Genomic DNA, 112,685 nt, shown 5'->3' with positions numbered 1-112,685 from the left:
CGAGGTCGGCGTCGGTCCACTCCCAGTCGCTGCGGTAGTGGTGGGCGAGCACGGCCAGGCGGATGGCGTCCGGCGGCACGCCGTCCGCGCGCAACCGGGAGACCAGGACGAGGTTCCCGCGGGACTTGCTCATCTTCTCGCCGTCGTAGCCGACCATCCCGGCGTGGGCGTAGGTGCGGGCGTACGGCGTCCGGCCGGTCAGCACGTGCCCGTGGGAGGCGCCCATCTCGTGGTGCGGGAAGGCCAGGTCCGAACCACCGCCCTGCACGTCGAAGGGCGATCCGAGGTGGTGCAGGGCGATCGCGACGCACTCGATGTGCCAGCCGGGGCGGCCGTGCCCGAGCGGACCGCCGTCCCAGTAGGGCTCACCGTCGCGGGCCACCCGCCACAGCAGCGGGTCCAGCGGGTCCCGCTTCCCCGGCCGGTCCGGGTCCCCTCCGCGCTCGCCGAACAGCGCGAGCATCTGCTCCCGGTCGAGGTGGGCGACCGACCCGAAGTGCGGGTCGGCCGACACGTCGAAGTAGACGTCGCCGTCCGGCCCGGCGCCCTGCCCTGCGACCCGGTAGGCCGCACCCTGGTCGATGAGCCGGGTGACGGCGTCCACCACCCACGGGATGGTCTCGACCGCTCCGAGGTAGACGTCCGGCGGGACCACGCCCAGCGCCGCCATGTCCTCGGCGTACAGCGCGGTCTCGCGGCGGGCGAGCTCCCGCCAGTCCTCACCGGTGGCGACGGCGCGCTCCAGCAGCGGGTCGTCGACGTCGGTGACGTTCTGCACGTACCGGACGGTCAGGCCGGCGTCCCGCCACGTGCGCACGAGCAGGTCGAACGCGAGGTAGGTGGCGGCGTGCCCCATGTGGGTGGCGTCGTAGGGAGTGATCCCGCAGACGTAGAGGCGGGCGTCGGGGCCGGCAGCGCTCGGCCGCAGCGTCCCGGTCGCCGTGTCGTGCAGCATCGCCGCCAGGCCCACACCGGGCAGGGTCGGCACGGGCGGGACGGGCCAGGCGGTCACGACGGGCAAGGCTACTGCCGGCTGCTGAGGCCCGGGTCGTCCAGCGGGTGTGGTCGGGGTCGGGCGCCTCCACCACAGAATGCTGCGCTCGGCACAGCTTGGCCGGCGTGTCGTGCCAGCAACCCAGCACTCTGCGAGCCGGACGGTGGCCAGGGGGTGGCGGGATTGCATGATCACCAAGGGCGCGGGTGGCGGGATTGCATGATCACCGAGGGGTTAGAAGGGGGGCCAGGGGATGAGCGGTCGGCCGGCGCCGGGCCGTGGCAGGGTCCCCGCGTGGAGCAGGTCCGCGGTGCGGCGAGTCAGGGCCACGAGCTCGTCCCGGTCGAGCAGCGCCGCGAGGCGCCCGGCGAGGGCGCCGTCCGCGAGCGCGGTCCGAAGGCGTTCCAGCCGCGCCCGGGCGTCGTCCGGCAGCGGGCGTCCCGCCCAGCCCCACAGCACGGTGCGCAGCTTGTCCTCGACATGGAAGGTGAGGCCGTGGTCGACGCCGCGCACCCGGCCGGCGTCGTCGACGAGGACGTGCCCCGCCTTGCGGTCGGCGTTGTTGACGACGGCGTCGAAGACGGCGACCACGGCGAGCCGGGGGTCGTCCGCGTGCACGAGGACGACGGGGTCGCCGTCCGCGTCGTAGGCCTGCAGCACCGGGATCCAGCCGGCCCGGACGTCGGCGGGGGCCACGACGTCGACGAGTCCGGCGCCGGGCGCACGGTCGGCGGGGTGGTCCACCCACAGCTGGACGCTGCCCGGCCCGAGAGGTCCGTCGCGCAGGACCGTCGGGGGGACCACGTCGAACCCGGCCGCAGCGGAGACCTCGTAGGCGGCGACCTCCCGGGCGGCGAGCGTCCCGTCGGGGAAGTCCCACAGCGGCCGCTCCCCGGCCACGGGCTTGTAGACGCAGGCCGCCGACCGCTCGCCACGGCGGACGGTCGCCAGGAGCGTGGCGTTGGAGGCCTCGACGATGCGGCCGGCCACCTCGAGCGTGCCGTCGGCCAGCAGCTCGAGGTCCGCCGCGTCGTCCGCTCGGGTCAGCGCCGGTACCCGTTGGCCCGGGGGCAGACGTGCCCGTCGGGGTCGAGGGGGTTGCCGCAGAACGGGCAGGGCGGGCGCCCGGCAGCGACGAGAGCCAGGGCCCGGCGGGCGAAGGCCCGGGCCGCAGCGCCGGTGAGGGTGACGCGCAGCAGGCTCGGGCCGTCGTCCCCCGCCGTGGAGGCCTGCGGGTCCTCCAGGCCGGTGAGCTCCTCGAGCTCGACCACCTCGGGGTCGTCGCCGACCTCGAAGCACTCGATGACGACGAGGTCACGGTCGGCGTCCCAGGCCAGGCTCATCGTGCCGACCCGGAAGGCCTCCTCCACCGGCATCTCGAGCGGCTCGAGGTCCTCGGCCTGGGTGGGGGCCAGGGCCGGGACGGGGGCGCTGCCGCCGCTGCGCCGGAGCACCTCGTCGAGGAGCTCGTCCACGCGCTCGGCCAGGGCGGCTACCTGCTGCTTCTCCAGGGCGACGGTCGTGGTGGCCGCCCCGTCGCTGGCCTGGAGGTAGAACGCGCGCTGACCAGGCTGGCCGACGGTGCCGGCGACGAACCGCTGAGGCCGGTCGTACTCGAAGAGCTGGCGCGCCATACGTCGACCCTACCGACGGACGGTCGCCCCCGCGCCGCCACCGACAGCGGCCTCCGACTCGCGGCGGCTGCGGCGCCGGCGACGGCGGGGCGGGACGAGGCTGCCCAGGTCACCGGTGTCGTTGAGCCGCAGCACGAACGGCCGCAGCGGGGTGTAGCGCACGGCGGAGACCGAGCACGGGTCGACGGCGACCCGCTGGAAGGCGTCGAGATGGGCTCCGAGGGCGTCGGCGAGGACCGCCTTGATCACGTCCCCGTGCGAGACCGCCACCCAGACCGCGTCCGGGCCGTACTCGGCCTCGACCCTTGCGTCCGCCTCCCGGACGGCGTCGACGGCCCGGTGCTGCATCGCTCGCATCGACTCCCCGCCGGGGAACACGGCGGCGCTGGGGTGGGCCTGGACGACGGGCCACATGGGGTCCTTCGCCAGCTCCCGCAGTGAGCGCCCGGTCCACTCGCCGTAGTCGCACTCGGCGAGCCGCTCGTCGACCCGCAGGTCGGGGCGTGGCACCGCCCGGGTGCCGCCGGTGGCCACGATGCTCTCCGCGGTGCGCACGCACCGCTCCAGCGGGCTGCTCAGCACCTCTCGCAGCGGCAGGGTCGCCATCCGGTCGGCCAACGCCCGAGCCTGGTCCCGGCCGGTGTCGTCGAGGCCGATCCCGGGTGTGCGGCCGGCGAGGGTCCCGTCGGCGTTCGCGGTGGTCCGGCCGTGACGGACGAGCAGGACGGTAGGCACCGGTCCAGGCTACGGGCTGGTCACAGCGGGGAGAGCACCCCGGCGGCGAGCAGGCCGTACACCCCGAGGCCGAGCAGCACCCGGTAGACGACGAACGGCTGGAAGCTGCGGGTGGAGATGAACCGCATGAACCACGCGATGACGGCGTACCCCACGACGAAGGCCACCACGGTGGCGATGACCGTGGGCACGACCGGCTGGCTCTGCTCCCCCGCCGTGGCGAGCTGGTAGAAGCCCGAACCCATGACCGCCGGGATCGCCAGCAGGAAGGAGTAGCGCGCCGCGGCCTCACGGGTGTACCCCATGAGCAGGCCGGCGGTGATGGTGCCGCCGGAGCGGGACACCCCCGGGATGAGCGCCATCGCCTGGGCGAACCCGAAGATGATCCCGTGCCGCCAGGTCAGCTGGTCCAGGGTGCGTCGGGATCGGGCGGTGCGGTCCGCCCAGCCGAGCACGAGGGCGAAGGCCCACAGCGTCGTCGCGACGATCCACAGGTTCCGGAACGTCCCCTCGATCATGTCCTCGAGGACGAGCCCGAGGACGACGATCGGCACCGAGCCGATGATGACGAGCCAGCCCATCCGGGCGTCCGGGTCGTCCCGGGGGACCCGGCCGGCCAGTGCCAGGGACCACTGCCGGACGATCCGGACGATGTCCCGCCAGAAGTAGATGACCACCGCCGTCTCGGTGCCCAGCTGGCTGATGGCGGTGAAGGCAGCACCGGGGTCCCCGGTCCCCATGAGGTCGCCGACGATCCGCAGGTGGGCGCTGGAGGAGATCGGCAGGAACTCGGTGAGGCCCTGGACGACGCCCAGGACGAGCGCCTCGAACCAGCCGAGGGGGTCGGGCGCACCGGTCACCGGGTACCTGCCGGGCCTGCCGGGGTCCTCGGTCCGTCGCGCATGGCGGCGCAGCCTAGCCACGCTAGCCTGCCCGCCATGGAGCAGCGTCACCTCGGTCGCTCCGGGCTGCGCGTCTCCCGGGTCGGTCTGGGCACCCTCACCTGGGGCCGGGACACCGACGAGCACGAGGCAGCCGACCAGCTCCAGGCGTTCGTGGACGCCGGCGGGACCCTCGTCGACACGGCCGCCGGCTACGGTGACGGCGCCGCCGAGGAGCTGCTCGGCAGCCTCCTGGGTCACGTCGTCGACCGGGCGGACGTCGTCCTCGCCACCAAGGCCGGACTGTGGCCGGGCAGCAGCCGCGTCGACGCCTCCGCCCGGTCCCTGCTGCGCTCCCTCGAGGAGTCCCTGACCCGGCTGCGGACCGACCACGTCGACCTGTGGCTCGTGCACGCGTGGGACCCGGACGTGCCGCTGGAGGAGACTCTCACGGCGCTGCGGACGGCGGTGACGTCCGGGCGGGCCCGTTACGTCGGGGTGTCGAACTACACCGGCTGGCAGCTGGCCCGGGCCTCGACCCTGTGCGCGGCCCAGGGCGTGCCGGTCGTCGCCGAGCAGGTGGAGTACTCGCTGCTCGAGCGCTCGGCCGAGGTGGAGGTGCTGCCTGCCGCGGACCACGTCGGGGCCGGTGTGCTGGCCTGGGCGCCGCTCGGGCGCGGGGTGCTCACCGGCAAGTACCGGGGCGGGACGCCGGCCGACTCCCGCGCGGCCTCACCGCACCTTGCCGGCTACGTCGAGCCCTACCTGGACGCCGCGTCCCGGCGGGTCGTCGAGGCGGTCGCGACAGCCGCCGACGGCCTCGGGTGCGCGCCGCTGGAGGTGGCGCTGGCGTGGGTGCGGGACGCGCCCGGCATCGCCTCGGCGGTGGTCGGCGCCCGCACCGCTGCGCAGCTGCGGGGCTCCCTGGCAGCCGATGACCTCACCCTGCCGGCGGAGATCCGTCAGGCCCTGGACGACGTCTCCGGCGCCTGATCCTGCCGACCGCCGGGGACGTCGGCACGGGAACCGTCCTCGTCGTCCAGCTCGTCATCGTCGGCCAGCTCGTCATCGTCGTCGGGCTCGTCGTCCAGCTCGTCATCGTCGAGGACGTCGTCCTCCTCGACGTCGTCCTCGTCCTCGTCCAGGTCGTCGTCGTCCTCGTCGTCGTCCTCGTCGTCGTCGTCCTCGTCCAGGTCGTCGAGGTCGTCGTCCTCGTGCTGGTCCTCCACGTCGTCGTAGAGCACGAGCGGGGTGACCTCGGAGTAGGCGTCGAAGAGCGCCTCGTCGTACTCGGTGAACGCCTCCGCGACGACGTGGTAGGCGCGCTCGACGTGCGGATCCATCTCGCCACGACGCTGCTGCGCGGCGGCGAGGTGGGCCTCCAGCGCACCTACCAGACGGTCAAGTGCGGCACGTGGGTCGACGGTCATGCGGACGACGGTAGCGGCAGCAGGCCACAATGGCAGCGATGAGCCACGAGGGACGCACGTCGGCGGTGCCGGGCAGGGTGCCGGAGTACGAGTACCAGGTGCTGCGCCTGCCGCGCGGGACGTCGCGCCAGGAGGCGCGGCAGCTGCTCACCGAGCATGCCGAGTACGGCCGCTGGGAGCTTGCCCGGGTGCGGCTGCACTTCGGCGGCGCCCGGACGGTGTGGCTGAGGCGCCGCATCCTGCGGGTGACACGCCCCGCCGGAGGGACCGCCACGTCGACCGGCCCGCGGCCCTGGTAGGACCGCGCCCGCCCGGCGACCGGCCGGCTACGCCGTCCGCAGCACCCGGTCCAGCACGCGGGTACCGAAGCGCAGGGCGTCCACCGGGACCCGCTCGTCCACGCCGTGGAACATGCCGCTGAAGTCCAGGTCGGCCGGCAGCCGGAGCGGCGCGAACCCGTAGCCGCGGATGCCGAGACGGGCGAAGGACTTGTTGTCGGTGCCACCGGACAGGCAGTACGGCAGCACCCGGGCGCCGGGGTCCTCGGCGAGCACCGCGTCCACCATGACGTCGACGAGGGGACCCTCGAACGGCGTCTCGAGGGCGACGTCGGTGTGCAGGACCTCGACGTCGACGCCGTCGCCGGCGAGCCGGCGCACCGTGTCGAGCAGCTCGCCGTCCCGGCCGGGAAGGTAGCGGCAGTCCAGCAGGGCCGAGGCGGTCCCGGGGATGACGTTGTGCTTGTACCCGGCGTCCAGGACCGTCGGGTTGGCGGTGTTGCGCAGGGTGGCGCCGACCCAGCGGGCCGTCGTCCCGAGGGTGTCGACGAGCTGACGGGTGTCGGTGGGGTCGAGCTCGGTGCCGGTGACCTCGCTGACGCCGTCGAGGAACTGCCGGACGGTCGGGGTGATCTCCAAGGGCCAGTCGTGCCGGCCGATCCGGGCGACCGCCTCGCACAGCCGGGTGACGGCGTTGTCGTCGTTGACCTGCGAACCGTGGCCCGCTCGTCCGTGGGCGAGCAGGCGCAGCCAGGTGATCCCCTTCTCGGCGGTCTGCAGGAGGTAGCAACGCTGGCCGGCGAGGTCCACGGAGAACCCGCCCACCTCGCTGATCGCCTCGGTGACGCCCTCGAACAGCTCCGGCCGGTGGTCGACGAGGTACCTGGCGCCCTTGAGGCCACCTGCCTCCTCGTCGGCGAGGAAGGCGAACACGACGTCCCGGGCAGGGCGTCGGCCCGTGCGGGCCAGCTCCCTCAGGACGGCGAGGATCATCGCGTCCATGCCCTTCATGTCGACGGCGCCGCGACCCCACAGCGCACCGTCGCGCTCCTCCCCGGCGAAGGGGTGGATTTGCCAGTCCGGGGCGTGGGCCGGGACGACGTCCAGGTGGCCGTGCAGGAGCAGGGCCTCCCGGCCGGGATCGGTCCCCTCGACCCGGACGACGACGCTCGCCCGCCCCGGTTCGCTCTCGATGAGCTCAGGCTCGAGTCCGACCTCGGTGAGCAGCCCCATGACGTGCTCGGCGGCGGCCCGCTCCCCCGGACCCGACCCGTCGCCGTAGTTCGACGTGTCGATCCGCAGCAGGTCGCGGCAGATGTCGACGACCTCGTCCTCGGCGGCGGGAGCGGCGGCGGCAACGGCGTCACGGCGGGTCATGGTGCGACCGTAGCGGCCCGCTCGCCTCGTGCATCCGCTGCGCGGGAGCGTGTTACGGTTGTCCCCGCTCACGGCCGGACCGGTCGGTGAGCCACCACGTCCGGGTGGCGGAATAGGCAGACGCGCTAGCTTGAGGTGCTAGTCCCCGTATAGGGGGTGGGGGTTCAAGTCCCCCCTCGGACACGTCGACGTGGGACCTTCCCGCCTCCAGGCCCGGCCCAGCGTGCGCGGACCGTCAGCCGGCGTGGACCCGATCGGAGATCGCACGCTCGAGAGCGTTGAAGTTGACGGCGTTCACGTCCCGGTCATCGCCCAGCAGGACCGGGAACACCTCGGTGATGTGCCCGGGCACTCCTTTGGCGGCGCCGCCGGCCATCACCACGACCCGGTCAGCCAGGTACACCGCCTCCTCGATGGAGTGGGTCACGAAGACGACCGTCGTCCCCGCCTCGCGGTAGAGGCGGCGCAGCTCGTGCTGCATCTGCGCCCTGGTGAGAGCGTCGAGGGCACCGAACGGCTCGTCCATCAGCAACACAGCGGGATCGTTCGCGAGCACGCGCGCGATAGCCACGCGCTGCTGCATCCCGCCCGAGAGCTCTCCGGGGAAACGGTCGGCGAAGCGGGTCAGACCGACGACCTCGATGAAGGCGTCGGCGACGTCCCGCGCACGGCGGCGTGGCGTCCCCCGCTGCCGCAGCCCGAACCGGACGTTCTCCGCCACGGTGAGCCACGGGAAGAGCCCGTAGTCCTGAAACACCACTCCCCGGTCCGGACCGGGGCGCGTGACTGGGCGGCCGCCGACCTCGACCCTCCCCCGGGTGGGCGCCTCGAAGCCGGCGAGGACCCGCAGCAGGGTGCTCTTCCCGCAACCGCTGGCGCCGACGACGGCGACGAACTCCCCCGGCGCGATGTCGAGGGAGATCCCTGCGACAGCGTCGATCGCCGGCTCCTTGCCGTAGCGCTTGCCGAGGTCGTCGACGAGCACCCGCCCCGCCTGGGTGTGCCGGGTCAGACGGGACAGGCCTGACATGCTCATGTGGACCTCACCAGGGGACGTCGGCGGAAGATCCCGCGCAGGCCGTGCAGCAGGATGCGGTCGGACAGGAAACCGGCGAAGCCGATGACGATCATCCCGACGATGACGCGGTCGGTACGGACCTGTTCGCGGGCCAGGGTGATCATGCTGCCTAGGCCCCACTCGATGCCGTTGCTCTCGCCGAGCACGAGGATGACCCAGGCGAGGCCCAACCCGATTCGCAACCCGCTGACGATGCCGGGGGTCGACGCTGGAACGATCACTTTGAGCAGCACGTTGGCGCCCGAGGTCCCCAGCATCTGCGCCGCCTCGACCAGTCTGGGCGGCACCTCCCGCACGGCGGACAGGGTGTTGAGCAGGATCGGGAAGAAGGCCGAGAGCGTGATAAGGAAGATCGTCGCCTGGGTGCCGAACCCGATGATCAGCAGGACGAGCGGCACCCATGCAGTCGCCGGGATGGGGCGAAACAGGTTCACCGCAGGGTCGAACGCCGCGTGCACAAGACGGAAGCGCCCCATCAGCACGCCGAGCGGGATCGCCAGCGCCGCGGCCAGGCCGAAGCCGGCGAGGACCCGGCCGGTGCTGGCCCACAGGTGCTGCCACAGGGTGCCGCTGAAGGCATCGTCGAAGACCCCTCCGAACGCGAAGTCCCACAGCAGGCGGGCGACCTGGGCCGGCTCCGGCAGGAATGCCATCTTGATGTCGAAGACGAGGACCCACTGCCCGCGGACGCCGAGGTGCCACAGGACGACGATGGCGACGAGAGCACCGAGCCCGAGTGCCGCCCGGCCCGCTGCGGCCAACCGCCCGGTCGTCGAAGAGGTCACGACCCTGCAGGCTCGTCGCGTGACGCGAAGGACGAGTCGACGATGTCCTCGAGCGCCGGAGTCTCCTGGATCATTCCGAGGCGGGCCATCTGGACGGCGAGGTTTCCGATCTGCTCCTCGTAGGTCGGCGAGAGGTCCGCGCGGAGCCAGAAGTTGTCCAGCGCGCTCTCGAGAACCTCCTGGTCGCCGCCGTACTCCTCGATCATCTCCGGGAGCCACTCGTCCTGGTTCTCTGCCATGTAGGCGGTGGTCGCGGCATGGGTGTCCACCACGGCCTGTACGAGCTCCGGGTTCTCCTCGATCAGCGCCTTTGTGGTGAGCAGCGCAATGTTGAGCCGGCCGATCTCGGTCGAGTAGGGGTCGGCGATGGCCTGGCCGCCGGCACTGAGCGCGAGGGACACGCCGATCTCGGGTGCGGCGAAGGCATCGATCTGGCCGGTGTTGAAGGCGTTGAAGAACTCGGGGGCGCTGAGGGATACCAGTTCCAGGTCCTCGACGTTCACGCCCTCGCGCTCGAGGATGAGCCGCAGCGCGACCAGCTGGGAGCTGGACTCGAGGTAGCCCACCCGCTTGCCGACCAGGTCGCGCACGGACCGGATCTCCGGGGTACCGACGATGCCGCTCCCGCCGTCCGCAGCCGCGGCGACGATACGCACGTCGCGGCCGGCCGCGGCACCGGCGATCGTCGCCGTGATGCTGCCGACAGCGAAGTCCACGGACCCGCTGGCGAGCGCGTCGTTGAGTGCGGGCGCGGTCTCGAGCGCGACGACCTCGAACTCGACATCGCCCTCGGCGTGCTCAGCGTAGAGGTACGGCGCATAGAAGTGCGGTTGACCTCGCAGGGTCCCGACCTGGACGACCTCAGCTTCCCCGCTCTCAGTCGTGCTGGCCCCCGTCGAGGTGCAGCCGGCCATCGCCGTCACCAGGGCGAGTGACGCAAGGACGCCGACGGGTCGACGCAGGAAGGAGCGCAGGAGGGACACGCGCGGAATGGACAGCGGAACGGACAGAGGCGGCGGCGCAGTGGGCATGCGCCGATGCTCGTGGGCATGTGTTGCGGCGTCGTAGCGCCGACATTTCCCCCTGGCGTCACCTGCTCGGCCAGGAGGCCCCCTGTCGTTTGCCGACGGGGCGACGGGCCCCACCGGGAGCGACGTGTGCCGACGTCCCGGTGCCCCCCGGTGCGGAACACGATTGAAACGTCCGTTCCGTATCTTCCCGCCGGTGCTCACACCAGTGCTCCAGCCGGGGAGCGGCCCGATCCACGCCGGTACGTACCTTCCTGCCAGCCCGGACGCCGTGCTCTGGGGCCGGCTGCCGTGCGCGGCGGACCCCCCGGTCATCACCGTTGCCGCCGGCGCCGAGATCACCGTCGACACCGTGAGCCACGAGGGGATCCTGGAGGACCAGGGTCGCGACCCGTTGGCCTACTTCGGCCGGCACGGGGTCGCCGAGGTGCTTCAGGACGCCGTCGCCCTGGCGAAGAGCGACGACCCGCACCGGTTCGGGATCGACGGGCCGCACGTCGTCAGCCGGCCGATCGCCGTCGAAGGGGCCCGGGTCGGCGACCTGCTGGCCGTCACCCTGCTGGACGCCACGCCGCGGGTGCCCTACGGCATCATCTCCAACCGGCACGGCCGCGGTGCCCTGCCCGGCGAGTACCCCGGCGGCGACATGCCCGTCTTCAGCGCCTTCGCCGGCGTGGACGACGACGGAACGCACGCCTCGGTACCGTTGACCCCGGACAGTGAGCGCACGGCGCGGTTCCCGCTGCGCCCGTTCCTCGGGATCATGGGCCTCGCGGTGCCCGGAGCTGAGCGGCCGCACTCGGTACCGCCTGGCCGGCACGGCGGCAACCTCGACATCGCCCTGCTGACAGCCGGTAGCACGCTGTACCTGCCGGTCCAGGTCGACGGTGCCCTGGTCTACGTCGGGGACCCGCACTTCGCCCAAGGCGACGGGGAGGTGTGCCTGACAGCCCTGGAAGGCAGCCTGCGCGCGACGCTGCGGCTTGACGTCCTCGCTCGGGAGGATGCGGTGCGGCGCTTCGGGGACCTGGCCGGCCCGCTCGCCGAGACCAGCGACTTCCTCGTGCCCACCGGGCTCGACGAGGACCTCGACACCGCGGTCCAGAACTGCGTGCGCGCCGCGATCGCGCTCCTGCAGGCACGGTTCGGGATGGACCCGCGGCTCGCCTACGCGTACCTCTCTGCAGCGACCGACTTTCGGATCAGCCAGGTGGTCGACGTCGTCAAGGGGGTCCACGCCACGATCCGAAAGGCCGACTTCGCGTGACCGGCGACAACATCCCGCCCGGGCTTCTCGAGGCGGTCGCCGCCTACGACGCCGCGGCCGCGGCCGACGACGTCGTCTTGCGGGCGCGCCACGGCCGGGCAGTCCGGCGCACGCTCGCAGAGACGCACGTGCAGGTCATCGACGCCGACTCAGCCCTCGTCGTGGCGGTGACCGAGCTGGCCGGCGGTGGACGTGACCTGCAGACCCAGCTGTGGCGCAGGCATTCCGAGGTGCCGGAGCACGGAGGCTGGCGGGTCACCGCCGCGCACGTCTCCGCGGAGCCGTCCCCCCTGGACACCAGGATCTGGCGCGTCGTCGGCGACCCACTCGTCCGCCCGACGGGCGCGGGGCCGCTGACCCGTCAGACCGTCGCGGTCAAGGACCTGTACGCGGTGGCCGGCCAGCCCGTCGGTGCAGGCAACCCGAAGTGGCTGGCGGAGGCCCGCGCGGAACCCCGCCACGCGGCCACGGTCGCCGCGCTGCTGGCAGCCGGTGCGGCCGTCCGCGGGATCGCCCGCACCGACGAGCTTGCCTACTCCCTGGCCGGCACGAACCCCCACTACGGTGCTCCGCCGAACCCCCAGGCCCCGTACCGCATCCCCGGGGGCTCCTCAAGCGGCAGCGCCAGTGCGGTCGCCCTCGGTCACGCCACCATCGGGTTGGGTACCGACACCGGCGGATCGATCCGCGTGCCGGCCGCCTACCAGGGACTCTTCGGCATCCGGACGACTCACGGCGCCGTGGACCGGGGCGGCCTGCTCCCGCTGGCCCCGGCGTTCGACGCCGTGGGCTGGCTGACCCGGTCCCCGGAGCTCCTGCGTACGGTCGGCGACGTGCTGCTGCCACCGGGATCCCCCGGCGGTGGTACCGAGCTGGTTGTCGTCGACCGGCTGGTCGCGAGCGCACACTCCGACGTCGCCGCGGCCGTCCGCGCCTGGACGGCCGCGGCCGGCGCCAGAACCCTCGACGTACCCCTCGACTCGCTCGACGAGTGGCGCACCGCGTTCCAGACCTGGCAGGCGTTCCAGGCCTGGCGCACCCACGGCCCGTGGCTGTCCGAGAACCTCGACGCACTCGGCGAGGACGTGCGGTCGCGTTTCGCGGCCGCCTCTCGCGTCGACGACGCCGCAGCCGAGCGGGCGCGCGCGGTGGTGGACGCTGCCCGAACCCAGCTGCGGGAGCTCGTCGCCGACCGTGTGCTGGCCCTGCCGAGCGCGCCGTCGGTGGCGCCGTCGCTCTCCGTCGGCGCCACCCTCCAGGACCGCAACGCCACGATGCGGCTGACCTGCCTGGCGGCGGTCGCCGGACTGCCCGCCGTCAGCATCCCCGTCCGCACCGCTGACGGGCTCCCGGCCGGCGTCTGCCTGGTGGCCGGAGCCGGGCGCGACCGCGAACTCCTCGACCTCGTGGTCGAGTACGTCGAGTACACAGAACGCTGAAACAACTGCAACGCGCTTGAAACGATCGTTTCCTACGGTGGCCAGGTGCGCATCGCCGAGTTCGACGCCCTCGCGCCCGGAGAGGCTGCCTCCCTGCTGCTGCGCTGCGCCGACATCCCGTCTTTCGCGGTCGCTGTCGCAGCGAGGCGTCCCTACGGCACGGTGGACAACCTCCTCGCCGCCGTTCGGGAGCAGACCACCTGCTGGACGGGGGCCGAGGTCGACGCGGCCCTCGCCGACCACCCTCGCATCGGCGAGCGACCAGCCGGCAGCGGGCCGACCGCAGCGATCGCCAGTCGGGAGCAGGCCGGCGTGGACCCGGCAGACGAGCCGCTGCGGCAGCGGCTGGCCGAGGGCAACCGGCGGTACGAGGAGCGATTCGGTCGGATCTACCTCGTCCGCGCCGCAGGGCGCACCGGACCGGAGCTGCTGGACCTGCTCGAACAGCGCCTGGCCCACGACCCCGCGACAGAGCTCTCGGTGACCCGGTCGCAGCTGGCGGAGATCGCCCTGCTCCGCTTGGAGGGGCTGGTGCACCCGTGAGCTCCTTCAGCACGCACGTCCTCGACGCCGCGCTCGGCCGCCCGGCCGCCGGGATGGAGGTGCTCCTCAGCCTGGCCGACGGCAGGACCCGGCCGGGCCGCACGGACGACGACGGGCGCGCCCGGGTGGGCGCCGACCTGCCGGCGGGCGTGCACACCGTGCGGTTCGAGACCGGCACCTGGTTCGCCGGCCAGGGACGCACCACCTTCTACCCCGCCGTGACGGTGACCTTCGCGATGACCGACGGCGAGCACCACCACGTCGCGCTGCTCCTCAGCCCGTTCTCCTACACGACCTACCGGGGGTCCTGATGAGCAGCTCGTACGTGCTCGGCCCGCACCAGTACGGCAAGGCGGAGGTCCGCCTGGTGCGCCTCGAGCGGGGAGCGCCGGAGCACGACATCGCCGACCTCACCGTCACCACTCAGCTGCGTGGCGACTTCGACGCCGCGTACACCGACGGCGACAACGCGCACGTGCACGCCACCGACACGCAGAAGAACACCGTCTACGCGCTCGCCAAGGAGCACGGCGTGACCTCGCCCGAGGCGTTCCTGCTCGTGCTGGCCGCTCACTGGCGCGCCCAGCCGTGGGTGGCTGGTACGCAGATGGCCGCCGGGCAGCACACATGGGACCGCGTCGGTGCCGGCACTCCGGGGGCAGGGCACTCCTTCGCCCGCAACGGCGGCGAGGTACGGACCGCGATGGTGCAGACCGACGGCGACGAGACGTTCGTGCTCGGTGGGCTCACCGGCCTGACCCTCCTCAAGAGCACCGGCAGCGAGTTCTCCGGCTTCCCGCGCGACCGGTTCACCACGCTGCCCGAGACGAGCGACCGGATCCTCGCCACCAGCGTCACCGCCTGGTGGCGGTACGTGGAGAACCCACCGGACTGGGACGCTGCTCACACCGCCGTCCGCGGCGCACTGGTCGGGGCCTTCGCCGCCACCCACAGCCTGGCGCTGCAGCAGACCGTCCACGCCATGGGGGCCGCCGCGATGGACGCCGTCCCGGAGGTCGCGGAGATCCGGATCAGCTGCCCGAACAAGCACCATGTCGAGGTCGACCTCGCCCCCTTCGGACTGACCAACGGCGGTGAGGTGTTCGTCGCGGCCGACCGGCCCTACGGACTGATCCAGGCCACTCTCCAGCGCGCCGGCGTCCCTGCGGAGCCGCGGGCCTGGACCGCCGTTCCGGCGTTCGCGTGAGCGCCGCCCTGGCGGCCACCTCGACGCTGCGCGCGCGGCGCGTGCTGGTCGGCGACACGGTCCGGCCGGCCACGGTGCGCATCGCCGGTGGTCGGATCGCCGCGATCGACCCCTTTGACGCCAACCTTGTCCCCGACGTCCCGGACACCGCCTACCTCCTGCCCGGCGCAGTGGACACCCACGTCCACGTCAACGAGCCGGGCCGGACCCACTGGGAGGGGTTCGCCACCGCCACGCTGGCTGCCGCTCTCGGCGGCGTCACGACCCTGGTCGACATGCCACTGAACTCCGTCCCGCCGACGACCACGGTGGAGCACCTCCGGCTGAAGCAGGAGGCAGCGCGGGACCGGCTCGCGGTCGACGTGGCGTTCTGGGGTGGCGCGGTGCCGGGCAACGAGCACGACCTCGAACCGCTCTGGGACGCCGGCGTGGTCGGCCTCAAGTGCTTCCTCTCGCCCAGCGGTGTCGACGAGTTCCCACCGTTGGACCCCGCCGGCTTCCGCCGCGTGCTACGCACCGTCGCGGGGTTCGGTGGGCTGGTCGTGGTGCACGCCGAGGACCCCGCCGTCCTGGACGCCGCGCCCGCCCGTGCGAGCCGGGCGTATGCCGACTTCCTGCTCAGCCGGCCGGACGAGGCCGAGACCGCGGCGATCCGGCAGGTGCTCGACGGCGTCCGGGAGACCGGCGCCCGGGTGCACGTGCTGCACCTTTCCAGCGCCCGGGCGCTCCCCCTGCTCCGTGGCGCCCGCGACGAGGGCCTGGCCGTCACCGTCGAGACCTGCCCGCACTACCTCGTGCTCAGCGCCGAGCAGATCCCGGACGCCGCGGCGGAGTTCAAGTGCTGTCCGCCGATCCGCGACGCCGGCAACCGCAACGAGCTGTGGGCAGCGCTGGTCGAGGGCGTCATCGACTGCGTCGTCAGCGACCACTCCCCCACGACGGTCGAGGAGAAGAGCCGGGGCGGCGGCGACCTCCAGCAGGCCTGGGGCGGCGTCTCGGGGCTGCAGGTCGGGTTCACCGCCGTCGCCGCCGAGGCTGCTCGACGCGGAATCGACGTGACCACGGTCAGCCGGTGGATGTCCCGGAACACCGCCGACCTCGCCGGCCTTCGCTCCAAGGGCCGGATCGAGGTGGGCTCCGATGCCGACCTCGTGGTCTACGACACCGCGCAGGAGACAGTCGTCGCCGCCGACCGGCTGGCGCACCGAAACCCCATCTCGGCCTACGACGGGCTCACCTTTGCCGGCAGGGTCACGCGCACCCTCGTGCGCGGTTCCGTGATCGACCCCGTTGTGCCCGACCACGGGTGGGGCCAGCAGCTGAGGAGGAGCGCCTGATGGTCGCCACCGGTGGTCTGGACGTCCCCCCACGGCTGCTCATGGGTCCCGGACCGGTCACCGTCGACCCCAGGGTCCTGCGCGCGATGTCGGCCCAGCTGGTCGGACAGTTCGATCCGTTCATGACCGCGACCATGGACGAGGCGATGGCGCTCTACCGCCAGGTGTTCCGTACCGACAACGAGCAGACATTCCTCGTCGACGGCACGTCCCGCGCCGGCGTCGAGGCAGCACTCGTCTCGCTGCTGGAACCGGGGGACCGAGTGCTCGTGCCGGTCTTCGGGCGGTTCGGCGCACTGCTGCGGGAGATCGCCGAGCGCTGCGGTGCGGCGGTACACACCGTCGAGGTGCCCTGGGGCGAGGTGGTGCCGCCAGAGTCGGTGGAGGAGGCGGTGCTGAGGGTCCGTCCGAAGCTCGTCGCCGTCGTCCACGGCGACACCTCCACCACGATGTGCCAGCCGCTCGCCGACATCGGGGAGATCTGCCGCCGGCACGGCGTCCTGCTCTACTGCGACGCCACCGCCTCGCTCGGCGGCAACGCCTTCGAGACCGACGCCTGGGGCGTGGACGTCGCCAGCGCCGGTCTGCAGAAGTGCCTCGGCGGCCCGCCGGGCAGTGCGCCGATCACCCTGTCCACCGCCGCAGCGGGGCTGATCGAGGCCCGCACGCACGTGGAGGCCGGCATCCGCGACCACGGTGACACCGACCACGGCACCCGCATCGCCAGCAACTACCTCGACCTTGCCCAGGTCATGGCGTACTGGGGCCCGCGCCGGCTCAACCACCACACCGAGGCCAGCTCGATGCTCTACGCCGCGCGGGAGTGCGCCCGGCTGCTGGTCGAGGAGGGTCTCGACGCCACGATCGCCCGCCACGAGCTCCACGGGCGAGCGATGCTCATCGGCATCCTCGGACTTGGCCTGGAGCCGTTCGGCGACCCGGCCCACAAGATGAGCAACGTCGTCGCCGTCCGTGTCCCCGACGGTGTCGCTGCGGACACCGTCCGCACAGCGCTGCTGGAGGACTTCGGCATCGAGATCGGCACCTCGTTCGGCCCCCTGCACGGGCGGGTCTGGCGGATCGGGACCATGGGCTACAACGCCCGGCGGGACGCCGTCCTCACCACGCTGGCCGCGCTCGAGCAGGTACTGCGCGGCTGCGGCGTGCCCGTGCCAGCCGGTGGTGGCGTCGGCGCCGCCCTCGAGGTGTACGAGGCATGACCACTGCCGCCACCGTCCTGGCTCGCTGTGCAGAGCTGGACCGGATCTCCGCCCGGCCCCACCGCCTCGAGCGCTTCCACCTCACCCCGCAGCACGCAGCCGCCAACCGGCTCACCGCGTCGTGGATGGCAGCGGCGGGGCTGACCCCGTGGCAGGACCCGGCGGGCAACCAGTGGGGCCGCCGCGAAGGACGGGCACCGGGGCTGCCAGCCCTGGTGCTCGGGTCACACCTCGACACCGTGCCCGACGCCGGCAGCTACGACGGGATGCTGGGTGTCGTCATGGCGGTGGCCGTGGCCGAACGGCTCCGCGGCGCCGACCTCCCGGTTGCCCTGGAGGTCGTGGGGTTCGGGGACGAGGAGGGCACTCGTTTCGGCACCGCACTGCTCGGCAGCCGCGCCGTGGCCGGTACCTGGGACCCGGCGTGGTGGGAGCTGCGCGACGCCGAGGGCGTGTCGTTGCGCCGGGCCTTCGTCGACTTCGGGCTCGACCCGTCGCGGGTCGGCGAGGCCACCCGGACGCCCGACGAGCTCGTCGGCTACCTGGAGGCGCACATCGAGCAGGGCACCTGTCTCGAGGCGGCCGACCGGTCGCTCGGCTACGTCACCACGATCGCGGGCGCGCGACGGTTCCGGCTCGTGGTGCTGGGTGAGGCGCGGCACGCCGGCAGCACACCGTACGAGCGTCGCCGCGACGCGCTGGCCGGTGCGGGCGAGGCGGTGCTCGCCGTCGAGCGGCTGGCGCAGGCGTACGGCTGCATCGCCACCGTCGGCCGGCTGGAGGTGCACCCGGGCGCGGTCAACGTCGTCCCGGGTCGGGCCGACCTCACCCTCGACCTGCGCGCCGCGACGGATGCCGAGCGCGACGGCATGTGGGACGTGCTGGGCACCGAGATCGAGAGCATCTGCGCGCGCCGGGGGCTCCGGTTGGAGGTCGCGGAGAACCATCGCGCCCCCGCGGTGGCCTGCGCCCCCTGGCTGCAGCAGGCCGTTGTGGAGGGAATCGGCGCGACCGACGACCACGGTAGGGACCAGCCGATGGCACTGTGGAGTCGGGCCGGGCACGACGCGATGGCGATGGCGGCGATCACGGACGTCGGCATGCTCTTCCTCCGCTGCGCAGACGGGATCAGCCACGCCCCCGACGAGGACGTCCGTGAGATCGACGTCGCACGGGGGTTGGACGCGCTCGAGGCGGCGGTGCTCCGGGTGGCTGCCACGGTCGAGGAGCGGACGTGAACGGCCTCCGGATCGACGAGCGGATCGCCCGCTGCCACCCGACGCTGACCTCCCAGGAGCGGCGGGCCGCCGAGACCCTTCTCGAGCACCTGGACGACCTGGGCACCTACCGGGCCGCCGAGCTGGCCGCCCTGGCCGGGGTCTCCAAGGCGACGATGAGCCGGCTGTTCCGCTCGCTCGGCTTCGCGGACTTCGACGAGGTCCGCGACCACCTCCGGTCGCTGCGCACCGCCGGCGAGCCGCGACGGGTGAGTGGGCCCCCAGACCTGGCCACACACGTCTCCGACGAGGCCACCGCCGTCGCCACCGCGGTGCTGGAGCCGGCCGTGGCCGAGGCCGTGGCGGTGCTCGCCGACGCCCGTCAGGTACTGGTCGTCGGCTGGCGCAACAGTCACCCGGTGGCCCTGCACCTGCGCGAGCAGCTGGTGCAGGCCCGGCCCCGGGTTCACCTGGCGCCCGTGCCGGGTCAGGTGCTCGGCGAGGAGCTCGCCGACCTGGGCCGCGGGGACGCCGTGCTGGCCGTTGGCTTCCGCCGCCGGCCCGCCGGGTTCGCCAGTTTTCTCGCCGCCGCCGCGGCAACTGGCGCCGACGTGGTCCTCCTGGCCGACCCCACCGCCGCTGGCCACTCAGGCGTCGCGCAGGTGTGGCTGCCCTGTCCGGTGCAGGGGAGGCTCGCCTACGACTCGTACGCCGCCGCGATGAGCGTGGTGGCCGTGCTCGCCGACGGCGTTCTGGCCCGTGCGGGCCGCGCCGGTCGCGACCGGATCTCGGCGATCAGCGACATCTACTCCCACCTCGGCGAGGTGGAGTGATGGACCTGGCCCGCGTCGAGACCTACCGCGACGCGCACGACCGGGGGGACCTGCGCCTGCGTCCCGGAGAGCGGCTGCTCGCCGGCGGGACGTGGCTGTTCTCCGAGCCGCAACCTGAGGTCACCGGCCTGGTCGACCTCACGACGATGCGCTGGGAGCCCTGGGAGGCGTTACCGGGCGGCGGGCTGCGGCTGGCCGCCACGTGCACGGTGGAGCAGGTTCGCTCGGCACCGTGGCCTTCCTCGGCGCTGGCGGAGCAGTGCGCCGACGCACTGCTGATGCCGTTCACGGTGCAGTCGGCCGCGACCGTAGGCGGCAACCTGTGCCTTGGTCTACCGGCCGGCGCCATGATCGCTTTGACCGCCGCGCTGGCCGGCGAGGTCGTCCTGCTGACGCCCGACGGCGGGGAGCGGCACGCAGCGGTGACGGACTTCGTGCGGGGTGCCGGGGCCGTGGACCTGCGACCGGGTGAGGTCCTCCGCTGCGTGGAGCTGCCCGGGCCCGCTCTGCGTCAGGCCAGCGCCGTGCGCCGGGCCGCGCTCACCACCTACGGCCGTTCCGCTGCACTGGTCATCGGACGACGCAGCGCCGAGTCCGTCGTGCTCACCGTGACCGCTTCGGTGCCGCGGCCAGTCGTGCTCGCGGTCGCGACCACAGCGACCGGGACGGCGGTACGTCGTGCGGTGGCCGACGCCTGCGGCTCGGTGGGGTGGTTCGCCGATCTGCACGGCGCCACGGACTGGCGGGCCGCACAGACCGTGCGTCTGGCGGCCGAGGTGCACGCCGAGCTGGCGGAGGGAGCCGCATGATCCTTGATGGGGAGGAGGTGCCCGGCGCGCCGGCACCTGGGCAGTGCCTGCGCACCTGGATCCGCGCCTGTGGCGGGACAGCGGTGAAGAAGGGCTGCGACTCCGGCGACTGCGGCGCGTGCACCGTCCTGCTGGACGGCGTGCCGGTGCCCTCCTGCATCACGCCGGCTGCCCGCGCCGCCGGCCGGGAGGTGACGACGGCGGCGGGGCTCGGGACGCCCGAGGAGCTCTCGCCGGTACAACGACGATTCGTCGAGGCCGGCGCGTTCCAGTGCGGGTTCTGCACACCGGGCTGGGTGGTGACCGCGACCGCGCTCGCCGACGACGACGGCACCGTGCAGGTGGCCGAGCCGGAACGGGTCTTCAAGGGCAACCTGTGCCGGTGCACCGGCTACCGCTCGATCCGCGACGCGCTCGCGGGCACGGTGAATGTGACGACCAGAGGTGGCGTCGGCTGCTCGGTCGCCCCGCCGGCCGCTCCGCGGGTGGTCAGCGGTCGCGAGGCCTTCACCCTCGACCTGCCGGATGCCGGGGTGCTGCACGTGGCCCTGGTCCGTTCGCCGCACGCGCACGCCCGCGTGGTCTCAGTCGACTGCGCCGCCGCGGAGTCGGTGCCCGGCGTCGTGCTGGTGCTGACGCCGGACGACTCCCCGGACGTCCTGTACTCGACCGCCCGGCACGAGAACCGGCTGGACGACCCGGACGACACCAGGCTGCTGGATGACGTCGTGCGGTTCCGGGGCCAACGTGTCGCGGCTGTCGTGGCCGAGTCGGTCGCTGTCGCCCAGCACGCCGCAGCGCTGGTCGAGGTGGTCTACGCGTCGCTCCCGGCAGTGTTCGATCCCGAGGCGGCGCGCTCCCCGGGCGCGCCGCTGCTGCACGCCGACAAGGATCCGGCGGCTTCCCGGATCGCCGACCCCCTGCGCAACCTCGTGGCCGCTACGCACGGCGAGGTCGGCGACGTCGACGCCGGGCTCAGCGCCGCCGCGCACACCGTGCGAGGCACCTGGACCACCGCCCGGGTGGCCCACGCCGCCCTGGAGGCGCACGGTGCCCGGGCCTGGGTCGACGACGACGGCACGCTCGTCGTCCGCACCAGCACCCAGGTGCCGTTCCTGGTCCGCGACGAGCTGGCCCGGGTCCTCGACCGTGCACCGCACCAGGTGCGGGTGGTCGCGGCCCGGGTGGGGGGCGGCTTCGGCGGCAAGCAGGAGCTCCTGGTCGAGGACGTCGTGGCGCTGGCGGCACTGCGGCTCGCCGAGCGGGGCGACCGGCGTCCGGTGCAGCTGGAGATGACCCGCGAGGAGCAGTTCACCGCGATCCCGCTCCGCCACCCGATGCGGGTGACCGTGGAGCTGGGGGCCGACACGGCGGGCCGGCTCACCGCGATGCGGGTCGAGGTGCTCAGCGACACCGGGGCGTACGGCAACCACGGCCCTGGGGTCATGCTCCACGGTGTGCACGAGTCCGTGGCCGTGTACCGCTGCCCCGCCAAGCGGGTCGACGCCGAGGCCGTGTACACGAACAACCCGCCGAGCGGTGCCTTCCGCGGCTACGGGCTCGGTCAGGTGGTCTTCGGTGTCGAGTCAGCGTTGGACGAGCTGGCTCGCGAGGTCGGCATCACGCCGTTCGAGCTGCGCCGCCGCAACGTCGTGGTGCCCGGCGACCCGCTCGTCGTCAACGGAGCACCCTCACCCGACCTGGAGTTCGGCAGCTACGGCCTCGACCAGTGCCTAGACCTCGCCGAGTCGGCGCTGGCCGGTACCCGTCCGGCCTGCCCTCCGGCCGAGGGTTGGGCCGTCGGTGAGGGCATGGCGCTGGCCATGATCGCCACCATCCCGCCGCGCGGGCACCACTCGCACGCGCAGATCGCCCTCTTCCCCGACGGCACCGCCACCGTCACGGTGGGCACGGCGGAGTTCGGCAACGGGACGGCGACCGTGCACACCCAGCTGGTCGCCGAGACACTCGGGCTCGACCCCGACCGGGTCCGGCTGATCGCCTCTGACACCGCCACCTCCGGCTACGACTCCGGCGCCTTCGGTTCCACCGGGTCGGTTGTCGCGGGGCTGGCCGTGCAACGTGCCGCGGCCGAGGTGCGCCGGCGGCTGGAGGCCCTTGGAGGTTTGGCCGCCCTGCCCGCGACGGAGGGCCCGATCGTGGCCAGCGGTACCTGCGACGGCGACCGGCGGTCGGTGGCCTTCAACGTGCACGCAGTCCGGGTCGCAGTGCACCCAGCCAGCGGCGAGGTACGAGTCCTGGACTCGGTGCAGGCCGTGGACGCGGGGGTGGTGCTCAACCCCGAGCAGCTGCGCGGCCAGGTGGATGGCGGAGTGGCGCAAGCGGTCGGATCCGCGTTGCAGGAGGAGGTCGTCGTCGTGGACGGCGAGGTGCGCACGCGCGGCTTCCGCACGTACCGCACCCCGAGGCTGGGCGACGTGCCCACGACGCGGGTCCTGGTCGCGGACACCGTCGACGCCTTGGGCCCGCACGGCGCCAAGTCGATGAGCGAGGCCCCGTACAACCCGGTCGCACCCGCGATCGCCAACGCCGTGCGTGACGCCGTCGGCATCCGCCCCCACGAGCTGCCGATGAGCAGGGACCGGATCTGGCGCCTGACCCGAGGAGGGAACCCGTGACGACCGTTGCCGACGAGAGGTGGTTGCAGCAGGCGGTCGACCTCGCCACGGCGAACGTGGCCGCCGGCGGCGGGCCGTTCGGGGCGGTCGTCGTCCGTGGCGACGAGGTCCTCGCGACCGGCGTCAACCGGGTGACCCGTGATCTGGACCCGACCGCCCACGCCGAGGTCAGCGCGATCCGTGCGGCCTGCCGGGAGCTCGGCGTCTTCTCGCTGGCCGGCTGCACGATGTACGCCTCGTGCGAGCCGTGCCCGATGTGCGCCACCTCGGCGCTGTGGGCGCGGCTGGACCGGGTCGTTTTCGCCGCCAACCGCCATGACGCGGCCGACTGCGGTTTCGACGACCGGGCCTTCTACGACCTGCTCACCGCCGCACCTCTCTCCTGGCCCACCCTGGTGCAGGAGCTGCGGCTCGGAACCGCGGTGGCGCCGTTCGCCGCCTGGCGGGACAACTCGCGGCGCGTGGACTACTGACCCGGTGGAACGGCCGTTCCAGGCCGGGATCGGAGTTTCTTTAACACCGCGGAAACTCTCCTCCACCTGCGGCGAAACCCGCCTCTCCTAGCGTTCCGGCACGGACGACGATGGGGCCGGGAAACCGCTCCGCCGTCGAGGAGAGCCCGCCCCTTCCCGACCAGGAGAAGCCCCATGAGCAAGCGCGTCCTGCGCACCGCCGCCGTGATCACTGGCGCCGCCCTCGCCCTCACCGCGTGCGGCGGCCCCGCCGAGACCGACGCCGCCGCCGGGGGCGGCGACCTCGGTCCGCTCACGCTGCAGCTGTCCTGGATCAAGAACGCCGAGTTCGCCGGCGAGTACTTCGCCGACAGCAACGGCCACTACACCGCGGTCGGCTTCTCGGACGTGACCATGAACCCCGGCCCGGGGCCGATCGAGACGCTCGTGGCCAGTGGGGAGGCGGACTTCGGCCTCAGCAACGCTGTGGCAACCGCCCAGGTGGTCGCCGAGGAGGACGCGCCACTCAAGATCGTCGGCACGAAGTTCCAGAAGAACCCGTTCACCATCCTGTCCCTGGCCGACGGCGGGAACATCGCCACCCCCCAGGACCTGGTGGGCAAGCGGATCGGGGTCCAGGCCGGCGGCAACGAGACGCTGTTCGACGCGCTGCTCGAGGTCAACGGCATCGACCCAGCCTCCGTGGAGAAGGTGCCGGTCGAGTACGACCCGGCGCCACTCATCGACGGCGAGGTCGACGGCTTCCTGGCCTACCTGACCAACGAGTCGATCACCGTGCAGGCCGCCGGCTACGAGGTGACCAACCTGCCCTTCGCGGACAACGGCCTTCCCTTCGTCGCCGAGAGCATCATCACGACCGACGAGATGATCACCGAGAACCCTGGGACGGTGAAGGCGTTCCTGGAGGCTGAGATCCTGGGTTGGCAGGACTACCTGCGGGACCCGCAGGAGGGTGCTCGCCTCGCGGTCGAGGAGTACGGGGCCGATCTGGACCTCGACATGGCGAAGGAGGTCGAGCAGGCGGAGGTGCAGAGCACGCTGATCGTCACGCCCGACGTCAGGTCGAACGGGCTGCTGACCATCTCCGAGGAGCTCATCGACCAGAACATGACCACCCTGGCCGCCGCCGGCATCGACGTCTCCGACCCCGACGACCTCTTCGACCTGTCTCTCCTCGAGGAGCTGCTCGAGGAGAAGCCGGAGCTCGTCGAGGTACCCAGCGCGGCCTGACCGCCGCAACCCGGACAGGAGCTCATCGTGACCTCGATCTCCGAGGCCGAGGCCCCCCGGTCTGCCGCGGCGCAGCAGACGGGGGGCACCGGCATCCACCTCCAGGGCCTGACCAAGACCTTCGGATCCGGCCGCAAGCAGGTACCGGCGCTCGCGGACGCCACCCTGCACACCGCGCAGGGCAGCTTCTCCTCGCTGCTGGGCCCCTCAGGCTGCGGTAAGTCCACGATCCTGCGGATCCTCGCCGGGCTCGAGCAGCCGACCGGCGGCACCGCGCTCGTCGACGGCACCACCCCGCTGGACCTGCGCCGAGCGCACGCCCTGGGCATCGCCTTCCAGGACTCTGCCCTGCTGCCGTGGCGTTCGGTCGAGGCGAACATCCGACTGCCCTTCGAGGTCGCCGGCACCCGTCCCGACGCGGCCTTGGTGGCCGAGCTGATCCAGCTCGTGGGACTGTCCGGGTTCGAGAAGGCCAAGCCCGCGCAGCTGTCCGGAGGGATGCGCCAGCGGGTCTCCATCGCGCGCGCCCTGGTGGTCAAGCCGTCGGTGCTGCTGCTCGACGAGCCGTTCGGCGCCCTCGACGACATGACCCGGCAGCGGCTGAACGTGGAGCTCTTGCGGATATGGACCGAGAAGCCGGCCACCACGCTGATGGTCACCCACGGGATCTCAGAGGCGGTCTTCCTGTCCGACCAGGTCGCGGTGATGAGCGCACGGCCGGGCCGGGTCGTGGAGGTCATCGACGTGGACCTGCCTCGTCCCCGGAACCCGGAGATCATGCGCACACCGGAGTTCCACGCCCTGCACGACCACGCCTCCGAGCTGCTGTTCGGCAGCGGGACGGTTGAGGGGTGAACGGCGTGCCGTCCCGTGAGCCGGTGCGCGCGGCCGCCCGCGGGGCGGTGGGCCTGCTGAGCGTGGTGGCCGTGTGGTGGCTGCTGGTGCTGACCGTGCTCGCGGACGCCCGCATCCCCTCTCCGGCCGAGGTCGTGGGCGCGGCCGTCGGCCGGGGGTGGGACTTCTACGCCACCCACTTCGGGATCACCCTGCAGGAGGCCGCGGTCGGCTTCGGCTACGGCACCGTGGCGGCGATCGCGCTTGCCGCCGTGACCCTGCTGGTGCCGGCGCTGGAGCCGCTGGTCATGCAGCTGGCCGTGATCACCTACTGCGTACCGCTGGTGGCGATCGCCCCGGTGCTGTTCATCGTCATCGGCAACCCCGAGGAGGGGCAGCGGGCGGGCACCGCGACCGCCCTGGCGGCGCTGTCGGTGTTCTTCACCACCGTTGTCGGCACCGTGCTCGGCCTGCGGTCGGCGGACGTGGCCAGCCTGGAGGTCGTCCGGGTCTTCGGCGGCGGGCCGGTGCGGCAGCTGACCACGGTGCGGCTGGTGGCCGCGCTCCCCTCCGTGCTGGCATCGCTCCGTGTGGCCGCGCCGCTCGCCTTTCTCGGCGCCATCCTCGGCGAGTACGTCGGCGGCGTGGAGCGCGGCGTGGCCGTGACGCTCAAGATCGCGCAGCAGAACGTCGACGTCGACGGTGCCTGGGCGATCGGCCTGGGCTGCGCGCTGGTAGCCGGTGCCTTCTACGGGCTGTTCGCCCTGCTCGGACGGGTCGTCACCCCGTGGTCCCAGGGCACTGCATGAGCGCCGACCTGCTGGTCTCCCGTCCGACCGAGAAGCCGGCCCGACACCCGCTGCTGTCGTCCACGCTGCGGACGGTCGGCACGATGATGCTGGTCCTGGCCGTCGTCGTGGCCCTGTGGGTGGGGGCCCTGTGGGCTTTCGACGTCTCGACCTACGTCGGCAAGGGCCCGCTGGACGTCCTCGACATCCTGTTCGTTGACGAGGACGCCCCCGCGCTGCGGACCGAGATCGCCGGGCTGCTCGGCCGCACCCTGCTCGACGCGGGCATCGGCTTCACCGCCGGCATGCTGGTCGCCGTGACGCTGGCGATCGCGGTCGTGCGGTTCCGTGCCGCGGAGAGCGCCGTCATGCCGGTCGCGCTCATCCTGCAGACCGTTCCACTGATCGCGCTGGCGCCGATGCTCATCCTGCTCGTGGGCCGCGGTTACGTGATCGTCGCCGTCATGAGCGCGGTGGTGGTGCTCTTCCCAGCGCTGGTCAACATCGTCGCCGGGCTGCGGTCGGCCAGCCCGCAGATGCGCGATCTCGTCCTCGTCTACGGCGGGAACCCGATGACGGTGCTGAGGAAGGTGGCCTTCCCGTCCGCGCTACCGGCGTTGTTCGCGTCGGTCCGCATCGCCGTGCCCGGGTCGATGACCGGCGCACTGCTGGCCGAGTGGCTGGCCACCGGCAAGGGCATCGGGTACGCGGTGGTCTCCGCCGCGGCTCGGTCGCAGATCAGCAAGGTGTGGGCGCTCGTCGTCGTCGTCACGCTGGTGTCGCTGCTGCTCTACCTCCTCGCCCAGCTCGTCGAGGCAGCCGTGCTCAGCCGCTTCGGACAGTCGGACCGGGCATGACGGAGTCCACGCGCCGCCCGCCCGGACGCCCACGGCACTCCCGTCCCGTGCCGGCCGACCCGGTCGTGGACGCCATGGTGGCGGCCCTGCCCAAGGTGAGCCTGCACTGCCACCTCATCGGCACGGCAGCGCCCAGGACCGTCGTCGAGCTTGCCACCAAGCACGGAGTACCGCTCGGACGTGATGCCGAGGACCTCTACGACCACGCCAGCTACGAGGACCTCGGCGAGTTCCTCCGGGTGCTCGACGTCGTCGGCTCGGTCATCCGTGACGTCGACGACTTCCACCGGGTGACCTATGAGTCCCTGACCGCGGGCGGTGCAGCGCACAACGTCCTCTACCGCGAGATCCACCTCAGCCCGCCAGGCCATCCCGAGGTTCCGTACTCACGGATTCTCGAGGGCGTTGTGGCCGGCGTGCGCGACGCCCGCACCGACACCTGCATCGACGCTCGCCTCGTGGTGGCCATCAACCGGGAGCGCAGCGGCGCCGAGGCAGTCGAGCTCGTTCAGCAGGTGATCGAGCAGCGCGTCGACGAGGTGGTCGGCATCGGGCTGGACTACGCAGAGGTCAACGGCCCGCCCAGACGGTTCGTCGAGGCCTACCGGCTCGCCGGCCGCGCGGTCTGGGCCGGACGGCTCATTCCGAGTCCGGTCCTCCTGGGCACGTGCTGACCCTGCTGGACGAGCTCGGCTGCAGCCGGATCGACCACGGTTACCACGTCGTCGATGACCCGGAGATCACGTCCCGGTGCGCGGCCGAGCGGGTCCCGTTCACCTGCACGCCGGTCAGCTCGGACATCGGCCGCTACTCCGGCAGCGGGGACGGCACGCACACCCGGATCCGCCAGATGGTCGACGCCGGGCTGTGCGTAACGATCGACTCCGACGACCCGCCGATGTTCGGCACCGATCCCACGCACGACTTCAGGGTGCTCGCGCACGCACTCGGCTACCGCCGCGACCAGCTGGCTGCCTTCACCGCCAACGCCATCGACGCCTGCTGGCTCGACGAGGCCGGCAAGGCGGACCTGCGCCGCCGGGCCGCTGCGATGGTGGCCGCCGCCCCTGACGCACCTGGCCCGGACCACTCGCCCACTCCCCAGGAGGCCCCGTGAACGAGTTCACCGTGCCGGTCGTCGACATCTCCGCGTACGTCGACCCTGCCGGCACCGCGCAGGCCCGGGCCGCCGTCTGCCGCGCCTTCGACGACGCCGCCCGCACCGTCGGCTTCGTCCAGGTGCTCGGCCACGGCATCCCGACCTCGGTCACCGACGCCCTCGGCGACGCACTCGACTCCTTCTTCGATCTGCCCCTGGAGGTGAAGAAGAGCTATCGGACCCGGCCGGAGATCAACCGCGGGTACACCCCGCCGAGGACCGAGTCGCTGAGCCTCAGCCTGGGGCTAGCGCCCTCCAGCCGGATGCAGGACTTCTTCGAGGCCTTTAACGTCGGCGCCGCCCGCAGCGACTACCCAGGCCTCGACCTGCCCGTCGTCGAGTACGCCGAGAACGTCTGGCCCGACGAGGCCGACGGCTTCCGTGAGGCGGTGGCCGCCTACTTCAGCGAGGCAACCCGGGTGGCGCGCACCCTGACGACCATGTTCGCCGACGCGCTGGGCCTGCCGAGCGGCTTCTTCGAGCAGTACACCGACCACAGCCTCGACGTGCTACGGATGAACAACTACGCCCTGCCGCCCGGTGAGGTGCCGCTCGACGGTGACCTCACCGGGATGAGCGAGCACACCGACTACGGCATCGTCACCGTGCTCTGGGCCGACCAGGTGAAGGGCCTGCAGGTCCTTGACCACGAGGGCGCCTGGCACGACGTCATGCCCACTGACGGCGCATTGCTGATCAACCTTGGCGACCTCATGGCGCGGTGGACCAACGAACGGTGGATGTCGACCCTGCACCGGGTGAAGCCACCGGTCGTCGACGGGCGCATCGAGCGCCGGCGCTCCGCCGCGTTCTTCCACGACGGCAACATCGACGCCGTCATCGAGACGCTGCGGACCTGCCTGGACGCCGACGGGACGTCGGCGTACCCGCCCGTCACCGTCGGTGAGCACATCCGGGCGAAGCTGGCCGGCTCGCGGGCCGGTGTCGCCAACACCGAGGCGGAGCGGGAGGCGGCGCGCGTCCTGGCTGCACGGCCGACATGAGCTCGCCCTGGCCGGGCCGGCTCTGAGTCGGCCTGCTGGGCCGGGTCGTGCCCCCCTGCTGGCGGAGCAGGTCGAGCCGGTCAGTCCTCCAGTGCCTGCCCCCGCCGCTCCGGCAGGGCGAGGGCGGCAGCGCCGGCGAGGACGAACGCGGCCGCGAAGACGAGGAACACCAGCTCGGTGCCACCCGCCTCCCGCAGCACCGGGACGGCCAGCGGCGCGAGGATGGACGCGATCCGCCCGAAGCCGGCGGCCCACCCCGCGCCGGTGCCGCGCACCGCGGTCGGGTACATCTCCGGGGTCACCGCGTACAGGGCGCCCCAGGCCCCGAGCACGAAGAACGACAGCAGCATGCCCGCGACGAGCACGGACGTCTCGGTCCCCGCCCCGGAGAACAGCGCCGCAGCGCCGGCGGCACCGACGAGGAAGGTCGCCAGCGTGGGCCGCCGGCCCCACTTCTCGATGAGGACGGCGGCGACTGCGTAGCCGGGCAGCTGGGCGGCGGTGATCACGAGGGTGTACCCGAAGGACCGCACCATCGACATGCCCGAGGCCACGAGCAGCGTCGGCAGCCAGATGAAGGCGCCGTAGTAGGCGAAGTTGACGAGGAACCACACCGCCCACAGGGCCGCGGTCCGGACCCGGTACGCGGCGCCCCACAGTGCCCCGATGCCCCGCTGCTCCTCGACCGCGACCTCGGTCGTGGGTGCGGCCGGAGCGTCAGCCACCGCCTTCGGCGCCTCGACGCCGGCTGAGCGCTCGAACGAGCGGACCGCAGCCTCCGCCTCCTGCGTCCGTCCGGCGCGCTCGAGGAAGCGCACCGACTCGGGCAGCCCGAGCCGGACGATCACGGCGTAGACCGCGGGCACGGCGCCCAGCGCCAGCGCCCAGCGCCAGCGCCCAGCGCCACCCGTCGTCCCCGGACGGCACCACGAGGTAGCCGACGAGCGCGGCGGCGAACCAGCCGACGGCCCAGAACGCCTCCAGGACGACGATGACCCGGCCGCGGATGCGCGCCGGGGCGTACTCGCTGACCAGCGTCGAGGCGACCGGCAGCTCGGCGCCGAGGCCCAGGCCGACGACGAAGCGGAGCACGAGCAGCACGGCGAGCGTGCCGGCGAGCGCCGAGGCACCGGTGGCCACCCCGTAGACGAGCAGGGTCAGCGCGAACACCGACCGGCGCCCGATCCGGTCGGCGAGCAGGCCACCCAGCGCCGCGCCCACGGCCATGCCCACGAAACCCAGGGAGGCGACCCAGGACAGCTCGGTGTCGGTGAGGCCCCACTGGACGGCGAGGGCGGCCATGACGAACGAGACGAGGCCGACGTCCATGGCGTCCAGCGCCCAGCCGATCCCGGAGCCGAGCAGGAGCCGCCGATGACGGGAGGTGAACGGGAGCCGGTCGAGCCGCTCGGAGCGGCTCGGGAGCACCGAGGTCTGCACGAGACGAAGATCACCGTGTTCGGAACCGGAAGTCAAACGGCCCCGGACGCCGTAGCGTCCGGGGCCGTGCACCGACCGGGAGGCAGAGGCTCCCGAAGGGGTCACTCGCCGTCGACGAGCACCTCGTCCACGGTGGTCTCCTCGCCGAGCACGGAGACCGTGCAGGTGTAGGGGTGACCGGTGCCGTCGGCCTGGGCGGTGCCGGTGACGGTGTAGATCTTCCCGCCCTCCTGGCTGGCGGCCCGCAGGTTGCCGCGCGTGGTGAACTCGGCGCCGGGGAGGCGCTCGGTCACCGCCGCCTGGCAGGCGTCACGGACCTGCTGGTTGAGCTCGACGACGGTGAGACCACCGGTCGCGTCGGTGGTGTCGGTCGAGGACGCCGTGGTCTCGGTGGCGGCCGGCGTGGTCTCCGTCGCCGCCGCAGTGGTCTCCTCGGCGGTGGTCGTGTCGTCGTCGGCGGCGCACCCGGTCAGGGCGAGGACGGCGGCGGCGGACGCGGCGAGCAGTGCGCGCTTCACAGGTTCTCCTTGGTGCTCGGGGGGTGTCCTTGTGGGATGGGAACCGCGAAACATCCTATGACCGTCCGCGTGCGCCGGCCGACCGGTTGTGACGCCCGCCACCGGGTACGGTCCCAGGGGTGACCAGCGACCAGATCGGCATCAACCCGGTGTCCGGTCGGCGGGAGACGGAGAACGAGCGGCTGGACCGCAACCTCAACGAGCTGCTCCAGGAGCTGCGGGTCGCCCAGACGGGTGTGCAGATCCTCTTCGCGTTCCTGCTGACCGCCGCGTTCACCCCCCTCATGCAGGACGCCGACCCGTTCACCCGGCAGGTCCTGGTCGCCACGATCGTCTGCGCGGCGCTGGCCACGGCCCTCCTCATCGCCCCGGTCGCGCTGCACCGCACGGTGTTCCGGCGGGGGCTCAAGGAGGAGCTGGTCCGGATCAGCTCGCGGCTGGCGGCAGGCGGTCTCGTCCTGCTCGGACTGACGATGCTGGGCGGCTGTCTGCTCGCCGTCGACGCGCTGGTCGACCGGCCCGTCGCCTTTGTGCTGACCGCCGGGGTCGGGGTGTGGTTCCTGGTCTTCTGGGCGGTCCTGCCGGTGAGGGTTCGGACCCGCGGCCGGGGAGCCGGGTCCGCGCCGCCGGAGTAAGTTCGGGGTATGAACCTCGACCGACCTGTCGCACCCGACCCGTACGAGCTGCTCCCCCAGGTCCCGTCGTTCTCGGTGACCAGCGACGACGTCCGCGACGGCGAGCCGATGGACGTCGTGCACTCCGCCGCCGGCGGGAACAGGTCACCGCACCTGCGCTGGACCGGTTACCCGGAGGGGACACGCAGCTTCGTCGTCACCTGCTTCGACCCGGACGCCCCGACCCCGTCGGGGTTCTGGCACTGGACTGTGGTGGACCTGCCGGCCTCGGTCACCGAGCTGCCGTCCGGTGCCGGCGCCGGCGACGACGCCCTGCCCCGGCCGGCGTTCCACGTCCGGAACGACTACGGCACCCGCGCGTTCGGGGGCGCCGCCCCACCCCCCGGGGACCGGCCGCACCGGTACGTGTTCGCCGTCCACGCCCTGGACTGCGAGTCCCTGGGTGTGGACGCCGACGCCAGCCCCACGGTCGTGTCCTTCACGATGCTCGGGCACACCCTGGCCCGGGGCGTGATCACCCCGACGTACCAGCAGGACTGACCGGGCGGACCGGCGGTCAGGCGGGTCGGGTCGCCCAGAACGCGACCGCCGCCGCCGAGGCCACGTTGAGGGAGTCCACCCCGCCGGCCATCGGGATGCGCACCGCGATGTCGGCGGCCGCGACGGCGCGTCGGCTGAGCCCGTCACCCTCGGTGCCCAGGACGAGGGCGAGCCGGCGACCCGGGTGAGCGGTCAGGTCCGCAGCCAGCTCATCGAGGGTGACGGTGGCGTCGCCGAGGGTCAGGGCGGCCACGGTGAACCCGGCTCGCCGCAGGTCCTCCAGCCCCCCCGGCCACGGGTCCAGCCGTGTCCAGGGCACCTGGAAGACGGTGCCCATGCTGACCCGCACGCTGCGCCGGTACAGCGGGTCGGCGCAGCGCGGGCTGACCAGGACGGCGTCGACGCCCAGCCCGGCGGCGGCCCGGAACACCGCACCGACGTTGGTGTGGTCGACGACGTCCTCGAGCACCGCGAGCCGCTGGGCGCCGCGAACCACCGCGGCCGGGGCCGGCAGCGCCGGGCGGTGCATCGCCGCCAGCGCCCCCCGGTGCAGGTGGAAGCCGGTGAGGTCGCGCAGGACCGGCTCCGGGGCGACGTAGACCGGTGCCCCCGCGGCGGCCGCCGCGGCCAGCAGGTCGGCCGACTGCTCGAGCCAGCGGGGGGCCATCAGCAGCGACCGGGGCCGGTGACCGGCGGCCAGGGCCCGCCGGATCACGGTGTGCGACTCGGCGATGTAGAGCCCCTCGGCGGGCTCGCGGCGCCGACGCAGCGCGACGTCGGTGAGCCGCGCGTACTCGTCCAGCCGCGGGTCGGCGGCGTCGTCGACGTGGACGACCCCGGCGGCGGGACCCTCGAGCGGCGCGGTCACGAGACGAGGATGCGCCAGATCGCGACGGTGCCGACGACCACGATGACCGCACGCAGCACCCGGGCGGGCAGTCGCCGGCCGACGCCGGCGCCGATCAGGCCGCCGAGCAGCGACCCGGCGGCGATGAGGCCGACGACGGCCCAGTCCACCCGGTCGAAGGCCACGACGACGAAGACGACCGCTGCTACGGAGTTGACGACGAGGGAGAGCAGGTTCTTCGCCGCGTTGACCCGCTGCAGCGGCTCCGGCAGCAGCGACCCGAGCAGGCCGACGAGCAGGACGCCCTGCGCGGCGCCGAAGTACCCCCCGTAGATCCCGGCGAGGTAGGTGCCCCCGGCGGCCAGGGCGGTGTGGCTGCGGCTCTCGCGGGTGCGGCCGAGCGCTGCCCGCCGCACCTGCAGGGCCGCCTGGATCCGGGGCTGCAGGACGACGAGCACGAGGGAGACGGCCAGCAGGGCGGGCACGATCCGGGCGAACGCCTCCGCCGGCAGGGTGAGCAGCAGCACTGCCCCGGTGACCGAGCCGAGGAACGACATCGGCGCCAGCAGCCGCAGCCGCCGTCCCTGGCCGGCGAGCTCGCGCCGGTAGCCCCAGGTACCGGAAACCCCCCCGGGGACCAGACCGATGTTGTTGGAGATGTTCGCGACCACCGGTGGGTAGCCGAACGCCAGGAGCGTCGGGAAGGTGACCAGGGTGCCCGACCCGACGATCGTGTTGATCGTCCCGGCTGCCGTCCCGGCGAGGAAGATCGCCACCGCCTCCGCCCAGCCCACGGGCGGCAACCCTAGGTCACGACCCGGCGGTCGGCTCCTCGGGTGGCTGCTCGCCGGTCGCCGGCGCCGCCGGCGCGGGGTCCGGGACGGAGGCGGGCGCCGTCCGGCGGGTGCGCTGGGTGGACCGCTCCGCCTCGGCGGTGGCGCCGGCCGCCTCCTTGCGGGCCGCCTCGAGCGCCTCCCCGGGGTCCTGCAGGACCGGCTCGTCGAGCCGGACGCCGGCCCCCTGGTCGCCGGCGTCCGGACGCAGGCCGCCGGGTCCGCCGTCCAGGTCGGCCCCGCCGGGCTCGCCGCCGAGGGCGGCACCGATCCCGCGCAGCGCCTGGGTCAGCTCGGTCGGCACCACCCACACCTTGTTCGACTCGCCCTGGGCGATCTGCGGCAGCATCTGCAGGTACTGGTAGGCCAGCAGCTTCGAGTCCGGGTTGCCCTTGTGGATGGCGTCGAACACCTGGAGGATCGCGCGGGCCTCACCCTGCGCCTCGAGGATCGCCGACTGGGCGGCGCCCTCGGCCCGCAGGATCGCGGCCTGCTTCTCACCCTCGGCGGTGAGGATCTGGGACTGCTTGACGCCCTCGGCGTTGAGGATCGCCGCCCGCCGGTCCCGCTCGGCGCGCATCTGCTTCTCCATCGAGTCCTGGACGCTCGCCGGCGGGTCGATGGCCTTGAGCTCGACCCGGTTCACCCGGATGCCCCACCGGCCGGTGGCGTCGTCCAGGACGCCGCGCAGCTGGGCGTTGATGTTGTCCCGGCTGGTCAGCGTCTGCTCCAGGTCGAGGGAGCCGATGACGTTCCGCAGGGTGGTGACGGTGAGCTGCTCGATGCCCTGGATGTAGTTGGCGATCTCGTAGGTCGCGGCCTTGGGGTCCGTCGGCTGGAAGTAGATGACGGTGTCGATGCTGACGACCAGGTTGTCGGAGGTGATGACCGGCTGCGGCGGGAACGACACCACCTGCTCGCGCAGGTCGACGTGGGAGCGGATCCGGTCGACGAACGGGATGAGGAAGTGCAGCCCGGCGTCGAGGGTCCGGCTGTACCGGCCCAGCCGCTCGACGATGACGGCGGTGGCCTGGGGCACGATCCGGACCGCCCGCACGAGCGTCACGACGGTGAACGCCACGAGCAGCAGCAGGACGATGTAGAGCGGGAGGTTCTCCATCAGTGGGGCTCCTCGGCCTCGGGGCCTGCGGTGGGTGGGGCGTCGACGACGGCGGTGGCGCCGTCGATCCGGACGACGCGGACGATGCTGCCCGGCTCGAAGACCCGGCCGGGGACGTCGCTGCGCGCCGACCACTCCTCGCCGGTGAGCTTGACGAGGCCGCCGCGGTCGGTGACCTGGCGCAGCACCTCGGCGGGCCGGCCGATCTGGGCGGCGGTGTTCGTCCGCTGCGCCGGCCCGGCGGGCCGCAGCCGGCGCAGGGCGATCGGCCGGACCAGGACGAGCAGCAGCCCGGCGACCGCGGTGGCGACGAGGACCTGTGCGGTCAGGGACCCGCCCGCGAACGCGACGACCGCGCCGGCCAGCGCGCCGACGGTGAGCATGGCGAACACCATGTCGAGCGAGGCGACCTCGATGAGGCCGAGCAGGAGCGCCGCCCCGACCCACCACAGCCACTGCGTGTCACGCAGCCAGTCCACGGGCCCCCTCCCCTCGTCTCGCGGGCGCCCTGGCGCCGCGGTCATCCTCGCGCCGCGGTCATCCTGGCACAGCCCGAGCCGCTCAGCCCCGATCAGCCGAAGGCGCGCGCCGTCCACCGGTCGCCGTGCCGTTCCACGGTGAGCGGCATCCCGAAGGTCTCGGCCAGGTGCTCCGCGGTCAGGGTGTCCGGCAGCGACCCGGCGGCGACCACCCGGCCGGCCCGCAGCAGCAGCAGGTGGGTGAAGCCCGGTGGGATCTCCTCCACGTGGTGGGTGACGAGCACCATGGCCGGTGCGCCGGCGTCAGCGGCGAGGTCGCCGAGGCGTCGCACGAGGTCCTCCCGTCCGCCGAGGTCGAGGCCTGCGGCCGGCTCGTCCAGGAGCAGCAGCTCGGGATCGGTCATCAGCGCGCGCGCGATCTGCACCCGTTTGCGCTCGCCCTCGCTGAGCGTGCCGTAGAGCCGGTCGGCGAGGTGTGCCACGCCCATGGCGGCGAGCAGCTCGGCGGCCCGGGCGTGGTCCAGGGCGTCGTACGCCTCGCGCCAGCGCCCGACGACCCCGTAGGAGGCGGTGACGACGACGTCCGCGACCCGCTCCCCACCCGGCAGCCGCTCGGCGAGCGCCGCGCTGGACAGACCGATCCGGGGACGCAGCTCGAACACGTCCACGGTGCCGAGCACCTCCTCGAGCACGGCCGCCACCCCGCTCGTGGGGTGGATCCGCGCCGCGGCGACCTGCAGCAGCGTGGTCTTGCCCGCGCCGTTCGGGCCGAGGACCACCCAGCGCTCGCCCTCGGCGACGTCCCAGTCCACCTCGTCGAGCAGGACCGCGTCACCGCGGCGCACGGTCACGCCGGCCATCTGCAGGACGTCGCTCATGCTCCTGACCCTAACGGGGCAGGTAGCGGCGATCCGCCGCCGGTGACCGGACCGGACGAGCCGGCCCGAGGCGGCCTCTACCCTGCTGGCGTGCTCGACCTGCCCCGCTCCGCCCGGCTGGCGCTCTGGGGCGCCGCGCTGAGCGCCGGCACCGCCGGTGTCGACGTCCCTGGGGTGCTGCGTGCCGTGCAGCGCGACGACGAGCCGCACACCATCGACGGCTCGGACGTCGAACCGGCAGCCCTGGGGGACTGGCTCCGGGGCCTGCCGCGGGAGGTGGCGTGGCGGCTCGTCCTGCCCGCCGCCGGCGACCCGCACGACCTGACCGGCCCGGCCGCCACCTCGGTCGCCGCGACGGACGCCGGTGAGGCGGTGGCGGTGACCGGGCCCGGCGGCGTCCGGGTCCTCGTCCCGGAGGTGACCGAGTTCGGCTCCGAGCTCGAGCCGGGGGCGCTCGTGCAGTGGCGGGTCCTGCCCGGCTCCCCCCTGCGCCCGCTCGCGGCGTCCCTGGCCGACGCCGACCGGGTGCTGCGCCAGGCTCTGCGGACGGCGACCGAGACGCTGGCGTCCCTCGACGTGTCCCGCTGGCGCCAGGACGCGGCCGAGCGGATCGCGGCGGTCCGCGGCGGCGGCCTGCCCCGGGACGCCCTGCCCCCTGGGGTCCCGGCGCGGCTGGCAGCAGTGCTGGCCACAGCGGTCCGGGTCCGCGCGGTGGTCTCGCTGGCCCTGGAGGACGACGGGGCGGCGGTCAGCGGGTGGGAGGCCGACCGGCGGGCCCGGGCCCTGCGGGACGTCGACGCGGTGGCGCGGCGCAGCACCGCCGACGCGGTGAACGCCGCGCTGGCCGGTCACCCGGAGCGCTCGAGCACCTCGCGGTAGACGGCGAGGGTCCGCTCGCCGACCTGCTCCCAGGAGAACTCCGTCTCGACGCGGCGCCGGCCGGCCGCACCGTACCGGCGGGCGCGCTCGACGTCCTCGACGGCCTCGGTGAGGGTGGCGGCCAGGTCGGCTTCGAACCGGGCCGGGTCGACCGGCGTCCCGGTGCCGTCGCCGACCTGCTCGACCGGCACCAACCAGCCGGTCTCCCCCGGCACGACGACCTCGGGGATCCCGCCGGTGGCGGTGCCGACGACGGCCGCCCCGCACGCCATCGCCTCGAGGTTGACGATGCCCAACGGCTCGTACAGCGACGGGCAGACGAAGACGGTTGCGGCGGACAGTACCTGCGCGAGCTGCTCGCGGGGCAGCATCTCCTCGATCCACAGCACGCCGTCCCGGGTGCTCTGCAGGTCGCGGACCAGGCCGCTCACCTCGTCGAGGATCTCGGGGGTGTCCGGCGCTCCGGCGCACAGGACGAGCTGGACGTCGGCGGGCAGGTTGCGCGCCGCCCGCAGCAGGTGCGGCAGGCCCTTCTGCCGGGTGATCCGGCCCACGAACACGACGCTGCGCCGTCCGGGGTCGATGCCGAGGCGCTCGAGGTGCTCGCTGCCCTCGTCCCGCGTCCACGCGCTGGTGTCGATGCCGTTGTGGACGACCTGGACCCGCTCGGGGTCGACGTCCGGGTAGGCGGCGAGGATGTCGTCCCGCATGCCGGCGCTCACCGCGATGACGCCCGCCGCGCCACGGTAGGCGGCCTGCTCCGCCCACGAGGACACCGCGTACCCGCCGCCGAGCTGCTCGGCCTTCCACGGGCGCAGCGGCTCGAGGCTGTGCGCGGTCAGCACGTGCGGAATGCCGTGCAGGAGTCCCCCCAGGTGCCCGGCGAGGTTGGCGTACCAGGTGTGCGAGTGCACCAGGTCGGCGCCGCCGACGTCGGCCGCCATGGCCAGGTCTACTCCGAGTGTGCGCAGCGCCGGGTTCGCCCGGGACAGCTCCTGCGGCTCCGGGTAGGCGGTGACGCCGTCCTCGCCGCGAGGGGAGCCGAAGCAGCGGACCCGCACGTCGGCGTGCCGGCGCAGCACCGCAGACAGCTCGGCGACGTGCACGCCGGCGCCGCCGTAGACCTCCGGGGGGTACTCCCGGGTCAGCAGGTCCACGCGCATCCGCCACCTCCACCAGCCGCCGGGATCGACGTGCCGAACGCTAGCGCGGGTCGGGCCGGTCGACCCGTGCGCGGACCGGCGTCGCGCCCTACGCTGCGGGCATGCCGGGTCCCAGGGTGCTTGCGATCGTCCTCGCCGGCGGGGAGGGCAAACGGCTCATGCCCCTCACCGCGGACCGGGCCAAGCCTGCCGTCCCGTTCGGCGGCACCTACCGGCTCATCGACTTCGCGCTGAGCAACGTCATCAACTCCGGCTACCTCAAGGTCGTCGTCCTCACCCAGTACAAGTCCCACAGCCTCGACCGGCACGTGACGATGACGTGGCGGATGTCGACGATGCTCGGCAACTACGTGACCCCGGTGCCGGCCCAGCAGCGGCTCGGTAAGCAGTGGTACCTCGGCAGCGCCGACGCGATCTACCAGAGCCTCAACCTCATCCACGACGAACGGCCCGACATCGTCGTCGTCGTCGGGGCGGACCACGTCTACCGGATGGACTTCTCCCAGATGGTCGCCGCGCACCAGGACGTCGGCGCGCCGTGCACGGTGGCCGCGATCCGTCAGCCGGTGAGCCTCGCCGACCAGTTCGGCGTCATCGAGGTCGATCCGGCCGACCCGCGCAGGATCGACGCGTTCCGGGAGAAGCCGGCCGACCCGCAGGGTCTGCCCGACGCCCCCGACCACGTCCTGGCGTCGATGGGCAACTACGTCTTCGACGCCGACGCCCTCGTCGAGGCGGTCACCCGGGACGCTGAGGACGAGGCCTCTCAGCACGACATGGGCGGCGACATCGTGCCGTGGTTCGTCTCCCGCAACCAGGCCGCCGTCTACGACTTCCGGGACAACGACGTCCCCGGGTCCACGGACCGCGACCGGGACTACTGGCGGGACGTCGGCACGATCGACTCGTTCTTCGAGGCCCACATGGACCTCATCTCCGTGCACCCCGTCTTCAACCTCTACAACACCGAGTGGCGGATCTTCTCCCAGCAGCCGCCGCTGCCGCCGGCCAAGTTCGTCCACGGCTGGCACGGCCGGATCGGGCACGCGGTGAACTCGATCGTCGGCCCGGGATCGGTGGTGTCGGGCGGCCTGGTCGAGAGCTCGGTGCTCGGCACCAACGTCATGGTCCGCTCGTGGTCCTCGGTCAGCGACTGCGTGCTGTTCGACAACGTCGAGGTGGGGCGGCACGCGGTGCTGCGCCGCTGCGTCATCGACAAGAACGTGCGAGTCCCCGAGGGTGCCCGGATCGGGATGGACGCCGAGGAGGACCGTGCCCGCGGGTTCACCGTCACCGACAGCGGGATCACCGTGGTCGGCAAGGGGCAGACTGTCCCGGCGCCGGAGCGAACGCCGTCCCGGACGACGTGAGCACCCTGCTCGTCACGGTGACGGGGCCCGACCGGCCCGGAGCCGTCGCCCGGCTGCTTGAGGTCGCCGCCCGCCCCGGGGCAGAGATCCTGGACGTCGAGCAGGCCGTCGTCCGGGGCCGGCTCAGCCTCGCCGTGCGACTGAGAACGGGGACCGACGGGCAGCCGAGCGCCGAGGCGCTGACCGCTCTCGGCCGCGAGCTGGGACTGCACGTGACCTGCGAGGCCGCCACCGGCGAGCAGGTGCCGGAGCCGCTGACCCGGCTGCACGTCGCCGTCCTCGGCAGTCCGCTGGGTGCCGGCGCGCTCGCGGACGTCGTCCGCCGTCTCGCCGACCACGGCGGCACGGTCCAGCGGGTCCGCCGGCTCGCGAGTGAGCCGGTGACGTGCGTCGAGCTCGACGTCTCCGGCGAGGTGGACCTGCTGACCGTCCGCCGCGACCTCGCCGTCCGGGCAGCCTCCCTCGGGATCGACGTCGCGGTCAGCCCCGCGGGGCTCGAGCGCCGGGGCCGTCGGCTGGTGGTCCTCGACGTCGACTCGACCCTGATCCGCGAGGAGGTGGTCGAGCTGCTGGCCGCCCACGCCGGCCGCGCCGCCGAGGTGGCCGCGGTGACCGAGCGGGCGATGCGTGGCGAGCTCGACTTCGCGGCCAGCCTGCACCAGCGAGTGGCCTGCCTGGCGGGTCTCGACGCCGCCGTCCTGGACGCCGTCCGGCGCGCCGTCCGCCTCACCGCCGGGGCCCGCACGCTCGTCGACACCCTGCACCGTCTCGGGTTCCCGGTCGGACTGGTCTCCGGCGGCTTCGCCGAGGTCGTCGAGCCGCTGGCCGCCGACCTCGGCGTCCGGCACGTGCGGGCCAACCGGCTCGAGGTCCGCGGCGGCCGGCTGACCGGACGGGTCACCGGACCGGTCGTCGACCGGGCCGCCAAGGCCGCCGCGCTGCGGGAGATGGCCGCCGCGGAGGGTGTGCCGATGAGCAGCACCGTCGCTGTCGGTGACGGAGCGAACGACCTGGACATGCTCACTGCCGCGGGTCTCGGGGTGGCGTTCTGCGCCAAGCCGCTCGTGCGTGAGCAGGCCGACGCGGTGCTGAGCCACCCCTACCTCGACACGGTCCTCCACCTCCTGGGCATCCCCCGCGACGACTTCGCCCCCCACCCCCACCCCGACCCCCTTTCGTGATCATGCAATCCCGCCACCCCCGACCCCCTTTCGTGATCATGCAATCCCGCCACCCTCCCGACCCCCTTCGTGATCATGCAATCCCGCCACCCTCCCGACCCACCGCCGGCCCCAGAGTGCTGGGTTGGTGGCGCAACACGCCGGAAAATCCGCGGCGACGCCAGCATTCTGTTCTGTGCCGCGAGCACTCCTGGGAACGATGCGGCGGACTGCCACAGCACCCAGGGTGGCGGAATTGCATGATCACGACGTTGGGGGGCGGCCGGGGCGGGGGCATGCAGGGTGGCGGGATTGCATGATCACGAAGGGGGGTGTGGTCAGGGGGTGTGGTCAGGAGTAGGGGGTGTGGTCAGGGGATGTGGAGGGCGGTGAGACGTAGGGAGGCGGCTTCGACGGCGGACCACGGGCCCTCGGCCTCCAGCACCGCCGCACCCGCCGTCGGCAGACCGGCGCGCACCTGCCTCAGCAGGCGCTCGTCCGACCCCGGTCCGGCCAGGGCGACGGCCACCTGGGACAGGGTCGGCTGGTGGCCGACGACGAGGACCGTCCGGACGTCGTCCGCGGCCTCGGCGACGAGGTTCACCACGGCAGCCGGCGAGGCCTCGTAGAGGTCCGGCTCCACCCGGAGCTCGGGCTCGGGCGACCCGACGACACCGAGGCCCTCTCGCAGCGACGCCCACGTCTGCACGGTCCGTCGAGCGCTCGAGCACAGCACGAGGTCCGGCCGCAGCCCTGCCCCGGCCAGCCACTCCCCCGTGGCCGCGGCGTCCCGGTGGCCACGGGTCGTCAGCCACCGGTCGTGGTCACGGACGGCCGGCGGCCGCTCGGCCTTGGCGTGCCGCAGCAGCACCAGCCGGCGAGTGGCACTCACCCCGCCCCCATCGCGTGGAAGCCGCCGTCGACGTGGACGATCTCACCGGTGGTGGCCGGGAACCAGTCGGACAGCAGCGCCACGCAGGCGCGTGCCGCCGGTTCGGCGTTCGTGACGTCCCAGCCCAGCGGGGCCCGTTGCTGCCAGGTCTCCTCGAACACCTCGAACCCGGGGATCGACTTGGCCGCCGTCGTCCGGATCGGGCCGGCCGCCACGAGGTTGCACCGGACGCCGTCCGGGCCCAGGTCGCGGGCCAGGTACCGGTTCGTGGACTCGAACGCCGCCTTCGCCACGCCCATCCAGTCGTAGACCGGCCACGCGTAGCGGGCGTCAAAGGTAAGGCCGACGACGGAGCCGCCACGGGCCAGCAGGGGGCGAGCCGCCACGGCGAGGGACTTCAGCGAGTAGGCCGACACGTGCAGGGCGGTGGCGACGTCCTCCCACGACGCGCCGAGGAAGTCGAAGGCGCCCGGCGGCGCGAACCCGATCGAGTGCAGCACCCCGTCGAGGCCGTCGACGTGCTCGCCGAGCCGGCCGGCGAGGGCGTCGAGGTGCCCGGCGTCGGTGACGTCGAGCTCCACGACAGGCGCCTCCCGCGGCAGCCGCCGGGCGATCACCTGTGTGATGCGCATCTGCCGGCCGAAGGAGGTCAGCACCACCTGGGCGCCCTCCTGCTGGGCGAGCCGCGCCACGTGGAACGCGATCGAGCTGTCCGTCAGCACGCCGGTGACCAGCAGCCGCTTGCCGTCGAGAAGTGCCATCCGGGTGTCGTCCTTCCGTCGGTGAGTGCTGTGCCGACCCGGTCCGTACCGGGCAGGGTGTCCGTCGGTACCGGTCAGTGGCCCATACCCAGGCCGCCGTCGACCGGGACGACGGCGCCGCTGATGTACCCGGCGTCCGGGCCGGCGAGGAAGCGCACCACGCGGGCGACCTCCTCGACGGTGCCGAACCTGCCGGCCGGGATGGCCTGCCGGTAGGTCTCCTGGCGGTCAGCCGGAAGCGCCGCGGTCATCTCGGTCTCGATGTACCCGGGGGCGACGACGTTCGCGGTGACGCCGCGACCGCCGAGCTCACGGGTGATCGAGCGGGCCAGGCCGATCATCCCGGACTTGCTCGCCGCGTACCCGGTCTGCCCGGGCGAGCCGTACAACCCGACGACGCTGGAGATGAGGATGATCCGTCCCCGCCGCATCCGCACCATGCCCTTGGTCGCCCGGCGGACGACGCGGAAGGCGCCGGTGAGGTTCGTGTCGAGGACGGCGGCGAAGTCGTCGTCGGTCATCCGCAGCAGCAGCTGGTCGCGGGTGATCCCCGCGTTGGCGACGACCACCTCGACCGGCCCGTGCTCCTGCTCGGCCCGGGCGAACGCGGCGTCGACGCTGGCCGAGTCGGTGACCTCGCAGTGCAGGCCCAGCGCGCCGTCCGGCACGGTCCCGGAACGGTGCGTCACCGCGACCCGGTCGCCGTCGGCGACGAACGCCTCGACGATCGCCCGGCCGATCCCCCGGCTACCGCCCGTCACCAGCACGCTGCGCGGCTCGCTCACCCTTGCCCACTCCTCTCGTCGGTCCGCCGGGGACGCTACCGACTACCTACGGGTAATACGCTCCTGCGCGTGCGACGAGTCGACGAGGACTTCCGGTCCCTGCCCCTGGCAACCGTGGCGGACGCCGCTCTCAGCCGGGCGCGTGAGCTCGGCGCCGAGCACGCCGACCTGCGGGTGGAGCGGGTGCGGGACAGCGGGGTCGACCTGCGCGACGGCCGGCTCACCTCCTCCGGGGACGACGTCGACTCCGGCCTCGCCGTCCGGGTCGTCGTCGACGGCACGTGGGGGTTCGCTGCGGCGACCGCTGTGACCACGGACCAGGCCGCCGCGCTGGCCGAGCAGGCCGTCGAGCTGGCCCGGGTCTCCCGGGCGCTGTCCACCGAGCGGGTCGAGCTGGCCGACGAGCCGGTGCACGCCGGCAGGGAGTGGGTGTCCGAGTACGTCACCGACCCGTTCGCCGTCCCGGACGCCGAGAAGGCGGCTCTCCTGGAGGCCTGGTCCCGGCAGCTGCTCGCCGCGGGGGTCAGTCACGTCGACGCGTCCTTCCGGGCGGTGAAGGAGCAGAAGTACTACGCGGACCTGGCCGGCACCTCCACCACGCAGCAGCGGGTCCGGGTGCACCCCGAGCTGACCGTCGTCCTCGTCGGGGACGACGGGATGGAGACGATGCGCACCCTCGCCCCGCCGGTGGGCCGGGGCTGGGAGTTCCTCGTCGGCACCACGGAGCAGGGGGCCTGGGACTGGGCCGCCGAGCTCGCCGAGCTGCCCGACCTCGTCCGGGAGAAGCTCGCCGCCCCCAGCGTGGAACCGGGGCGCTACGACCTCGTCATCGACCCGAGCAACCTGTGGCTGACGATCCACGAGTCCGTGGGGCACGCCACCGAGCTGGACCGGGCCCTCGGGTACGAGGCCGCCTACGCGGGCACCAGCTTCGCCACCCTCGACCAGCTCGGCTCCCTGCGGTACGGCTCGGAGCTCATGCACGTCACCGGGGACCGCACGGTCGAGCACGGCCTGGCCACGGTCGGCTACGACGACGAGGGCGTGCAGGCCCAGGCGTGGGACATCGTCCGCGACGGAGTCCTCGTCGGCTACCAGCTCGACCGCCGGATGGCCGCGATGCACCGGCTCGGTGACCCGCCCGGCCGGTCCAACGGGTGCGCGTTCGCCGACTCGCCCCAGCACGTACCGCTGCAGCGGATGGCGAACGTGTCCCTGCAGCCCGCGGCCGACGGGCCGGACCTGGCAGGTCTGATCGCCGGCGTCGACCGCGGCATCTACGTCGTCGGCGACCGGTCCTGGTCCATCGACATGCAGCGCTACAACTTCCAGTTCACCGGGCAGCGCTTCTACCGGATCGTCGGCGGCAGGCTGGCCGGGCAGGTCAAGGACGTCGCCTACCAGGCGACGACGACGGACTTCTGGCGCTCGATGTCGGCGGTCGGGGACGCGTCGACGTACGTCCTCGGCGGTGCCTTCAACTGCGGCAAGGGCCAACCAGGCCAGGTCGCCGCCGTCTCCCACGGGTGCCCCGCCGCCCGCTTCGACGACGTCCGCATCCTCAACACCGTCCAGGAGGCCGGTCAGTGAGCCGTCCGAGCACCGCACCCGACGTCGTCGAGAAGGCCCTGGCGACCGCCCAGGCCTCCCCCGCCCACGCCGGCACCTGTGTCGTCGTCCGGGAGGAGTCCGGGGTCAACCTGCGCTGGGCCGCGAACACGCTGACGACGAACGGCGTGACCTCCGGGCAGTCGGTCACGGTCGCCGCGGCGGTCCGGACGGCGGCGGGGGTGTCGGTCGGGGTGCTCACCCGCCGCGGGGTCGGTGCGGACGACGTCGCGGCCCTCGTCGAGGACGCCCAGGCGGCCGCCGCCACCGCCCCGCCCGCCGAGGACGCCGCCGACCTGGTCACCGGGCAGACGGGCCCCGACTGGACGGAGCCGGCTCCGGTGTCCGGACCGGACGTGCTCGCCCGGTTCGCAGAGGGGCTCGGCGAGGCGCTCGCCCGGGCCAGGGGGCAGGGTCGCGAGCTGTTCGGGTTCGCCGAGCACGGCGTGCGCACGACCTGGCTCGGCACCACGGCGGGCACCCGCCGCCGGCACGTCCAGCCCCAGGGCACCGTCGAGCTGACCGGCAAGTCCCACGACCGCGCCCGCTCGACCTACGTCGGGCGCGCCACTCGGGACTTCACCGACGTCGACGCCGCGGCCCTGGACGCCGAGATCGAGCAGCGCCTCGCGTGGCAGGCCCGGCGCGTCGACGTCCCGGCGGGCCGGTACGACACGGTGCTGCCGCCCACCGCGGTCGCCGACCTCATGGTCTACGCCTACTGGTCCTCCGACGCCCGCAGCGCCCACGAGGGCCGCTCGGTGTTCTCCCGCCGCGGCGGGGGCACGCGCGTCGGTGACCGGCTGACCGACGTCCCGCTGACGCTCTACAGCGACCCGGCCGAGCCCGGCCTGGAGACCGAGCCGTTCGTGCTCACCGAGGCCAGCAGCCCGTTCGCGTCGGTGTTCGACAACGGCATGCCGGTGGGACGCTCGACGTGGATCGAGGACGGCGTCCTCGCCGCGCTGCCCACCACCCGGCACACCGCGGCCCTGACCGGGCTGCCGGTGCAGCCCGCGGTCGACAACCTCGTGCTGACCGGGCGGGACGCGTCCGGCGACCTGGCCGACGTCGTCCGCGGGGTCGACCGGGGCCTGCTCGTCACCTGCCTGTGGTACATCCGCGAGGTCGACCCGACGACGCTGCTGCTGACCGGGCTGACCCGCGACGGGGTCTACCTCGTCGAGGGCGGGGAGGTGACCGGGGCGGTGACGAACTTCCGGTTCAACGAGAGCCCGGTGGGCATGCTGAGCCGGGTCGGCGCGGTGGGCCGCACCGAACCGGCCCTGTCCCGCGAGTGGGGGGACTACTTCCCCCGGACGGCGATGCCGCCGCTGCTCGTGCACGACCTCAACATGTCGAGCACGAGCCAGGCCAGCTGACGCCCGCGCTGCCGCGCGGCCGGCGGGGACGTACCGTGGGGCGGTGAGGCTGCACCGACCGGCGCGCGCCCCCCGCGACACCCCGGTCCACCGGATCACCGACGCCCGCCGTTCGCACGCGGAGGACCAGCGGGACCGGATGATCAAGTACACCGTCTCGATGACGGTGCGGATGGTGTGCATCGTGCTCGCCCTCGTCACCCGCGGGCCGCTGCAGTGGCTGTTCATCACCGGCGCGGTGGTGCTGCCGTACGTGGCGGTGCTGATCGCCAACGCCAGCCGGGAACAGGCTCCGGAGCCCCCGGACACCTGGGGTGTCCACCCGCCCGCGCTCGGGTCCGGCGACACGCCACCGGAAGATGACCGTGGGGTACCTCGCTGACATCCCGGTGTGTCATGATGAGACCACGCGTTCTGCATCCCCCGTCGGAACGCGTCCAGGACGCCGGGCGGCTCCCCCCCGTGGCTGCCCGGCGTCCGCCTTCCCGGTCCGGCGGGAGCACCGTCACGCACCGCCCACCCGCCTCCCGCGGCAGGATCTTCCCGCGCCGATCCCGACCGGTCACACTGGGGGCATGAACCTCTCCGGCAGCCCGACCACGGGACTGCTCTGCAGCGCCCGGGGCTGCCGCTCTGCGGCGGTCTGGGGGCTGCGGTGGAACAACCCCCGGCTGCACCCGCCGGAGCGTCGCAAGGTCTGGCTCGCCTGCGAGGAGCACCGCGCGACGCTGGCCGACCACCTCGCCGTCCGCGGGTTCCTCCGCGAGACCGTCCCGGTGGCCGAGCTCGACCGAACCGCCTGACTCGACCGAACCGCCTGACCGGCGCCGAACCGCCTGACCGGCCCGCGCCGGCGTCCGGGGCGGCGGTTACCGTCGTGCCGTGTACCGGTTCCTGCTGACCCCGCGCTGGCTCGCCGGCCTCGCCGTCACCGTCGTGGTGGCCGTGGTCTGCGTCCTGCTCGGCATGTGGCAGTGGGACCGGCGCGAGCAGGCCCGGGAGCGCAACGAGCCCGTGCTGGCGAACTACGACCGTGAGCCGCGGCCGCTCACCGAGGTCCTGCCCGACGCGCTCCCGCCCGCCGGGGCCGAGCTGCCGCGCCCAGCCCGCTGGACGCCGGTGACGGCGGACGGCGAGTACCTCGCCGAGGACACGGTGCTGGTTCGCAACCGGTCGCTCAACGGGCGGCCCGGCTACGTCGTCCTCGTGCCCTTCGCCGTGGACGACGGACCGGTCGTCGTCGTGGACCGGGGGTGGGTGCCGATCGGTGCGACCGGCAGCGCCCCGGACGACGTCCCGGCCCCTCCGCAGGGACCGGTCACCCTGACCGCCCGGCTGCAGACCCCGGAGCCGCACCTGGAGCGGGACGCCCCCGCCGGCCAGCTGCACAGCATCCACCCCCCGGACGTCGCCGGGCTGACCGGTCTCGACGTGCTCCCGGGGGTCTACCTGGTGGCCGCGGGCGAGGACCCGGCGCCGGCGCAGGCACCGGCGCGGGCCGGGCGTCCGGCCGTCGACGAGGGCCCGCACCTGTCGTACGCGTTGCAGTGGTTCGTGTTCGCCACCGGTGCGTTCGTGGGTTACGGGGTGCTGGCCCGGCGCGAGGCCGCCGACCGGCGGGCAGCGGGTGCCGGCGGCGAGCGGCCCGCGGCGGTGCCGGCGGCGCCTCCCTCGCGCTCCCGGCGGCGCAGCGACGAGGACGTGGAGGACGAGATCCTCGACGCCCGCTCGCGCGGCTGAGGCTGAGGGTGCGGCTGCGGGCGGGTCAGGTCGCTCGACTGTGAGAACGGCATCCTGGCACGTGAACAGTGCCACTCGGAAGCCTCGCCACTCGAACGGGCGTTCGTGGGACGTCTCACGCGGTGCGGCGTGTCCGTCTCCGGCGTCTCCTCGGCCCTCGGTGTTGGGTGGTCTACTGACGGGCATGAAGCGCAGTTTGATCTGGTGGGGCGTTGCCGCCCTCGGCGCGGGCGCCGTGCTCACCGTTCTGTTCGGGATCGTCGCTCAGGCGTCTCGCAACCTCGGAGACAACCCGGTCGGGCTCGTGGGACCGCTCCTCGTCGTCGTCGGGGTCGTCCTCCTCGTCGTCGGCGCTGTCGCGCGCGCTGTGCGCCGCTAGCGGGCGTCGCCTCCAGACGGAGACGCCCCCGCGCGGCAGGGTCAGTCCTTGCTCTCCGGCGCCTTCCTCCACCCTTCGCCGTGCTCCGGACAGACCCGCAGGGTGATGAGTCCCTGCTGCGTGATCGACCGCTCGCGCGGCGTGTAGAGGACCGTCTGCCTACCGCACCAACAGAGCGTCTCGGCGTTCGTCATGCGGCCAGTGTGCCAGCGGTCACGCCGTAGCCGCGGGCTTCGTGGAGTCTGTACGCCCGGATACGAGGAACTGGGTCCGGTAGAGCTCCGAGTACAGCCCGCCGCGGGCGAGCAGCTCGGCGTGCCTGCCCCGCTCGACGACCCGCCCGGACTCGAGCACGACGATCTCGTCGGCCTGCCGCACGGTCGACAGCCGGTGGGCGATGACCAGGGACGTGCGGCCTTCCAGCGCGGTGTCGAGCGCCCGTTGCACCGCCGCCTCGGACTCCGAGTCCAGGTGCGCCGTCGCCTCGTCGAGGATGACGACGTCCGGGGCCTTGAGCAGCAGCCGGGCCAGGGCGATCCGCTGCTTCTCGCCGCCGGAGAGCCGGTGACCGCGGTCCCCCACCACCGTGTCGAGCCCCTCCGGGAGCTGCTGCACGAGCGGCCACACCTGCGCCGCCCGCAGCGCGGCCTCGACCTCGGCGTCCGAGGCGTCCGGCCGGGCGTACCGCAGGTTGGCGCGGATGGTGTCGTGGAACAGGTGCGCGTCCTGGGTGACGACCCCGACCCGCGAGTGCAGCTCCTCCTGCGCCACTTCCCGGACGTCGACCCCGCCGACCCGCACCGACCCGGACGTCACGTCGTAGAGCCGGGCGACCAGCGCGGTGACCGTCGTCTTGCCCGCTCCGCTCGGGCCGACGAGGGCGACCATCCGGCCCGGCTCGACGCGGATGTCGACTCCGCGCAGCACCTCGTCGCCGCTGCGGCGGTCCAGGGACTCGGTCTCCTCCAGGGACGCCAGCGAGACGTCCGTGGCCGCCGGGTAGCCGAACCGGACGTCGTCCAGCTCGACCGACAGGGGGCCGGCCGGCAGCGGGCGGGGCGACGGCGGGTCGGTGACGAGCGGGGGCAGGTCGAGGACCTCGAAGACCCGCTCGAAGGACACCAGCGCGGTCATCACGTCGACCTGGACGTTGCTCAGGGCGGTGATCGGGCCGTAGAGCCGGGCGAGCAGGGCGGTCAGGGCGATGAGGGTGCCCACGGTGACGGTTCCCTCGATGGCGAGCACACCGCCGACCCCGTAGACGACAGCGGTGGCCAGGGAGGCGACCGCGGTGAGCGAGGCGAAGAACAACCGGTTGCTCATCGCGATCCGCACGCCGATGTCGCGGACCCGCGCGGCCCGCTCCCGGAACTCGGTGTCCTCCCGGTCGGCGCTGCCGAAGAGCTTGACGAGCAGGGCCCCGGCGACGTTGAAGCGCTCGGTCATCCGGTTGCCCAGCTCGGCGTTGAGCTGCATGCCCTCCCGGCTCAGCCCGGCCAGCCGGCGCCCGACCCGCCGGGCGGGCAGCAGGAACAGCGGGACGAACAGCAGCGCCAGCAGGGTGATCTGCCACGACAGCAGGGCCATAGTGGTGAGGACGACGGCGAGGGTGATGACGTTGGACACCACCCCGGACAGGGTGGAGGTGAACGCCTGCTGGGCGCCGATGACGTCGCTGTTGAGCCGGGTGACGAGGGACCCCGTCTGGGTGCGGGTGAAGAAGGCGATCGGCTGGCGCTGGACGTGCTCGAACACCCGGGTGCGCAGGTCGAGGATCAGCCCCTCCCCGATCCGGGCGGAGAACCACCGCTGGCCGAGCATGACCACGGCCTCCCCGACGGCCACCACGGCCACCAGGGACGCGAGACCGACGACGAGTCCCCGGTCCCCCTGCATGACGCCGTCGTCGATGACCCGCCGGAGCAGCAACGGGGTGACCACGACGAGGAGGGCGTCGACGACGACCAGGGCGAGAAAGGCGGCCAGCAGGCCCCGGTAGGGATGGGCGAACCCGGCCACCCGTCGCACCGTGCCCGGAGCGAGGCGGCGCTGCGCCACGCTCTCGTCGCGCCGGTAGGAGCGCATCATGTGGAAGCCGGACATCGGCATGGACACCGGACTCAGCTCCCGTCCGGGTGTCGGCCCAGGTGCCCGCCCAGCTGTCGCCGCAGCAGCGGCACCTGGGCGGCCCGCTCGGCGGCGCGCTGGTCGACCGGTGAGCGGTCGAGGGCGCCGGCGAGCAGGTGCTTGGTCGCCGCCAGGGCTCCCTGCGGCGCCGCGAGCAGGGCGCCGGCCAGGTCGTCGACCGCAGCGTCGAGCTCGGCACGCGCGACGACGACCTCGGCCAGGCCGAGCGCCGCGGCCTCCTGGGCCCCCACCCAGCGTCCGGTCGCGCAGATCTCCAGGGCCCTGGAGTAGCCGACGGTCCGCACCAGCGGGGAGGTCCCGCCGAGGTCCGGGACGATGCCCAGCGAGGGCTCCCGCATGGCCAGGGCGGCGTCGTCCGCGAGCACCCGCAGGTCGCAGGCCAGCGCGAGCTGGAACCCGCCGCCCACGGCGTGCCCGCCGACGGCCGCGATGCTCACCGCGTCGACCTCCCGCCACCACGAGAAGCCGCGCTGGAACCCGGCGATCGCCGCGTCGATCTCGGCGGGGGGCAGCGCGGCGAGCCGGGCCAGCCCGGGCTCGCCGTCGGTGCCCTCCCCGAACATGCCGCGGTCCAGACCCGCGGAGAACGACGGTCCCTCGGCCCGCAGCACGACCACCGCGACGTCCGAGCCGGGCACCGCGTCGCCGACGGCGGCCAGGGCCCGCCACGTCGCCGGGGTCATGGCGTTGCGCCGGTCGGGGCGGGCCAGGGTGACGGTCAGCCGTCTCCCGTCGCGCTCGACCCGGATGCCGGCGGCGGCCGCCTGCTCGGCGACAGGCCCACCGGGGGCGAGTAGGTCCACACGTGCTCCTTGGGTCAGGCGAGCGAGACGAGCTCGAGGTAGCCGGGGTTCCACAGGTCCTCGTCCCCGTCGGGCAGCAGCACGACCCGCTCCGGCTGGAGAGCCTCGACGGCGCCCTCGTCGTGGGTGACGAGGACGACGGCGCCCTCGTAGCGCCGCAGGGCACCAAGGACCTCCTCCCGGCTCGCCGGGTCGAGGTTGTTCGTCGGCTCGTCGAGCAGCAGGACGTTTGCCGCGGACACGACGAGCGTGGCCAGGGCGAGCCGGGTCTTCTCCCCACCGGAGAGCACCCGCACCGGCTTGCTGACGTCGTCCCCGCTGAACAGGAACGACCCCAGCACGGACCGTACCTGCGTGTCGGCCAGGTCCGGTGCGGCGCTGCGCATGTTCTCCAGGACGGTCCGCTGCACGTCCAGCGTCTCGTGCTCCTGGGCGTAGTACCCGAGCCGCAGCCCGTGCCCGGCCTGGACGACGCCCGTGTCCGGCTGCTCCAGACCGGCCAGCATCCGCAGCAGGGTCGTCTTGCCGGCGCCGTTGAGGCCGAGGACGACGACTCTGCTGCCACGGTCCACGGCCAGGTCGACGTCGGTGAACACCTCCAGCGAGCCGTACGACTTCGACAGCGCGCTGGCGGTCAGCGGCGTCCGGCCGCACGGAGCCGGCGTGGGGAAGCGGAGCCTGGCCACCTTGTCCTGCTGGCGCTGCGCCTCCAGGCCGGACAGCAGCCGCTCCGCGCGGCGGGCCATGTTCTGCGCCGCCGTCGCCTTGGTGGCCTTGGCGCGCATCTTGTCGGCCTGGGCCATCAGCGCAGCGGCCTTCTTCTCGGCGTTGGCGCGCTCGCGGTGCCGGCGTCGCTCGTCGGTCTCCCGCTGCTGCAGGTACGCCGACCAGCCGACGTTGTAGACGTCGAGCACGGCGCGGTTCGCGTCGAGGTGGAAGACCTTGGTCACCGTCGCCTCGAGCAGTCCGACGTCGTGGCTGATGACGACCAGTCCGCCGTCGTGCCCGCGCAGGAAGTCCCGCAGCCAGGAGACCGAGTCGGCGTCGAGGTGGTTCGTCGGCTCGTCGAGCAGCAGTGTGGGAGCGCCGGAGAACAGGATCCGGGCCAGCTCGACCCTGCGTCGCTGACCGCCGGACAGGGTGCGCAGCGGCTGGTCGAGCACCCGCTCGTCGAGCCCGAGGTTGCTGGCGATACGACCGGCCTCGCTCTCGGCGGCGTACCCGCCGGCGCTGGCGAACTCGGCGTCCAGCCGCGCGTAGCGGGTCATCGCGCGGTCGCGGGTGTCCTCGTCGGCGCTGGCCATCGCAGCCTCCGTCTCCCGCATCCGGCGCAGGACGGCGTCCAGGTCCCGGGCGGACAGGATCCGGTCACGGGCCAGCACGTCGAGGTCGCCGGTCCGCGGGTCCTGCGGCAGGTAGCCGACCTCCCCGGAGCGGGTGACCGTGCCGGCCGCGGGCTGCCCCTCCCCGGCCAGCACCCGGGTGAGCGTCGTCTTGCCGGCGCCGTTACGACCGACGAGGCCCACCCGGTCGCCCGGGCCGATCCGGAAGCTCGCTCGCTCCAGGAGCAGCCGGGCTCCAGCGCGCAGCTCGACGTCAGTGGCAGTGATCATGAGAGGTACCAGTCTAGGTCGCCGCTGGACGGGGCCGGTCGCGCGTCCACGCCACGTGCGACGGAGGGCCGGTGAGAACGGCGGCAGTACCATCGCCCGGGTGAGCCACCTCACCCGCCGTCGCCTGGCAGCCCGGGACCTCGCCCTCGTCGCCACCTTCGCGGCGCTCATCGCCGTCCTGGGGATCCCGGGGCAGCTGTACGTCCTCGGCAACGCCGTCCCCATCACCTTGCAGACGCTCGGGGTGATGCTCGCCGGGTCGGTGCTGGGCTGGCGCCGGGGCGCGCTGGCCACCCTCGTCGTCATCGTGCTGGCCGCGGCCGGGCTGCCCGTCCTGGCCGGGGGCCGCGGCGGGCTCTCCGTCTTCGCCGGCCCGACCGTCGGCTACCTGCTCGCCTGGCCGCTCGGTGCCGCCGTGACCGGGTGGCTGGTGGAGCGCCGGCTGCCGCGGTACTCCCCCGTCACCGGCTTCGTGGCCAACCTCGTCGGCGGGGTGGCCGTCGTCTACGCGGTCGGGGTGCCGGTGCAGGCCGCGGTGACAGGCACGTCGAACCTGCTCGCGATCGCGGTCGCGTCCCTGGTGTTCCTGCCCGGCGACCTGCTCAAGGCGCTCGTCGCGACGACGGTGGCGGCGGGCATCCACCGCGGCTACCCGGCGGTTGCGCCCCGCCGCGAGCTCGCCGCCCGACGCTGAGGTCCGCCGCGTCGTGATCCGGCTGCGCGGGGTGCGCCACCGGTTCGGGGAGCGCACCGTCCTGGACGGCATCGACCTCGATATCGCCGAGCGGCGGGTCGGTGTCGTCGGGGCCAACGGCTCGGGCAAGTCCACCCTGGTCCGCACGCTCAACGGGCTCGTCGTCCCGGACGCCGGGACGGTGACCGTGGACGGGCTCGACACCCGCCGGGACGGGCCGGCGGTGCGACGGCGGGTCGGGTTCGTCTTCACCGACCCCGACGCGCAGATCGTCATGCCGACGGTCGCCGAGGACGTCGGCTTCTCGCTGCGCCGCAGCGGCCTGAGCCCGGCGCAGCGGGCGGAGCGAGTCGCCTCGGTGCTGGACAGGTTCGGTCTCGCCGGGCACGCCGACCACCCGTGCCACCTGCTGTCCGGTGGGCAGAAGCAGCTGCTGGCCCTCGCCGCTGTGCTCGTCACCGAGCCCGAGGTGCTCGTCCTGGACGAGCCGACGACCCTGCTCGACCTGCGCAACGCCCGCCGGATCCGGGACCTGGTCGCGGGGCTGCCGCAGCAGGTCGTCCTGGTCACCCACCACCTCGACCTGCTGGAGGGCTTCGACCGGGTGCTCGTGCTCGACGAGGGCCGGGTGGTGGCCGACGGGCCTCCGGAGCGTGCCGTGCCCGCCTACGAGCAGACCCTCCTCGGATGACGGGCTTCTACCTGCCGGGGTCCGGCCTGCTGCACCGGGCCCCGCCGGGGGCGAAGCTGCTCGCCCTCGCCCTGCTGACGTCGGCGCTCGTCGCGCTGCGCTCGCCGCTCGCCGTGGCCGGCGGTGTGCTCGTCGTCGCAGCGGCAGCAGTAGTCGGCCGGGTGCCCGCGGGCGCCGTGGTGGCTCCGCTGCGGCCGCTGCGCTGGGTCGCGATCCTGCTCGTCGTTTTCCAGGTGCTGACCGGCGGGTGGCACGCCGCCGTGACCGTCGTCGGCACGCTGCTCGTCGCAGTGGCGGCTGCGGGCCTGGTCACCGTCACCACCCGGGTGTCCGACCTGCTCGACGTCCTGGTCCGGCTGCTCGCGCCGCTGCGCCGGGCCGGCGTCGACCCGGAGCGGGTCGGCCTGGTTCTGGCCCTGACGATCCGCTCGGTGCCGGTGCTGGCCGGCCTGTTCGCGGAGGTGCGCGACGCACGCCGGTCCCGGGGCCTGGAGCACTCGCTGCGGGCCCTGCTCGTGCCGGTGGCGGTGCGCGGCGTCCGGCACGCCGACCGGCTCGGTGAGGCCCTCGCCGCCCGTGGCGTCGACGACTGACACCCCCACCCCCCTCCCCGGTGACAACCCCCTCTTCGTGATCATGCAGTCCCGCCACCCCGCACGACCCACTCGTGATCATGCAGTCCCGCCACCCCAGCACCCACCGCCCGCTCCCAGAATGCTGGGTTGCTGGCGCGACACGCCGGCAAGACTGTCCCAGATCCAGCATTCTGCGAAGCGGGCCGATGACGCGGCACGGGCTCCGTGACCCGACGCCGGGCACATGCCTGACAGACCCAGCCTTCGAAGAGACGCGGGACGCTTCGTCGTCCGGGACGAACTGGTTGGGAGCTACCCGGTGGTGCACATGCTCCGCCCCTCAACCCGCCTGATGGCGAGACTTGCATGAACGTCTCATGACCCTAGCCGAGCCACCCCGGTGAGGTGACAACGGTTGGTGACCGTGGGATCCGCCCCTGGCCGCAGGACCACCCACAGAATGCTGTGTCCGTCACAGCTTCGCCGGCGTGTCGTCGGACGCGGCTGGGTCGTGCGGGGTGGCGGGATTGCATGATCACCGAGAAGGGGTGCGGGGTGGCGGGATTGCATGATCACGGAGTGGGGGGTGGGGACTGAGCGTTCGAGGGGTCGGTGAGGCGGACGCGGACGGCGCGGGCGCGCTGGGCGGTGTCCTCGAGGACGGCGAGCCGGGGGTCCCGGACGTCGAGGAGCGGGGAGCGAGGCAGGTCCGCCAGCGACTGCAACCGCGCGTCGGCGAGCACGGCGTCCACGAGCCTGCGGTCCCCGCCGCGGACGAGCACCTCCGGGCGGTCGGCGGCGGCGAGCCGGTCCAGCAGCTTGCGCGCGGTCTGCGCGGCAGCGTCCTCGAGGACAGCCGCCTGACCGGCGCGGCGACGGGCGAACCGCTGCTGCGACCAGCCCCCGGCGGCGGTGCGGCCCTGCACGTGCCGGGTGCCGACGCTGTGGTCGAGCAGACGACCCCCCCGCGCGAGCCCCGCGGCGAAGCCCCCGCGCCGCACCAGCAGGAGGAACGCGGTGCGCGGCCGGGCGGCGTGCTCGACCAGTGCCGCGAGCGGGTCGTCGCCGGCGGGCAGCGACGACCACGGCACCTCGAGGTCCGCCCGGGCCCCGTCGGCGCCGGTCACCCGGACGACGTCGGGCCTGCCCGGCTCCCGGACGACCGTCAGCTCCTCGGTCCCGTGCCGTTCACCGAAACCGCTGACCCAGCGGACCAGCCGCTCAGGTGGCAGCTCGAGGAGCCGGTGGGTCCCGGCCGGGGCGGTGTCCAGGGCCGGTTCAGACGTTGAAGCCCAGTGCCCGCAGCTGCTCGCGGCCCTCTTCGGTGATCTTGTCCGGTCCCCACGGCGGCATCCAGACCCAGTTGATCCGGTGTCCTGCGACGAGCCCGTCGAGCACCTGGGTGACCTGTTCCTCGATGACGTCGGTCAGCGGGCAGGCCGCCGAGGTCAGGGTCATGTCGATGACCGCGTGATGGTGCTGGTCCACGGTGATGCCGTAGACGAGCCCCAGGTCGACGACGTTGATGCCGAGCTCTGGGTCGACGACGTCGCGCAGCGCCTCCTCCACGTCGGCCGCGTCGGTCTGCTTCGCGGTGGTGGTGTCCGTCATGACCTCTCCCTGTCGTCGGTCGCACTGTCGTCGGTCCTGCTGCCATTGTCACCCGCAGCGGCGACGGCCTGCGAGACCGCGTCCCGCATCGCCGCCCAGCCGAGCAGGGCGCACTTCACCCGGGCCGGGAACCGCCGGACGCCGGCGAACGCGGCGACGTCCCCGTCCCGCTCGGGGTCGGCGTCGGCCCGGCCCTGCAGGACGTCGAGCACGCTCGCGTACCGCTGCATCGCGCCGTCCACGGTCGCGCCGGTGACCTCGTCGGCCATCACCGAGGCACCGGCGACACTGATCGAGCAGCCGGCGGACTCGTACGACACGTCCTCCACCCGGTCCCCGGCCAGCCGGACCCGCAGCGTGATCTCGTCGCCGCAGGTCGGGTTCACGTGGTGGACCTCGACGTCGTAGGGCTCGCGCAGCCCGGCGCGGTGCGGGGAGCGGGCGTGGTCGAGGATGAGCTCCTGGTACAGCTGGTCCATGCTCATCGGGCGGCTCCGAAGAAGGCGCGGGTGCGGTGCAGGGCGTCGACGAGGGCGTCGACCTCGGCGTCGGTCGTGTACAGGTACGACGAGGCCCGGTTCGACGCCTGGACGCCGAACCGGACGTGCAGCGGGCGGGCGCAGTGGTGCCCGGCGCGCACGGCGATGCCGTAGGAGTCGAGGAGCTGGGCGACGTCGTGCGGGTGGACGCCGTCGAGGGTGAAGCTCACTGCCCCGCCGCGGTCGACGGGCTCCGCCGGGCCGAGGACCCGAAGACCAGGCACGTCGGCGAGGCCCTCGAGCAGCCGCGCGGTGACGTGCTGCTCGTGCGCGGCGACGGCCTCCATGCCGAGGCTCTCGAGGTAGCGCACCGCGGCGCCCAGACCCACGGCCTGGGTGATCGGCGGGGTGCCGGCCTCGAACCGGTGCGGGGGCGCCGCGTACGTGGACCCGGCCATCTCGACCACGCCGACCATCTCGCCGCCGCCGAGGAAGGGGGGCAGCTGCTCGAGCAGGTCGTAGCGACCCCACAGGACGCCGATCCCGGTCGGGCCGAGCATCTTGTGCCCGGTGAAGGCCAGCAGGTCCGGGCGGCCGTCACCGAGGCCGGCGAGGTCGACCGGCACCTGCGGGACGGCCTGGCTGGCGTCGACGACGGTGAGCGCGCCCACCTCGCGGGCCCGCCGGACGAGCTCGGCGACCGGGTTGACGGTGCCCAGCACGTTGGACACCCAGGTCACGGCGAGCACCTTGGTGCGCTCGGTCAGCAGGTCGTCCAGCCCGTCGAGGTCGAGCCGGCCGTCGTCGGTGACGCCGATCCACCGCAGGGTGGCGCCGGTGCGCCGGCACAGCAGCTGCCAGGGCACGAGGTTGGAGTGGTGCTCCATCTCGGTGACGAGCACCTCGTCGCCGGGACCGACCCGCAGCGGGGGGTCGGCCCAGCCGAGGACGGCGGCGGCGAGGTTGAGCGCCTCGGAGGCGTTCTTGGTGAAGACGACCTCCTCGGCGCGTCCGGCGCCGATGAACCGGGCGACGTCCTGCCGGGCCCCCTCGTAGGCGGCCGTCGCCTCACCGCCCAGCTGGTGGACGGCGCGGGCGACGTTGGCGTTGTGCCACGCGTCGTGCTCGGCGACCGCGTCGATGACCGCCTGGGGCTTCTGCGAGGTGTTGGCCGAGTCCAGGTAGACCAGCGGGCGGTCGCCGTCGAGGCGACGCGCGAGGATCGGGAAGTCCTTGCGCACCGCCTCGACGTCCAGCCCGGCCTGCACGTCCAGCCGGTCGCCCACGTCCCCCACCGTCAGACCGTCTGGGTGGTGAAGCGGTCGTAGCCCTCGGCCTCGAGCCGCTCGGCGAGGTCGGCGCCGCCCTCCTCGACGATCCGGCCGTCGACGAAGACGTGCACGAAGTCCGGCTGGATGTACCGCAGGATCCGGGTGTAGTGGGTGATCAGCAGGACACCGACCTCGCCGGTGGCGCGGACCCGGTTGACGCCCTCGGAGACCACCTTGAGGGCGTCGACGTCCAGGCCGGAGTCGGTCTCGTCGAGGATGGCGATCCGCGGCTTGAGGAGCTCGAGCTGGAGGATCTCGTGCCGCTTCTTCTCACCGCCGGAGAAGCCCTCGTTGACGTTCCGCTCGGCGAACGCCGGGTCGATCCTGAGGTTCTCCATCGCGGTGCGGACGTCCTTGACCCAGTGCCGCAGGGCGGGCGCCTTGCCATCGACGGCGGTCTTCGCGGTGCGCAGGAAGTTCGAGACGGTGACCCCGGGCACCTCAACCGGGTACTGCATGGCGAGGAACATCCCGGCGCGGGCCCGCGCGTCGACGCTCATCTCGAGCACGTCCTGGCCGTCGAGGGTCACGCTGCCGCTGGTGACGGTGTACTTCGGGTGCCCGGCCAGGGCGTAGGCGAGGGTGGACTTCCCGGAGCCGTTGGGCCCCATGATCGCGTGGGTCTCGCCCTGCCGGACGGTGAGGTCGACCCCCTTGAGGATCTCCTTGGCCTCGCCGTCGGCGTCGACGCTGACGTGCAGGTCGCGGATCTCGAGTGTGGACATGGGTGCTTCTCAGCGCTCCTTGCTGGTGGCGGACTCGGCGGCGTCCGCGCCGAGGGGGGCGGTGACGTCGACGAGGACGTCCTCCCCCTCGACGGTGAGCCGGTAGACGGGGATCGGGCGGGTGGCCGGCAGCGCGGTGGGGCGCCCGGTGCGCAGGTCGAACCGCGACCCGTGCAGCCAGCACTCGATGGTGCAGTCGTCGACCTCTCCCTCGGACAGCGACACGTCCTGGTGGGAGCAGATGTCGGAGACGGCGTGCAGGTCGCCGTGCTCGTCCCGGACGACGGCGACGGGCACGGTGCCAGCCGGTCCGGGGACCTCCACCCGCAGCACGTTGGTGTCCGCGGGCACGTCGGTGACCGAGCAGACGCGCTGGGCGCTCACCGGCGGCTCCCGGACTGCACCGAGCCGGCGAGCTCGTCGTCGATGGCGGCCATCAGCCGGTCGACGACCTCCGGGACCCCGATCCGCTGGACGACGTCGGCGAAGAACCCGCGGACGACGAGCCGGCGCGCCTCGTCCTCGGGGATGCCGCGTGCCTGCAGGTAGAACAGCTGCTCGTCGTCGAAGCGGCCGGTGGCGCTGGCGTGCCCGGCTCCGACGATCTCACCGGTCTCGATCTCCAGGTTCGGCACGGAGTCGGCGCGGGCACCGTCGGTGAGGACGAGGTTGCGGTTGAGCTCGTAGGTGTCCGTGCCCTCCGCCTCGGCGCGGATCAGCACGTCACCCACCCAGACCGTGTGCGCCGTGTCGCCCTGCAGGGCCCCCTTGTAGACCACGTTGCTGCGGCAGTGCGCCGGCCCGTGGTCGACGAAGGAGCGGTGCTCGAGGTGCTGACCGGCGTCGGCGAAGTACACGCCGAGCAGGTCTGCCTCCCCGCCGGGCCCGGCGTAGCGCACCGTCGTGCTCATCCGGACGACGGCACCCCCGAGGGTGACGGCGACGTGGGTGAGCCGCGCGTCGCGGCCGACGAGCGCGTCGTGCTGGGTGAGGTGGACGGCGTCGTCGTCCCACTGCTGCACGGTCACGACGGTGAGCCGGGCCCCGTCCCCGACCCGGATCTCGACGTTGCCGGACCAGCGGGCGCTGCCGTCGTGGTCGATGAGGACGGTCGCCGCGGACAACGGGCCGGCGTCGACGACGAGGTGGCCGTGGCCGCGGCGGCCGGCGTCCTGGCCGTGCAGCCGCACCCGCACCGGCTCGGTGACCTCGGCCTGGGCAGGGATCTCCACGACGTCCGCCGCGGCGGTGCCTGCCCAGGCCACCGCGGCGGCCCGGTCACCGGGCACGAAGGCCGTGCCGACCGCGTCGTCCTCGCGCGGCACCCTCCGGTGCCGGACGCCGTCCGGTGCCTGGACCTCGACGCGCACGGCGTCGGCGTCCGCGGGGCCCTCGGTGAGCAGCGGCCCGATCCGGTCCACGGGCGTGAACCGCCAGTCCTCCTCGCGTCCGGTGACCTCCGGGAAGTCCGCCGGGGAGAACGAGGTGCGCCGCTCGGCCCGGGACTGCTCCGGCACCCCGGCGCCGTGGGAGTGCGCGGCCAGGCCGTGCTGGACGTCGCCGCCGGGTCCCGGCGTCGCCGAGGAGTCCAGCGTGACCGGAGCGGGGGCCTCGGCGGCGTGGTCGACGGCGTGCTCCTGCCGCAGGTCCTGGGCTGGCACGTCCTGGTCGGGTGCGGTGGTCTCGGTGGTGGTCGTGGTGTCCGCCATCGTCAGCCGACGGCTCCTTCCATCTGCAGCTCGATGAGCCGGTTCAGCTCGAGGGCGTACTCCATGGGCAGCTCGCGGGCGATGGGCTCGACGAAGCCGCGGACGATCATCGCCATCGCCTCCTCCTCGCTCATCCCGCGGGACATCAGGTAGAAGAGCTGGTCCTCGCTGACCTTGGAGACCGTCGCCTCGTGGCCCATCGAGACGTCGTCCTCGCGGACGTCGACGTAGGGGTAGGTGTCGGACCGGCTGATCGTGTCGACGAGCAGCGCGTCGCACCGGACCGTGGACGCCGAGTGGTGGGCGCCCTCGAGCACCTGCACCAGGCCTCGGTAGGAGGTCCGGCCACCACCGCGGGCGACCGACTTCGACACGATCGTCGAGGAGGTGTGCGGCGCGGCGTGGACCATCTTGGCGCCGGCGTCCTGGTGCTGGCCCTCACCGGCGAAGGCGATGGACAGCGTCTCCCCCTTGGCGTGCTCGCCGAGCAGGAAGACCGCCGGGTACTTCATCGTCACCTTGGAGCCGATGTTGCCGTCGACCCACTCCATCGTGGCGCCCTCGGCGGCGGTGGCCCGCTTCGTGACGAGGTTGTACACGTTGTTCGACCAGTTCTGGATCGTCGTGTACCGCACCCGGGCGTTCTTCTTCACGACGATCTCGACGACCGCGGAGTGCAGCGAGTCGGTCTTGTAGATCGGCGCGGTGCAGCCCTCGACGTAGTGCACGTACGAGCCCTCGTCGGCGATGATCAGCGTCCGCTCGAACTGGCCCATGTTCTCGGTGTTGATCCGGAAGTAGGCCTGCAGCGGGATGTCGACGTGGACCCCCGGCGGCACGTAGATGAACGACCCGCCGGACCACACCGCGGTGTTGAGCGCCGCGAACTTGTTGTCACCGGGCGGGATGACCGAGCCGAAGTACTCCTTGAAGAGGTCCTCGTGCTCCTTCAGGCCGGTGTCGGTGTCGACGAAGATGACGCCCTTGGCCTCCAGGTCCTCGCGGATCTGGTGGTACACCACCTCCGAGTTGTGCACGACGAGGCCCTCGGCGATGAAGTTGTGCGGGCCATCCACCTCGATGTCGTAGACCGGCGCCACGTCCACCGGCGTGATGGAGTCGACCCTCGCGAAGCCCAGGTGCTCGGTCACGTGGGACCGGAAGGAGGTCCCGCGGGCCGAGGTGGCCGACTGGCCGTAACGGCGGCGGCCGAACCGCTCGAGCCGCTTCGGGTTGCGGCAGCCGAGCGCCTCGAAGCCGCCGGTGATGCCGAGGCGGAACGCCCCGCCGAGACGACTGGGGTCGTGCCGGTGAGGCTGGGTGAAGCCCCACGGTCCACCGGCACGCAGGCCGCTCAGCTCCGCGAGCGCCTTTGCCTGCTCGATCAGCGGAGCGCTGACGGACGTCAGCACCACGCCGCCGTCGTCGCCGGGACGGACGTAGCCGTCCGCGTCCACCCAGCCGCCGAGGAAGGCGAGCCGCTGGTCACGAGGCAGTCCGAACACCCACTCGGGCACCGACTTGGTGTGGGAGCCACCGGAGATCCCGAGGGCCCACAGCCAGTCGACCAGGGCCCGGGAGTTGACGACGAGCCGGTACGGGTCGGCCTCCACGGCGCGCAGACCGAACAGGTCCGCGACGACGCGGGCGATCTCGGCCCGCACCGCAGCGTCGTCCTCGTGCACGGCGAACTGCACCCGGTGGGTCCGGCCGGAGCTCTGCAGGGTGCCGTCGCCGACGAGGAAGCCGAGCAGCCACATGAGGTCGACGGTGGTCTGCCCAGGAGCGGTCATGCCGTGGGCGGGCGGCAACGCGTACGGCGAGCCGAAGTCCGGTAGGGAGCGCGGCACGGCCACGAGGTCCCCGGGACGCAGCTCACCGAGGGTCACCCAGCGGCGGTGGTAGCGGGCACGCTGCCGCCCCTCCCTGCGCTCGTCCCTCAGGGCGAGGAAGGGGTGGTTGTCGGTGGCCTTGATCGACCGTCCGCCGACGCGCACCTCGTACACCTGCCTGGTGTCCGTCTGGGCCGCAGCGCGCACCGGAGCTACGACGAAGCCCTCGGCCTGCTCGTCGTAGGCGAAGACCCGGTCCCCGGGCTCGATCTCCTTGATCCGGACCTGGCCGCGGTTCGCCGTCCAGACGAGGCTCTCCCCGTCCAGGCACTCGTACTGCGCGGCGACGCCGGCGACGAGCCGCTGCTTCTCGGCCTCCGGGATGCCGAGCCGGTCGTAGGTGTTCCGGATGTCCTCCGGCAGCTCCTCCCAGGAGGTGGCCTGCTTCTCGGTGGACTTCACGAAGTACTTGATGTTGTCGAAGTCGATGCCGGTGAGGTCGCTGCCCCACGTCGGCATCGGCTTCTTGTCGAACAGGCGCAGAGCCTTCAGCCGGGTGCGCAGCATCCACTCCGGCTCGTTCTTGCGCCCGGAGATGTCCTCGACGACCTCGGCGGACAGCCCCCGCCGGGCGGAGGCGCCGGCCGCGTCGGGGTCGGCCCAGCCGTACTCGTAGGTGCCCAGCCCCTTGAGCTCGGGGTTACGGGCCTCGATGTCGGAGGTGGTCATCAGCTGTTCCTTCCCTGGGGTTCTGCTGCGGCGGCGGGTGCCGGTACGGCAGGGACGTGCGTGGTGCAGACGTGCTCACCGTGGGCGAGCGTCGCCAGCCGCTGGACGTGCACGCCCAGCAGGCGGGAGAAGGCCTCGGTCTCGGCCTCGCACAGCTCGGGGAACTGCGCGGCCACGTGCTGCACCGGGCAGTGCCCCTGGCAGAGCTGGGTGACGCCGGCGCCGGGTCCGGCGCCCACCGGCCGGGTGCTCGCGGCGTACCCGTCGGCGGACAACGCCTCGGCGAGGGCGTCCGCTCGCGAGGGTACGTCGTCCCCGGCGGCCGCCACCCGAGGGGCGTAGCGCTGCTCGAGCTCGGCGACCCGGGCCCGGGCGAACGCCTCGACCGCCTGCCGGCCCTGGTGCTCGGCGAGGAACCGCAGCGCCGAGGTGGCCAGGTCGTCGTACGCGGTCGTCATCGCGGCGTGCCCGGCGTCGGTGAGGACGAACCGGCGGGCCGGGCGGCCCCGCCCACGGCGGCCGTAGGAGGGCCCCTGGTGGGTCTCGACGAGGCCGTCGGCGAGCATCCGCTCGAGGTGCCGGCGGACGGCGGCGGCGGTGACCCCAAGTCGGACGGCGAGCTCGCTGGCCGTGACGGGCCCGTGCTCGAGCACCGCGCGGGCCACCCGGTCACGGGTCCGGGCGTCGCTCTCGCGGGCTGACGAGGTCACGTATTGCACAACACGATGATGCCGTAAATAGTCCCCGCGAGGCAAAACTAGACTCGCCGGGTGCCCCTGCCCCCTGCCGGACCGCCGGCGCTGGAGATCCGCGGGCTGGTCAAGCGCTACGGGCGCACCGTCGCCGTCGACGGACTCGACCTGGACGCCTCCTTCGGCGCGGTCACGGCCGTGCTGGGGCCCAACGGGGCCGGCAAGACCACCACCGTGGAGTGCTGCGAGGGACTGCGCACACCGGACGCCGGGAGCGTGCGGGTCCTCGGTCAGGACCCCCGCCGTGGCGGCGCGCAGCTGCGCTCGCGGGTCGGCGTGATGCTCCAGGACGGTGGCCTGCCGACCGCGGCCCGGCCGCTGGCCCTGCTGCACCACCTGGCCCGGCTGCACGCGTCGGCGGCGCCGGTGGAGCCGCTGGCCGAGCGGCTCGGCATCGACGCCTTCGCCCGGACCCCGGTCCGCCGGCTGTCCGGGGGCCAGCGCCAGCGCCTGGCCCTGGCCGCCGCCCTCGTCGGCCGCCCCGAGCTCGTCTTCCTCGACGAGCCCGGGGCCGGCCTGGACCCGCAGGCCCGCCTGGCGGTGCACGACGTCGTCCGCGGGCTGGTCGCCGACGGCGTCGCCGTGGTGCTGACCACCCATGACATGGAGGAGGCGGAACGGCTCGCCGACACCGTCGTCGTCGTGGACCACGGCCGGGTCGTCGCCGCCGGGACACCCGCCGACCTCACCGGGTCCCGCACGGCGGCGACGACGATCCGGTTCGAGGCGCCGCCGGCGCTCCCGCTCGCGGGCCTGACCCGAGCGCTGCCCGCGGGCACCACGGCCGAGGAGCCGGCGCCCGGGCGGTACCTCGTCGCCGGCCACGTCGACCCGCAGGTGGTGGCCACGGTGACGTCGTGGTGCGCCGCGCAGGGGGTGCTGCCCGATCGGCTCACCCTCGGCCGGCGGACCCTCGAGGACGTCTTCCTCGAGCTGACCGGCCGGGGCCTGCGGTGAGCGCGGCGCCGTGGCCGGCCCGGGTGCTGGCTCAGGGACGGTGGGACGCCGGGGTGCTGCTGCGCAACGGCGAGCAGCTGCTGCTCACCCTCGTCCTGCCGGTGCTCGTCCTGCTCGCCCTCACCGTGGGCGGGCTCGTCGAGCTCACCGTGCCGCCCGGGCGGGAGCGGGTCGACGTCGTCGCCCCCGGCGTGCTGGCGCTGGCGGTGATGTCGACGGCCTTCACCGGACAGGCGATCGCGACCGGGTTCGACCGGCGGGCCGGGGTGCTGCGGCTGCTCGGCACCACCCCGCTCGGCCGCGGCGGCCTGCTCGCCGGCCGGGTGCTCGCCGTCCTCGTCGTCCAGGCGCTGCAGGTGCTGGTGCTCGGCGGGGCCGCGCTCGCGCTCGGCTGGGCGCCCGACCCGGCGGGCGTGCTGCCAGCCCTGCTCGTCGTCGTCGCCGGCACCGCCGCATTCACCGCCCTGGCCCTGCTGCTCGCCGGCACGTTACGAGCCGAGGCGGTGCTCGCCGTCGCGAACCTGGTCTGGGTGCTGCTGCTCGCTGGCGGCGGGGTCGTCGTGCCACCAGAGCACCTGCCCGGCCCGCTGGCCGCGGCGGCCCCCTGGCTGCCGTCGGGGGCTCTGGGCGAGGGGATGCGCACGGCCCTCGTCGACGGCCGGCCGGACGTCGCCGCGCTGGCGGTGCTCACCGGCTGGGCGCTGGTCGCCGGTGCCGCCGCGGCCCGTTGGTTCCGCTGGGGGTGACCGGCAACCCGTTCCCAGGGTTCACCGACATGCACCGAAGGTCACCGGTGGTGAGGGTGACGCGATCCCGCGCGATGTTGTACGTCGCCAGCGTGCAGACTTCCAACGTGAAGACGTCCCCGTTCTTGGCGATCCTTGTCACACCCGGGACATCGGCTGCATGACCGCAATGATTGGCGCGGAGGATGCCGGTGTCGCGCTCGGCGACGTGACACTGCTGTCGCCGGTGAGCTTCGAGGTGGAGGCCGGGCGGACGTTAGCCGTCGTCGGTCCCAACGGTTCGGGCAAGACGACGCTGCTGCGAGTCCTCGCAGGGCAGGTGAGTCCGTCCACCGGGACGGTTGTCGTGGAAGGGTTGCCACCCGACGAACGTCGCCCCGCGTTTCGCAGCCGGGTGGCCTCGCTGCTCGGAGTGCCTCCGCTGGCCCGCAATCTGACGTTACGGGAGTACCTGACGCTGATCGCCATCTCCTGGGGCACCGACGCCGAGGAGGCAGCGCAGCAGGCCGACGATCTGCTGGAGGAGTTCCAGATCGCCCGGTTGGCATCTCGGTTCCCGCACGAGCTGTCCTCGGGGCAGACGCAGCTGTACAGCCTGGCCGTCACGCTCGCCCGACCGTTCGAGGTCCTGCTGCTGGACGAGCCAGAGCAACGCCTGGACCACGATCGGCTCACCCTGGTCGGCGACGCACTGAGCCGCCGCAACATGGCGGGGGCCACCCTCGTGCTAGCCAGCCACAGCCGACCGCTGGTGGATCGGCTCGCCGACCAGGTGCTGGCCTTGGCCGAGGACGGCGATGACGTCGACGCGTGAGCGACTGGCCGTGCTGCGGCGCGCCTACCGGGCACGTGGTGACCGGCGCAGCGCGTCGGACGTGGCCTACAACCTCTACCTGACCGCCCTGGCGGCGCCGCTGGTAGCGTTCCCGATCGTGCGGGCCGTCGTGCTCGCGCTGCATAGCCCACCCGCGCTGGCGGCCCTGGTCGGGCCGGCTAGCGTCCCTGTGGTCGGCGCAGGTCTCGGGCTTACGCTGGCAGGCCTGACGTGGCTTGGCGCGCTGTACGGGCCGATCATCCTCGAGCCGGCGTTCGTGCGGCTGTTGGCCGACACCGATCTGCCCCGCCACCGCACCTTGGCCCGTCCGTTCGCCACCAAGGCGACGATCATCGTGGCGATGCTCGTGGTGATCGCGGTGCTGTTCGGCGGCGTCCTCGTCGACGCGGGTGCCGCCAGCCTGGCCAGTGCGGCACGGTTCACCGTCCTGTCCGCCGTGTTCGGGGTGGTGGCCGCAGTGGCCTGGCTGCTCGGGCAAGCCGTCGCCCCGCGAGTGAGCGGGCTCGTCGGCGGGCTGATCGCCGTGCTCAGCGTGCTCGGTCTGATGGTCCCGGGAGTGGGAGCGGTCTTGCCGTGGGGCTGGGTCGCGGCGGCCTGGCCGCCCGCCGGGGAGTCGTTCGCCCTCACTGACCTGACACTGATCCTCCTGGCGGTCGTCGCCGTCGCGGCCGGCGGGCCGTTGCTCGACCTGCTGCGCAGTGGCCGGCTGGTCGAGGACGCCGCCCGCTGGCGGGCTGCCGGGACCGCGGCTCTGTCCGGCGACGTCGCACACGCTTTAGGCGGGCTGCGGGCGCGACCGTCGGTCGGGCGACGCTGGCGCGCTGTGCGCGGCGGATCGTCAGCGGCCCTGTTCCTGGTGCGGGACATGGTCGCCGCGGCGCGCACCCCCGTGCGCCTCACCGTCGGCATCGTGACCCTCGTCGGTGCCAGCCTCATGGTGGCGGTGACCACGAGCCTGCCAGCCGGGTGGGTCCTCGCCGGCCTCGGCGCCGCCCTGACCTATCTGGCCCTCGGCGTGCTGACCGACGGCTTCCGCCACGCCGCCGATGCCGCTGCCGCCCCACCCGTGTACGGCTACACCACACCGTCTCTGTTCGTCCGCCATGGCTTGGCCCCGCTGCTGGTCGCCGTCGCGGCGCTCTTGGCTGGGATCGGTGCAGCCATCGTGCTCGGCATCGGTGTGAGGGTGCTGCCGGTCGCCGTGGTGCTGCTCTTGGTCGTGCTGATCCGGGCCTACGACAGCGCGAAGGGGCCGCTGCCGGTGCTGCTGCTGACACCGATCCTCACCCCGTTCGGGGACCTGTCCTCGTTGAACGTCTCGCTCTGGCAGGCCGACGCGCTCCTCATCGCCGTGGTGGTCGGGGCACTCGCCGTTGCTGCCGGCTCACCGGTTGGCCTCCTCGTTCTGACCCTGATTTTGCAGCCGGCGATGACTTGACGCCCGTGTCGTGACGCGAAAGTGCCCTTGCTGCAAGGGAAGATCGTGGTTGTCGAAGCCGCGATCACCGAGCAGGAAGGGCACCTTCGAGGTGAACGATACCGGGCTGTTGTTCGAGGTCGAGGATGTCGTGCTGGCGCGTCCGGCGCGGCCGGTGCCGGTGCCCGTGGTGAGCGCCTCGGAGGCGGATCTGACGCCGGTGGCGGGGGTGGCGTTGTGGGGTCCGGTGCTGGACCGGCTGAATCTCGTGGCCGAGGCCGACCGGCGCGAGCTGCGCCCGATCGGCCCCGGCGGCTACACCGGGGGTGAATGTTACCGGGCGCTGGTGGAGATGCTGCTGGCCGGCGGGGACTTCCTGTCCGACCGGTACCTGCTGGCCGACCCCGCGACCGCCGCGCTGCGCGGCGCGAACGCGCTGCCGAGCGTCGCCACCTCGTGGCGGTTCCTGGCCGGGGCGGACCTGGGCCGGGTCGTCAAGGCCGCGGCGGTCAACCGGGCGATGCTGCGCCGGGCGTGGGCCTGCGGCGCCGCCCCCGACGGGAACCGGCTGACGATCGACCCGGACGCCACGAGGGTGGCGGTCTACGGGCCGGGCAAGGAAGGCAGCGCGTTCTCCCGGACCGGGCAGACGGCGCTGTCCCCGCTGGTCGGGGTGTGCGGGGAGACCGGGGACGTGCTGGCGCTGCGGGCCCGCGGCGGCGCCGCCAACGACGGCCGCGCGATGGGCAGCTTCATCGACGAGTGCGTCGGCGCCATCCCAACGGGCTGCCGGGGCTCCTATCGACTGTGGATCCGGGTGGACTCCGCCGGCTACCAGGACCAGGTGATCGCGGCCGCCGAACGCCACGACGCGGACTACTCGGTCACCGCCCGCGACTACCCGAACGTCGCCGCCGCGGTGCACGCGCTGGCCAGCGACGACGCCACGGTCTGGGCGCCGGCACTCGGCAACGAGACCGGCAAGGGCAGCCAGGTCGCCGAGACCAGCACGACGTTGCTCGGGCGCACCGTGCGGTTGATCGTGCGCCGCCAACCCAAGGCCGACGGCGAGCAGCTGGCGATCGACGACCTGGACGGCTGGCGGCTGCACGCCATCATCACCAACGTGCCGGGCGAGCGGATGACCGCAGCCGAGGTGGAGGCCCACCACCGGCTGCGCGGCGGGATCCCCGAGGACACCATCCGGGCGCTCAAGAACGACTTCGGGATGATCCACGCACCCGTCCAGTCGTTCTTCGGGAACTGGCTGTACTGGCAGGCCGCCGCGCTGGCCCACAACGTCGCCCTGTGGCTGCGGACCTTGGCCCTGCCCCGGGCGTACCGCCGCGCCCGCGGCAAACGACTGCGGCTGGCGTTCCTGAACGTCGCCGCCCGCCTCGTGCGCTCCGGGCGGCGCCTGCACCTGCGGTTCGCCGCCGCCTACCCCCACGTCGAAGCGTTCACCGACGCGCTCAAACGGATACGGGCCCTGCCCGCCTTCGGCTGACCACCACCGAACCACAAGATCACCGAGCACCCAATGCGATGACACGCGCCCTGATCACCCCCGGACGCCCTCATCAGCAGCAGACAGCAACCCAACGGAGTCAGCGACCGAGCCGACGCCTCAACCGCTGACCCCAACGGGCCCGGAATCGTCGAATCCGATCAAGACAAACCGGGCAGGGCGAACCCGGCTGAAAAATCAGGGTCTGAGCGAGGCCAGGGAACTGCTCCTCGAGGCGGCACCCGCGCTGGCGGAGGCGCCCGAGATCGAGATGGCCACGGGCCTCGAGACGGGGACGACCGTCGTTCTGGACCCGTTCCAGCACGCCCGCGGCATCAGCGACGGCGGGGACGCCGCCCTGCTTGCCCTGGCGGCGGTGGCCATCGCGCTCGGCCTGTGGACGGCACAGCGGACCCGACCCCGCCACAGTGTGCGGGAGCTACGTCGTCTGGGAGCACTGGAGTCACCGTCCACCACCACACCGGGAGGTCGGTCATGAGCGGAACGACGTCGCGTGCTGCGCATGCACCGACCCAGGCGCAGCGGGGACGCTGGCGCCGCGCCGTCGACGCCGTCGACGAGAGGATGGGCATCCGGGCCCTGGAGTACCCGGTGCCCGAGCACGCGAACAACCTGGGGTGGAGCCTGGGCGGGCTCACCGCCACGATGTTCGTCGTCCTGCTGGTGACCGGCATCTACCTCGGCCAGTTCTACAGCCCGATGCCGCAGGACGCTAACCAGTCCGTGCGGGACATCGTCACCGACGTGTGGCTCGGCGGCTTCGCGCGCGGCCTGCACTACTGGGCCGCCCAGGCGATGATCGTGCTCGCCCTGCTGCACATGCTCCGGGTGTTCCTCCACGGGTCCTTCAAGAAGCCGCGGGAGGGCAACTGGGTCGTCGGTGTGGCGATGTTGCTGCTGACCTACCTCGCGATCTTCACGGGCACGGTGCTCAAGTGGGACCAAGAGGGCTTCGAGGCCCTCGTGCACAATCTCGACGTCGCCGAGCTCCTGGGCGGCGTCGGTGTCTGGTTCACCGAAGACCTCACCGAACGGGTACCCATCCTGTTCCGGCTGTACACCGCGCACGCGGTGATCCTGCCGGGGCTGATCCTCGTGCTGTTCGTCCTGCACGCGCTGCTGGTCAAGCGGCACAAGATCTCGCCCCACCCGTCGATCCCCCGCCCGGAGAGGGAGGAACCCGAGCCCTTTACACATCACCTCCGGCGTGTCGGCGCGTTCGGGCTCGTCGCGCTGGGCCTGCTGTCCGCGCTGGCCGTGCTGCTGCCGCCCGTGCTGGGACCGACCCCGGTGGAGGGCATCGAAGTGACCCGGCCCCTGTGGTTCTACTGGTGGTTCTTCCCGTTCGAGGAGTGGTTCGGGGTCCCCTCCGTCGCCTTCGCGATCGCCGCCGCGTTCGGCCTGCTGTTCCTCGTGCCGTTCCTCGACCGCAGCCCGCGCCGGCACTGGCGCGAGCGCAAGGTGTCGATGGGCGTGCTTCTCGCCGTGCTGCTCGTGATGGCGGCCATCACCGTCAACGTGTGGATCAACAACCCACGGGGCCACTGATGCGGGGCGTCGACGTTCCCCGTGCCAGGCGCTGGTTCTGGGCACTGGTCGGGACGGCTGTGCTGGCCACCGGCGCCGTGTACTGGGCACTCGGCGCTCCGGCCGGGCCGCTGGCTGCCACGGTGCTGCTCGTCGGTGGGGTCGTCGCGGTGGCGAGCACGACCCAGGCGGCCCGGATCCTGCGCGCACTGAACGGCCCCCCGGACCTCGACCTGGGCCGCCGCCTGGAGGACGCCGACATCCGGCTGAAGCCGGGGCGCCGGCCCCGCCGTTCGACCCGAGGGGCGAGGACGTGACGGCGAGGACGCCGATCTGCCGCCTGGTGCTGGACCTGGGGGGCGTGCCGTGGGCTGGGGATCCCGAGACCGCGGAGCGACTGTTGCTCGGCAGACCCGGGGTGCAAAAGGTGACGGTGAGCCCTGGCAGCCGGCGGGCGGTCGTCCTCCACGACGCCCGGCTGTCGCTGCCTGAGCTGTGGAACTGGCTCGTCGACTGCGGCGCCCACTGCGCCGGGGGCGCCGTGCCCAGTCACGAGTGCACGGCTCCTCAGGCCGGTACCCAGGACGCCACCTCCACATGACCCCGGCTGGGCGTCGACGGGCATGCTCACACCTCCTCCGGGGTAGTCGACGTCTGTGGGGACCGGCCACTGCGTGCTCGTCGTCCCCGGCCTGGCGGTCCGGCGGTACGTCGAGCCCGCGGTCACGGCCCTGCAGGATCGCGGGCTGGGCGCTCAGCTCCTCCCGGCTCCCGGCCAGCCCGGCGTGCCGGCCGACCTGCGGGCCTACGGTGAGGAGCTGGCCCACCGGATCGGCCCGGGTCCGGTCGAGCTCCTCCTCGGGCTCTCGGTCGGCGCCCAGGCGGCCGCGGTCGCCGCCGCGGCGGCCGGTGCCGGGGTGCGGCACCTGGTGCTCTGCGGCCCCACCGTCGACCCGAGAGCCCGGACGACGCCGGGCCTGCTGGGCCGGTGGCTGGGCGCGGGGCGGGTGGAGCCGCCCCAGCTGGCTGCCAGCCAGGTCCCGGACTGGATCGGCGCGGGCCCGCGACGCCTGTCCACGGTGGTCCGGTCGGCGCTGGCGTTGCCCCTGGAGGAGGTGCTGCCCGCCGTCCGCAGCCGGTTGACCGTCGTGCACGGGGGGCGCGACCTCGTGACCTCCCACGCCTACGCCGCCGCGCTCGCCGCCGCCCACGGCGGGCTGCTCGTCGTCGTCCCCGGGGCGACCCACTCGTGGCCGTACGCGGACGAGCGGCGGTTCGCCGACGTCGTCTCGGGCCTGCTGTCGTGACGGCCGGGTCGTCCGGGGGCGTGCCGCCCCGGAAGGTGGTCGCCTCCTTCGACTCCGCGACCGTCCTGCACGCCGCCACGGCGGCCGCACTGGAGGGGAGGCCGTTCTCGCACCTGGGGCACAGCCGGCTCGCTGCCACCGGTGTACGAGCCGCCGGTCGCCTGCCCTGGGCGCTGCTGCGGCGTGTCTACGCCAGGGTCGGAGCCTCGGAGGGCCTGTCCCCGCAGCGTCTCGCCGACGTGGACCTGGCTGCCGTGGCCGACTGGCTGGCTGCCGGCTACCCGGCCCGGCGGTACCCCGCCGTCCTCATCGGGTCGAGCAACGGCGCCCTGGCCCACCTGGCGGCCGCGGCCCAGGTGCCGTGGCTGCCGGGGACCGTCCTCGTGCCGGTCGCGCGCACCGGGGACCCCGCCCGACCGGACGACGCGCTGCGGTTCGGCGAGCAGGTGGCCGGGCAGCTGCTCGAGCGCAACCCGGACGTCGCCCTGCATCACATGCACGACCGGGTGCAGGACGAGCTGATGGTGGCGCACATGACGTACTTCCGGGTCAAGTGGCAGGAGATGCCCGAGGCGTACTCCCGCTTCCTGACCCGCTGCCTGGCGCCCGGCGCCCCGGTCGTGGTGGTGGAGGACGAGTCCCGCTGGCCCGTCGTCCGGGTGGCAGAGCGGCACGTGTTCCAGGTCGGCGCGCAAGGCGGGGTGCAGCCCGAGGCGTACCTGTGCCAGCCGCACACGCCGCGCCCGGACGACGAGGCGCCCGAGGCGGAATGGGGCGCCCACCCCGGCCTGGGCGCCGCCGTCCAGCGGTGGGGCGACCGGCACGGGCACCCCGTCGTGCGGCTGACGTACCGCGGACCGCAGGCACCCGCCCACGCCGTCGCCACCGTGTTCCGGCGCTGGTACCGCGAGCGCGGCGAGGCCGGAGACCGGTTGCTCGTGCCGTCGTTCGTGCTCGGCGACCCGTGGCGCACGATCGACGTCGCCGCCGTGCCGTTCTGGACGTTCTTCTCGGTGCAGCCGGCGTTGCAGGCGCTCGACGAACACCTGGAGACCAGCCCGGCCTACCGCGACGTCGACGTCCTGTTGTTCCAGCACGGCGTCCGGTCCCAGGGCATCGCCGACCCGCAGGACTGGCTGCGGGTGGTGCGGCGCCACGGCGCCGTGCCGCGGCTGCTCGCGCTGGACCCCAGGCGGTTCCCGCACGACATCGCGACCCTGGGCCGCTACTCGCGCGCGCTGGACACCCTCCCGACCGCCCGGCGCGCGTGGTCGCCGCTGCCGCTGGCGCAGGCCTTGGAGGGCCTGTCCGCGGCCGGGCTCAGGACGACGGAGGGGCCGGGGTCTTCTTCCCTGCCCGGTCGTCCGGACCGTGCCCCCCGTGGCCACCGTGCCCCCCGTGGCCGCCAAGGTGCATGACGGCCATCAGGCCCACGAGCGCGAGGGGCACGACGGTGCCGCCCGGAACGCCGGCGAGCCACAGGACGACACCGACACCGGCGACGGCCAGGTACAGCCGCAGAGTGGTCTTGCTCGGGGCCATGTCGTGCTCCTCCGCTGGACGACCGCGGCGTGAGCTCGCCGCTCCCTCAGGACAGTGCCCGACGATCCCTGAGGATTGCCCCCGGCCTACGGTCAAGGTTCACTGAAGCCGCTCGGCCACCCCGACGACGAAGTCGCCTCCGACGAGGCTGACCCGCCGCCGGCCGACGCGCAGCCCGCGTGCCTCGAGCTCGGCCGCCAGCGTCTCGCCGCTGAAGCGGTCCTCGGCGGGGTGCTCCAGGAACCGGCGGTAGCTGGGCCGGGCGAGTGCCTGGGCGGTCACCTCCTCGAAGTAGAACCGCCCACCGAGGCGCAGCACACGGCGGACGTGCGCCACCGCGGCCCTCCAGTCCTCGACGTGGTGCAGGATGCCGAAGTCGAACACGGCGTCGACCGTCGCGTCGGCGAGCGGCAGCTCGCTGGCGGACGCCCGGCAGAGCCGCATCCGGGAGCCGTACCCCGCGGCGCGCCGTCCGGCCAGGCGCAGCATGTGCGGGTCGACGTCGACGCCGAGCACCTCGTCGGCACCGAACTGCTCCAGGATCAGCCTCAGGCCGTAGCCCTGCCCGCACCCCAGCTCGAGCGCGCACCCGCCGGCCATCACGCCACCGAGACGGCGCAGCAGCGGCACCTCGACCCGCCGCTGCACCGCTCGGCGGACCGGGTTGTTCATCAGCGCCGTCTCGACGCGGTTCATCAGCACCGGGCACCTGCCGGGCGTCCGGTCACGGCGCCACCACCAGCTCACGCCAGATGCCGCGGCGGCGCGCCTCGACCACGGTCATCCCCGCGGCCGCGACGTTCTCCTCCGTGCGACGGTTGAGCTCCGGGCCGAAGGTGCGGCGCGTCCACGGGCTCGTCGCGTCCGCGAGCCGTGCCAGCAGGGGGTTCGTCGGGCGCACGTGCTCGTAGAGGAGGACGAACCCGCCGGGGCGGGTGACCCGACGGGCCTCCCGCAGACCCTGCACGGGGTCGTCCACCGAGCAGAAGACGCAGGCGGCGGTCACCGTGTCGAAGCTGGCATCCCCGTACGGCAGGTGCTCGATGTCCGCCCGCTGCAGCGCGACGTCCCTGCCACGCAGGGCGCGCCGGCGTGCCCGCTGGAGCATCCGGCCGGAGATGTCCACTCCGACCAGCTCGACGTCCGGCGGGTAGAAGGGGACGTTCGCACCGGTTCCGATGCCCAGCTCGAGCACCCGTCCGCGGGCGCGGGAGAACAGGCGGCGACGGGCCCGCGTGCCGCCCATGGCCTCCATGGGCCGGGTGTAGAGGTCGTAGACGGAGGCGACCCGGTCGTAGACCGCGGCGACGCGGGCGCCGGTGGAGACTGTCATACCTGCTCCTTCCGGGCTGGGCCGGTGAGCGCCTGCTGCACCACGGCGCTCAACGCCTGCACGTCCAGGGAGCCAGCGTATCGGCGGCCGTTGACGAAGAAGGTCGGCGTGCCGGCCGCTCCGCTGTCGTCGGCGCTGGCGACGTCCCGCTCGACGCGCAAGGCGTGGCGACGCTCTTCGAGGTCGGCGGAGAACCAGTCGAGGTCTGCGCCGACGGCAGCCGCCGACCGCATCAGCCCCGGGGCGTCCAGCGCCCCTGGGTCGTCGTAGAGGGCATCCAGGAACGGCCAGAACCTGCCCTGTGCAGCGGCCGCCTCCGCGGCCTCGGCCGCCAGGAAGGCCTGCGGGTGGATGTCGGTCAGCGGCAGGTGGCGGAAGACGACCGCCACGTCGTCGCCGAAGGCCCGCCGCAGCTGGCGGACGACGTCCCGGGCGGGCACGCAGTGGGGGCACTGCAGGTCGCCGTACCAGACCAGGACGACCGGGGCCTCGGGCCGGCCGAGCACATGGTCGACGTCGGGGTCCACCGGTTCGGTCAGGTCGACGACCGGGGCGACGCGTGAGTCCGCGCCGACCCGGTGCCACCGGGGCGGAAGCCGGTCGGCGACGCGCAGGAAGGTCCAGCCGAGCCCTGCCGCCGTGGCCGAGGCGGTCAGGATCCCGATCTTCGCCTCCGCCAGCTCCGGCCCGGCGAAGGCGATGTCGGCCAGGAGGAGGGAGACGGTGAAGCCGATTCCGGCCACCGTCGCGAGGCCCGCGAGCTGGGGCCACGTCAGGCTGAGCGGTATCCCGCCGAGCCATGAGCGGGAGGTCAGCCAGCTGGCGCTGACGATCCCGACCAACTTGCCAGCGACGAGCCCGACGACGATCCCGAGGGTGATGCTCGAGCCGACGGCTCCGAGCAGCATGTCGCCGTCCACGGCGACCCCCGCGTTGGCCAGTGCGAACAACGGCACGACGACGTAGCTGGCCCACGGGTGGAAGAGGTGCTGGTAGCGCTCGTTGGGAGACACGGCCGCAGTCATCGACCGACCGGCCCGGCGGGCGGACGAGGCCCGGGGGTTCACCCGGAACGCCTGCCACACCACGGCGGCACGGCGAAGCCCCTCCCGCCGTGGCGGGTACGCGGTCGCGACCAGTCCCAGGGCCACGCCGGCGATCGTGCCGTGGACCCCGGAGGCGAGAGTGGCCAGCCACACGCCGACGCCGGCGAGGAGGTACGGGGCGCCGTGTCGGACGTCCAGCCGGCGTAGCGCCAGGACGACGGCGAGGAGGGCGGCCGCTGCCGCCAGCCAGGCGAGCGACAGGTCCTCCGTGAACAGCACCGCGATCACCGTGAGGGCTGCTGCGTCGTCGGCCACCACCAGGGTGAGCAGGAACGTCCGGGCCTGGGGGGTCGCGCCGCGGCTGAGGCTCAGCACGCCCAGAGCGAAGGCGGTATCGGTGGCGATCACGATCGCCCAGCCCCGTGCGGTCGGCTCGCCGGCGTTGACCAGCAGGTACAGCAGGGCCGGCACCACCATGCCGCCCAAGGCGGCCAGCACCGGCGCGGCGGCACGCCGTCGTTCTCGGAACTCACCCATGTCGAGCTCTCGCCGGATCTCCAGGCCGGCGACGAAGAAGAAGACCGCCATCAGGCCCTCGTTGACCCAGTCGCGCAGCTCGAGGTCGAAGTGCCCGCCACCCAGGTGGGTTCCCAGCCGGGTCCCCCACAGGCGCTCGTAGACCTCCGCCCACGGCGAGTTCGCCCACAGCAGAGCCAGCACCGTGGCCACGAGCAGCAACACCGCACCGGTGTTCTCGGTCTCGACGAATCGCGCCAGAGAGCTCAGCCGCGGGTGCGGTCGCTGGCTTGTCACGCCTCCACCTCCCACGGTCACGTCGAATCGATGACAACAGACTCCAGCACTCGCCGGGGCCATCCGTCGAGGAACCCTGAAGGGTTGCTGAAGCCGCAGCGCCACCGCCGTCTTCACGGTTGCTTCATCGAACGACTGCCGGTCCTGCCTGGCGCAGGCGACACGATCCAGGCGACCGCCGGACCCCGCCGGTGCGGCGGTCACTCAGCATCACCGTCGACCGAAGGAGCGTTCCGTGCTTGTCGTCATCGCCCGTTTCCCCGCCGTCCCCGCCGACAAGGACGAGGAGTTCCGCGACTGGTTCACCTGGTCCACCGCGCTGCTGCGCGACACGGTCACCGGTCTGCGCGAGCGACGTCTGCTGCGCGGTGACGACGGGTCCTACGCCGCGGTCGTGGAGCTGGAGGACTCCTCGACGTTGACCGCGATGCACTCCTCCGAAGCCGCCGCGCAGATCCACGAGCGTCTGGCCGAGATCCTCGACGAGGGGCCTCGAGCCACCCGCTACGAGGTCGTGGCCCAGCTGGCGACGCAGCACACCTGCTGCGGCGGGCACCGGCCTGCCGTCGCGGCCGACGCCTGAGAACCGCACGAAGGCACCTCGGTGAAGCCGGTCCTGTTCTCGTTCCTCGGTCTGGACGTCCAGAGCTACGGGGTGAGCAAGGCGGCGGCCGCGCTCGTCGCGGCGTGGCTGCTCGGCCGCAGTTTCCAGCGCGCCGGGCTGGCCAAGGACTCCGCGTTCACCCTGGTGTGGTGGGCCACGATCTGGGGCTTCGTCGGCGCCAAGATCTACTACCTGCTCGAGCAGTACCCGACGATCACCCTCCACGACCTCGGCGGCACCGGCTTCACCTGGTACGGCGGCCTGGTCGGGGGTGTCGTCGCCGCCCTCGTGATCACCCGCAGACACGGTCTGCCGCTCGGCGTCGTCGCCGGTGCCGCCGCCGTCCCGCTGACCGTTGCGTACGGCATCGGCCGGCTGGGCTGCCTGCTGGCCGGTGACGGCACCTACGGACGCCCCACCGACCTGCCCTGGGGGATGCGCTTCCCGGCCGGAGTGGTCCCGACCGACGTCCCGGTGCACCCGACTCCGCTCTACGAGACGGTCGGTGCCGGCGTCATCGCGCTGGCCCTGTGGGCACTGGGCCGCCGGCTGACGCCGGTCGCCGTGTTCGGGGCGTACCTCGCGCTGTCCGGACTCGCCAGGTTCCTGGTGGAGCTGCTCCGCGTCAATGAGCCCGCGCTGTGGGGCCTGACCCAGCCGCAGCTGTGGGCGCTGGTCAGCGTGGCCGTCGGCGCGGTGCTCGCCGTCGGCCAGGCCGGACGACGTCCGGCGCCGGCACCGAGCGCCCGAGCACCTGACGCCGGCGCGGTGGATCCCACTGTTCGCTGAGCCGGCGTCGCAGGGGATGATGGCCCGGTGATGGTGCCTTCTTCGTCATCCGCCAGAGCGCGAGGCGCGGGGGCGCTCGCCGCAGCGCTGCTCGCGACGTCGTCGTGCAGCGGCGGAGCGTCCACGGAGGGCGTCGCGACGAGTCCGCCGACCGGTGAGCCCGTGACCGTCACGGAGAGGGACTTCACCATCGACCTCGAGCGCACGTCGTTCGCGCCCGGCGACTACACCTTCCGCGTCACCAACGCCGGGTCGGTGCCACACGACCTGGCGATCTCCGGGCCGGAGCTGCCCGAGCAGGTGACCGAGACGCTTGCCCCCGGAGCGACCGCGCAGCTGACGGTCAGCCTCCGCGAAGGTCGCTACACGTTGTGGTGCACTGTCGGTGACCACCGCGGACGAGGCATGGAGATCGAGGTCGAGGTCTCCGGCTGAGCTTCGCCGTCGCGTCCACAGCGGTGGACGCCGGTTCGCGACGGACCACGGGGACGAGGAACCACGGGGACGAGGAGGCACGGTGACGTCAGGGCACGCCCACGGCCCGCCGAGCGGGCCGGTGACCCGGCGCGCCCTGCTCGGGCTGCTCGGCGGCTCCGCGGTCTCGCTCCTGGCGGCGTGCGGCGGCGCGGCCGGCCGTCCCGGGGGTACCACGGGCACCGCGACACCGACCGCCCTGCCCAGCGTGCCGTCCTACCAGCCGGTCCCCGGGGAAGTGTTCCCCAACGCCAAGACCGTCGCCTCCCGCTTTCTCGAGGCGCTGACGACCTACCAGCGGGGCGCCGACCCCGTCGGCGTCGTGGACCGGGCCCTGCAGCCGGTAGCAGCTCCCTCCCTGGACGTGGCGGTGCTGCGGGAACGGGCCGCGCCACTGCTGGTGGCCGAGGCCCAGGCCAGCGGCCAGGTGATCTACCCGCAGCTCGGCGGCCTCGTTCCCCTCGGCGGCGGGGCGACGTACGCCGTCGTGATGGCGGTCGTGCGTCATCGCCTGCTCGCGGACGACGGCGAGGAGCGGGCGGCGACCCGCACGATCGAGGTGCGCCTGCGCGTCGTGGACGGGCAGTGGCGGGTCGAGGAGCTGGGATCGGTCGGCGGTGACCCGGTCCCTCGCCCGAAACGGCTTCCGGCAGCGGCCACGCGGGTGCTGGACGACCCTCGGATCGACCTGCCCGACAGTGGGCGCTGGGACATCCACGCGGACAAGATCGACGGCCGCGTCCTGACGACGATGGCCGAGCTGGCCGAGCGGACGCCGTATGCTGTCACCGTGATCAGCAACGGCCACCCGTACAACGTCGTGGACGGGTTCGGTGACCGGGTGAGCAACCACGCCCGGGGCCGGGCCGTCGACGTCTGGGCCCTCGACGGCGTGCCGATGGTGCAGCAGCGCGGCAAGCGCGACAGCCTGGCCTTCCAGATGCTCGAGCAGCTCATCGTCCCCGGGCCCGCGGACGAGGTCGGCGTACCGGAGGGATGGGACCTCGACGGGCCGGTACGTCGGCTGTTCGACAACGCCGTGCACGACGATCACTTCCACATCGGGTTCCGGACCGGGTTCGAACGGGCGCAGTGACGGTGACGAGAAGGGCGCCCCTCGCGCGGCCCGGACGTCTCGGCGTCCTCGTGCTCGCCTCGCTGCTCGTGCTGGTCTTTGGCGCGCTGGCCGTCCACGGGTCGTCCCCCGACCGGACCGGCGTCGTCCACGCGCCGGTCGGCATGGCACCTGCCGGGGACGCGGGCCCCGACACCGCCGACGGAGAGCTGCTGATCTCGCAAGTGGCCATGTCCGTCTGCCTGGCCGTGATCCTCGGTGCCGTCGCCCTGATCCGGGCGAGACGCGGTCCGCTGCGGCCGGGCAGGCTGACGACCCGCCGCTCCGCGGTCCCCCGGCTGGACGCCGGTCGGCGGGCACCCCCTTCCTTCGGCAGGCTGACGCACCTGTGCGTGTACCGGCTGTAGGTCGTCGTCCGGCGGCTCGTCAGCCGCGTTCGTCAACCACATGGAACCGAGACACCGAAGGGAACACCGAAAGCACCATGACAACCATCACGCGCACGACGACCACGGCCGGCGCCGTCGCCCTCGCACTGACGCTGGCCGCCTGCGGCGGCGGGGACGGCACGACGGCGGGCGAGACGACCGCGCCGGAGACCACCGCCGGCGAGGCCGCCACCACCGCGTCGTTCAACGACGCCGACGTGGCCTTCGCCCAGCAGATGATCGTCCACCACCGCGGCGCTCTCGAGATGTCCGAGCTCGCCGTCGAGAAGACGCAGAACGCCGAGGTCCGCGCCCTCGCGGAACGGGTGATCAGCGCCCAGCAGCCGGAGATCGACACGATGACCGGCTGGCTCGAGGAGTGGGGTCGGGACGTGCCGCAGGGCACGTCCCTGGAAGGCGTCGAGATGCCGGGCATGGAGGGCATGGACATGGGGACCATGCCGATGCCGGGGCAGATGTCCGAGGAGCAGATGGACGAGATGGCCGGCATGTCCGGTCCGGAGTTCGACCGGATGTTCCTGGAGAGCATGGTCGAGCACCACCGGGGGGCCATCGAGATGGCCGAGGCTCAGCTGCAGGACGGCGAGAACGCCGAAGCCCTGGCGCTGGCCGAGGACGTCGTCGCCGCCCAGACGGCCGAGATCGAGGAGATCGAGCAGCTGCTCGCCACGCTGTGAGGCCCCGGTGTGCGGGCGCGGTTCCCCGACCGGGGAACCGCGCCCGCACGAAGGACGTCTCAGTGCCGGTGACGTTCCGCGTGCTCGAGTGGTTCCGCGGCGGGGACGCCGCACGGATCACCGTCGCGATGCCGTCGTCCGGCCAGGTCGACAGCGCGAGCGACGAAGCGCTGACCTATGGCGTCGGAACCCGGCTGCTGGTCAGCGGAGAGCCCCGGTGGGGCGGTGCTGCGCTGGACGACCCGGTCGCCTGGCTGTGCGGGTTCACCCGCTCCTACGACGACGCGACGGCGGCGCAGTGGCGCCGGCTCGCGCCGTGAACCCGTCAGTCCGACCGCGCGATGCGGGTCATGGCCGCGACGACGCGGTCGGCGGCGTCGCCGTGCGGGTCGCTGAGGTTCGCCAGCAGCCGGAACACGAAGCGCATCAGCGTGGGCCGTCCCAGCCCGCGACGGACGGCGACCCTCATCACGGCCGGATGGTCGATCAGCCGCACGAACTGCCGGCCGAGGGCGAAGTAACCGCCGTAGGAGTCGACCAGCGCGCGCGGGTAGGCCCGCAGCGCGCGGTCCCGCGCGGCCGCCGGGCGGGCCAGGGCCTGGACGGCGATCTCGGCGGCCAGGCGGCCCGACTCCATCGCGTAGGAGATCCCCTCGCCGCTGAACGGGTTCACCATCCCCGCGGCGTCGCCGACGAGCAGGAGGCCGCGGGTGTACTGCGGTGAGCGGCTGAAGCCGGCCGCCAGGGCCGCCCCCCGCACCGCCGACGTCCAGCGCTCCGGACCGAGGTCCCCCGGCAGCGACTCCGTCCACGTGCGCAACAGTGTTCGGTAGTCGAGGTCGCGGGACCTGGCGTCGGCGGTCAGGATGCCGACGCCGACGTTGCAGGTGCCGTCGCCCATCGGGAAGACCCAGCCGTACCCGGGCAGCAGCCTGTCGGCGCCGGCCCCTGGGTCTCGCACGTCGAGCCACGTCTCGAGGTACTCCTCCGCGTGCCGGGCGCTGGTGGCGTAGGTCCGGACGGCGACGCCGACGGGCCGGTCGGGACGGCGCTCCAGGCCCAGGGCGAGCCCCAGACGACCGGCGACGCCGTCGGCGGCGACTACCAACGGCGCCCTCAGCTGCAGCACCGAACCCGGCCGACCGCCGGGCGCGGCGTCCCGGGCCGTGACCCCGACGACCCGGCCGGTGCGCTCGTCGAGCACCGGGCCGGTGACCGCCGTCGCCTGGTGCAGCCGGGCCCCGGCGGCCGCCGCGCGCCGGGCCAGGACGTCGTCCAGGTCGAGGCGGGGCCGCACGAGGCCGAACGAGGGGAACGCCGCGAGCTCTGGCCAGTCCAGCTGCAGGGACGCGCCGCCGCCGTGGATGCGCAGGCCCCGGTTGCGCACCCAGCCGGTGCCTGGGCCCACGTCGACGCCCATGGCCACGAGCTCGCGCACCGCCCGGGGGGTGAGGCCGTCACCGCAGACCTTCTCGCGTGGGAAGCGGGACTTCTCGAGCAGCAGGACGTCGAGGCCGGCCTGCGCGAGGTAGTACGCCGCAGCAGAGCCCGCCGGGCCGGCGCCCACGACGATGGCGTCGGCCCGGCGGTCCCCGCGGTCCACGCCCGTGGTCACTCGACGACCACGGTGCCGCGCAGCATCCCCATGCCGCAGGTGAACGGGTACTCCCCCGGCTCCTTCGGCAGGAACTCCACCGGCACCAGCTGCCCCTCCGGGAGATGGGCGTTCTTGCCGAAGGCGTCGAGGACCACCTGCTCGGAGCAGGGGCTGGTCTCCTCCCGGCGGAACAGCAGCCGCACCGGCGTCCCCCGCTCCACCCGGATGGTGCCGGGGGTGTAGCCGCCCTTCACCAGGATCGTGACCTCCTGGTAGCCGCTGGACGTCAGCGGCGCCTTGATCCCGGCCGCCTTCTTCAGCCAGAAGAACCAGACGATGCCGGCGACGAGCAGTGCTCCGACGACGGTGACGACGATCTGGTCGGTGCTCATGACGCGATCTCCTTGGGGGTGAACCGCTTGAGGCGGTTGGCGTTCGAGATGACGGTGACGGAGCTGAAGCTCATCGCCGCCGCGGCCAGCAGCGGGCTCAGCAGGATCCCGAAGAACGGGTACAGCAGGCCGAGGGCGATCGGCAGGCCGAGGATGTTGTAGCCGAACGCACCCGCCAGGTTCTGCCAGACGTTGCGCATGGTCGCCTTCGAGATCTGGACCGCCGTCACCACGCCGTTCAGGCTCCCGGAGATCAAGGTCACGTCGGCGGCCTCGATCGCCACGTCGGTGCCCGTGCCGATCGCGAAGCCCACGTCGGCCTGGGTCAGGGCCGGGGCGTCGTTGATGCCGTCGCCCACCATCCCGACCTTCTTGCCCTCCAGCTGGAGCTTCTGCACCTCGGCCGACTTGTCCTGCGGCAGCACCTCGGCGAGCACCCGGTCCACGCCCACCTGGCGGGCGATGGCCCGTGCCGTGCGCTCGTTGTCACCGGTCAGCATCGCGACCTCCAGGCCGAGGGCCTTGAGCTGCGCGATCGCCGCGACCGAGTCCGGCTTGACGGTGTCGGCGACGGCCACCAGGCCGGCGGCCCGGCCGTCGGCGCCCACGTACACCGGGGTCTTCCCCTCGTCGGCCAGCCGCTGCCAGTGCTCGGCGAGCGCGGCGGTGTCGATCCCCTCGCCCTCGAGCAGGCGCCGGTTGCCGACCAGCACGGTCTGCCCCTCCAGCCGCGCCCGCACACCGTGGCCGGGCACCGCCTCGAAGTCCTCGACCGCGGCCAGGGCCAGGCCCCGCTCCTCGGCTCCGGCCACGATGGCCGCGGCCAGCGGGTGCTCGGAGACCTTGTCGGCCGAGGCGGCGAGCCGGAGCAGCTCCTCGGCGTCCAGACCGGCCGGGACGACGTCGGTGAGCACCGGCTTGCCCCACGTGATCGTCCCGGTCTTGTCCAGCACGACGGCGTCGAGCTTCGACGTCACCTGCAAGGCGTCACCGGAGCGGATGAGGATGCCGTGCTCGGCGCCCTTGCCGACCCCGGTCGTCAAGGACATCGGGGTGGCCATCCCGAGCGCGCACGGGCAGGCGATGATCAGCGTGGTGACCGCGACCACGATCGCGTAGGCGGCGGCGGGCTGCGGCCCGAAGTCGTACCAGATGACGAAGCCCACGATGGCCAGGATCATCACGGCCGGTGTGAAGTAGCCGGAGACCATGTCGACCAGCCGCTGCACCGGCACCTTGCTGGCCTGGGCGTCCTGCACCAGCCGGACGATCTGTGCCAGCGCGGTGTCCGAGCCGACCTTGGTGGCGCGCATGGTGAAGGCGCCGGTCGTGTTGATCGTCGCCCCGATCACCTCGTCGCCCGGTCCCTTGGCCACCGGCAGCGACTCCCCGGTGATCATGCTCTCGTCGAGCGCCGAGGACCCGTTGGTGACCTCGCCGTCCACCGGCACCTTCTCGCCCGGCCGGACGACGACGAGGTCGCCGACGACCACCTCGTCCACCGGGATGTCGAGCTCCCGCCCGTCGCGCAGTACCCGGGCCGTCCTGGCCTGCAGGCCGATCAGCTTGCGGATCGCCTCCGAAGAGCGGCCCCGGGCCTTGACCTCCAGGGCAAGGCCGAGCACCACGAGCGCGACCACCACGACCGTGACGTCGTAGTACACCTCGGTCATCGACTCGTCGGGGAAGATCTGCGGCCAGATCACCGCGACCGTGGAGTACACCCACGCGATGCTGGTGCCGGTGGCGATCAGCGTGTGCATGTTCGCCTGCCGCTGGCGGATCGCGCCCCATGCGCCGGTGAAGAACTGGGAGCCCGAGTAGACCAGCACAGCGAGCGCCGCCACCCCCATCACGGCCCACAGCAGGCGGATCTGGTCGCTCCCGCGCGGGAACCAGTCACGCAGCACCGGGAACAGCCACGGGTAGCTCAGCACCATGGTCGGGACTCCGACCGCCGCGCCGAACCACCACTTGCGCATGAGCCTGCGGTACTCGCGCTCGGCCTCTCCCAGCGCGCTGTCGCCGGCAGGCGCCTCGGACGTCCCAGACTCCGCCGGCGGCACCTCCTCGCCCTCGGCCCACAGCCGGATCTCCTGCTCCTGCGCGAGGCCGGGGACGAACGTCACCTCCACCGTGCCGGTCGCCGCGTCGCCCTGGGCGGAGACGACGCCCGGCCGCCGGCGAAGCTCCTCGGCCACCGTCGCCGCCGAGTTCTCGCAGTGCACCCGCGAACTCGGGACCGTCACCGTGCGCACCTCGGGCCGCATCCCGCCGGCCCCCAACACCGAGAGCAGGTCGTCGACCACGACCTCGTCACGGTCGACGACCACCTCCAGCGTGCCGGCGTCCAGGTCGGCCGTCGTGACGCCGCGCAGTCGGCCGAGCTTCGCCGGGAGCCCGTCCGCCTGGGCCGGCGAGGTCGCCGGCGGGGTCAGCACCAGTCGGCGCGTTGCGGCGCCGCCACTGGTGTCCAGCGTGGTCCTGCTCATGTCATCACCCACGATCAGTGTTCCGGTTGGACACCGCCATCTTGTGCATCTATACCCTAGGGGGGTATAGGTCGAAAGTCCCGTCCGCTCCGGCGGCTACTATCTGGCGTCGGAGAGGAGCGGGTGCGCGTGACCGAGATCGTGACGACTGGGCCGCTGCTGCTGGCCGCGCTGCTGGCCCTGCTGGCCGGTCTGGTGTCCTTCTTCTCGCCGTGCTGCCTTCCCCTCCTGCCGGGCTACCTCTCCTACGCGGCGGGGCTCGTCGACGGCGGCCGGGTCCCGCACGGGCAACGAGGCGGCGTCCTGGTGGCGGCTCCCCCGCGCAGCCAGCGCATCCGGGTCTTGGCCGGCACCCTGCTCTTCGTCCTCGGCTTCGCCGCCGTCTTCACGGCCTACGGCGCCGTGCTCGGGGGCGTGGGCCGCTTCCTGGTCAGCTACCAGGACCTCGTGATCCGCGCCGCCGGCGTCGTCCTCGTGGTGATGGGCGTGATCATGCTCGGTGGGCTGAGCGGGACCTCCCGGGCACTGCAACGGCTGACCGTGCACTGGCGGCCCAGGGCGGGCCTGGCCGGTGCCCCACTGCTCGGGGCCGTCTTCGGGCTCGGCTGGTCCCCGTGCATCGGGCCGACGCTGGCCGCCGTCCTGTCGCTGACCGTGACGACCGGAGGAGCCGGCCGGGGGGCGCTGCTCAGCTTCGTGTACGCCCTGGGCATCGGCGTCCCGTTCCTCGTCGCCGCCCTGTCGATGGACGCCGCCACCCGGTGGTACGCACCACTGCGCCGCCACTCGCACCGGCTGGTGCAAGGCGGCGGCCTCGTCCTGCTCGTCATCGGGCTCCTCCAGGTCAGCGGCGTGTGGGGACGGCTCATGGCGCTGGTCCAGTCGTGGACGGCCGGCTTCGTGGCGCCGGTCTAGCAGCGACCATGGCTACCGGCCGCCTGAGTGACGCGCTGACCCCGCTCGTGCACGCCGGCCGGCTGAGCGAGGTCGCGACCGTGCTCTGGTCCTCGGGGTTCGGTTGGCTGGTCGACGCCCTGGGCCTGGGCGCCTGCGTGTCGCTGCGGTGCCGCCTTGCCTGCTCGACCGGCCTGCGCAGCTGCCCGCACCACGTCGACATGGACCAGCCGCTACCGCAACGGCTGGTGGAGGTGCTGGGGCGGCTCGGTCCCACCTACGTCAAGGTCGGGCAGCTGCTCGCCACCCGCACCGACTACCTGCCGGCCGCCTACGCCGACGCACTGCGCTCGTTGCAGGACGACGTCCCGCCGTTCCCGACTGCTCGGGCACGCGAGGTCGTGGCCGCCGCCCTCGGGCGGCCGGTCGAGGACGTCTTCGTCGAGTTCGACGCCGCCCCGGTCGCCGCGGCGTCGCTGTCCCAGGTCCACCGCGCGACGCTGCGGGGCGGCACCGAGGTGGCCGTCAAGGTGCAGCGTCCGGGCATCGAGGACCGGGTCGAGGCGGACCTCGCCCTGCTGGGCTGGCTGGCTCGCCGACTGGAGCGGCGCCGCGGCGCCACGCTGGCGTTCCGGCCGACGGCCGCCGTGGGCGAGCTGGCCGAGTACACCCGCCGCGAGCTGGACTTCCGCAACGAGGGCCGGGTCGCCATGGCGGTGGCTCGGGCCCTCGCCGACGACGACGGCGTCGTGGTGCCGCGGGTGCACTGGGACCTCACCACCGCCACCGTGCTCACGACGGACCTGGCCCGGGGACGCCGGCTCGCGCCCCGGGCCGAGCTGGAGGCCGCGGGCCTGGACGCCGACCGCCTGCTCCAGGTCGGGGCCCGGGCGATGCTGCGCCAGATCTTCGACGTCGGCCTCTTCCATGCGGACCCGCACCCCGGCAACCTGCTGCTGCTGGACGGAAACCGGGTCTGCTTCCTGGACTTCGGTCTGCACGGACGGCTCGACCGCCGCCAGCGCCGACGGATGGCGATGGTGCTGTACGCCCTCGTCAGGGGCGACTACGAGACCGTGGCCGACCAGCTGCTGCACGTCTCCGAGCGGCTGCCCGGCGCGGACGTCCGCGCCTTCCGGGCGGCCCTGGCGGAGCTCGTGGAAGGCTGGTACGGGCAGAACCCCGCAGACTTCTCCGTCGCCCGGCTCCTGCTGGGGCAGCTGGGGGTGGGTTCTCGCTTCGGCATCGTCTTCCCCCGCGAGCTGATGCTGCTGGCCCGGGCCCTGGTGCACCTCGAGGCGTCGGCGGCCGTCGTGGACCCGGCGCTGGGCTTCGCCGACCTGGCCGGTCCGCTGCTGCCCGACCTGCGGCACGCCGTGCTGCCGGGCCGGGCGGAGCTCGCCGCGCTGTGGAGCACCAGCTGGATGGACTACCTCGCCCTGGCGATGGAGCTGCCGGAGGCTCTGCCGCACCTGCCGGACCTCCTGGCGGCGCGGCGTCCGGACGACCGGGCTCCGGTGCGCGGTGACCGCCGGCCGGCCCGGATCGCTCCCGTGGTGGCCGGGGCAGCGGCCGGCCTGCTCGCCGGCGTCGTCGCCCGACGCGGTGTCACGCCGTGGCGAACGCCTCGCAACCACCACCCGGGACGGTGAGCGTCCGGGACCCGACCCTGACCTCGACCTGCGGGTTGGCGACGCACGGGTCCGCGGACACCTCCAGGCGGTCCCGGGCGACGTCCACCCGGAGCCGCTGGCCCCGGTGCACGAGCGTGAAGCCCGCCGCCTCCAGCCCCTCCGGCAGCCGCGGGTCGAACGCCACGACGCCGTCCTGCAGCTGCGCCCCGGCGAACGACCGCGTGACGATGTCGATCGTCCCCGCCATCGCCCCGAGGTGGATGCCCTCGCTGGTCGTCCCGCCCTGCGTGTCGTCCAGGTCGGCGGCCAGCGCCTCGCGGAACGTCGTCCACGCGCGCGCCGGGTCCATGCGGGCCAGCACCGAAGCGTGGACGACCCGGCTCAGGGTGGAGCCGTGCGCGGTGCGGGCGAGGTAGTAGTCGACGGTGCGGGGCAGCAGGTCCGGCGAGGTCTGGTAGCCGAGCTGGTCGAGCACCCCCAGGACACCGTCGGGCCCCAGCAGGTAGACGAGCATGAGGACGTCGGCCTGCTTGGCGAGCTTGTAGCGGTTGGTGGTGTCGCCCTCGGCCTCCAGGATGAGGTCCAGCCGGCCGATGTTGCCGTACCGGGCACGGTAGGCCTCCCAGTCCAGCTCGAGGAGGTCCTCGTACCCGGCGAACTGGCTGACCACGCCGTCGTGGAGCGGCACGGCCAGCCGGCGGCTGAGGTGGTCCCACGCGGTCGGTTCGTCGTCCCGGAGCCGCAGCCGGGACCGCAGCTCGTCGCAGTCGTGCCCCTCGGTCAGGGCCAGGACGTCACCGGCTCGGCTGAGGACCCAGGCCGCGAGCACGTTGGTGTACGCGTTGTCCCGCAAGCCCTGCCCCGGCGCGTCCGGGTAGCCGTCGTGGTACTCGTCGGGCCCCATCACGCCGGCGATGTGGAACCGGTCGTCGGCGGCGTCGTACGTGGCAAGGCTGGCGAAGAGCCGCGCCACCTCGACGACGAGATCGGCTCCCCGGTGCGCCAGCCAAGCGACGTCCCCGGTGGCCTGGTAGTACTGCCAGGCGTTGTACGCCACCGCGAGCCCGACGTGGCGCTGCCGGCGGGAGTTGTCCGGCATCCACCGCCCGGACCGGAGGTTGTACAGCTGCTGCGGGGTCTCCTCGCGGCCGTCGCTGCCGCTCTGCCACGGGAACATGGCGCCCGCGAGCCCGGCCCGGGTCGCTGCGCGGCGGGCGGCGTCCAGCCGCCGGTGCCGGTAGTCCAGCAGCGCACGACCGACCCACGGCAGGTGCGGGGTGACCACGGGGAGCACGAAGAGCTCGTCCCAGAAGACGTGACCTCGGTACCCCTCGCCGTGCAGGCCGCGGGCCGGCACGCCGGCGTCGACGTCCGCGGTGTTCGGCGACACCGACTGGAGCAAGTGGAAGACGTGCAGGTTGAGCACCAACCTCGTCTGGCGGTCGGCGTCCAGGTCGATGCCGAAGCGCTGCCAGAGTCGCGCCCACGCGGCGTCGTGGTCGGGCAGTAGGTCGGCGAAACCTCCTGGTGCGCGGGCTATTTCGCTCATCGCAGCCAGCCCGGCGGACGAGATCGCCCGGTCCCGGGAGGTGTACACCGCTACGGTCTTCTCGATCGTGGTCGGCTCACCGTCCCGCAGCGGCAGGTCGAACCGGTGGGCTGGCCGCTCCCCCGCGTTCCAGGCCGGCGGCGGAACCGCGCCGGCAACGGCGACCGTCGTCCGGACGGCAGTCGCGATGCGGACTCGGCTCTGGGTCGTCTCCACCTCGACCAGGAACGTGCCGTTCCCGCGCTCCTGCGTATCCACCGTGCGCAGGTGGCGGTCCGCCAGAGCCCGGTACTCCGCGACGTTGCCGTTGCGGACGGCGGTGTCGACGCCGGACGCCACCGCCACCCGGCCGCTCCAGCCCTCGGGCACCAGGATGGTCTGCATGCAGGCCAGGTGGGGACGGGCCATGGAGACCAGGCGACGCTGCGTCAGCCTCAGCCGGCGCCCGGCCCGGTCCGTCAGGACGGCGTGCCGTGTCAGCACGCCGCCGCGCAGGTCCAGCTCCCGGCGTTCGTGGCTCCCGGTCAGCCCACCCTCGGACCACCACGGACCGACATCGGTGCGCAGGTCCAGGTACAGCCAGTTCGGCGCGTTGACCAGGTGCTCGTCCTCCACCTGCCGCCCGTGCACCGTCGACGTCAGGCGGTTGTACACCCCGGCGAGGTACGTGCCCGGGTAGTGCACGCCGTCGGCGGAGCGCTCCGGCGCCGCCCCCCGGGTACCCAGGTACCCGTTGCCCAGAGCGGTCAACGCCTCCCGATGCCCCTCGTGCGCCGGATCGAACCCCTCGTAGACGAGCAGCCACGGATCGGTCCGCAGGGCGCCCAGGTCGAGCTGCGAGACGTCCTCGACCACGACGTCCGCCCCGGCGCCCTCGAGCTGCTCCCGGTTACCGGACCGGGCCACGCCCACCACGAGCCCGAAACCGCCACGACGCGCCGCCTCGACGCCCGACGTGGCGTCCTCGACCACGGCGGTCCGGGCCGCGGGCACCCCGAGCCGGCGGGCCGCCTCCAGGAACATGGCCGGATCAGGCTTGCCGGGCAGCCCCTCGTCGGCGGCGACCTGCCCGTCCACGACGACGTCGAAGACCCCGACCAGGTCCGCCGAGGCCAGCAGCGCCTCGGCGTTGCGGCTGGCCGTCACCAGGGCGACCGGCACACCGCCGGCACGCAGCCGGCGCAGCAGGTCCACCGTGCCGGCGAACACCTTGACCCCGTGCCGGCCGAGGAGCTCGAGGTAGAGCTCGTTCTTGCGGGCCGCCAGGCCGTGCACGGTCCAGTCCGACGGTCCGTCCTTCGGCGTCCCGAGCGGGACGTCGATCCCGCGGGAGGCCAGGAAGGCGGCCACGCCGTCCTCCCGGGACCGGCCGTCCACGTAGCGGCGGTAGTCGGCGTCCACGTCGAACGGCTCCCCCGCGGGACCCGTGCGCGGATCGGCCAGGACGTCGTCGAACAGCTGCTTCCACGCCTGGGCGTGCACGCCGGCGGTGTCCGTGACCACGCCGTCCATGTCGAAGATCACCGCATCCTGCGGCGGGGCGGCTCCGGTCGGCGCCGTCCAGGCCGGCTCTACTGGGTGACGCAGCGTCTCCACGAGGGCCACTATGGCGCATAGGAGATCGCGGCGAGACGCCTCCTCAACCGACCCGCCGGGGGTCAGGGGCCGGTGGAAGGGTCCCCGCCAGGTCGGGCTCGGCCGCCCCGGGCGGGTAGCGCTCGTCGTACCGGCGCACCTTCCACAGCACCAGGGCACCGACCCAGCCGACGAGGAACGTGGCCACGACCAGGACGCCGATCAGTGTCAGGTCCAGAGCCGCCAGCGCCCGGAACGGCTGGACGTCGGTGAGCCCGTACCGCTCCGAGAGCAGGTTCGCGATCTGCACCGTGCCGATGCCGAACGCGACGAACACCGACAGCCCGGTCATCGTGATGTTGTAGTAGATCTTGCGCAGCGGGTTCGTGAAGGCCCACGAGTACGCCTTGGCCATGAACACGCCGTCGGTGACGTCCATGAGGCTCATGCCGGCGGCGAACACCAGCGGCAGCGCGACGATCGCGAGCGGCGGGAGCGTGCCACCGGCAGCCGCCCCGGCGGCCAGGCCTATCGCCGCCACCTGGGTGGCGGTGTCGAACCCGAGCCCGAACAGCAGGCCGACGACGTACAGCTTCCAGCTGCGGTCCACGAGGCGGTCGTAGCGGCCACGGAACAGGCGGTTCATCAGCCCGCGCTGGGCCAGGAGCCGCTCCAGCTCCTCCGGCTGGTGGCGTCCGGACCGGGCCGCCCGCCACGTCCGGACCACCCCGGCGAGGACGACGAGGTTCAAGCTGGCGATCAGGTAGAGGAACGTCCCCGAGACCAGGGCGCCGATGAGACCCCCGGTGTCGGCGAAGTCGTCACGGAACCGTACGGCTGCCTGAGTCGCGACGGCGACGCCGACCGACAGGACCAGCACGACGGTGGAGTGCCCGAGCGAGAAGGCCAGCCCTGCGCCGAGCGGCCGCTGCCCCTTCTGCAGCAGGTACCTGGTGGTGTCGTCGATGGCCGCGATGTGGTCGGCGTCGAAGGCGTGTCGTGCGCCGAGGGCGTACGCGGCCGCCGCCGCACCCGCGTACAGCAGGCCGCCCCCGGAGCCGGCCTCGCCGTCGTAGTAGGCGAACAGCCCGAAGCCGGCGAGGTGCAGGGCGAGCACGACGCCGTAGATCGACACCAGGCGGCGCCTCTCCGACCGCGAGAAGGCCAGGTGCGAGCGCAGGCTGCCGTGCGACGAGGCCACGGGCCCACCGTACCGCTCTCCTGCGAGAAGTTCTCAACAAGGTCGCCGGACGGAGATGATGGCGGGGTGTCGGCTCTCCGGTCTGTGTTCGCCGTGCCGGACTACCGCCGGCTGTGGGGGGCCCGGACGGTCAGCCAGTGGGGCGACACGTTCCGGTTCGTCGCCCTCGCGGTCGTCGTCTACCGGCTCACCGGATCCGGGCTGGGGGTGGCGGGCGTCGTCGTCGCCGAGATCCTGCCGGTGCTGCTCCTCGCCCCGCTGGCCGGCGTCCTCGTGGACCGCGTCCCGCGGGTGGCGGTCCTGGTGGTGAGTGACGTCGTCCGTGCCGTGCTGGCCGGGGTGCTGGCGCTCCGGCACGGCGACGTGGTGACGGTCTACGCGGTTGCGTTCGGGATGTCCGCCGCGTCGGTGTTCTTCAACCCGGCCGCGCAGTCGGTGCTGCCGTCGCTGGTCCGCCCCGAGCAGCTGCCGGCCGCCAACTCCGGCATCTGGACGACCGCGGTGCTCTCCCAGGTCGTCCTGGCGCCGGCGGCCGGCGGCCTCGTCGTGTCGGTCGGGCCGGGGTGGGCCTTCGCGCTCGACTCGGTGACCTACCTGGTGTCCGACGCGGTGCTGATCGGCCTCCGGCTCCGGGAGCCGCCCCGGGAGGTAGGACGACGGCGCCTGGTTGCCGACGCCCGCGAAGGCGCGAACGTGGTCGCCACGGACCCCATGCTGCGGGCCCTGGCACTCGGCCAGCTGCTCGCGGCGCTGTCCGCGGGAGCCACCAGCGCGCTCCTCGTGGTGCTCGTCGCCGAGCACCTGGACGCCGGCCCCGGCGCCTACGGGCTGCTGCTCGGAGCCATCGGCATCGGAGCGGCGATCGGCCCGCTGCTCCTCCTCCGGTTCGTGCCGGACCCGGCCCGCCCCGCCTTCGTGTTCGGCCCCTACGCCGTGCGGGGCGTCGTCGACCTCGTGCTGGCCTCGTCGCGCTCGCTCCCCGTGGCCGCCGCCGCGCTGAGCGTCTACGGCGTCGGCACCAGCGTCGGCTCGGTCACCTTCAGCTCCGTGCTTCAGGCACGGGTCCATGACCGACTCCGCGGCCGGGTCTTCGCCACCATGGACCTGCTGTGGCAGTCCGGCCGGCTGGCCAGTCTCGGCGCGGGCGGCCTGCTCGCCGACACGCTGGGCATCCAGGCGGTCTACTACCTTGGCGGCGTGCTGCTGCTCGCGGCCGGTGCCCTCGGCCTCACCGCTCGCCTCCGGGCGCAGCCGTGACGCGGATGACCGTCCCCGTCACGCGATGGGGCGGACTGGCCGGTGTGGTCGGCGTGATCGCGTTTCTCGGCGTGGTCGCCGTCCTGCACGCCGTCCGGAGGGACCTGAGCCCCCTCGACGACCTGGTGAGCGACTACGCGAACGGCCGCTGGGGCGGCCTGTTCGCCCTGGGGGTCCTCGCCCACGGCGCGGGGAACGTCGCCCTCAGCGTCGGCCTCGCCCGTGCGCTCGGGCGCTCGGGGGCGGCTCGACTGGGGGTCGTGACGTTCGCCCTCGCCAGCGTGGGCCTGCTCCTGACGGGGGTCTTCCGCACCGACGCGCCCGGCGCTCCCGAGTCGGCTGCCGGCGTCGTCCACCGGAGCGCTGCCACGGCGTCCTTCGCGGTCGAGCTGGCCGCGCTGCTCGCACTGGCGTCGGCCTTCCGGGCCAGTCCGGGCTGGCGGTCGTATGCCCGGCGCGCAGTCGCGCTGACAGCCCTGGCGGGCGCGAGCACGGCATGGCTCGTGGTCGCGCTGCGGACCGGATGGACGCCAGGGCTGGCCGAACGCGCGGCCCTCGCGGCTTTCGCGCTCTGGGAGCTGTCGACGGCCGCCCGGCTGGCGCGAGCGGCGCCGCCGCCGGGAGGTCGACCTCCCGGCTAGCTGCGCACCAGCCTGGCGATGGCGTCCGAGGCCTCCTTGAGCTTGCCGGCGTCGACAGACCCCCCGGATCCGGCGGCCTGGGCGAGACAGCTCTGCATGTGGTCGTCCAGGAGCCGCAGGGCCACGCACTGCAGGGCCCGCGAGGCGGCCGACACCTGGGTCAGGATGTCGATGCAGTAGACGTCGCCCTCCACCATCCGGGAGATCCCGCGGACCTGCCCCTCGATGCGGCTGAGCCGGTTGAGGAGGTCCTGCCTCCCGGGGTCGTCATGGATCACCACGGCCCCCTTTCCGCCCGGTGACCAGCTCGAAGCCGGCGTCCCGGACGGCCTCGCGGACCGACTCACTGCTGGGTGCGCTGTCGGACGTCACGACCACCGGGGACTGGCCTCCACGCACCAGGTCCACCCGCACTCGCGTCACGCCGGCCAGCGACCGCAGTCGATCCATCACCGCGGCGAGGCAGAGTCCGCACTTCAGCCCACGGACCGCATACGTTCCCGTCACCACCTGTCAGCCTCCTCACTGGCCACCGTTCCGGGGGTGCCCTACCCCGGTGGGGTACTTCGATGGAAGCACCCCGAGGCCGGCGCCCCGGCGCAAGAAGCGACGAAGGTTCGATGAAGACCGTCCGGCGTGCTACTACTATCCGCGATCGGAGATCGTCGACGACAGGGGCTGCACGTGGTGGAGAACGTCGAGCGTCCGAGCGGTACGCCCGGCTTCCCGACGGTGCCGACACCGGCCGCGGTCGTCCTGGCCCTCGGCTCCGGGCTCCTCCTCGACCTGGCGTTCCCCGGCGTCGGCTGGTGGCCGCTGGCACCCGTTGCCCTGGCGGTGTTCCTGTTCGCCGTGCACGGGCGCGGCGTGCGCGGCGGTGCGCTGCTCGGCATGGTGTTCGGCCTGGCCTTCTTCGTGCCGCACGTGGCCTGGTCGGGCATCTACGTGGGTGCGATGCCGTGGCTGGCTCTGGCGACCCTGCAGGCGCTGTACGTCGCAGCCTTCGGGGCGGTCGCCGTCCTGGGCCTGCGGGCCACCCGACGAGCGGTCCCCCAGGCCGTGGTGGTCGGGGCCCTGTGGGTCGCGCAGGAAGCGCTGCGCTCCCGGACCCCGTTCGGCGGCTTCCCGTGGGGTCGTCTCGCGTTCTCCCAGGCCGACGCGCCCACCCTCGGGCTTGCAGCACTGGGCGGGGCGCCGCTGGTGTCGTTCGCGGTGGCGGCCGCCGGTGTCCTCCTCGCGCACGCCGGGCTGCGGGCTCTGCGCGCCCGCGGGCGCCGGCGGTCCCTGCCGGCAGCCGCCGTGAGCGCGGCGCTGGCCACGGCCGTCATGGCCGTCGGGGCCGCCGTGCCGCGCCCCGGGGACGGCACCGGCTCGGTGGACGTCGCGGCGGTGCAGGGGAACGTGCCCAAGGCGGGGCTGGACTTCAACGCCGAGCGCCGGGCGGTCCTCGACAACCACGCCGCGGCGACCCGCGAGCTGGCCCGCGCGGTGGCCGACGGGCGCGCGCGGCCGCCTGACCTCGTCGTGTGGCCGGAGAACAGCAGCGACATCGACCCGCTGCGGAACCCCGACGCCGACGCGGTGATCTCCGGCGCGGTCGACGCGGTCGGCGTCCCCCTGCTGCTGGGCACGGTCCTGCAGGAACCGGCGGACAAGCTGAGCAACGTGAGCATGGTCTGGGAGCCCGGCAAAGGTCCCGGCCAGCAGTACGTCAAGCGCCGGCCGGTGCCGTTCGCCGAGTACGTGCCGTACCGGTCGTTCTTCCGGCGGATCAGCGACAAGGTCGACCTGGTGCGGCGGGACTTCGTCGCGGGCACCGGCCCCAACGTGCTGACCGTCGGCCCCGCGACGGTGGGCACGGCGATCTGCTTCGAGGTGGCCTTCGACGACCTCCTGCGAGAGGCGGTCCGCGGCGGCGCGGACCTGCTCGTCGTCCAGACCAACAACGCCACCTTCGGCCGCACCGACGAGAGCGTGCAGCAGCTGGCGATGTCGCGCCTGCGGGCGGTCGAGCTCGGGCGATCGGTGGTGCACATCTCGACCGTTGGAGTGAGCGCCCTCATCACGCCGACCGGTGACATGGTGGAGGTCTCGGACCACTTCACCGCCGAGACGCTGACCGCCACCCTCCCCCTGCGCGGCGGCCTCACCGTCGCGGCACGCCTGGGCGCCGGGCCCGAGGGGCTTCTGGTCCTCGTGGGCCTGGCCGGAGCCGCTCTCGGGCTGCGCGCCGGACGAGGACGCCGGCCGACGGCACGGCAGCGCGGCACGGCGGACCGGGCCGACCGGGCCGTGCGTCGCCGCGACGTCCTGCTGCAGGCAGGCGGGACCATGGTGCTGGCCACCGGATGCTCGGGATCGCCCCGGCAGCCGGAGGCCGGCGCGACCCCAGCGACGCCACCGGCCCGGCTACTGGAGCCGGGCGAGTTCGCTGCCGCGGTGGAGGACGACGACCGCTTCCTGCTCAACGTCCACACCCCCGACGAGGGGTCGATCCCCGGCACGGACGCCGCCATCCCCTTCGACGAGCTGCGGACCCGGGCCGACGAGCTGCCCCCGGACCGCGGCACGCCGCTGGCCGTGTACTGCAAGACGGGCCGGATGAGCGCGATCGCGGTACAGACCCTGGCGGGCATCGGCTATCAGGACCTCGTGGAGCTCGACGGCGGCATGGTGGCGTGGGAGCGCGCCTTCCCGGACGGAGGATCGGCATGAACGCTGGTGGACGGCACGTCGGGACGGGCGTGCTGACCGCGCTGCTCCTGGTCGGCTTCTGGGCCAGCAGACCGGAGTGGAGCCCGGACATGCGGTTGTGGCGTGCAGTCGGCGACACGGCGATCGTGCTCCTGTTCGTCTCGCTCGCGCTCGGCCCGGCCGCCAAGCTGTCCTCGCGCGCGGGCAGGTTCCTGCCGTGGCGACGCCCGATCGGCGTGTGGGCCGCGCTGGCGGCAGCCGTCCACGCCCTGCTCGTCCTCAACGGGTGGGCGAGGTGGAGCGCGCGACGGTTGCTCGGGTACGAGTTCATCCCAGAACTCGGCCGTGAGGCACGGCTCGAACCCGGATTCGGCCTGGCGAACCTGGTGGGTCTCGTGGCCCTGGGCTGGATGCTCGTGCTCCTCGCGACGTCGTCCGACCGCGCCATGCGCTTCCTCGGCCCGGCGGCGTGGAAGTGGCTCCACAACGGCGCCTACGTCGTCTTCTACCTCGCCGTGCTGCACGCGGCGTACTTCCTGTTCATCCACTACACGCAGTCGTTCCACCGTGCACCCGTGCCCGGCAACTGGTTCCGCGTGCCGCTGCTCGCCCTCGGCGCGGCGGTGCTCGCCTTGCAGTGGGCGGCGTTCACGCGCACCGTCGGCCGTCGCCGGTCGCGCTCACCGGCCCCTGTGTCTCGACGCCGGTAGGGCCCGGGTCGGGACCTTGGCCCCGGTCGCCGGACCACCCACTCGCCCGAGACTACGAAGTGACGTACTTGTATCGGCAGAGGAAGGGCGGATCAGTGGCCAGGTTGACGGTCAACATCTCCCCGGCTGAGCGCGCCGGCCGGATCATCGTGGGTCTCGGGGCGATCGTCGCAGCGGCGTGGCTCCTGACCCGTTCTCCGAGCACGGGCGTGGCGGTGCTCGAGGTGCTCCTGGGTCTCGTCGGGCTGGACCTGGTCGTCACGGGTGCCCTCGGGCACTGCCCGCTGTACAGCAAGCTCGGCCACGTGCCCAAGTCCCTCCGGAGGACGACATGAGCGAGCACCGGCCCCCAGGGCTGCCGGCCGCACCGGACCACGAGCACGCTGACCCGCAGTCCCCGGGCACCGGGCACGGCGCCGGGCACCGCTGGATGATGGTGCTCTGCTGCATCCCGATGATCGCGATCGCTGTCTGGCTGGTCATGGCCGGCGTGGCCGGCGCCGGCGCCGTGCTCATCGCGTTGGTCTGCCTGGGGTTGATGGCGCTGATGATGGTCGGCATGGGGCACGGCAGCGGCCACCGGTAGGCGGCTCGCGACGTCAGCCCTCCGACAGCGCCGCGGGCGGGTCACCGCCCTTGGGCTGCCAGCTCTCCAGCACGGCCCTCGCGATGTACCGGTACTTGGCCGAGTACATGGGGTGGCAGGCGGTCAGCGTCAGCAGGCGCTCGGTGGGCACGGCGCCCGGCTGGCCCGGCACCGGCGCCACCATGTCGATCCGGTCCGGCGTCACGATCTCGTACTCGCGCATGCGGTAGACGAACCACGTGTCGGCCGTCTCGACCACGATCGCGTCGCCGGGCACGAGTTCGGCGATCTGGTTGAGCGGCTTGCCGTACGTCACCCGGTGACCCGCAAGGGAGAAGTTGCCGACCTCACCCGGCATCGCCGTGCCTGGGTAGTGCCCGAGGACGCCCTTGTTGAGCACGGACTCCAGCCCGATGCCCTCGGTCGCCGGCACCGCGTAGTCCTTCCCGAACCGGGGGATGTACACGACGCCGAACGACTCGCCCTCGGCGGGCACCGGCACGGACGGCGGCTCGGCCCCCGGTGCGGGCTCCGCGGTGGGAGCCGGTGGAGTCTCTGCGGCCCACGCCTCCTGCAGCTGCTCCGTGACGCGGTTGCGGTCCTGCGCCGCCTCGACGTCGGTCCACCACAGCTGCCAGCCGACGAACAGCAGCAGCACCACGCCGAGCGTGATGAGGAGCTCGCCCGCGCCGCGCACCACGGCCCGGAGCCAACCGCCGGTCCCAGCAGTCGACCGAGGAGTCCCGCGGACCGCTTCCGTCACCGGTACCTGCTGCACGAGTCTCCCCCGTCCGTCAGCGTGCTGCCTGGCTGCTGTTACTACGGGTGATCGTACTCGGCGTCCTTCCTCATGCGGCCTGGATGACGAACGGGCAGTGCTTGGTAGCCACCGCGGTGAGGGCCGGGAGCACCGTCACGAGCAGTGGAGCCGCCACCGCGTTGACCGCCAAGGCCATCAGCGCTCCCCGTGTGCCGCGGCGGAGCCCGGAGTCCGGTGTCAGCATCCGGCGCGCCCGCACGGCCGAGCCGGAGCCGCTGGCTCCCAGCGTGAACCGCGGCGGCTCGGCACTGGCGAGCTGGACCAACGCGGAGCCGACGGCGCGCGTGCCGTGCCGCCTGGCGGCGGCGTCGTCAGCGGCCATCTCGACCAGCTCACCGATGCGCTCGTGCGCCAGGCGGAGGGTCGGCACGAAGGGGAAGGCCCGGGCCAGCGCTCGTGCTACGGCCAGAGCGACGTCGTGCCGCCAGCGCAGGTGCGCCGACTCGTGGGCCAGGACGGCGGCCAGCTCCACCCCGGTGAGCGCCCGCACCGCCGCAGAGGTGAGGACGACCGTGCGTGCCCGCCCCGGCACGCAGAACGCGACCGCCCGCTCGTCGTCCACCACGTAGGCCTCGAGGGCGGGGTGGTGGTCTGCGGCCAGCCTCAGTCGCTCGAGCTGGACGCGGCGGCCCTGGCGGCACCGCCACAGCTCGGAGACCAAGCACCAGGCCAGCCGGCCCGCGACCGCGACGGCGAGGAGCAGCCCCGCGGTCGCCGCCGCGGCACCGCCCGGGGTGGCGTACCGCTCCCGCAGCGTGTGGGCGCAGGTCTGGAGGAACGCGGCCAGCCCGTCGCCGAGCTCCGCGTCCGGCAGGGCGAGCACGGCGGCTATCGACATCACCGTCACGAGCAGCGACACGCTGAGCACCTGCCACAGCAGCACACCGAGCACCGGGGCCCGCGTGGGCCAGCGTGCAGCGGCGAGCTGCCGCCCGCCCACGGTGCCCAGGAGCACCGCGTACGCGAGCAGGGACGCGAGCAGCCACACGACGGCTACCTCATCGCCGTCTCGACTGCCGGGCACGCCGCCGGCCCGTCTGCGTGAGCAGGCGGCGCAGGTCCTGGATCTCCTCGGCGGACATCCGGCCCAGGAAGCTCAGCAGCGTGCCCGACCGGTCGGCGCTGGCTTCGAGCACCTCGGCCATCAGCAGCGCGTGGTGCTCGTCCCGGCTGCGGACGGCGGTGTAGAGGTATGCCCGACCTTCCTGAGTGCGCGTGAGGTGGCCCTTGCGGTGGAGGTTGTCCATCACCGTCATCACGGTGGTGTAGGCGATCGGCCGCTCCTCCTGGAGCTCCTCGAGGACGTCTCGCACGGACGCTGGGTCGCTGCGCTCCCACATCCGCTGCATGATCTGCGCCTCGAGCCCGCCGAAGTCGCGCACCGGACCTCCTGCTGTGACCGGAGATGTCGGACACGACCCTCTCCATTCCCTGGCGGCAATACTAGGGCTGGTAGTTTCCGAGCAGAGGGCAACTCCAGACCCCCGTGCCTCCGGCGCGCCGACCGTCCCCGACCCCGATCACCAGGAGCCCCCGTGCTGCAACCACCTCACGGCCAGCGCACCGCCACGTCCGGGGCCGGTTCCGTCACGTGCCGCCCCCTCGCCCCGCTCGACGTGGCCACCACCGCGCGGCTGCACATCGCGCTGCTGGGGGAGGGCCTGTTCCCGCGGCTCGGGCCCGCGTTCGTGCGCCGCTGGCACCTCACCTTCGTCGACAACCCGCACGCCAGCGCGCACGTCGTCACCAGCGCCGACGGGGACATCCTCGCCTTCATCCTCGCCACGACCGACCAGGCGGCGTACGTGGCCGAGACGCTCCGGTCCGCGAAGTGGCCGCTGGCGCTCCGCGGAGCGTGGGGCCTCGCCCGCCGGCCCGGGCTCGCGCTCGGCTTCCTGCGCACCCGGCTGCGCCGCTACGCCCGGCGCATCGTCTCCTCGGGGCCCTCGACGACGGCCTCGAGCGGCGCTGTCGAGGGCCCGGTGGCCGTCGTCCACGCGATCGTGACGACGCCGGCCGCCCGGGGCCGCGGGCTCGGCCGTGAGCTGATGGCCCGGTTCGAGGCGGACGTGGCCGCGGCCGGTGTGACGCGGATGGAGCTGCTCACCGACGAAGGTGGAGGGGCAGTGGAGTTCTACCGGCGCCTGGGGTGGACGCTGCGGGAGGTGCGGACCAACCGCGACGGTCGGCGCATGGTGCTGTTCTGCAAGCGGACGGCGGCGTGACAGCAGGCAAGCCCGCCCCCCTGTCCCGCCGGTCCCTGCTCTGGGCGTCCTCGCTCGGGCTGCTGGCCGGCTGCTCGACCGCGGGAACCACCGCCCCGGGGCGGACCGTCGTCCCCAGCGCGGCGCCCACGTCTCGGCCTCGGCCCGGCGGCGACCCGACCCCTGAACCCACGACCCCGACCCGACCGGCGCCTCCCCCGCCCGTGGACGTCCCGCCCTACGCCGTCCTTCCCGGAGAGGTCGAGCCCGCCTGCAAGGTCGCCGCCGTGCGTGCGCTCGAGGCGGCCCTCACCTGGCGGGACGGCCCGGTGGGACCGGACGCCGCGAGGGAGCGCGTGCAGGGCCTGGGTGTCCACGAGGGTGCGCTGCGTCCGTTGGCGCGGCTGCTCGACACGACCCCGTGGTCGTCGCTGAAGGTGACGTACCCGCAGTACGGGGGCCTGGTGCCGGAGCCCGGCGAGGCCAGCGTCATGGTCGTCTGCGAGCAGCTGGTGCCGGACGACGCGGCGCCGGCGGAGCGCTCGGTCACCGTGGACGCGAGGCTGGTGCGGCGCAACGGGACCTGGGAGGTCACCGAGCTGCTGCTCAGCGAGCCGCCGGCCCCCGCCCCGCAGATCACCGACGCCGCCCGCGCGGTGCTGGCGAACGACCGGATCGTGCTGCCGGCCGCCGCCCGCCGCGACGTGCAGGCAGGGCTGATCGACGACCTCGTGCTGACCATGCTGTCCGGCCTGGCGCAGCAGTGGCGGCTGGACGTGCTCGTGCTCAGCACCGGTCACCCGTTCAACGTCTTCGGCACCGACCGGCAGTCGAACCACACGCGGGGGCGGGCCGTCGACATCTGGGCGCTCGACGGCATCCCGGTGATCGACCAGGCCAGGGCGCCCTGGCGGGCGGCGATGGAGGCCGCCGCGGCCCTCGGCGCCACCGAGATCGGGGGTCCCCAGGACGTCGACGGCGTGCGCGGGCGCCGGCCCTACTTCAGCGACCTGGTGCACCAGGACCAACTCCACCTCGGCTTCGAGGTCACCCGCTGAGGCGCGGCGCCGGGTCGTCTACTACCCGTTATAGTCGACCGCGTGCTTCACGCCGGAGACCTACCGCCGCCAGAGACGTCGCGGCGGGCGTCCCGGCCCGGTCCGTGGTCGCTGGTGCTGGCGATGGTGGTGCTGGCCGTCGCCGTCACCGGGGCGCTGATGTGGCTGCGCGGTGGCGTCTCCGACGCCGAGGACGCCGGACAGGTGGTCGCAGGCACGTCCCCGGTCGCGGAGATCCCGCCTGGTCAGCGAACCGAGCCCGTGGACGTCAGCGGCACCGACCTCTACGGAAACCCCTTGTCGCTGGCGGACTTCCGCGGTGACGTCGTCGTCGTCAACGTGTGGGGCTCGTGGTGCGTACCGTGCCGCGAGGAGGCGCCGATGCTGAGCGCCCTCTCCGAGGAGCTGGCCGGCCGCGGGGTGTCCTTCGTCGGCATCGACGTGCGTGACAACGTCACGGCGGCGAAGGCGTTCGAGAACCGGTACGGCATCACGTACCCGAGCTTCGACGACCCACAGGCCCGCGCCGTCCTCGCCTTCCAGGGAACGGTGCCGGTGCAGGCGGTGCCCAGCACGATCGTGCTCGACCGGCAGGGCCGGGTCGCCGCGCGCATCATCGGCGTCGCGGAGGAGTCGACCCTGCGCGCGCTGGTGGACACCGCCCTCGCCGAGCCGGTGACCGGCACCACGTCGTGAGCCTGGAGACCGAGCGGGCCCGCTCCGAGCCGCGGGCCACAGAGCCGATCCGCCAGCCGCGGCTCGGGCCGGCCGGCTGGGCGCGGTGGGCCTGGCGCAGGCTGACCTCGATGCGGACGGCGCTCGCGCTGCTGGCGCTGCTCGCGCTGGCCGCCGTGCCGGGGTCCCTACTGCCCCAACGGGGAATCAGCCCAGCGAACGTGGCGGGCTTCCGGGAGATGTACCCGACCGTCTTCCCGTGGCTGGACCGGCTGGGCTTCTTCGAGGTCTACTCCGCACCCTGGTTCGCGGCGGTCTACCTGCTGCTGCTCGTGTCGCTCACCGGGTGCGTGCTGCCGCGCTGCCGGCAGCTGTGGCGAGGCTGGCGAGCCAGACCACCCGCTCCTCCACCGAGCCTCGCGCGGTACACCGAGCGGCAGGCCTGGACGACGACACGGCCGGCGTCCGACGTCCTGGCCCAGGCCGCGACCGAGCTGCGGCGCCGGCGCTTCCGGGTACGGAGCGAGCCCGACGCGGTGACCGCGGAGAAGGGCGGGCTGCGCGAGCTCGGCAACCTGTCCTTCCATCTCTCGCTGCTCGTGCTGCTCGTCGGCGTCGCGGTCGGCTCGCTCTACGGCTTCGAGGGGCGGGTCATCGTCGTGGAGGGCGCCGGCTTCACCAACACCCGCACGCAGTACGACGACTTCGTCGGCGGCCCCTGGGTCGACGAGACGAACCTCGAGCCGTTCGCGTTCACCCTGGACAGCTTCTCGGCACGGTACGAGACGAGTGGCCCGCAGACCGGGACGCCCCGGGACTTCTCCGCGAAGATCGCCTACGACGCCGACCTCGACGGCGACAGCCGGCCCTTCGAGATCCGGGTGAACCGTCCGCTGGTGGTGGGCGGCACCAAGGTGTTCCTCACCGGCAACGGCTACGCCGTGGACGTGACGGTGCGGGACGGCAGCGGCGAGCCGGTGTTCGCCGGGCCGGTGGTCTTCCTGCCCCTCGACGGCAACCTGACCTCGGACGGCGTCATCAAGGTGCCGGACGCTCGTCCGGTGGAGCTCGGCTTCCAAGGGCTCTTCCTGCCCACCGCCTCGTTCGAGGACACCGGGCCCCGATCCGTGTTCCCGCAATTGCTCGAGCCGCAGCTGCTGCTGAACGCGTGGACCGGCGACCTGGGCCTGTCGTCGGGAGCCCCGCAGTCGGTGTACGAGCTGGACACCTCCGGCATGGAGCAGGTCATGGTCGACGGCGAACCGTTCACCCAGGCGCTTCGCGTCGGCGAGACGATGACGCTGCCGGGCGGCCAGGGCAGCGTCACGTTCGACGGCGTGTCCCGGTTCGCGAACTTCCAGATCGCCTACGACCCGGGCAAGGAGATCTCGCTCGTCGCCGCACTGCTGCTGCTCGCCGGGCTGACCGCCTCGCTGACCGTGCGGCACCGCCGCGTCGTCGTCCGCGTACGGCCCGGCAGCGACGGCACGACGTCCGTCGAGGCGGGAAGCCTGGGGCTCACCCGGCTCGGCCCGCCGAGCGGCGAGCTCGCCCGCATCACGACCACGATCGGCGCTCCCGCTGCCGACGACGAACCGACGAAGGAGTGACCGTGCCAGCCGACATCACCCTCGGCCAGCTCAGCAACCTGCTCGTCTACTCCGCGATGGCCGTCTACGCGCTCGCCATGGTGGGGTACGCCCTCGACTCCGCCCTGGCGGCTCGCCCGTCGGCCCGGCCGGCCCTGGCGGGTGTCGCGGTCGCCCTGGCCCGCCCGGAGCGCACCGGGCGGGTGGCGACGTCCCTGACGGTGCTGGCGTTCGGGCTGCACGCGTCGGGGGTGGTGTTCCGGGCGGCAGCGGCCGGCAGGGTGCCCTGGGGCAACATGTACGAGTTCGCCACGACCGGCGCGCTCGCGGCGACCGCCGCGTACCTGTTCTTCATGCGGCGCTACCCGCTGCGCGACCTCGGCGCCTGGGTCGTCGGCGTCGTCCTGCTGACGCTGGGGCTGTCGGTCACGGTCCTGTACACCCCGGCCGGGGACCTGGTCCCGGCGCTGGACTCCTACTGGCTGGTGATCCACGTGATCGCGGCCATCGTGTCGGGCGGGATCTTCACGGTCGGCGCTCTCGCCGCGGCCCTGTACCTGCTGCGGCGGCGTTCCGCCGCAACGCTGGAGCGCGTCGTCCACGTGACGCACCTGTTCGCGTTCCCGCTGTGGACCTTCGCCATCATCGCCGGCGCGATCTGGGCCGAGAACGCCTGGGGCCGGTACTGGGGCTGGGACCCCAAGGAGGTCTGGTCGTTCGTCACGTGGGTGCTGTACGCCGCCTACCTGCACGCGCAGGCCACGGCCGGCTGGCGCGGGCGCCGGGCGACGTGGTTCGCCCTCGCCGGCTACGTGGCGTTCGTGTTCAACTTCTTCGGCGTCAACATGTGGATCACCGGGCTGCACTCGTACGCCGGCATCTGACCGCGGACGCCCGTCACCCGGCGTGCACCCGCACCCGGTGGTAGCCGGACGCGCCGCTCGGGAACGGCGCCCGCGGCGCGCCGTCCTGCACCGTGCCGTCGCCGCCGGTGCACCGCACCCTCAGCTCGTGGGTCCCCGACGTCAGGACGACGTCGGCCCGCCAGCGGCGCCAGGCCGCCGGGGCCAGCTCGCCGGCCAGCTCGGCGCCGACCCAGGCCCCTCCGTCGACCGACACCTCGACCGACCGGACGCCGGCCGGCGGCGCCCACGCGACGCCGGTCACCGTGACGGGTCCGGCGGCCAGTCGGCTGCGGTGAGCCGGGGCGTCGATGCGCGCCATGGGCCGGACCGGCACCGGCCCGTGCGGCCACCCGCGGCCCTGCCAGTAGTCGCGGTTCGGCACAGCCTGCAGCCGGAGCTCGGTCAGCCACTTGGCTCCCGCGTACTGCCCGTACAGGCCGGGCACGAGCACCCGCGCCGGGAAGCCGTGGCTCGCAGTCAGCGCGCGCCCGCCCATACCGAGGACGACGTAGGCGTCACGGTCGGCAAGGAGCCGCAGCGGCAGGCTGCACTCCCAGCCGTCGACGGACCGCGTGACCAGTGTGCGGGCGGCATCCGTCGGCTCCGCCCGATCGAGCAACCGGGCCAGTGGCAGGCCGGTCCAGCGCTGGTTGCCGAGCCGGTCCCACCCGAGCCGGTTGTGAATGCACACCATCGCCGCGTCGAACTCCACCAGGTCCTCGTCGAGGAGCTCGGCGTACCCGACGGACAACGGACGGCGCACCTCGCCGGTGACCGTCAGCCGCCACCGGTGCACGTCGACGACCGGGGGCCTCATCGCCACGTCGGTGACGTAGAAGTCCTCCACCGGGGTCAGCAACGCCGGAGCGCCGGGCCAGTCCTCGGCGCCGTCCCGGGCGGGCGGCAGGGGTCGAGCCACCGCAAGGGGCCGCGTCGCGTACGCGGCGTCCTGGCGTTCCCGCCGCCTCGCCTGCTGTCGCCACGCGGTGGCGACGCCGGCGCCGGCCAGGGCGAGCGACGCGGCGGGCAATCGCAGCCGGCCGCGCCGACCGGTGCGCCCGGCCAGCGCCCCCGCCGCGAGCACCGCTGCCACGACGGTCGCGCGGACCGCCGGCTTGTCGGCCGACCGCAGCAACCTGACCCCGAGCTCCACGGCCGACCGGGGGGTGCGGTCGACGACGAGCTGGCCTGCGGCGTCCACGGTCGACCGGCGGCCGGCGACGGCGACCGCCGTCTCCACCGCCGCCAGGCCCGCTCCGGCGGCCGCGGCGCCGGTCAACCACCCACGAGAGGCGTACATGTGCGCTACGGTAGCTGAACGTTGACGTTTCATGGAAGAGGCGCGGGTGATGCAGGAGAGGGAGCGGCCGCTGCTGGACGACGCGGTGCTGGCCGCCGCCGCGCGGGTGATGTCCGAGCACGGCTGGCACGACTTCACGCTCGAGCGGGTCGCCGATGCCGCCGGGGTCTCCCGGGTGACGCTCTACCGCCGCGGAGTCAGCAAGGACCTGCTGGTGGAGGCGCTCACCGTCGGAGCGGCCCAGGCCTGGCAGGCGGCGTTGTGGCCGGCGCTGACCGGTCGCGGCAACGCGGCGGAGCGCATGCGGGCGGCGCTGCAGGCGTGCTGTGACGTCGTCGAGGAGCACCTCGCGCTGCTCGCCGGCCTGTCGACCGCGCCGGACCCGCTGTTCCACCTCGACGACCCCGCACCGGGGCGGCACGACACCCGCGAGGTCTACGTGCGGCCCTTCGAGCGGCTGCTGCTCGACGGAGCCGCGGAGGGCAGCCTGTCGCCTCAGGACGACCCCGAGAGGACCGCCACGGTGCTGTTCAACGTCGTCCCCCGCACGTACCTCCACCTCCGCGTCGCCCACGGCTGGGGACCGGAGGAGACCGTCACCGCACTGAACCGGCTGCTGCTGGACGGGCTGCTGCCGCGACCCACCGAGCCTGACCGCTGAGGAGGACACGATGGCGACGAGCGTGAGCACCCTCGGACCGATCCGCGAGGTCGTCCTGCCCGAGGGCACCATCCGATACCACGAGGCCGGACCGGCCACAGCCCCGGTGCTCGTGTTCGTGCACGGCATCGTCGCCAACGCCGACGTGTGGCGGCACGTCGTCCCGGAGCTGTCCGAGCGGTACCGCTGCATCGCCCCGGACTGGCCGCTCGGCGGGCATGTGGCGTCGATGCGCCGCGGCACCGACTTCACGTTGCCGGGCCTGGCCGACCTGGTCGCCCGTACGCTGGAGGCCCTGGGCCTCGACGGGGTCGTCCTGGTCGGCAACGACACCGGAGGCGCCGTCTGCCAGGCGGTGGCCGCCGGCCCGCACGACCGCGTCCGAGCGCTCGTGCTGACCCCCTGCGACGCCTTCGAGAACTTCTTGCCGTTGCCGATCCGGCACCTCCAGCTGGTCGGGCGGACCACGGTCGGACTCCGGCTGCTCGCCGAGACGCTGAGGTGGCCGGCCGTCTACCGACTGCCGATCGCCTTCGGGCTGCTCACCCGCAGACCCATCCCGCACGAGATCATGACGAGCTACACCGAACCCCTGCGGCAGCACGCAGGCACGCGACGCGACTTCGCCGAGCTGGTCCGGGCCATCTCCCGCCGGTACACGCTCGACGCCGCCGACGCCCTGCCGGGGTTCGACAAGCCGGCCCTCGTGGCCTGGGCCCGCCAGGACTTCTTCCCCCTCGCCCACGGCCAGCGCCTCGCCGGGCTGCTGCCGGCCGCCGAGCTGGCCGTGATCGAGGACTCCGGGCCCTTCGTCGGCGAGGACGCGCCGCACGAGCTCGCCAGGCTGATCCACGACTTCGTGGCCCGGCGCGTTCAGCCGACGGTGCCGGCCTGAGGTCTCGTCCCGGCGACGACGAGCGGCCGCTTGCCGGTCGGGCCCGCCGGGATGGCATCGACCACGCAGACGCGGACCGCGGGCAGGAGCGCACCGGCGGAGGCGAGGGCCTCCGTCAGGTTCCGCTCCAGACCTACCGGGTCGAAACCCTGTGCCGGAGAGGCGATCAGCACACTCAGCCCCCCAGGCTCCTGACGCACCTGCCATCCCGAAGCCTCCACCAGGTCGAGCGCGCGGTGGAAGACCACCGGGTGCACCCGGACCGTCTCGCCGGCGCGGGCCCCGGGGAGCTCGAGCACGTCGTCCGTCCTGCCCTCGACCCCGGCGAGGAGCCGGAACGGGCGGCCGCACGTGCACCGGTGGGTGGCCACCTCGACCCGGTCGGTCATCTCGTAGCGGATCAGCGGCAGGGTGCGGCTGAACAGCACCGTGACCAGCAACCGGTCCCCGGGCTGCCCGTCCGGCACCGGGCGGTAGTGGCTGTCGACGACCTCGGGGATGACGAGGTCCTCGAACAGGTGCATGCCGAGGTGGCGGTCGCACTCCGCCGCGATGCCGCCGGTCTCGGTGGCGGCGTAGACGTCGAACGGCGGCACACCCCATGCCCGCATGACCATGTCGCGGACCTGAGACGTCAGCACCTCGGAGGAGGAGCTCACCGCGCGCGGCGCGATGCGCAGCCGGCCCTCCATCTGCTCGCCGGCCAGCGCGCGGAGCATCGACGCGTAGGCGACGAGGACCTCGGGCTGGATCTCGTTCAGCCGGTCCGCGAGCCGGGGCAGCGGCGTCCCGGCGTCCAGCCGCTCGCTGTCGACGAACCGGCTGCGCACGGTGGTGGCCACCCGCGAGGACTGGTGCCAGACGGTGGTCGAGCTCACGACTGCCAGGCGGGTCGGCCGGCGCAGCCCTGCCCGGATGCCTGACCACTCGTTCGCCCGCGCGTACGAGGCGATCACGGTCGCCCACTCCTGGCGGTTGCTGGGGATCACGCTCCGGAGCCCGGAGCTGCCCGACGTCGCGGACACCGAGTACCGGCCGGCGAACACCTCCTCGTCACCGGCGACGGCCAGGTACTGCTGCAGATCGGCCAGCCGGACGGCCGGGTCGGTGCTGACCTGGTCGAAGCTGCCCATCAGGTCGGCCTTGGTCACGACCGGCAGCTCCTCCAGCGGGGCACGTTCGAGGCCCCGATGGAGGCGCTGGTAGAACGGCGACCGCGCGCACGCGAAGTCACGCAGCCGGCCGAGCTCGCGGCGCTGGTGGGCCAGCAGCTCCTCGCGCGACCAGCGTTCACGGCCGCGGAGGGCCCGCCTGAGCCACAGGATCCTCACAAGCAAGGAGACGGACACCTGGCGTCCCGAGCGTCATTCGTCGTGGTGGACGTCGTGCTCCTGCGTCGGAGCCGGGTCCGGCGTCGTGACGGGGGCACCGTCACCGCTGATCGCCGGCCCGATCACGAACGCGGACAGCGAGAACATGGCGGCGAACAGGCCGAGCGCGAGCGCGGGCGCCCGCCAGGTGCCGAACCGGCGGCGCAGGCGGAGCAGGAACGGCACGGACAGCGCGAGGCCGGCGGCACCGAACGCCAGGTTGCCCGCAACCCCGGTCAGCGCGAGGGTGCCGACGAGGAAGCCGACGTGGTGCAGGACGTGCGGCAGGAGGCCCATCACGGCGCCGATGGCGGCTGAGATCCCGTTCCAGATCACCCGCAGCCGGCCCACTCGGGCCTGTGTTGCTGACGGGACCGCCTCGGTCTGGGTCGCGCTCGTCACGAGGACCACCTCCGCTGTTGACGCGTGCGTCCAGGCTGGCCCCGCACCCTCACGGCTGTGGCACGGAAGTGCTGAAGGTTTGACGAAGGCTCACAGGTAGCTCATCGGGTCTACGGCACGCCCGTTGGAGTAGACCTCGAAGTGCAGGTGGCAGCCGGTCGAGGCGCCCGTGCTCCCCACGTAGCCGATCACCTGCCCCCGCGAGACCCGCTGCCCGGCACTGACCGCGAAGCCCTGCAGGTGCATGTAGACGGTGCCGAGCGCGTCCCCGCCGACGACCCCGTTGTCGAGCACGATCCGGTTCCCGGCGGAGCCGGCGGGGGCGGCGCTGGAGACAGTTCCCGAGGCGGCGGCCCGCACCGGCGTGCCGCAGGCGTTGCCGAAGTCGGTGCCGTTGTGCATGCGCCGCGTCCCGTAGACGGGGTGCACCCGCCAGCCGAACGGGGACGTCACCCGGCCTGTCACCGGCCGGAGCAGACCGGCCTCGGAGCCGGTGTCCGGCGGCGGTGCAGGCGCCGGCGGCCTCGCCGCCGGCGCGTCGCGCCCGGCTCGGGCCCGCTCGGCCGCGCGGGCCCGCTCGGCCGCGCGAGCCTGCTCGGCCGCCCGGGCCGCCTGCTCCCGGACGGCGCGCTCACGGGCCTCCCGTTCCGCGCGCTCACGCGCCTCGCGGGCGAGGCGCTCCATCTCCGCCTGGAGAGCCGCTGCCTCCTGCTCGAGGTCGGTCAGCCGCTGCATCTCGGCCGCCTTGCGCGCCTCGGCGTCCGCCAGCAGCGTCTGGCGCTCCCCGACGAGCCGCTCGGACTCGGCCGTCAGCCGCTCCTGCTCCCGCTGCGCCTGGTCGGCCGCGGCGGCGGCCGCCTCGGCCTCCTGCCGGGCCGCGTCGACGGCGTCCGCGGCTGCCTCCTGCCGGGCAGTGGCCGAGCGGGCCTGGGCGCGGGCCAGCTGGGCGGCCTGCACCTGCTGGTTCTGGGCCAGGCCCACCCGGTCCAGCGCCTCGAGCCGCGAGGTCAGGTCGGCGACCGAGTCGGCACCCAGGACGACCGACATCCCGTCCCAGGACGTCGCACCCGCGTACGCGCGCCGAGCGAGACGGCCCGCGTCCACCTGCACCCGTCCGAGCCGGGCCTCCGCGTCCCCTACCTGCTGGCGCGCCTTCTGCTCGGCCAGCACGGCCGCCTCCAGCTCGGCAGCAAGCCGCTGCTCCTCCGCACGGGCCGCCCGGGCCCGGGCGGTCGCCGCCTCGAGAGCCCCCTGGTTCGCCGCCAGGGCAGCCGTGGCGTCCTGGAGGGCCGTCCCGAGCGCGCCGAGCTCTCCGCTCGTCTCCTCCAGGGCGGCCCGCGTCTCACGGGTCTCCTGCTCGACGGCGCGCTTCCGCTGCCGGAGCTCCTCGGACCCCGACGGCCCCGCGGTAGCGGCTCCTGCACCGGGTACCAGGAGCAGCGCCGCGAGGGCGGCGGCCGTGCTGGCTGTGACTCGACGCTTCATCGGCCCTCCGTGAGCAACTCACTGCGGACCGTACTACGGTCGATAGTACTGTGACTAGTGGTTCTGGAGTGACGATCCTCGCAGGGGGACGTCGGGCAGATCAGCGCAGGGCAAGGCCCGCGACGGCGCCGAGGGACGCCAGCACCGCGAGCACCAGGGTGACGCGGCGCCCGTGGGCGGTGAGCCGCGGCGTGTCCCGGAGGGGGAAGAGCACCTGCCTGCCGGCGACGTAGGCCGCCAGCGCGGCGACGAGCACGAGACCGTCGCCGCCCCTCCCCACCACCAGGACGGCGACCAGCGCTGTAGCGCCCACGACGCCGGCGAGTGCGGACTCCATCAGCTGCACCGGGATCCGTCGCACCCCGAGCCGCCGGTCCGACAACCACATCCCCCACCGGGACGCCGTCGGCCGCCCGGCGCAGCACCCGCCCAGCAGGCAGCCGAACCGGCCGACGGTCATCCCGAAGAGCAGCCCGGGAGCCGACACGTCGAGCACCGCGCCCAGCGGCAGGTCCAGCGCCAGCGAGCCGGCGACCAGCAGGCCGAGGACGGCGATGACGAAGCCCTGGACGGACATCCCCGACGTGAGGACGCTGCGCAGCTCCCGAGGATGCGTGACCAGGTAGTAGGCCTTGGCGCCGAGCAGGCCGAGAAGCGACGCGGCGACGGTCAGCAGGAGCAGGCGCGGCACGGGGAGCCCGAGCCGTGCGGCGAGCAGGCTCTGGACGGCGATGGCCAGCACCGCTCCGGTGCCGACGAGCGCCGGCCACGCCCACAGGCGCACTCCGGGCGCCCGCACCCGG

Annotated in this window: 116 protein-coding genes, 1 tRNA gene and 6 pseudogenes (2 of these 123 running past the window's edge); 70 read left to right on the top strand and 53 right to left on the bottom strand. The window is 73.4% G+C overall.

What is annotated here, in order from left to right:
- From HJG43_07365 to HJG43_07345, 5 genes are all read right to left on the bottom strand, one after another.
- Nucleotides 1-1,012, bottom strand: partial view of a cysteine--1-D-myo-inosityl 2-amino-2-deoxy-alpha-D-glucopyranoside ligase gene (locus HJG43_07365; GenBank protein UER54385.1) — the 5' portion only. 257 nt of this gene lie to the left of the window's left edge; 1,012 of the gene's 1,269 nt are visible here — the first part of the coding sequence; the start codon lies at nucleotides 1,010-1,012; its stop codon lies beyond the left edge, outside the window.
- Nucleotides 1,013-1,228: 216 nt separating this feature from the next.
- A complete protein-coding gene (locus tag HJG43_07360) occupies nucleotides 1,229-2,068 on the bottom strand; it encodes an SCO1664 family protein (GenBank protein ID UER55801.1) in 840 nt (279 codons plus the stop codon).
- On the bottom strand, nucleotides 2,038-2,628 hold the full coding sequence (locus HJG43_07355) for a DUF3090 family protein (protein UER54384.1): 591 nt from the start codon (nucleotides 2,626-2,628) through the stop codon (nucleotides 2,038-2,040). Before HJG43_07355 ends, HJG43_07360 begins: the two co-directional genes overlap by 31 nt.
- Nucleotides 2,629-2,637: 9 nt before the next feature.
- The gene (locus tag HJG43_07350; GenBank protein UER54383.1) at nucleotides 2,638-3,363 is read right to left on the bottom strand and encodes an MSMEG_4193 family putative phosphomutase; all 726 of its coding nucleotides are present in this window, start codon (nucleotides 3,361-3,363) and stop codon (nucleotides 2,638-2,640) included.
- Between the two features lie 20 nt (nucleotides 3,364-3,383).
- Complete coding sequence (locus HJG43_07345; protein UER54382.1) at nucleotides 3,384-4,223, bottom strand: undecaprenyl-diphosphate phosphatase; 840 nt, start codon at nucleotides 4,221-4,223, stop codon at nucleotides 3,384-3,386.
- Nucleotides 4,224-4,301: 78 nt separating this feature from the next.
- Here HJG43_07345 and HJG43_07340 point away from each other — a divergent pair, with 78 nt between their 5' ends.
- On the top strand, nucleotides 4,302-5,237 hold the full coding sequence (locus tag HJG43_07340; GenBank protein ID UER54381.1) for an aldo/keto reductase: 936 nt from the start codon (nucleotides 4,302-4,304) through the stop codon (nucleotides 5,235-5,237).
- On the opposite strand, the gene HJG43_07335 is transcribed toward HJG43_07340, so the two are convergent.
- Nucleotides 5,207-5,674, bottom strand: coding sequence for a DNA primase (locus tag HJG43_07335; protein ID UER54380.1), 468 nt, complete (start codon nucleotides 5,672-5,674; stop codon nucleotides 5,207-5,209). The two genes, HJG43_07340 and HJG43_07335, sit on opposite strands and share 31 nt — an antisense overlap.
- Nucleotides 5,675-5,712: 38 nt before the next feature.
- On the opposite strand from HJG43_07335, the gene HJG43_07330 reads away from it, so the two are divergent.
- On the top strand, nucleotides 5,713-5,973 hold the full coding sequence (locus HJG43_07330; GenBank protein ID UER54379.1) for a hypothetical protein: 261 nt from the start codon (nucleotides 5,713-5,715) through the stop codon (nucleotides 5,971-5,973).
- Nucleotides 5,974-6,000: 27 nt separating this feature from the next.
- On the opposite strand, the gene HJG43_07325 is transcribed toward HJG43_07330, so the two are convergent.
- Nucleotides 6,001-7,329, bottom strand: a complete 1,329-nt coding sequence (locus HJG43_07325; protein UER54378.1) for a M20/M25/M40 family metallo-hydrolase — start codon at nucleotides 7,327-7,329, stop codon at nucleotides 6,001-6,003.
- A gap of 98 nt (nucleotides 7,330-7,427) precedes the next feature.
- On the opposite strand from HJG43_07325, the gene HJG43_07320 reads away from it, so the two are divergent.
- Nucleotides 7,428-7,512 (top strand) — tRNA-Leu (locus tag HJG43_07320).
- 52 nt (nucleotides 7,513-7,564) lie between these two features.
- On the opposite strand, the gene HJG43_07315 is transcribed toward HJG43_07320, so the two are convergent.
- From HJG43_07315 to HJG43_07305, 3 genes are all read right to left on the bottom strand, one after another.
- Complete coding sequence (locus HJG43_07315) at nucleotides 7,565-8,365, bottom strand: ABC transporter ATP-binding protein (protein ID UER54377.1); 801 nt, start codon at nucleotides 8,363-8,365, stop codon at nucleotides 7,565-7,567.
- A complete protein-coding gene (locus tag HJG43_07310) occupies nucleotides 8,362-9,060 on the bottom strand; it encodes an ABC transporter permease (protein ID UER55800.1) in 699 nt (232 codons plus the stop codon). Before HJG43_07310 ends, HJG43_07315 begins: the two co-directional genes overlap by 4 nt.
- Nucleotides 9,061-9,188: 128 nt before the next feature.
- Nucleotides 9,189-10,175 (bottom strand): ABC transporter substrate-binding protein, encoded by a 987-nt coding sequence (locus HJG43_07305; protein UER54376.1) that lies wholly within the window; start codon nucleotides 10,173-10,175, stop codon nucleotides 9,189-9,191.
- A 241-nt stretch (nucleotides 10,176-10,416) separates the two neighbouring features.
- On the opposite strand from HJG43_07305, the gene HJG43_07300 reads away from it, so the two are divergent.
- The 18 genes and pseudogenes from HJG43_07300 (at nucleotide 10,417) to HJG43_07215 (ending at nucleotide 29,076) form a co-directional block, all read left to right on the top strand.
- Complete coding sequence (locus HJG43_07300; GenBank protein ID UER54375.1) at nucleotides 10,417-11,487, top strand: acetamidase; 1,071 nt, start codon at nucleotides 10,417-10,419, stop codon at nucleotides 11,485-11,487.
- Nucleotides 11,484-12,926 carry a DUF3225 domain-containing protein gene (locus HJG43_07295; protein UER54374.1) on the top strand — a complete coding sequence of 481 codons (1,443 nt, stop codon included), beginning with the start codon at nucleotides 11,484-11,486 and terminating at the stop codon, nucleotides 12,924-12,926. The genes HJG43_07300 and HJG43_07295 overlap by 4 nt, the downstream gene beginning before the upstream one ends.
- A gap of 45 nt (nucleotides 12,927-12,971) precedes the next feature.
- Nucleotides 12,972-13,469, top strand: coding sequence for a 2-oxo-4-hydroxy-4-carboxy-5-ureidoimidazoline decarboxylase (gene uraD / locus HJG43_07290; protein ID UER54373.1), 498 nt, complete (start codon nucleotides 12,972-12,974; stop codon nucleotides 13,467-13,469).
- On the top strand, nucleotides 13,466-13,780 hold the full coding sequence (gene uraH / locus HJG43_07285; GenBank protein UER54372.1) for a hydroxyisourate hydrolase: 315 nt from the start codon (nucleotides 13,466-13,468) through the stop codon (nucleotides 13,778-13,780). Before uraD ends, uraH begins: the two co-directional genes overlap by 4 nt.
- Nucleotides 13,780-14,676: a urate oxidase gene (gene pucL, locus HJG43_07280; protein UER54371.1), complete on the top strand. Its 897-nt coding sequence runs from the start codon at nucleotides 13,780-13,782 to the stop codon at nucleotides 14,674-14,676. The genes uraH and pucL overlap by 1 nt, the downstream gene beginning before the upstream one ends.
- Before the next feature lie 8 nt (nucleotides 14,677-14,684).
- Complete coding sequence (allB, locus tag HJG43_07275) at nucleotides 14,685-16,013, top strand: allantoinase AllB (protein ID UER55799.1); 1,329 nt, start codon at nucleotides 14,685-14,687, stop codon at nucleotides 16,011-16,013.
- A 41-nt stretch (nucleotides 16,014-16,054) separates the two neighbouring features.
- Entirely contained in the window at nucleotides 16,055-17,233 is a 1,179-nt protein-coding gene (locus HJG43_07270; protein UER55798.1) for an alanine--glyoxylate aminotransferase family protein, read from the top strand.
- Entirely contained in the window at nucleotides 17,230-18,471 is a 1,242-nt protein-coding gene (locus HJG43_07265) for an allantoate amidohydrolase (GenBank protein ID UER54370.1), read from the top strand. The genes HJG43_07270 and HJG43_07265 overlap by 4 nt, the downstream gene beginning before the upstream one ends.
- A complete protein-coding gene (locus HJG43_07260; protein UER54369.1) occupies nucleotides 18,468-19,283 on the top strand; it encodes a MurR/RpiR family transcriptional regulator in 816 nt (271 codons plus the stop codon). The genes HJG43_07265 and HJG43_07260 overlap by 4 nt, the downstream gene beginning before the upstream one ends.
- Nucleotides 19,283-20,092, top strand: a complete 810-nt coding sequence (locus tag HJG43_07255) for an FAD-binding molybdopterin dehydrogenase (protein ID UER54368.1) — start codon at nucleotides 19,283-19,285, stop codon at nucleotides 20,090-20,092. Before HJG43_07260 ends, HJG43_07255 begins: the two co-directional genes overlap by 1 nt.
- Nucleotides 20,089-22,731: a molybdopterin-dependent oxidoreductase gene (locus HJG43_07250; protein UER54367.1), complete on the top strand. Its 2,643-nt coding sequence runs from the start codon at nucleotides 20,089-20,091 to the stop codon at nucleotides 22,729-22,731. Before HJG43_07255 ends, HJG43_07250 begins: the two co-directional genes overlap by 4 nt.
- A complete protein-coding gene (locus tag HJG43_07245) occupies nucleotides 22,728-23,204 on the top strand; it encodes a nucleoside deaminase (GenBank protein ID UER54366.1) in 477 nt (158 codons plus the stop codon). Before HJG43_07250 ends, HJG43_07245 begins: the two co-directional genes overlap by 4 nt.
- A gap of 174 nt (nucleotides 23,205-23,378) precedes the next feature.
- Nucleotides 23,379-24,434 (top strand): ABC transporter substrate-binding protein, encoded by a 1,056-nt coding sequence (locus HJG43_07240; protein ID UER54365.1) that lies wholly within the window; start codon nucleotides 23,379-23,381, stop codon nucleotides 24,432-24,434.
- Nucleotides 24,435-24,470: 36 nt separating this feature from the next.
- Entirely contained in the window at nucleotides 24,471-25,289 is an 819-nt protein-coding gene (locus tag HJG43_07235; protein UER55797.1) for an ABC transporter ATP-binding protein, read from the top strand.
- Nucleotides 25,286-26,077 (top strand): ABC transporter permease subunit, encoded by a 792-nt coding sequence (locus tag HJG43_07230; GenBank protein ID UER54364.1) that lies wholly within the window; start codon nucleotides 25,286-25,288, stop codon nucleotides 26,075-26,077. The genes HJG43_07235 and HJG43_07230 overlap by 4 nt, the downstream gene beginning before the upstream one ends.
- Complete coding sequence (locus tag HJG43_07225; protein UER54363.1) at nucleotides 26,074-26,913, top strand: ABC transporter permease subunit; 840 nt, start codon at nucleotides 26,074-26,076, stop codon at nucleotides 26,911-26,913. The genes HJG43_07230 and HJG43_07225 overlap by 4 nt, the downstream gene beginning before the upstream one ends.
- Nucleotides 26,910-28,030 (top strand): annotated as a pseudogene (add, locus tag HJG43_07220) (adenosine deaminase). The gene HJG43_07225 and the pseudogene add overlap by 4 nt, the downstream one beginning before the upstream one ends.
- On the top strand, nucleotides 28,027-29,076 hold the full coding sequence (locus HJG43_07215) for an isopenicillin N synthase family oxygenase (GenBank protein UER54362.1): 1,050 nt from the start codon (nucleotides 28,027-28,029) through the stop codon (nucleotides 29,074-29,076). The pseudogene add and the gene HJG43_07215 overlap by 4 nt, the downstream one beginning before the upstream one ends.
- 80 nt (nucleotides 29,077-29,156) lie before the next feature.
- On the opposite strand, the pseudogene HJG43_07210 reads toward HJG43_07215, so the two are convergent.
- Both HJG43_07210 and HJG43_07205 read right to left on the bottom strand, forming a co-directional pair.
- Nucleotides 29,157-30,516, bottom strand: a pseudogene (locus tag HJG43_07210) (MFS transporter).
- A 101-nt stretch (nucleotides 30,517-30,617) separates the two neighbouring features.
- Nucleotides 30,618-31,034 (bottom strand): hypothetical protein, encoded by a 417-nt coding sequence (locus HJG43_07205; protein UER54361.1) that lies wholly within the window; start codon nucleotides 31,032-31,034, stop codon nucleotides 30,618-30,620.
- Between the two features lie 134 nt (nucleotides 31,035-31,168).
- Here HJG43_07205 and HJG43_07200 point away from each other — a divergent pair, with 134 nt between their 5' ends.
- Both HJG43_07200 and HJG43_07195 read left to right on the top strand, forming a co-directional pair.
- The gene (locus HJG43_07200) at nucleotides 31,169-31,669 is read left to right on the top strand and encodes a hypothetical protein (GenBank protein UER55796.1); all 501 of its coding nucleotides are present in this window, start codon (nucleotides 31,169-31,171) and stop codon (nucleotides 31,667-31,669) included.
- 9 nt (nucleotides 31,670-31,678) lie between these two features.
- Nucleotides 31,679-32,209, top strand: coding sequence for a YbhB/YbcL family Raf kinase inhibitor-like protein (locus HJG43_07195; GenBank protein UER54360.1), 531 nt, complete (start codon nucleotides 31,679-31,681; stop codon nucleotides 32,207-32,209).
- Between the two features lie 16 nt (nucleotides 32,210-32,225).
- Here the strand turns inward: HJG43_07195 and HJG43_07190 are convergent, their stop codons facing one another.
- Genes HJG43_07190 through HJG43_07170 form a run of 5 tightly spaced genes read right to left on the bottom strand, consistent with a single transcriptional unit; the run spans nucleotide 32,226 to nucleotide 36,366 of the window.
- Nucleotides 32,226-33,077 (bottom strand): RNA methyltransferase, encoded by an 852-nt coding sequence (locus HJG43_07190; protein UER54359.1) that lies wholly within the window; start codon nucleotides 33,075-33,077, stop codon nucleotides 32,226-32,228.
- The gene (locus HJG43_07185) at nucleotides 33,074-33,850 is read right to left on the bottom strand and encodes a sulfite exporter TauE/SafE family protein (GenBank protein UER54358.1); all 777 of its coding nucleotides are present in this window, start codon (nucleotides 33,848-33,850) and stop codon (nucleotides 33,074-33,076) included. Before HJG43_07185 ends, HJG43_07190 begins: the two co-directional genes overlap by 4 nt.
- A 16-nt stretch (nucleotides 33,851-33,866) precedes the next feature.
- The gene (locus HJG43_07180; protein ID UER54357.1) at nucleotides 33,867-35,009 is read right to left on the bottom strand and encodes an SPFH/Band 7/PHB domain protein; all 1,143 of its coding nucleotides are present in this window, start codon (nucleotides 35,007-35,009) and stop codon (nucleotides 33,867-33,869) included.
- Complete coding sequence (locus HJG43_07175) at nucleotides 35,009-35,533, bottom strand: NfeD family protein (protein UER54356.1); 525 nt, start codon at nucleotides 35,531-35,533, stop codon at nucleotides 35,009-35,011. Before HJG43_07175 ends, HJG43_07180 begins: the two co-directional genes overlap by 1 nt.
- A 47-nt stretch (nucleotides 35,534-35,580) precedes the next feature.
- A complete protein-coding gene (locus tag HJG43_07170; protein UER54355.1) occupies nucleotides 35,581-36,366 on the bottom strand; it encodes an ABC transporter ATP-binding protein in 786 nt (261 codons plus the stop codon).
- A 90-nt stretch (nucleotides 36,367-36,456) separates the two neighbouring features.
- Between HJG43_07170 and HJG43_07165 the strand changes: the two genes are divergently transcribed.
- Nucleotides 36,457-37,245, top strand: a complete 789-nt coding sequence (locus tag HJG43_07165) for a hypothetical protein (GenBank protein ID UER54354.1) — start codon at nucleotides 36,457-36,459, stop codon at nucleotides 37,243-37,245.
- On the opposite strand, the gene glgA is transcribed toward HJG43_07165, so the two are convergent.
- The gene (glgA, locus tag HJG43_07160) at nucleotides 37,215-38,408 is read right to left on the bottom strand and encodes a glycogen synthase (GenBank protein UER54353.1); all 1,194 of its coding nucleotides are present in this window, start codon (nucleotides 38,406-38,408) and stop codon (nucleotides 37,215-37,217) included. The two genes, HJG43_07165 and glgA, sit on opposite strands and share 31 nt — an antisense overlap.
- Nucleotides 38,409-38,509: 101 nt before the next feature.
- Between glgA and glgC the strand changes: the two genes are divergently transcribed.
- Both glgC and serB read left to right on the top strand, forming a co-directional pair.
- Nucleotides 38,510-39,778, top strand: a complete 1,269-nt coding sequence (gene glgC, locus HJG43_07155; GenBank protein ID UER54352.1) for a glucose-1-phosphate adenylyltransferase — start codon at nucleotides 38,510-38,512, stop codon at nucleotides 39,776-39,778.
- The gene (gene serB, locus HJG43_07150) at nucleotides 39,775-40,959 is read left to right on the top strand and encodes a phosphoserine phosphatase SerB (GenBank protein UER54351.1); all 1,185 of its coding nucleotides are present in this window, start codon (nucleotides 39,775-39,777) and stop codon (nucleotides 40,957-40,959) included. The genes glgC and serB overlap by 4 nt, the downstream gene beginning before the upstream one ends.
- 349 nt (nucleotides 40,960-41,308) lie before the next feature.
- Here the strand turns inward: serB and HJG43_07145 are convergent, their stop codons facing one another.
- From HJG43_07145 to fabG, 3 genes are all read right to left on the bottom strand, one after another.
- Nucleotides 41,309-41,830 (bottom strand): histidine phosphatase family protein, encoded by a 522-nt coding sequence (locus HJG43_07145; protein ID UER54350.1) that lies wholly within the window; start codon nucleotides 41,828-41,830, stop codon nucleotides 41,309-41,311.
- Nucleotides 41,827-42,591: an enoyl-ACP reductase FabI gene (gene fabI / locus HJG43_07140; protein UER54349.1), complete on the bottom strand. Its 765-nt coding sequence runs from the start codon at nucleotides 42,589-42,591 to the stop codon at nucleotides 41,827-41,829. The genes HJG43_07145 and fabI overlap by 4 nt, the downstream gene beginning before the upstream one ends.
- 74 nt (nucleotides 42,592-42,665) lie before the next feature.
- Complete coding sequence (gene fabG, locus HJG43_07135) at nucleotides 42,666-43,376, bottom strand: 3-oxoacyl-ACP reductase FabG (protein ID UER54348.1); 711 nt, start codon at nucleotides 43,374-43,376, stop codon at nucleotides 42,666-42,668.
- A gap of 69 nt (nucleotides 43,377-43,445) precedes the next feature.
- Between fabG and HJG43_07130 the strand changes: the two genes are divergently transcribed.
- From HJG43_07130 to HJG43_07105, 6 genes are all read left to right on the top strand, one after another.
- Nucleotides 43,446-44,966 carry a TldD/PmbA family protein gene (locus HJG43_07130; protein UER54347.1) on the top strand — a complete coding sequence of 507 codons (1,521 nt, stop codon included), beginning with the start codon at nucleotides 43,446-43,448 and terminating at the stop codon, nucleotides 44,964-44,966.
- Complete coding sequence (locus HJG43_07125; protein ID UER54346.1) at nucleotides 44,963-46,366, top strand: TldD/PmbA family protein; 1,404 nt, start codon at nucleotides 44,963-44,965, stop codon at nucleotides 46,364-46,366. Before HJG43_07130 ends, HJG43_07125 begins: the two co-directional genes overlap by 4 nt.
- Nucleotides 46,367-46,409: 43 nt before the next feature.
- The gene (locus HJG43_07120) at nucleotides 46,410-46,748 is read left to right on the top strand and encodes a DUF3099 domain-containing protein (GenBank protein UER54345.1); all 339 of its coding nucleotides are present in this window, start codon (nucleotides 46,410-46,412) and stop codon (nucleotides 46,746-46,748) included.
- Nucleotides 46,749-46,941: 193 nt separating this feature from the next.
- A complete protein-coding gene (locus HJG43_07115; GenBank protein ID UER54344.1) occupies nucleotides 46,942-47,169 on the top strand; it encodes a hypothetical protein in 228 nt (75 codons plus the stop codon).
- 79 nt (nucleotides 47,170-47,248) lie between these two features.
- Complete coding sequence (locus tag HJG43_07110) at nucleotides 47,249-48,106, top strand: SURF1 family protein (protein UER54343.1); 858 nt, start codon at nucleotides 47,249-47,251, stop codon at nucleotides 48,104-48,106.
- A gap of 184 nt (nucleotides 48,107-48,290) precedes the next feature.
- On the top strand, nucleotides 48,291-48,485 hold the full coding sequence (locus tag HJG43_07105) for a hypothetical protein (protein ID UER54342.1): 195 nt from the start codon (nucleotides 48,291-48,293) through the stop codon (nucleotides 48,483-48,485).
- A gap of 41 nt (nucleotides 48,486-48,526) precedes the next feature.
- On the opposite strand, the gene HJG43_07100 is transcribed toward HJG43_07105, so the two are convergent.
- The 4 genes from HJG43_07100 to HJG43_07085 are packed head-to-tail and all read right to left on the bottom strand — an operon-like array spanning nucleotide 48,527 to nucleotide 53,049.
- Complete coding sequence (locus HJG43_07100) at nucleotides 48,527-48,679, bottom strand: hypothetical protein (protein UER54341.1); 153 nt, start codon at nucleotides 48,677-48,679, stop codon at nucleotides 48,527-48,529.
- Between the two features lie 19 nt (nucleotides 48,680-48,698).
- The gene (locus HJG43_07095) at nucleotides 48,699-50,594 is read right to left on the bottom strand and encodes an ABC transporter ATP-binding protein (protein ID UER55795.1); all 1,896 of its coding nucleotides are present in this window, start codon (nucleotides 50,592-50,594) and stop codon (nucleotides 48,699-48,701) included.
- Between the two features lie 11 nt (nucleotides 50,595-50,605).
- Entirely contained in the window at nucleotides 50,606-51,436 is an 831-nt protein-coding gene (locus tag HJG43_07090) for an enoyl-CoA hydratase/isomerase family protein (GenBank protein ID UER54340.1), read from the bottom strand.
- A 14-nt stretch (nucleotides 51,437-51,450) separates the two neighbouring features.
- Entirely contained in the window at nucleotides 51,451-53,049 is a 1,599-nt protein-coding gene (locus HJG43_07085; protein UER54339.1) for an ABC-F family ATP-binding cassette domain-containing protein, read from the bottom strand.
- Here HJG43_07085 and HJG43_07080 point away from each other — a divergent pair.
- Genes HJG43_07080 through HJG43_07070 form a run of 3 tightly spaced genes read left to right on the top strand, consistent with a single transcriptional unit; the run spans nucleotide 53,048 to nucleotide 55,027 of the window.
- Nucleotides 53,048-53,743 (top strand): biotin transporter BioY, encoded by a 696-nt coding sequence (locus HJG43_07080; protein UER54338.1) that lies wholly within the window; start codon nucleotides 53,048-53,050, stop codon nucleotides 53,741-53,743. The genes HJG43_07085 and HJG43_07080 overlap by 2 nt on opposite strands.
- 13 nt (nucleotides 53,744-53,756) lie before the next feature.
- Nucleotides 53,757-54,434 carry an ABC transporter ATP-binding protein gene (locus HJG43_07075; protein ID UER54337.1) on the top strand — a complete coding sequence of 226 codons (678 nt, stop codon included), beginning with the start codon at nucleotides 53,757-53,759 and terminating at the stop codon, nucleotides 54,432-54,434.
- Complete coding sequence (locus tag HJG43_07070) at nucleotides 54,431-55,027, top strand: energy-coupling factor transporter transmembrane protein EcfT (GenBank protein ID UER54336.1); 597 nt, start codon at nucleotides 54,431-54,433, stop codon at nucleotides 55,025-55,027. The genes HJG43_07075 and HJG43_07070 overlap by 4 nt, the downstream gene beginning before the upstream one ends.
- Before the next feature lie 554 nt (nucleotides 55,028-55,581).
- On the opposite strand, the gene HJG43_07065 is transcribed toward HJG43_07070, so the two are convergent.
- The 10 genes and pseudogenes from HJG43_07065 to HJG43_07020 form a co-directional block, all read right to left on the bottom strand.
- Nucleotides 55,582-56,280 carry a hypothetical protein gene (locus HJG43_07065; protein UER55794.1) on the bottom strand — a complete coding sequence of 233 codons (699 nt, stop codon included), beginning with the start codon at nucleotides 56,278-56,280 and terminating at the stop codon, nucleotides 55,582-55,584.
- A 7-nt stretch (nucleotides 56,281-56,287) separates the two neighbouring features.
- Nucleotides 56,288-56,620: a metal-sulfur cluster assembly factor gene (locus HJG43_07060; protein ID UER54335.1), complete on the bottom strand. Its 333-nt coding sequence runs from the start codon at nucleotides 56,618-56,620 to the stop codon at nucleotides 56,288-56,290.
- A complete protein-coding gene (locus tag HJG43_07055; GenBank protein UER54334.1) occupies nucleotides 56,617-57,105 on the bottom strand; it encodes an SUF system NifU family Fe-S cluster assembly protein in 489 nt (162 codons plus the stop codon). Before HJG43_07055 ends, HJG43_07060 begins: the two co-directional genes overlap by 4 nt.
- A complete protein-coding gene (gene sufS, locus HJG43_07050) occupies nucleotides 57,102-58,373 on the bottom strand; it encodes a SufS family cysteine desulfurase (GenBank protein UER55793.1) in 1,272 nt (423 codons plus the stop codon). Before sufS ends, HJG43_07055 begins: the two co-directional genes overlap by 4 nt.
- A 23-nt stretch (nucleotides 58,374-58,396) precedes the next feature.
- Nucleotides 58,397-59,155 carry a Fe-S cluster assembly ATPase SufC gene (sufC, locus tag HJG43_07045; GenBank protein ID UER54333.1) on the bottom strand — a complete coding sequence of 253 codons (759 nt, stop codon included), beginning with the start codon at nucleotides 59,153-59,155 and terminating at the stop codon, nucleotides 58,397-58,399.
- A 9-nt stretch (nucleotides 59,156-59,164) separates the two neighbouring features.
- Nucleotides 59,165-59,539, bottom strand: a complete 375-nt coding sequence (locus tag HJG43_07040) for a non-heme iron oxygenase ferredoxin subunit (GenBank protein UER54332.1) — start codon at nucleotides 59,537-59,539, stop codon at nucleotides 59,165-59,167.
- Nucleotides 59,536-60,864 (bottom strand): Fe-S cluster assembly protein SufD, encoded by a 1,329-nt coding sequence (sufD, locus tag HJG43_07035; GenBank protein ID UER54331.1) that lies wholly within the window; start codon nucleotides 60,862-60,864, stop codon nucleotides 59,536-59,538. Before sufD ends, HJG43_07040 begins: the two co-directional genes overlap by 4 nt.
- A gap of 2 nt (nucleotides 60,865-60,866) precedes the next feature.
- A complete protein-coding gene (gene sufB / locus HJG43_07030) occupies nucleotides 60,867-63,023 on the bottom strand; it encodes a Fe-S cluster assembly protein SufB (protein ID UER55792.1) in 2,157 nt (718 codons plus the stop codon).
- Between the two features lie 3 nt (nucleotides 63,024-63,026).
- Nucleotides 63,027-63,425, bottom strand: a pseudogene (locus HJG43_07025) (Fe-S cluster assembly protein SufB).
- Nucleotides 63,425-64,180, bottom strand: coding sequence for a MarR family transcriptional regulator (locus HJG43_07020; GenBank protein ID UER54330.1), 756 nt, complete (start codon nucleotides 64,178-64,180; stop codon nucleotides 63,425-63,427). Before HJG43_07020 ends, HJG43_07025 begins: the two are co-directional and overlap by 1 nt.
- A gap of 21 nt (nucleotides 64,181-64,201) precedes the next feature.
- Between HJG43_07020 and HJG43_07015 the strand changes: the two genes are divergently transcribed.
- From HJG43_07015 to HJG43_06960, 12 genes and pseudogenes are all read left to right on the top strand, one after another.
- Complete coding sequence (locus tag HJG43_07015; GenBank protein ID UER55791.1) at nucleotides 64,202-65,134, top strand: ABC transporter ATP-binding protein; 933 nt, start codon at nucleotides 64,202-64,204, stop codon at nucleotides 65,132-65,134.
- On the top strand, nucleotides 65,131-65,880 hold the full coding sequence (locus tag HJG43_07010) for an ABC transporter permease (GenBank protein UER54329.1): 750 nt from the start codon (nucleotides 65,131-65,133) through the stop codon (nucleotides 65,878-65,880). Before HJG43_07015 ends, HJG43_07010 begins: the two co-directional genes overlap by 4 nt.
- A 169-nt stretch (nucleotides 65,881-66,049) precedes the next feature.
- Nucleotides 66,050-66,694, top strand: coding sequence for an ABC transporter ATP-binding protein (locus HJG43_07005; GenBank protein UER54328.1), 645 nt, complete (start codon nucleotides 66,050-66,052; stop codon nucleotides 66,692-66,694).
- Nucleotides 66,678-68,153: a hypothetical protein gene (locus HJG43_07000; protein ID UER54327.1), complete on the top strand. Its 1,476-nt coding sequence runs from the start codon at nucleotides 66,678-66,680 to the stop codon at nucleotides 68,151-68,153. Before HJG43_07005 ends, HJG43_07000 begins: the two co-directional genes overlap by 17 nt.
- 166 nt (nucleotides 68,154-68,319) lie before the next feature.
- Complete coding sequence (locus HJG43_06995; protein ID UER55790.1) at nucleotides 68,320-69,639, top strand: IS1380 family transposase; 1,320 nt, start codon at nucleotides 68,320-68,322, stop codon at nucleotides 69,637-69,639.
- A 271-nt stretch (nucleotides 69,640-69,910) separates the two neighbouring features.
- Nucleotides 69,911-70,138: a hypothetical protein gene (locus HJG43_06990; GenBank protein ID UER54326.1), complete on the top strand. Its 228-nt coding sequence runs from the start codon at nucleotides 69,911-69,913 to the stop codon at nucleotides 70,136-70,138.
- Complete coding sequence (locus HJG43_06985; protein UER54325.1) at nucleotides 70,135-71,208, top strand: cytochrome bc complex cytochrome b subunit; 1,074 nt, start codon at nucleotides 70,135-70,137, stop codon at nucleotides 71,206-71,208. The genes HJG43_06990 and HJG43_06985 overlap by 4 nt, the downstream gene beginning before the upstream one ends.
- A complete protein-coding gene (locus HJG43_06980; GenBank protein ID UER54324.1) occupies nucleotides 71,208-71,504 on the top strand; it encodes a hypothetical protein in 297 nt (98 codons plus the stop codon). The genes HJG43_06985 and HJG43_06980 overlap by 1 nt, the downstream gene beginning before the upstream one ends.
- A 116-nt stretch (nucleotides 71,505-71,620) precedes the next feature.
- Nucleotides 71,621-71,788 carry a hypothetical protein gene (locus HJG43_06975; protein UER54323.1) on the top strand — a complete coding sequence of 56 codons (168 nt, stop codon included), beginning with the start codon at nucleotides 71,621-71,623 and terminating at the stop codon, nucleotides 71,786-71,788.
- 73 nt (nucleotides 71,789-71,861) lie between these two features.
- On the top strand, nucleotides 71,862-72,494 hold the full coding sequence (locus HJG43_06970) for a hypothetical protein (GenBank protein ID UER54322.1): 633 nt from the start codon (nucleotides 71,862-71,864) through the stop codon (nucleotides 72,492-72,494).
- Nucleotides 72,491-73,810 (top strand): annotated as a pseudogene (locus HJG43_06965) (hypothetical protein). The gene HJG43_06970 and the pseudogene HJG43_06965 overlap by 4 nt, the downstream one beginning before the upstream one ends.
- An 82-nt stretch (nucleotides 73,811-73,892) precedes the next feature.
- Nucleotides 73,893-74,069: a hypothetical protein gene (locus HJG43_06960; protein UER54321.1), complete on the top strand. Its 177-nt coding sequence runs from the start codon at nucleotides 73,893-73,895 to the stop codon at nucleotides 74,067-74,069.
- A 66-nt stretch (nucleotides 74,070-74,135) separates the two neighbouring features.
- Here the strand turns inward: HJG43_06960 and HJG43_06955 are convergent, their stop codons facing one another.
- Genes HJG43_06955 through nhaA form a run of 3 tightly spaced genes read right to left on the bottom strand, consistent with a single transcriptional unit; the run spans nucleotide 74,136 to nucleotide 77,228 of the window.
- Complete coding sequence (locus tag HJG43_06955; GenBank protein UER54320.1) at nucleotides 74,136-74,732, bottom strand: class I SAM-dependent methyltransferase; 597 nt, start codon at nucleotides 74,730-74,732, stop codon at nucleotides 74,136-74,138.
- Nucleotides 74,733-74,760: 28 nt separating this feature from the next.
- Entirely contained in the window at nucleotides 74,761-75,369 is a 609-nt protein-coding gene (locus HJG43_06950) for a methyltransferase domain-containing protein (protein ID UER54319.1), read from the bottom strand.
- On the bottom strand, nucleotides 75,366-77,228 hold the full coding sequence (nhaA, locus tag HJG43_06945; GenBank protein UER54318.1) for a Na+/H+ antiporter NhaA: 1,863 nt from the start codon (nucleotides 77,226-77,228) through the stop codon (nucleotides 75,366-75,368). Before nhaA ends, HJG43_06950 begins: the two co-directional genes overlap by 4 nt.
- A 235-nt stretch (nucleotides 77,229-77,463) precedes the next feature.
- Here nhaA and HJG43_06940 point away from each other — a divergent pair, with 235 nt between their 5' ends.
- The 7 genes from HJG43_06940 to HJG43_06910 all read left to right on the top strand — a co-directional run bounded on the left by HJG43_06940 (nucleotide 77,464) and on the right by HJG43_06910 (nucleotide 81,616).
- Nucleotides 77,464-77,811 carry a hypothetical protein gene (locus HJG43_06940; GenBank protein UER54317.1) on the top strand — a complete coding sequence of 116 codons (348 nt, stop codon included), beginning with the start codon at nucleotides 77,464-77,466 and terminating at the stop codon, nucleotides 77,809-77,811.
- Between the two features lie 21 nt (nucleotides 77,812-77,832).
- On the top strand, nucleotides 77,833-78,621 hold the full coding sequence (locus HJG43_06935; GenBank protein ID UER54316.1) for a prolipoprotein diacylglyceryl transferase: 789 nt from the start codon (nucleotides 77,833-77,835) through the stop codon (nucleotides 78,619-78,621).
- A gap of 162 nt (nucleotides 78,622-78,783) precedes the next feature.
- The gene (locus HJG43_06930; protein ID UER54315.1) at nucleotides 78,784-79,056 is read left to right on the top strand and encodes a hypothetical protein; all 273 of its coding nucleotides are present in this window, start codon (nucleotides 78,784-78,786) and stop codon (nucleotides 79,054-79,056) included.
- Nucleotides 79,057-79,138: 82 nt separating this feature from the next.
- Nucleotides 79,139-80,191, top strand: coding sequence for a hypothetical protein (locus HJG43_06925; GenBank protein ID UER54314.1), 1,053 nt, complete (start codon nucleotides 79,139-79,141; stop codon nucleotides 80,189-80,191).
- 2 nt (nucleotides 80,192-80,193) lie between these two features.
- On the top strand, nucleotides 80,194-80,577 hold the full coding sequence (locus tag HJG43_06920; protein ID UER54313.1) for a hypothetical protein: 384 nt from the start codon (nucleotides 80,194-80,196) through the stop codon (nucleotides 80,575-80,577).
- 77 nt (nucleotides 80,578-80,654) lie between these two features.
- Entirely contained in the window at nucleotides 80,655-81,296 is a 642-nt protein-coding gene (locus HJG43_06915) for a DUF305 domain-containing protein (protein UER54312.1), read from the top strand.
- 62 nt (nucleotides 81,297-81,358) lie between these two features.
- A complete protein-coding gene (locus tag HJG43_06910) occupies nucleotides 81,359-81,616 on the top strand; it encodes a hypothetical protein (protein ID UER54311.1) in 258 nt (85 codons plus the stop codon).
- A gap of 5 nt (nucleotides 81,617-81,621) precedes the next feature.
- Here HJG43_06910 and HJG43_06905 read toward each other — a convergent pair whose 3' ends face one another.
- From HJG43_06905 to cadA, 3 genes are read right to left on the bottom strand one after another with little or no spacing between them, the layout of a single operon-like run.
- Complete coding sequence (locus HJG43_06905) at nucleotides 81,622-82,899, bottom strand: geranylgeranyl reductase family protein (protein UER55789.1); 1,278 nt, start codon at nucleotides 82,897-82,899, stop codon at nucleotides 81,622-81,624.
- A gap of 8 nt (nucleotides 82,900-82,907) precedes the next feature.
- Nucleotides 82,908-83,285: a cupredoxin domain-containing protein gene (locus tag HJG43_06900; GenBank protein UER54310.1), complete on the bottom strand. Its 378-nt coding sequence runs from the start codon at nucleotides 83,283-83,285 to the stop codon at nucleotides 82,908-82,910.
- Nucleotides 83,282-85,777 (bottom strand): cadmium-translocating P-type ATPase, encoded by a 2,496-nt coding sequence (gene cadA / locus HJG43_06895; protein UER54309.1) that lies wholly within the window; start codon nucleotides 85,775-85,777, stop codon nucleotides 83,282-83,284. Before cadA ends, HJG43_06900 begins: the two co-directional genes overlap by 4 nt.
- 123 nt (nucleotides 85,778-85,900) lie before the next feature.
- On the opposite strand from cadA, the gene HJG43_06890 reads away from it, so the two are divergent.
- Nucleotides 85,901-86,692, top strand: coding sequence for a cytochrome c biogenesis protein CcdA (locus HJG43_06890; protein UER54308.1), 792 nt, complete (start codon nucleotides 85,901-85,903; stop codon nucleotides 86,690-86,692).
- A gap of 8 nt (nucleotides 86,693-86,700) precedes the next feature.
- Nucleotides 86,701-88,323: an AarF/ABC1/UbiB kinase family protein gene (locus HJG43_06885; GenBank protein UER54307.1), complete on the top strand. Its 1,623-nt coding sequence runs from the start codon at nucleotides 86,701-86,703 to the stop codon at nucleotides 88,321-88,323.
- Here the strand turns inward: HJG43_06885 and HJG43_06880 are convergent.
- Both HJG43_06880 and HJG43_06875 read right to left on the bottom strand, forming a co-directional pair.
- Entirely contained in the window at nucleotides 88,280-91,366 is a 3,087-nt protein-coding gene (locus tag HJG43_06880) for a beta-phosphoglucomutase family hydrolase (GenBank protein UER55788.1), read from the bottom strand. The two genes, HJG43_06885 and HJG43_06880, sit on opposite strands and share 44 nt — an antisense overlap.
- A gap of 127 nt (nucleotides 91,367-91,493) precedes the next feature.
- Entirely contained in the window at nucleotides 91,494-92,558 is a 1,065-nt protein-coding gene (locus tag HJG43_06875; GenBank protein UER55787.1) for a HoxN/HupN/NixA family nickel/cobalt transporter, read from the bottom strand.
- Between the two features lie 156 nt (nucleotides 92,559-92,714).
- Between HJG43_06875 and HJG43_06870 the strand changes: the two genes are divergently transcribed.
- Both HJG43_06870 and HJG43_06865 read left to right on the top strand, forming a co-directional pair.
- Nucleotides 92,715-93,887 carry an MFS transporter gene (locus tag HJG43_06870; protein ID UER55786.1) on the top strand — a complete coding sequence of 391 codons (1,173 nt, stop codon included), beginning with the start codon at nucleotides 92,715-92,717 and terminating at the stop codon, nucleotides 93,885-93,887.
- A 5-nt stretch (nucleotides 93,888-93,892) separates the two neighbouring features.
- Nucleotides 93,893-94,528 (top strand): DUF998 domain-containing protein, encoded by a 636-nt coding sequence (locus HJG43_06865; protein UER54306.1) that lies wholly within the window; start codon nucleotides 93,893-93,895, stop codon nucleotides 94,526-94,528.
- Here HJG43_06865 and HJG43_06860 read toward each other — a convergent pair.
- Both HJG43_06860 and HJG43_06855 read right to left on the bottom strand, forming a co-directional pair.
- The gene (locus HJG43_06860; GenBank protein UER55785.1) at nucleotides 94,525-94,806 is read right to left on the bottom strand and encodes a metal-sensitive transcriptional regulator; all 282 of its coding nucleotides are present in this window, start codon (nucleotides 94,804-94,806) and stop codon (nucleotides 94,525-94,527) included. The genes HJG43_06865 and HJG43_06860 overlap by 4 nt on opposite strands.
- Nucleotides 94,796-95,038 (bottom strand): heavy-metal-associated domain-containing protein, encoded by a 243-nt coding sequence (locus tag HJG43_06855; protein UER54305.1) that lies wholly within the window; start codon nucleotides 95,036-95,038, stop codon nucleotides 94,796-94,798. Before HJG43_06855 ends, HJG43_06860 begins: the two co-directional genes overlap by 11 nt.
- A 222-nt stretch (nucleotides 95,039-95,260) precedes the next feature.
- Here HJG43_06855 and lnt point away from each other — a divergent pair.
- The 5 genes and pseudogenes from lnt to HJG43_06830 all read left to right on the top strand — a co-directional run bounded on the left by lnt (nucleotide 95,261) and on the right by HJG43_06830 (nucleotide 98,518).
- Nucleotides 95,261-96,766, top strand: a pseudogene (gene lnt, locus HJG43_06850) (apolipoprotein N-acyltransferase).
- 93 nt (nucleotides 96,767-96,859) lie between these two features.
- A complete protein-coding gene (locus HJG43_06845) occupies nucleotides 96,860-97,243 on the top strand; it encodes a rhodanese-like domain-containing protein (GenBank protein ID UER55784.1) in 384 nt (127 codons plus the stop codon).
- Nucleotides 97,240-97,932 (top strand): hypothetical protein, encoded by a 693-nt coding sequence (locus HJG43_06840; protein ID UER54304.1) that lies wholly within the window; start codon nucleotides 97,240-97,242, stop codon nucleotides 97,930-97,932. The genes HJG43_06845 and HJG43_06840 overlap by 4 nt, the downstream gene beginning before the upstream one ends.
- 95 nt (nucleotides 97,933-98,027) lie before the next feature.
- Nucleotides 98,028-98,267 (top strand): DUF2892 domain-containing protein, encoded by a 240-nt coding sequence (locus HJG43_06835; protein ID UER54303.1) that lies wholly within the window; start codon nucleotides 98,028-98,030, stop codon nucleotides 98,265-98,267.
- Nucleotides 98,264-98,518, top strand: coding sequence for a hypothetical protein (locus tag HJG43_06830; GenBank protein ID UER53199.1), 255 nt, complete (start codon nucleotides 98,264-98,266; stop codon nucleotides 98,516-98,518). The genes HJG43_06835 and HJG43_06830 overlap by 4 nt, the downstream gene beginning before the upstream one ends.
- 13 nt (nucleotides 98,519-98,531) lie before the next feature.
- On the opposite strand, the gene HJG43_06825 is transcribed toward HJG43_06830, so the two are convergent.
- From HJG43_06825 to HJG43_06815, 3 genes are all read right to left on the bottom strand, one after another.
- Nucleotides 98,532-99,218, bottom strand: a complete 687-nt coding sequence (locus HJG43_06825; GenBank protein ID UER54302.1) for a class E sortase — start codon at nucleotides 99,216-99,218, stop codon at nucleotides 98,532-98,534.
- Between the two features lie 148 nt (nucleotides 99,219-99,366).
- Nucleotides 99,367-100,326 (bottom strand): M56 family metallopeptidase, encoded by a 960-nt coding sequence (locus HJG43_06820; protein ID UER54301.1) that lies wholly within the window; start codon nucleotides 100,324-100,326, stop codon nucleotides 99,367-99,369.
- A 10-nt stretch (nucleotides 100,327-100,336) separates the two neighbouring features.
- Nucleotides 100,337-100,720: a BlaI/MecI/CopY family transcriptional regulator gene (locus HJG43_06815; protein UER54300.1), complete on the bottom strand. Its 384-nt coding sequence runs from the start codon at nucleotides 100,718-100,720 to the stop codon at nucleotides 100,337-100,339.
- 153 nt (nucleotides 100,721-100,873) lie between these two features.
- On the opposite strand from HJG43_06815, the gene HJG43_06810 reads away from it, so the two are divergent.
- From HJG43_06810 to ccsA, 5 genes are all read left to right on the top strand, one after another.
- Entirely contained in the window at nucleotides 100,874-101,563 is a 690-nt protein-coding gene (locus HJG43_06810; GenBank protein ID UER54299.1) for a GNAT family N-acetyltransferase, read from the top strand.
- Nucleotides 101,560-102,600, top strand: coding sequence for a hypothetical protein (locus HJG43_06805; protein UER54298.1), 1,041 nt, complete (start codon nucleotides 101,560-101,562; stop codon nucleotides 102,598-102,600). Before HJG43_06810 ends, HJG43_06805 begins: the two co-directional genes overlap by 4 nt.
- A gap of 123 nt (nucleotides 102,601-102,723) precedes the next feature.
- Nucleotides 102,724-103,296, top strand: a complete 573-nt coding sequence (locus HJG43_06800; GenBank protein UER55783.1) for a TlpA family protein disulfide reductase — start codon at nucleotides 102,724-102,726, stop codon at nucleotides 103,294-103,296.
- A 110-nt stretch (nucleotides 103,297-103,406) separates the two neighbouring features.
- A complete protein-coding gene (locus HJG43_06795; protein ID UER55782.1) occupies nucleotides 103,407-104,885 on the top strand; it encodes a cytochrome c biogenesis protein ResB in 1,479 nt (492 codons plus the stop codon).
- Between the two features lie 56 nt (nucleotides 104,886-104,941).
- Nucleotides 104,942-105,748, top strand: a complete 807-nt coding sequence (gene ccsA / locus HJG43_06790) for a cytochrome c biogenesis protein CcsA (protein UER55781.1) — start codon at nucleotides 104,942-104,944, stop codon at nucleotides 105,746-105,748.
- 13 nt (nucleotides 105,749-105,761) lie between these two features.
- Here ccsA and HJG43_06785 read toward each other — a convergent pair whose 3' ends face one another.
- Nucleotides 105,762-107,069 (bottom strand): molybdopterin-dependent oxidoreductase, encoded by a 1,308-nt coding sequence (locus HJG43_06785; GenBank protein UER54297.1) that lies wholly within the window; start codon nucleotides 107,067-107,069, stop codon nucleotides 105,762-105,764.
- 46 nt (nucleotides 107,070-107,115) lie between these two features.
- Between HJG43_06785 and HJG43_06780 the strand changes: the two genes are divergently transcribed.
- Nucleotides 107,116-107,730, top strand: coding sequence for a helix-turn-helix transcriptional regulator (locus tag HJG43_06780; GenBank protein UER54296.1), 615 nt, complete (start codon nucleotides 107,116-107,118; stop codon nucleotides 107,728-107,730).
- 10 nt (nucleotides 107,731-107,740) lie between these two features.
- Entirely contained in the window at nucleotides 107,741-108,625 is an 885-nt protein-coding gene (locus tag HJG43_06775) for an alpha/beta hydrolase (GenBank protein ID UER54295.1), read from the top strand.
- 50 nt (nucleotides 108,626-108,675) lie between these two features.
- On the opposite strand, the pseudogene HJG43_06770 reads toward HJG43_06775, so the two are convergent.
- The 4 genes and pseudogenes from HJG43_06770 to HJG43_06755 all read right to left on the bottom strand — a co-directional run.
- Nucleotides 108,676-109,974: pseudogene (locus tag HJG43_06770) on the bottom strand (phenylacetate--CoA ligase family protein).
- Nucleotides 109,975-109,989: 15 nt separating this feature from the next.
- Nucleotides 109,990-110,346 (bottom strand): hypothetical protein, encoded by a 357-nt coding sequence (locus HJG43_06765; GenBank protein ID UER55780.1) that lies wholly within the window; start codon nucleotides 110,344-110,346, stop codon nucleotides 109,990-109,992.
- Between the two features lie 141 nt (nucleotides 110,347-110,487).
- On the bottom strand, nucleotides 110,488-111,882 hold the full coding sequence (locus HJG43_06760) for a M23 family metallopeptidase (protein ID UER54294.1): 1,395 nt from the start codon (nucleotides 111,880-111,882) through the stop codon (nucleotides 110,488-110,490).
- A 100-nt stretch (nucleotides 111,883-111,982) separates the two neighbouring features.
- Nucleotides 111,983-112,685, bottom strand: partial view of a diacylglyceryl transferase gene (locus tag HJG43_06755; protein UER54293.1) — the 3' portion only. The gene runs 530 nt beyond the window's last position; 703 of the gene's 1,233 nt are visible here — the last part of the coding sequence; its start codon lies beyond the right edge, outside the window; the stop codon is at nucleotides 111,983-111,985.

The sequence above is a fragment of the Kineosporiaceae bacterium SCSIO 59966 genome, from assembly GCA_020881835.1.
Lineage (GTDB): Bacteria > Actinomycetota > Actinomycetes > Actinomycetales > SCSIO-59966 > SCSIO-59966.
Note: the sequence above shows the minus strand (reverse complement) of the source record. Positions and strands in the feature narration are given on the sequence as shown.

Coding starts and splice junctions, on each gene's coding strand:
- HJG43_07000 (UER54327.1), top strand. CDS start 66,678: ATGACGTCGACGCGTGAGCGACTGGCCGTGCTGCGGCGCGCCTACCGG.
- ccsA (UER55781.1), top strand. CDS start 104,942: ATGGCCGTCTACGCGCTCGCCATGGTGGGGTACGCCCTCGACTCCGCC.
- HJG43_07330 (UER54379.1), top strand. CDS start 5,713: ATGAGCCACGAGGGACGCACGTCGGCGGTGCCGGGCAGGGTGCCGGAG.
- HJG43_07085 (UER54339.1), bottom strand. CDS start 53,049: ATGATCACTGCCACTGACGTCGAGCTGCGCGCTGGAGCCCGGCTGCTC.
- HJG43_07325 (UER54378.1), bottom strand. CDS start 7,329: ATGACCCGCCGTGACGCCGTTGCCGCCGCCGCTCCCGCCGCCGAGGAC.
- HJG43_07265 (UER54370.1), top strand. CDS start 17,230: ATGACCACTGCCGCCACCGTCCTGGCTCGCTGTGCAGAGCTGGACCGG.
- HJG43_07175 (UER54356.1), bottom strand. CDS start 35,533: ATGACCGCGGCGCCAGGGCGCCCGCGAGACGAGGGGAGGGGGCCCGTG.
- HJG43_06830 (UER53199.1), top strand. CDS start 98,264: ATGAGCGAGCACCGGCCCCCAGGGCTGCCGGCCGCACCGGACCACGAG.
- HJG43_06840 (UER54304.1), top strand. CDS start 97,240: ATGAACGCTGGTGGACGGCACGTCGGGACGGGCGTGCTGACCGCGCTG.
- HJG43_07310 (UER55800.1), bottom strand. CDS start 9,060: ATGGCATTCCTGCCGGAGCCGGCCCAGGTCGCCCGCCTGCTGTGGGAC.
- HJG43_07315 (UER54377.1), bottom strand. CDS start 8,365: ATGAGCATGTCAGGCCTGTCCCGTCTGACCCGGCACACCCAGGCGGGG.
- HJG43_07105 (UER54342.1), top strand. CDS start 48,291: ATGAAGCGCAGTTTGATCTGGTGGGGCGTTGCCGCCCTCGGCGCGGGC.
- HJG43_07115 (UER54344.1), top strand. CDS start 46,942: ATGAACCTCTCCGGCAGCCCGACCACGGGACTGCTCTGCAGCGCCCGG.
- pucL (UER54371.1), top strand. CDS start 13,780: ATGAGCAGCTCGTACGTGCTCGGCCCGCACCAGTACGGCAAGGCGGAG.
- HJG43_07180 (UER54357.1), bottom strand. CDS start 35,009: ATGGAGAACCTCCCGCTCTACATCGTCCTGCTGCTGCTCGTGGCGTTC.
- HJG43_06915 (UER54312.1), top strand. CDS start 80,655: ATGACAACCATCACGCGCACGACGACCACGGCCGGCGCCGTCGCCCTC.
- glgC (UER54352.1), top strand. CDS start 38,510: ATGCCGGGTCCCAGGGTGCTTGCGATCGTCCTCGCCGGCGGGGAGGGC.
- HJG43_06785 (UER54297.1), bottom strand. CDS start 107,069: ATGTACGCCTCTCGTGGGTGGTTGACCGGCGCCGCGGCCGCCGGAGCG.
- HJG43_06795 (UER55782.1), top strand. CDS start 103,407: ATGCGGACGGCGCTCGCGCTGCTGGCGCTGCTCGCGCTGGCCGCCGTG.
- HJG43_07080 (UER54338.1), top strand. CDS start 53,048: ATGAGAGGTACCAGTCTAGGTCGCCGCTGGACGGGGCCGGTCGCGCGT.
- HJG43_06760 (UER54294.1), bottom strand. CDS start 111,882: ATGAAGCGTCGAGTCACAGCCAGCACGGCCGCCGCCCTCGCGGCGCTG.
- HJG43_07355 (UER54384.1), bottom strand. CDS start 2,628: ATGGCGCGCCAGCTCTTCGAGTACGACCGGCCTCAGCGGTTCGTCGCC.
- HJG43_07060 (UER54335.1), bottom strand. CDS start 56,620: ATGACGGACACCACCACCGCGAAGCAGACCGACGCGGCCGACGTGGAG.
- HJG43_07005 (UER54328.1), top strand. CDS start 66,050: ATGATTGGCGCGGAGGATGCCGGTGTCGCGCTCGGCGACGTGACACTG.
- glgA (UER54353.1), bottom strand. CDS start 38,408: ATGCGCGTGGACCTGCTGACCCGGGAGTACCCCCCGGAGGTCTACGGC.
- HJG43_06775 (UER54295.1), top strand. CDS start 107,741: ATGGCGACGAGCGTGAGCACCCTCGGACCGATCCGCGAGGTCGTCCTG.
- HJG43_06900 (UER54310.1), bottom strand. CDS start 83,285: ATGAGCACCGACCAGATCGTCGTCACCGTCGTCGGAGCACTGCTCGTC.
- HJG43_07195 (UER54360.1), top strand. CDS start 31,679: ATGAACCTCGACCGACCTGTCGCACCCGACCCGTACGAGCTGCTCCCC.
- sufC (UER54333.1), bottom strand. CDS start 59,155: ATGTCCACACTCGAGATCCGCGACCTGCACGTCAGCGTCGACGCCGAC.
- HJG43_07055 (UER54334.1), bottom strand. CDS start 57,105: ATGAGCATGGACCAGCTGTACCAGGAGCTCATCCTCGACCACGCCCGC.
- HJG43_06985 (UER54325.1), top strand. CDS start 70,135: ATGAGCGGAACGACGTCGCGTGCTGCGCATGCACCGACCCAGGCGCAG.
- HJG43_06950 (UER54319.1), bottom strand. CDS start 75,369: ATGACAGTCTCCACCGGCGCCCGCGTCGCCGCGGTCTACGACCGGGTC.
- HJG43_06845 (UER55784.1), top strand. CDS start 96,860: ATGGTGCTGGCCACCGGATGCTCGGGATCGCCCCGGCAGCCGGAGGCC.
- HJG43_06990 (UER54326.1), top strand. CDS start 69,911: ATGGCCACGGGCCTCGAGACGGGGACGACCGTCGTTCTGGACCCGTTC.
- HJG43_07340 (UER54381.1), top strand. CDS start 4,302: ATGGAGCAGCGTCACCTCGGTCGCTCCGGGCTGCGCGTCTCCCGGGTC.
- HJG43_06955 (UER54320.1), bottom strand. CDS start 74,732: ATGAACCGCGTCGAGACGGCGCTGATGAACAACCCGGTCCGCCGAGCG.
- HJG43_07270 (UER55798.1), top strand. CDS start 16,055: ATGGGTCCCGGACCGGTCACCGTCGACCCCAGGGTCCTGCGCGCGATG.
- HJG43_06880 (UER55788.1), bottom strand. CDS start 91,366: ATGGACGGCGTGGTCACGGACACCGCCGGCGTGCACGCCCAGGCGTGG.
- HJG43_06865 (UER54306.1), top strand. CDS start 93,893: ATGACCGTCCCCGTCACGCGATGGGGCGGACTGGCCGGTGTGGTCGGC.
- HJG43_07250 (UER54367.1), top strand. CDS start 20,089: ATGATCCTTGATGGGGAGGAGGTGCCCGGCGCGCCGGCACCTGGGCAG.
- cadA (UER54309.1), bottom strand. CDS start 85,777: ATGAGCAGGACCACGCTGGACACCAGTGGCGGCGCCGCAACGCGCCGA.
- HJG43_06980 (UER54324.1), top strand. CDS start 71,208: ATGCGGGGCGTCGACGTTCCCCGTGCCAGGCGCTGGTTCTGGGCACTG.
- HJG43_07255 (UER54368.1), top strand. CDS start 19,283: ATGGACCTGGCCCGCGTCGAGACCTACCGCGACGCGCACGACCGGGGG.
- HJG43_07070 (UER54336.1), top strand. CDS start 54,431: ATGACGGGCTTCTACCTGCCGGGGTCCGGCCTGCTGCACCGGGCCCCG.
- HJG43_07335 (UER54380.1), bottom strand. CDS start 5,674: ATGACCGTCGACCCACGTGCCGCACTTGACCGTCTGGTAGGTGCGCTG.
- sufD (UER54331.1), bottom strand. CDS start 60,864: ATGGCGGACACCACGACCACCACCGAGACCACCGCACCCGACCAGGAC.
- fabI (UER54349.1), bottom strand. CDS start 42,591: ATGGCACTTCTCGACGGCAAGCGGCTGCTGGTCACCGGCGTGCTGACG.
- HJG43_07095 (UER55795.1), bottom strand. CDS start 50,594: ATGCCGATGTCCGGCTTCCACATGATGCGCTCCTACCGGCGCGACGAG.
- HJG43_06885 (UER54307.1), top strand. CDS start 86,701: ATGGCTACCGGCCGCCTGAGTGACGCGCTGACCCCGCTCGTGCACGCC.
- HJG43_07225 (UER54363.1), top strand. CDS start 26,074: ATGAGCGCCGACCTGCTGGTCTCCCGTCCGACCGAGAAGCCGGCCCGA.
- HJG43_07240 (UER54365.1), top strand. CDS start 23,379: ATGAGCAAGCGCGTCCTGCGCACCGCCGCCGTGATCACTGGCGCCGCC.
- HJG43_07170 (UER54355.1), bottom strand. CDS start 36,366: ATGAGCGACGTCCTGCAGATGGCCGGCGTGACCGTGCGCCGCGGTGAC.
- HJG43_07100 (UER54341.1), bottom strand. CDS start 48,679: ATGACGAACGCCGAGACGCTCTGTTGGTGCGGTAGGCAGACGGTCCTC.
- HJG43_06800 (UER55783.1), top strand. CDS start 102,724: ATGGTGGTGCTGGCCGTCGCCGTCACCGGGGCGCTGATGTGGCTGCGC.